The 114,150-nt window shown below is 73.3% G+C and carries 98 protein-coding genes, 2 tRNA genes and 1 riboswitch (2 of these 101 running past the window's edge); of the genes, 31 read left to right on the forward strand and 69 right to left on the reverse strand.

The features are described 5' to 3' along the window. A protein-coding gene (locus tag ACIGHB_RS27055) for an ABC transporter permease (protein WP_399916518.1) crosses the window boundary here: on the forward strand, positions 1–1,707 show its 3' portion. 825 nt of this gene lie to the left of the window's left edge; only the last 1,707 of its 2,532 coding nucleotides appear in the window; its start codon lies off the left edge, out of view; the stop codon is at positions 1,705–1,707. Between the two features lie 54 nt (positions 1,708–1,761). Here ACIGHB_RS27055 and ACIGHB_RS27060 read toward each other — a convergent pair whose 3' ends face one another. The 9 genes from ACIGHB_RS27060 to ACIGHB_RS27100 all read right to left on the reverse strand — a co-directional run bounded on the left by ACIGHB_RS27060 (position 1,762) and on the right by ACIGHB_RS27100 (position 12,511). Then, a complete protein-coding gene (locus ACIGHB_RS27060) occupies positions 1,762–3,057 on the reverse strand; it encodes a class I SAM-dependent methyltransferase (RefSeq protein WP_399916520.1) in 1,296 nt (431 codons plus the stop codon). Between the two features lie 206 nt (positions 3,058–3,263). Further along, entirely contained in the window at positions 3,264–4,652 is a 1,389-nt protein-coding gene (locus tag ACIGHB_RS27065) for an NAD(P)/FAD-dependent oxidoreductase (protein WP_360314604.1), read from the reverse strand. Between the two features lie 370 nt (positions 4,653–5,022). Then, the gene (locus ACIGHB_RS27070; RefSeq protein ID WP_399916523.1) at positions 5,023–5,937 is read right to left on the reverse strand and encodes an exopolyphosphatase; all 915 of its coding nucleotides are present in this window, start codon (positions 5,935–5,937) and stop codon (positions 5,023–5,025) included. Continuing rightward, on the reverse strand, positions 5,934–6,464 hold the full coding sequence (locus ACIGHB_RS27075; protein WP_360314608.1) for a DUF501 domain-containing protein: 531 nt from the start codon (positions 6,462–6,464) through the stop codon (positions 5,934–5,936). The genes ACIGHB_RS27070 and ACIGHB_RS27075 overlap by 4 nt, the downstream gene beginning before the upstream one ends. 22 nt (positions 6,465–6,486) lie before the next feature. After that, positions 6,487–6,957, reverse strand: coding sequence for a septum formation initiator family protein (locus tag ACIGHB_RS27080; RefSeq protein ID WP_360314610.1), 471 nt, complete (start codon positions 6,955–6,957; stop codon positions 6,487–6,489). Between the two features lie 133 nt (positions 6,958–7,090). Continuing rightward, positions 7,091–8,377, reverse strand: coding sequence for a phosphopyruvate hydratase (gene eno / locus ACIGHB_RS27085; protein ID WP_360314612.1), 1,287 nt, complete (start codon positions 8,375–8,377; stop codon positions 7,091–7,093). Positions 8,378–8,666: 289 nt separating this feature from the next. Beyond that, positions 8,667–9,413, reverse strand: coding sequence for a transglycosylase family protein (locus ACIGHB_RS27090; protein WP_360314614.1), 747 nt, complete (start codon positions 9,411–9,413; stop codon positions 8,667–8,669). Between the two features lie 4 nt (positions 9,414–9,417). Next, positions 9,418–9,594, reverse strand: a riboswitch (cyclic di-AMP (ydaO/yuaA leader). Positions 9,595–9,858: 264 nt separating this feature from the next. Continuing rightward, positions 9,859–10,974 (reverse strand): transglycosylase family protein, encoded by a 1,116-nt coding sequence (locus ACIGHB_RS27095; RefSeq protein WP_399916526.1) that lies wholly within the window; start codon positions 10,972–10,974, stop codon positions 9,859–9,861. A 208-nt stretch (positions 10,975–11,182) separates the two neighbouring features. Beyond that, the gene (locus ACIGHB_RS27100; RefSeq protein ID WP_360314666.1) at positions 11,183–12,511 is read right to left on the reverse strand and encodes a cytochrome P450; all 1,329 of its coding nucleotides are present in this window, start codon (positions 12,509–12,511) and stop codon (positions 11,183–11,185) included. A gap of 132 nt (positions 12,512–12,643) precedes the next feature. Here ACIGHB_RS27100 and ACIGHB_RS27105 point away from each other — a divergent pair, with 132 nt between their 5' ends. Further along, positions 12,644–13,864, forward strand: coding sequence for a globin domain-containing protein (locus ACIGHB_RS27105; protein ID WP_360314618.1), 1,221 nt, complete (start codon positions 12,644–12,646; stop codon positions 13,862–13,864). On the opposite strand, the gene ACIGHB_RS27110 is transcribed toward ACIGHB_RS27105, so the two are convergent. The 4 genes from ACIGHB_RS27110 to ACIGHB_RS27125 all read right to left on the reverse strand — a co-directional run bounded on the left by ACIGHB_RS27110 (position 13,861) and on the right by ACIGHB_RS27125 (position 16,872). Further along, a complete protein-coding gene (locus ACIGHB_RS27110; RefSeq protein WP_360314620.1) occupies positions 13,861–14,079 on the reverse strand; it encodes a hypothetical protein in 219 nt (72 codons plus the stop codon). The genes ACIGHB_RS27105 and ACIGHB_RS27110 overlap by 4 nt on opposite strands. Next, positions 14,076–15,035: a nucleoside triphosphate pyrophosphohydrolase gene (locus ACIGHB_RS27115; RefSeq protein ID WP_360314622.1), complete on the reverse strand. Its 960-nt coding sequence runs from the start codon at positions 15,033–15,035 to the stop codon at positions 14,076–14,078. Before ACIGHB_RS27115 ends, ACIGHB_RS27110 begins: the two co-directional genes overlap by 4 nt. Positions 15,036–15,061: 26 nt before the next feature. After that, a complete protein-coding gene (locus tag ACIGHB_RS27120; protein ID WP_360314624.1) occupies positions 15,062–15,754 on the reverse strand; it encodes a SurA N-terminal domain-containing protein in 693 nt (230 codons plus the stop codon). Between the two features lie 122 nt (positions 15,755–15,876). Then, positions 15,877–16,872 carry a glycosyltransferase family 2 protein gene (locus tag ACIGHB_RS27125; protein ID WP_360314626.1) on the reverse strand — a complete coding sequence of 332 codons (996 nt, stop codon included), beginning with the start codon at positions 16,870–16,872 and terminating at the stop codon, positions 15,877–15,879. A 219-nt stretch (positions 16,873–17,091) separates the two neighbouring features. Between ACIGHB_RS27125 and ACIGHB_RS27130 the strand changes: the two genes are divergently transcribed. Further along, entirely contained in the window at positions 17,092–19,482 is a 2,391-nt protein-coding gene (locus ACIGHB_RS27130) for a YfhO family protein (protein ID WP_399916530.1), read from the forward strand. On the opposite strand, the gene ACIGHB_RS27135 is transcribed toward ACIGHB_RS27130, so the two are convergent. The 5 genes from ACIGHB_RS27135 to ACIGHB_RS27155 form a co-directional block, all read right to left on the reverse strand. Continuing rightward, positions 19,407–20,807, reverse strand: coding sequence for a collagen-binding domain-containing protein (locus tag ACIGHB_RS27135; protein ID WP_399916532.1), 1,401 nt, complete (start codon positions 20,805–20,807; stop codon positions 19,407–19,409). The genes ACIGHB_RS27130 and ACIGHB_RS27135 overlap by 76 nt on opposite strands. A gap of 90 nt (positions 20,808–20,897) precedes the next feature. Next, entirely contained in the window at positions 20,898–21,290 is a 393-nt protein-coding gene (locus ACIGHB_RS27140) for a VOC family protein (RefSeq protein ID WP_360314632.1), read from the reverse strand. A gap of 57 nt (positions 21,291–21,347) precedes the next feature. Next, positions 21,348–22,937 carry a protein kinase gene (locus tag ACIGHB_RS27145; RefSeq protein WP_399916534.1) on the reverse strand — a complete coding sequence of 530 codons (1,590 nt, stop codon included), beginning with the start codon at positions 22,935–22,937 and terminating at the stop codon, positions 21,348–21,350. Further along, complete coding sequence (locus ACIGHB_RS27150) at positions 22,934–23,509, reverse strand: hypothetical protein (protein WP_399916536.1); 576 nt, start codon at positions 23,507–23,509, stop codon at positions 22,934–22,936. Before ACIGHB_RS27150 ends, ACIGHB_RS27145 begins: the two co-directional genes overlap by 4 nt. A 60-nt stretch (positions 23,510–23,569) precedes the next feature. Beyond that, positions 23,570–25,627, reverse strand: a complete 2,058-nt coding sequence (locus tag ACIGHB_RS27155) for an N-6 DNA methylase (RefSeq protein ID WP_399916538.1) — start codon at positions 25,625–25,627, stop codon at positions 23,570–23,572. A gap of 205 nt (positions 25,628–25,832) precedes the next feature. Between ACIGHB_RS27155 and ACIGHB_RS27160 the strand changes: the two genes are divergently transcribed. Next, on the forward strand, positions 25,833–26,549 hold the full coding sequence (locus ACIGHB_RS27160) for a hypothetical protein (RefSeq protein ID WP_360314640.1): 717 nt from the start codon (positions 25,833–25,835) through the stop codon (positions 26,547–26,549). A 3-nt stretch (positions 26,550–26,552) separates the two neighbouring features. Here ACIGHB_RS27160 and ACIGHB_RS27165 read toward each other — a convergent pair whose 3' ends face one another. Then, entirely contained in the window at positions 26,553–27,320 is a 768-nt protein-coding gene (locus tag ACIGHB_RS27165) for an HNH endonuclease family protein (RefSeq protein ID WP_399916541.1), read from the reverse strand. 42 nt (positions 27,321–27,362) lie between these two features. Continuing rightward, a complete protein-coding gene (locus ACIGHB_RS27170) occupies positions 27,363–28,211 on the reverse strand; it encodes a hypothetical protein (RefSeq protein WP_399916543.1) in 849 nt (282 codons plus the stop codon). Between the two features lie 110 nt (positions 28,212–28,321). Here ACIGHB_RS27170 and ACIGHB_RS27175 point away from each other — a divergent pair, with 110 nt between their 5' ends. Then, positions 28,322–28,891: a TetR/AcrR family transcriptional regulator gene (locus ACIGHB_RS27175; RefSeq protein ID WP_399916545.1), complete on the forward strand. Its 570-nt coding sequence runs from the start codon at positions 28,322–28,324 to the stop codon at positions 28,889–28,891. A 40-nt stretch (positions 28,892–28,931) separates the two neighbouring features. Here the strand turns inward: ACIGHB_RS27175 and mfd are convergent, their stop codons facing one another. Beyond that, positions 28,932–32,459: a transcription-repair coupling factor gene (mfd, locus tag ACIGHB_RS27180; RefSeq protein ID WP_399916547.1), complete on the reverse strand. Its 3,528-nt coding sequence runs from the start codon at positions 32,457–32,459 to the stop codon at positions 28,932–28,934. Positions 32,460–32,729: 270 nt separating this feature from the next. Here mfd and ACIGHB_RS27185 point away from each other — a divergent pair, with 270 nt between their 5' ends. Both ACIGHB_RS27185 and ACIGHB_RS27190 read left to right on the forward strand, forming a co-directional pair. Next, positions 32,730–32,975, forward strand: a complete 246-nt coding sequence (locus ACIGHB_RS27185; protein WP_391082376.1) for a type II toxin-antitoxin system prevent-host-death family antitoxin — start codon at positions 32,730–32,732, stop codon at positions 32,973–32,975. Next, positions 32,972–33,340 carry a type II toxin-antitoxin system VapC family toxin gene (locus ACIGHB_RS27190; protein ID WP_360314650.1) on the forward strand — a complete coding sequence of 123 codons (369 nt, stop codon included), beginning with the start codon at positions 32,972–32,974 and terminating at the stop codon, positions 33,338–33,340. The genes ACIGHB_RS27185 and ACIGHB_RS27190 overlap by 4 nt, the downstream gene beginning before the upstream one ends. 59 nt (positions 33,341–33,399) lie before the next feature. Here ACIGHB_RS27190 and ACIGHB_RS27195 read toward each other — a convergent pair whose 3' ends face one another. Further along, the gene (locus ACIGHB_RS27195) at positions 33,400–35,973 is read right to left on the reverse strand and encodes an ABC transporter permease (protein WP_399916549.1); all 2,574 of its coding nucleotides are present in this window, start codon (positions 35,971–35,973) and stop codon (positions 33,400–33,402) included. After that, positions 35,970–36,758 carry an ABC transporter ATP-binding protein gene (locus tag ACIGHB_RS27200; protein WP_360314654.1) on the reverse strand — a complete coding sequence of 263 codons (789 nt, stop codon included), beginning with the start codon at positions 36,756–36,758 and terminating at the stop codon, positions 35,970–35,972. Before ACIGHB_RS27200 ends, ACIGHB_RS27195 begins: the two co-directional genes overlap by 4 nt. Before the next feature lie 212 nt (positions 36,759–36,970). Between ACIGHB_RS27200 and ACIGHB_RS27205 the strand changes: the two genes are divergently transcribed. Continuing rightward, complete coding sequence (locus ACIGHB_RS27205; protein WP_399916552.1) at positions 36,971–38,479, forward strand: MFS transporter; 1,509 nt, start codon at positions 36,971–36,973, stop codon at positions 38,477–38,479. A 115-nt stretch (positions 38,480–38,594) separates the two neighbouring features. Here ACIGHB_RS27205 and ACIGHB_RS27210 read toward each other — a convergent pair whose 3' ends face one another. From ACIGHB_RS27210 to ACIGHB_RS27230, 5 genes are all read right to left on the reverse strand, one after another. Then, positions 38,595–40,829, reverse strand: a complete 2,235-nt coding sequence (locus ACIGHB_RS27210) for an FG-GAP-like repeat-containing protein (protein ID WP_399916554.1) — start codon at positions 40,827–40,829, stop codon at positions 38,595–38,597. A gap of 51 nt (positions 40,830–40,880) precedes the next feature. Beyond that, positions 40,881–41,258, reverse strand: a complete 378-nt coding sequence (locus tag ACIGHB_RS27215) for a VOC family protein (RefSeq protein WP_399916556.1) — start codon at positions 41,256–41,258, stop codon at positions 40,881–40,883. A gap of 10 nt (positions 41,259–41,268) precedes the next feature. Beyond that, positions 41,269–42,261 (reverse strand): cellulose-binding protein, encoded by a 993-nt coding sequence (locus ACIGHB_RS27220; RefSeq protein WP_399916558.1) that lies wholly within the window; start codon positions 42,259–42,261, stop codon positions 41,269–41,271. A gap of 136 nt (positions 42,262–42,397) precedes the next feature. Beyond that, positions 42,398–44,920, reverse strand: a complete 2,523-nt coding sequence (locus tag ACIGHB_RS27225) for an SUKH-4 family immunity protein (RefSeq protein ID WP_399916560.1) — start codon at positions 44,918–44,920, stop codon at positions 42,398–42,400. A 7-nt stretch (positions 44,921–44,927) separates the two neighbouring features. Beyond that, positions 44,928–45,926: an SMI1/KNR4 family protein gene (locus ACIGHB_RS27230; protein WP_360321683.1), complete on the reverse strand. Its 999-nt coding sequence runs from the start codon at positions 45,924–45,926 to the stop codon at positions 44,928–44,930. A 319-nt stretch (positions 45,927–46,245) separates the two neighbouring features. On the opposite strand from ACIGHB_RS27230, the gene ACIGHB_RS27235 reads away from it, so the two are divergent. Beyond that, a complete protein-coding gene (locus ACIGHB_RS27235) occupies positions 46,246–46,755 on the forward strand; it encodes a YwqJ-related putative deaminase (RefSeq protein ID WP_360321686.1) in 510 nt (169 codons plus the stop codon). A gap of 9 nt (positions 46,756–46,764) precedes the next feature. Beyond that, the gene (locus tag ACIGHB_RS27240; protein WP_360321689.1) at positions 46,765–47,247 is read left to right on the forward strand and encodes an SUKH-3 domain-containing protein; all 483 of its coding nucleotides are present in this window, start codon (positions 46,765–46,767) and stop codon (positions 47,245–47,247) included. A gap of 84 nt (positions 47,248–47,331) precedes the next feature. Here the strand turns inward: ACIGHB_RS27240 and ACIGHB_RS27245 are convergent, their stop codons facing one another. Continuing rightward, positions 47,332–48,639: a histidine kinase gene (locus ACIGHB_RS27245; RefSeq protein WP_360321692.1), complete on the reverse strand. Its 1,308-nt coding sequence runs from the start codon at positions 48,637–48,639 to the stop codon at positions 47,332–47,334. A gap of 128 nt (positions 48,640–48,767) precedes the next feature. On the opposite strand from ACIGHB_RS27245, the gene ACIGHB_RS27250 reads away from it, so the two are divergent. The 7 genes from ACIGHB_RS27250 to ACIGHB_RS27280 all read left to right on the forward strand — a co-directional run bounded on the left by ACIGHB_RS27250 (position 48,768) and on the right by ACIGHB_RS27280 (position 54,476). Then, positions 48,768–49,589 carry a hypothetical protein gene (locus ACIGHB_RS27250; RefSeq protein WP_399916563.1) on the forward strand — a complete coding sequence of 274 codons (822 nt, stop codon included), beginning with the start codon at positions 48,768–48,770 and terminating at the stop codon, positions 49,587–49,589. A 65-nt stretch (positions 49,590–49,654) separates the two neighbouring features. Further along, a tRNA-Gln gene (locus ACIGHB_RS27255) sits at positions 49,655–49,726 on the forward strand. A gap of 121 nt (positions 49,727–49,847) precedes the next feature. Further along, entirely contained in the window at positions 49,848–51,335 is a 1,488-nt protein-coding gene (gene glmU / locus ACIGHB_RS27260; RefSeq protein WP_399916565.1) for a bifunctional UDP-N-acetylglucosamine diphosphorylase/glucosamine-1-phosphate N-acetyltransferase GlmU, read from the forward strand. A gap of 121 nt (positions 51,336–51,456) precedes the next feature. After that, positions 51,457–52,431, forward strand: a complete 975-nt coding sequence (locus tag ACIGHB_RS27265; RefSeq protein ID WP_360321695.1) for a ribose-phosphate diphosphokinase — start codon at positions 51,457–51,459, stop codon at positions 52,429–52,431. A 260-nt stretch (positions 52,432–52,691) separates the two neighbouring features. Continuing rightward, a complete protein-coding gene (locus ACIGHB_RS27270) occupies positions 52,692–53,285 on the forward strand; it encodes a 50S ribosomal protein L25/general stress protein Ctc (protein WP_360321698.1) in 594 nt (197 codons plus the stop codon). An 89-nt stretch (positions 53,286–53,374) separates the two neighbouring features. After that, positions 53,375–53,971, forward strand: coding sequence for an aminoacyl-tRNA hydrolase (pth, locus tag ACIGHB_RS27275; RefSeq protein WP_399916568.1), 597 nt, complete (start codon positions 53,375–53,377; stop codon positions 53,969–53,971). A gap of 61 nt (positions 53,972–54,032) precedes the next feature. Further along, the gene (locus ACIGHB_RS27280; RefSeq protein ID WP_360321704.1) at positions 54,033–54,476 is read left to right on the forward strand and encodes a hypothetical protein; all 444 of its coding nucleotides are present in this window, start codon (positions 54,033–54,035) and stop codon (positions 54,474–54,476) included. A 60-nt stretch (positions 54,477–54,536) separates the two neighbouring features. Here the strand turns inward: ACIGHB_RS27280 and ppc are convergent, their stop codons facing one another. Then, a complete protein-coding gene (ppc, locus tag ACIGHB_RS27285) occupies positions 54,537–57,266 on the reverse strand; it encodes a phosphoenolpyruvate carboxylase (RefSeq protein ID WP_360312794.1) in 2,730 nt (909 codons plus the stop codon). Positions 57,267–57,504: 238 nt separating this feature from the next. On the opposite strand from ppc, the gene ACIGHB_RS27290 reads away from it, so the two are divergent. The 4 genes from ACIGHB_RS27290 to ACIGHB_RS27305 all read left to right on the forward strand — a co-directional run bounded on the left by ACIGHB_RS27290 (position 57,505) and on the right by ACIGHB_RS27305 (position 62,962). Continuing rightward, positions 57,505–58,488 carry a fatty acid desaturase gene (locus tag ACIGHB_RS27290; protein ID WP_360312792.1) on the forward strand — a complete coding sequence of 328 codons (984 nt, stop codon included), beginning with the start codon at positions 57,505–57,507 and terminating at the stop codon, positions 58,486–58,488. Then, positions 58,485–59,171, forward strand: a complete 687-nt coding sequence (locus tag ACIGHB_RS27295; protein ID WP_360312790.1) for a TetR/AcrR family transcriptional regulator — start codon at positions 58,485–58,487, stop codon at positions 59,169–59,171. The genes ACIGHB_RS27290 and ACIGHB_RS27295 overlap by 4 nt, the downstream gene beginning before the upstream one ends. Positions 59,172–59,377: 206 nt before the next feature. Next, complete coding sequence (locus ACIGHB_RS27300; RefSeq protein WP_399916571.1) at positions 59,378–61,072, forward strand: FG-GAP repeat domain-containing protein; 1,695 nt, start codon at positions 59,378–59,380, stop codon at positions 61,070–61,072. 213 nt (positions 61,073–61,285) lie between these two features. Continuing rightward, the gene (locus ACIGHB_RS27305) at positions 61,286–62,962 is read left to right on the forward strand and encodes an FG-GAP repeat domain-containing protein (RefSeq protein ID WP_399916573.1); all 1,677 of its coding nucleotides are present in this window, start codon (positions 61,286–61,288) and stop codon (positions 62,960–62,962) included. 76 nt (positions 62,963–63,038) lie between these two features. On the opposite strand, the gene ACIGHB_RS27310 is transcribed toward ACIGHB_RS27305, so the two are convergent. Continuing rightward, positions 63,039–63,875 (reverse strand): trans-aconitate 2-methyltransferase, encoded by an 837-nt coding sequence (locus tag ACIGHB_RS27310; protein WP_360312784.1) that lies wholly within the window; start codon positions 63,873–63,875, stop codon positions 63,039–63,041. A gap of 162 nt (positions 63,876–64,037) precedes the next feature. On the opposite strand from ACIGHB_RS27310, the gene ACIGHB_RS27315 reads away from it, so the two are divergent. Next, positions 64,038–64,535 carry a MarR family transcriptional regulator gene (locus tag ACIGHB_RS27315; protein WP_360312782.1) on the forward strand — a complete coding sequence of 166 codons (498 nt, stop codon included), beginning with the start codon at positions 64,038–64,040 and terminating at the stop codon, positions 64,533–64,535. Here ACIGHB_RS27315 and ACIGHB_RS27320 read toward each other — a convergent pair. The 15 genes from ACIGHB_RS27320 to rsmI form a co-directional block, all read right to left on the reverse strand. Further along, complete coding sequence (locus ACIGHB_RS27320) at positions 64,494–65,276, reverse strand: response regulator transcription factor (protein ID WP_360312780.1); 783 nt, start codon at positions 65,274–65,276, stop codon at positions 64,494–64,496. The genes ACIGHB_RS27315 and ACIGHB_RS27320 overlap by 42 nt on opposite strands. Positions 65,277–65,522: 246 nt before the next feature. Next, positions 65,523–66,662 carry a galactokinase gene (galK, locus tag ACIGHB_RS27325; RefSeq protein ID WP_399916575.1) on the reverse strand — a complete coding sequence of 380 codons (1,140 nt, stop codon included), beginning with the start codon at positions 66,660–66,662 and terminating at the stop codon, positions 65,523–65,525. Beyond that, the gene (gene galE / locus ACIGHB_RS27330; RefSeq protein ID WP_399916578.1) at positions 66,659–67,651 is read right to left on the reverse strand and encodes a UDP-glucose 4-epimerase GalE; all 993 of its coding nucleotides are present in this window, start codon (positions 67,649–67,651) and stop codon (positions 66,659–66,661) included. Before galE ends, galK begins: the two co-directional genes overlap by 4 nt. After that, positions 67,648–68,691 carry a galactose-1-phosphate uridylyltransferase gene (gene galT, locus ACIGHB_RS27335; RefSeq protein WP_360312774.1) on the reverse strand — a complete coding sequence of 348 codons (1,044 nt, stop codon included), beginning with the start codon at positions 68,689–68,691 and terminating at the stop codon, positions 67,648–67,650. Before galT ends, galE begins: the two co-directional genes overlap by 4 nt. Positions 68,692–68,790: 99 nt before the next feature. Further along, positions 68,791–69,474, reverse strand: coding sequence for a LuxR C-terminal-related transcriptional regulator (locus tag ACIGHB_RS27340; protein WP_360312772.1), 684 nt, complete (start codon positions 69,472–69,474; stop codon positions 68,791–68,793). Between the two features lie 181 nt (positions 69,475–69,655). Then, on the reverse strand, positions 69,656–71,488 hold the full coding sequence (locus ACIGHB_RS27345; RefSeq protein ID WP_399916580.1) for a PQQ-binding-like beta-propeller repeat protein: 1,833 nt from the start codon (positions 71,486–71,488) through the stop codon (positions 69,656–69,658). A gap of 13 nt (positions 71,489–71,501) precedes the next feature. After that, positions 71,502–73,367, reverse strand: a complete 1,866-nt coding sequence (locus ACIGHB_RS27350) for a PQQ-binding-like beta-propeller repeat protein (RefSeq protein ID WP_399916582.1) — start codon at positions 73,365–73,367, stop codon at positions 71,502–71,504. 113 nt (positions 73,368–73,480) lie between these two features. After that, positions 73,481–75,286: an ABC-F family ATP-binding cassette domain-containing protein gene (locus ACIGHB_RS27355; protein WP_399916584.1), complete on the reverse strand. Its 1,806-nt coding sequence runs from the start codon at positions 75,284–75,286 to the stop codon at positions 73,481–73,483. Between the two features lie 73 nt (positions 75,287–75,359). Beyond that, on the reverse strand, positions 75,360–76,652 hold the full coding sequence (locus ACIGHB_RS27360) for an acyltransferase (RefSeq protein ID WP_399916586.1): 1,293 nt from the start codon (positions 76,650–76,652) through the stop codon (positions 75,360–75,362). A gap of 103 nt (positions 76,653–76,755) precedes the next feature. Next, on the reverse strand, positions 76,756–77,670 hold the full coding sequence (locus ACIGHB_RS27365; protein ID WP_399916588.1) for a 4-(cytidine 5'-diphospho)-2-C-methyl-D-erythritol kinase: 915 nt from the start codon (positions 77,668–77,670) through the stop codon (positions 76,756–76,758). After that, a complete protein-coding gene (gene rsmA / locus ACIGHB_RS27370) occupies positions 77,667–78,539 on the reverse strand; it encodes a 16S rRNA (adenine(1518)-N(6)/adenine(1519)-N(6))-dimethyltransferase RsmA (protein WP_360312760.1) in 873 nt (290 codons plus the stop codon). Before rsmA ends, ACIGHB_RS27365 begins: the two co-directional genes overlap by 4 nt. Before the next feature lie 28 nt (positions 78,540–78,567). Further along, complete coding sequence (locus ACIGHB_RS27375; protein ID WP_360312758.1) at positions 78,568–79,866, reverse strand: ubiquitin-like domain-containing protein; 1,299 nt, start codon at positions 79,864–79,866, stop codon at positions 78,568–78,570. Between the two features lie 114 nt (positions 79,867–79,980). After that, positions 79,981–80,850 carry a TatD family hydrolase gene (locus tag ACIGHB_RS27380; RefSeq protein ID WP_360312756.1) on the reverse strand — a complete coding sequence of 290 codons (870 nt, stop codon included), beginning with the start codon at positions 80,848–80,850 and terminating at the stop codon, positions 79,981–79,983. A 97-nt stretch (positions 80,851–80,947) separates the two neighbouring features. Then, positions 80,948–81,367, reverse strand: coding sequence for a hypothetical protein (locus tag ACIGHB_RS27385; protein WP_360312754.1), 420 nt, complete (start codon positions 81,365–81,367; stop codon positions 80,948–80,950). Positions 81,368–81,540: 173 nt separating this feature from the next. Then, positions 81,541–82,386 carry a 16S rRNA (cytidine(1402)-2'-O)-methyltransferase gene (gene rsmI, locus ACIGHB_RS27390; protein ID WP_360312752.1) on the reverse strand — a complete coding sequence of 282 codons (846 nt, stop codon included), beginning with the start codon at positions 82,384–82,386 and terminating at the stop codon, positions 81,541–81,543. Positions 82,387–82,633: 247 nt separating this feature from the next. Between rsmI and ACIGHB_RS27395 the strand changes: the two genes are divergently transcribed. Both ACIGHB_RS27395 and ACIGHB_RS27400 read left to right on the forward strand, forming a co-directional pair. After that, positions 82,634–84,391: a dolichyl-phosphate-mannose--protein mannosyltransferase gene (locus ACIGHB_RS27395; RefSeq protein ID WP_399916592.1), complete on the forward strand. Its 1,758-nt coding sequence runs from the start codon at positions 82,634–82,636 to the stop codon at positions 84,389–84,391. 148 nt (positions 84,392–84,539) lie between these two features. Next, complete coding sequence (locus ACIGHB_RS27400; RefSeq protein WP_399916594.1) at positions 84,540–84,992, forward strand: hypothetical protein; 453 nt, start codon at positions 84,540–84,542, stop codon at positions 84,990–84,992. A gap of 88 nt (positions 84,993–85,080) precedes the next feature. Here the strand turns inward: ACIGHB_RS27400 and ACIGHB_RS27405 are convergent, their stop codons facing one another. The 4 genes from ACIGHB_RS27405 to ACIGHB_RS27420 are packed head-to-tail and all read right to left on the reverse strand — an operon-like array spanning position 85,081 to position 89,163. After that, the gene (locus tag ACIGHB_RS27405) at positions 85,081–85,701 is read right to left on the reverse strand and encodes a hypothetical protein (RefSeq protein ID WP_399916596.1); all 621 of its coding nucleotides are present in this window, start codon (positions 85,699–85,701) and stop codon (positions 85,081–85,083) included. 5 nt (positions 85,702–85,706) lie between these two features. Beyond that, positions 85,707–86,342: a hypothetical protein gene (locus ACIGHB_RS27410; protein WP_399916598.1), complete on the reverse strand. Its 636-nt coding sequence runs from the start codon at positions 86,340–86,342 to the stop codon at positions 85,707–85,709. Further along, positions 86,339–88,642 carry a DUF6571 family protein gene (locus ACIGHB_RS27415; protein ID WP_399916600.1) on the reverse strand — a complete coding sequence of 768 codons (2,304 nt, stop codon included), beginning with the start codon at positions 88,640–88,642 and terminating at the stop codon, positions 86,339–86,341. The genes ACIGHB_RS27410 and ACIGHB_RS27415 overlap by 4 nt, the downstream gene beginning before the upstream one ends. Then, on the reverse strand, positions 88,642–89,163 hold the full coding sequence (locus ACIGHB_RS27420) for a hypothetical protein (protein ID WP_360312740.1): 522 nt from the start codon (positions 89,161–89,163) through the stop codon (positions 88,642–88,644). Before ACIGHB_RS27420 ends, ACIGHB_RS27415 begins: the two co-directional genes overlap by 1 nt. A gap of 221 nt (positions 89,164–89,384) precedes the next feature. On the opposite strand from ACIGHB_RS27420, the gene ACIGHB_RS27425 reads away from it, so the two are divergent. The 3 genes from ACIGHB_RS27425 (at position 89,385) to ACIGHB_RS27435 (ending at position 92,482) form a co-directional block, all read left to right on the forward strand. Next, positions 89,385–91,013 (forward strand): penicillin-binding transpeptidase domain-containing protein, encoded by a 1,629-nt coding sequence (locus ACIGHB_RS27425; protein WP_399916602.1) that lies wholly within the window; start codon positions 89,385–89,387, stop codon positions 91,011–91,013. 120 nt (positions 91,014–91,133) lie between these two features. Continuing rightward, a complete protein-coding gene (locus tag ACIGHB_RS27430) occupies positions 91,134–91,637 on the forward strand; it encodes a YbaK/EbsC family protein (protein WP_360312737.1) in 504 nt (167 codons plus the stop codon). Further along, complete coding sequence (locus ACIGHB_RS27435) at positions 91,634–92,482, forward strand: DMT family transporter (protein WP_360312735.1); 849 nt, start codon at positions 91,634–91,636, stop codon at positions 92,480–92,482. The genes ACIGHB_RS27430 and ACIGHB_RS27435 overlap by 4 nt, the downstream gene beginning before the upstream one ends. An 82-nt stretch (positions 92,483–92,564) precedes the next feature. Here ACIGHB_RS27435 and ACIGHB_RS27440 read toward each other — a convergent pair whose 3' ends face one another. Genes ACIGHB_RS27440 through ACIGHB_RS27460 form a run of 5 tightly spaced genes read right to left on the reverse strand, consistent with a single transcriptional unit; the run spans position 92,565 to position 97,102 of the window. After that, the gene (locus ACIGHB_RS27440) at positions 92,565–93,302 is read right to left on the reverse strand and encodes an SDR family NAD(P)-dependent oxidoreductase (RefSeq protein WP_399916604.1); all 738 of its coding nucleotides are present in this window, start codon (positions 93,300–93,302) and stop codon (positions 92,565–92,567) included. A gap of 8 nt (positions 93,303–93,310) precedes the next feature. Continuing rightward, positions 93,311–94,471 (reverse strand): serine hydrolase domain-containing protein, encoded by a 1,161-nt coding sequence (locus ACIGHB_RS27445; protein ID WP_360312731.1) that lies wholly within the window; start codon positions 94,469–94,471, stop codon positions 93,311–93,313. 42 nt (positions 94,472–94,513) lie between these two features. Further along, positions 94,514–95,269 (reverse strand): energy-coupling factor ABC transporter ATP-binding protein, encoded by a 756-nt coding sequence (locus ACIGHB_RS27450; RefSeq protein WP_399916606.1) that lies wholly within the window; start codon positions 95,267–95,269, stop codon positions 94,514–94,516. After that, the gene (gene cbiQ / locus ACIGHB_RS27455) at positions 95,266–96,027 is read right to left on the reverse strand and encodes a cobalt ECF transporter T component CbiQ (RefSeq protein WP_360312727.1); all 762 of its coding nucleotides are present in this window, start codon (positions 96,025–96,027) and stop codon (positions 95,266–95,268) included. Before cbiQ ends, ACIGHB_RS27450 begins: the two co-directional genes overlap by 4 nt. Position 96,028: 1 nt before the next feature. Further along, positions 96,029–97,102 carry an energy-coupling factor ABC transporter permease gene (locus ACIGHB_RS27460; protein ID WP_399916609.1) on the reverse strand — a complete coding sequence of 358 codons (1,074 nt, stop codon included), beginning with the start codon at positions 97,100–97,102 and terminating at the stop codon, positions 96,029–96,031. Between the two features lie 204 nt (positions 97,103–97,306). On the opposite strand from ACIGHB_RS27460, the gene ACIGHB_RS27465 reads away from it, so the two are divergent. Beyond that, on the forward strand, positions 97,307–97,654 hold the full coding sequence (locus tag ACIGHB_RS27465; protein WP_360312723.1) for an SsgA family sporulation/cell division regulator: 348 nt from the start codon (positions 97,307–97,309) through the stop codon (positions 97,652–97,654). A 98-nt stretch (positions 97,655–97,752) separates the two neighbouring features. On the opposite strand, the gene ACIGHB_RS27470 is transcribed toward ACIGHB_RS27465, so the two are convergent. Both ACIGHB_RS27470 and ACIGHB_RS27475 read right to left on the reverse strand, forming a co-directional pair. After that, positions 97,753–99,939, reverse strand: coding sequence for an MMPL family transporter (locus ACIGHB_RS27470; RefSeq protein ID WP_399916611.1), 2,187 nt, complete (start codon positions 99,937–99,939; stop codon positions 97,753–97,755). A gap of 114 nt (positions 99,940–100,053) precedes the next feature. Beyond that, positions 100,054–100,626, reverse strand: a complete 573-nt coding sequence (locus ACIGHB_RS27475; protein WP_360312719.1) for a TetR/AcrR family transcriptional regulator — start codon at positions 100,624–100,626, stop codon at positions 100,054–100,056. Positions 100,627–100,811: 185 nt separating this feature from the next. Here ACIGHB_RS27475 and ACIGHB_RS27480 point away from each other — a divergent pair, with 185 nt between their 5' ends. Then, a complete protein-coding gene (locus tag ACIGHB_RS27480) occupies positions 100,812–104,102 on the forward strand; it encodes a S41 family peptidase (protein ID WP_360312717.1) in 3,291 nt (1,096 codons plus the stop codon). Here the strand turns inward: ACIGHB_RS27480 and ACIGHB_RS27485 are convergent. The 5 genes from ACIGHB_RS27485 to ACIGHB_RS27505 form a co-directional block, all read right to left on the reverse strand. Then, positions 104,045–104,569, reverse strand: coding sequence for a GNAT family N-acetyltransferase (locus ACIGHB_RS27485; RefSeq protein ID WP_360312715.1), 525 nt, complete (start codon positions 104,567–104,569; stop codon positions 104,045–104,047). The genes ACIGHB_RS27480 and ACIGHB_RS27485 overlap by 58 nt on opposite strands. A 213-nt stretch (positions 104,570–104,782) precedes the next feature. Then, on the reverse strand, positions 104,783–104,962 hold the full coding sequence (locus ACIGHB_RS27490) for a hypothetical protein (protein WP_360312713.1): 180 nt from the start codon (positions 104,960–104,962) through the stop codon (positions 104,783–104,785). 122 nt (positions 104,963–105,084) lie between these two features. Further along, on the reverse strand, positions 105,085–105,966 hold the full coding sequence (locus tag ACIGHB_RS27495) for an SDR family oxidoreductase (RefSeq protein WP_360312711.1): 882 nt from the start codon (positions 105,964–105,966) through the stop codon (positions 105,085–105,087). Next, positions 105,963–106,868 carry an alpha/beta hydrolase gene (locus tag ACIGHB_RS27500; RefSeq protein ID WP_360312709.1) on the reverse strand — a complete coding sequence of 302 codons (906 nt, stop codon included), beginning with the start codon at positions 106,866–106,868 and terminating at the stop codon, positions 105,963–105,965. Before ACIGHB_RS27500 ends, ACIGHB_RS27495 begins: the two co-directional genes overlap by 4 nt. Beyond that, positions 106,865–108,403: an NAD(P)/FAD-dependent oxidoreductase gene (locus ACIGHB_RS27505; RefSeq protein WP_360312707.1), complete on the reverse strand. Its 1,539-nt coding sequence runs from the start codon at positions 108,401–108,403 to the stop codon at positions 106,865–106,867. Before ACIGHB_RS27505 ends, ACIGHB_RS27500 begins: the two co-directional genes overlap by 4 nt. A gap of 199 nt (positions 108,404–108,602) precedes the next feature. Between ACIGHB_RS27505 and ACIGHB_RS27510 the strand changes: the two genes are divergently transcribed. Then, on the forward strand, positions 108,603–109,235 hold the full coding sequence (locus tag ACIGHB_RS27510; RefSeq protein WP_399916678.1) for a MerR family transcriptional regulator: 633 nt from the start codon (positions 108,603–108,605) through the stop codon (positions 109,233–109,235). On the opposite strand, the gene ACIGHB_RS27515 is transcribed toward ACIGHB_RS27510, so the two are convergent. After that, entirely contained in the window at positions 109,232–110,035 is an 804-nt protein-coding gene (locus ACIGHB_RS27515) for an exodeoxyribonuclease III (RefSeq protein WP_399916616.1), read from the reverse strand. The two genes, ACIGHB_RS27510 and ACIGHB_RS27515, sit on opposite strands and share 4 nt — an antisense overlap. A gap of 51 nt (positions 110,036–110,086) precedes the next feature. Here ACIGHB_RS27515 and ACIGHB_RS27520 point away from each other — a divergent pair, with 51 nt between their 5' ends. After that, positions 110,087–110,566, forward strand: coding sequence for a GNAT family N-acetyltransferase (locus ACIGHB_RS27520; protein WP_399916618.1), 480 nt, complete (start codon positions 110,087–110,089; stop codon positions 110,564–110,566). Positions 110,567–110,670: 104 nt separating this feature from the next. Here ACIGHB_RS27520 and ACIGHB_RS27525 read toward each other — a convergent pair. The 6 genes from ACIGHB_RS27525 to glp all read right to left on the reverse strand — a co-directional run. Continuing rightward, positions 110,671–110,744: transfer RNA gene (locus ACIGHB_RS27525), tRNA-Ala, on the reverse strand. Between the two features lie 98 nt (positions 110,745–110,842). Then, complete coding sequence (gene glpR / locus ACIGHB_RS27530) at positions 110,843–111,883, reverse strand: gephyrin-like molybdotransferase receptor GlpR (RefSeq protein WP_399916619.1); 1,041 nt, start codon at positions 111,881–111,883, stop codon at positions 110,843–110,845. A gap of 153 nt (positions 111,884–112,036) precedes the next feature. Next, complete coding sequence (locus ACIGHB_RS27535) at positions 112,037–112,657, reverse strand: GNAT family protein (protein ID WP_360312699.1); 621 nt, start codon at positions 112,655–112,657, stop codon at positions 112,037–112,039. Then, positions 112,654–113,214 carry a molybdenum cofactor biosynthesis protein B gene (locus tag ACIGHB_RS27540; protein ID WP_399916622.1) on the reverse strand — a complete coding sequence of 187 codons (561 nt, stop codon included), beginning with the start codon at positions 113,212–113,214 and terminating at the stop codon, positions 112,654–112,656. The genes ACIGHB_RS27535 and ACIGHB_RS27540 overlap by 4 nt, the downstream gene beginning before the upstream one ends. Next, positions 113,211–113,696, reverse strand: coding sequence for a cyclic pyranopterin monophosphate synthase MoaC (moaC, locus tag ACIGHB_RS27545; RefSeq protein ID WP_376597788.1), 486 nt, complete (start codon positions 113,694–113,696; stop codon positions 113,211–113,213). Before moaC ends, ACIGHB_RS27540 begins: the two co-directional genes overlap by 4 nt. Before the next feature lie 59 nt (positions 113,697–113,755). Next, positions 113,756–114,150, reverse strand: the 3' end of a protein-coding gene (glp, locus tag ACIGHB_RS27550) for a gephyrin-like molybdotransferase Glp (protein WP_399916625.1). The gene runs 1,009 nt beyond the window's last position; only the last 395 of its 1,404 coding nucleotides appear in the window; its start codon lies beyond the right edge, outside the window; it ends in the stop codon at positions 113,756–113,758.

Here is a 114,150-nt window from a genome sequence, read left to right on the forward strand (position 1 = left end):
GTCGGCGTCTTCCTGATCGCCAACACCTTCACCATGCTGGTCGCCCAGCGCACCAAGGAACTGGCCCTGATGCGCGCGGTCGGCGCCTCGCGCAAGCAGATCACCCGTTCCGTCCTCACCGAGGCCGGCATCGTCGGCCTGGTCGCCTCCGCCGTCGGCTACGCCCTCGGCGTCGCCCTCGCCATGGGCCTGCGCGCCGGCATGGCGGCCTTCGAGATGAAGCTCCCGGACAGCGATCTGGTCCTGGGCGCCACCCCGGTCCTCGCCGCCTTCGGCGTCGGTGTCGTCATCACCGTGCTGGCCGCCTGGCTGCCGGGCCGCCGCGCCGCGAGGATCCCGCCGGTCGCCGCCATGAACAGCGTCCACGCCACCCCGAACGCCAAGTCGCTCGTGGTGCGGAACTCGATCGGTGCCGCGATCACCGCGATCGGCGCGGTGCTGATCGTCCTCGGCGCCAACAGCGGCGGCGAGACGGGCCGTATGGTCATCGCGGGCGGTGCCTTCACCACCCTCATCGGCGTCATCATCCTCATCCCCTTCCTGTCCCGGCCCGTGATCGCCCTGATCCGCCCCTTCTTCGTGAAGGTCTTCGGGGTCGCCGGGAAGCTCGCCGGCCTCAACGCGGTCCGCAACCCGCGCCGCACCGGCGCCACCGCCTCCGCGCTCGCCATCGGCCTCACCCTGGTCACCGGCCTCACCGTGATCGGCGTCAGCGCCGGCCAGGCCCTGGACCGGATGACGGTCGACCAGATCAAGGCCGACTACATGGTCACCATGGCCAGCGGCGACGGCCTCTCCCAGGAGACCCTGACGGCCCTGGAGAAGACCCCGGGCGTCTCCGCGGTCTCCCCGCAGCAGGCCGGCGCCCTCGACATCAAGGGCTCGTACGTCTCCGCCTCCGGCGTCACCCCCGGCGCCGTCGAGAAGGTCCTCAAGGTCGACGTCGTGGACGGCTCCCTCGGCACCCTCGCCGACGGGCAGATCGCGGTCGCCGAGAAGACCGCCGCCAAGCGCGGCCTGAAGGTCGGTGCCTCCGTCCCGGTCGAGTACCTGGACAAGAAGAAGGGCACGCTGACGATCGGCGCCGTCTACAAGGACAGCGAGTTCGTCTCCCCCGTCCTCGTCGACACGAAGATCCTCGACGCGCACGACCCGGAGAAGTACATCCCGCAGATCTTCGTCGCCACCGACGGCGGCCCCAGCGCGGCGAACGAGCAGGCGCTGATCAAGGCCCTGGGCGACAACCCGGCCATCTCCGTCATGGACGAGAAGGACATCCGCGACACCTTCGGCGGCCAGATCAACCTGATGCTGAACATCATGTACGGCCTGCTCGCGATGGCCCTGCTCATCGCCGTCCTCGGCGTCGTCAACACCCTCGCGATGTCCGTCTTCGAGCGCCAGCAGGAGATCGGCATGATCCGGGCGATCGGCCTCGACCGGCGCCGGGTGAAGCGGATGGTCCGCCTGGAGGCCGTCGTGATCTCGGTCTTCGGCGCGATCGTCGGCATCGGCCTCGGCACCTTCCTCGCCTGGGCGATCGGCAAGACCTTCGCGACGAGCATGCCGGAGTACGCCCTCGTCCTGCCCTGGGGCCGGATCGGGATCTTCCTGCTCCTCGCCGCCCTGGTCGGCGTGCTGGCCTCGCTCTGGCCGGCCCGCAGCGCCGCCCGGCTGAACATGCTCACCGCCATCAAGGCCGAGTAGGCCGGCGGCACGAGGGAGAGGGCCGGGGTTCCCGCGGGAACCCCGGCCCTTCGGCTATTCCGTCCACTCCCGCGACCGCAGCGGCAGCCCGCTCGTCCCCGACGGCGGCGTCCGCACCGCCAGGAACTGGTTCACGCCGATCCTGTTGCGCTCGAAGGAGACCGCGGAGGCCGCCATGTAGAGCCGCCAGATCCGGGCCCGGCCCGGGGAGGTGAGCCGGACCGCCCGACCCCACTCCCTCTCCAGGTTCGCCACCCAGCGGCGCAGCGTCAGCGCGTAGTGCTCCCGGATCGCCTCCACGTCCCGGACCTCGAAGCCGGCCTCCTCCAGGGTGGTCAGGGTGCGGCCCATCGGGGCGAGTTCGCCGTCGGGGAAGACGTACGCGTCGATGAAGGCGTCCACGTGGTACGCCTCCTCGTCGGGCTCGGGGCGGCGCGAGATCTGGTGGTTCAGGAGCCGTCCGCCGGGCTTCAGGAGGCCGTACAGGAGGTCGGCGTACTCCCGGTACTTCTCCGCCCCCACGTGCTCGGCCATGCCGATGGAGGAGATCGCGTCGAACGGCCCGTCGGGCACGTCCCGGTAGTCCTGGACCCGGATCTCGATCCGGTCGGTGAGCCCCTCCTCGGCGATCCGCTTGCGGGCGAAGGCGGCCTGCTCGCGGGAGAGGGTGATGCCGACGACCCGGGCGCCGTACTCGCGGGCCGCGTGGATCGCCATCGAGCCCCAGCCGCAGCCCACGTCGAGCAGCCGGTCGCCCTCCCGCAGGGCGAGCTTGCGGGCGATCAGGTCGAGCTTGTCCCGCTGGGCGTCCTCCAGCGTGCCGCCGTCCGTCCAGTAGGCGCACGAGTAGACCATCGACGGGCCGAGCACCAGCGCGTAGAAGTCGTTGCCCACGTCGTAGTGGTGACTGATCGCCTGCTTGTCGCGGCGCCTGCTGTGCCGCCCGCCGCTGCGGCCCCTGGCCTCCTCGACGGGCGGCTTCGGCGGCGGCAGCGGGCCGGCCAGCCGCACCAGGCCCGCGACGGCGGCCCGGATCCGCGGATCCCGTACCGCCGAGAGCAGCCCGCCGGGCTCCCCCTCGCGCTCCCAGATCAGCCCGGACAGCCGGTCCAGGGCCGCGTACAGGTCCCCTTCGACGTCGATCTCGCCGGCCACCCAGGCGCGGGCCAGGCCCAGTTCGCCGGGCTTCCAGAGGACGCGGCGCAGCGCCCTGCGGTCCCGGATCACCAGCACGGGTCCGTCGCCCGGCGGGCCCGCCTCGCTGCCGTCCCAGGCGCGCAGGCGCAGCGGAAGGGGGATACCCAGCAGATCCTCGGCGAGAGTCGCGAGCCGCGTCGCGGCGTCGGCCATGGTGACACACCTCCGTGGTCCTTGCTCCGGACTCGTCCGTCACCAAGGGAACACCGTCGGTAGGGATTTCCCATCCCGCCGCGACGCAAGAAGTGCGCAAAACACGCCGAAGGGCCGTCCGCACCACGGATGACGGACGGCCCTTCGGGCACTGGCAGAGGCACTGCCGGGGTACTGCCGGGTCGCTGCGGATCCGCAGCGGGGTGTTACGACGCCTTGGCCTTCTCCGGGGCCTTCGCCGCGGCCGGGGCCGGGGCGGGCTTGGCGGCCTCGTAGAACTCCTCGCGCGGCGTCTCCATGGCACCGAGCGAGACGACCTCGCGCTTGAGGAACATGCCGAGGGTCCAGTCGGCGAAGACGCGGATCTTGCGGTTGAAGGTCGGCATCGCCATGCCGTGGTAGCCACGGTGCATGTACCAGGCGAGACGGCCCTTGAGCTTGATCTTCATCTTGCCCATGACGATCATGGCCACGCCCTTGTGCAGGCCGAGACCGGCGACCGCGCCCTTGTTGGCGTGGCTGTACTCGCGCTGCTCGAAGCCGCGCATGCCCGACACCACGTTGTCGCCGAGGACCTTGGCCTGGCGCAGGGCGTGCTGGGCGTTCGGCGGGCACCAGGCGCGCTCGGCCGGGACGCCGGCCTTGATCGCGGCGAGGTCCGGGACCTGGGCGTTGTCGCCGGCGGCCCAGGCGTAGGGCATGCCCTTGATCTGAAGCTTCTCGTTGCAGTCCACGTGGCCGCGGGGGCCGAGCGGGAGGCCGAAGCGGGCGAGGGCCGGGTTCGGCTTGACGCCGGCGGTCCACACGATGGTGTTGGAGTCGACCTCGAGGCCGTTCTTGAGCACGACGTGGCCGTCCACGCAGGAGTCCATGGAGGTCTCCAGGTAGATCTCGATGCCGCGGGACTCCAGGTGCTCCTTGCCGTACTGGCCGAGCTTGGGGCCCACCTCGGGGAGGATCTTGTCGGCCGCGTCGACCAGGACGAAGCGCATGTCCTCGCGGGACACGTTCGTGTAGTACTTGGCCGCGTCGCGGGCCATGTCCTCGACCTCGCCGATGGTCTCGGCGCCGGCGAAGCCACCGCCGACGAAGACGAAGGTCAGGGCCTTGCGGCGGACCTCCTCGTCGGTGGTCGAGTCGGCCTTGTCCAGCTGCTCCAGAACGTGGTTGCGCAGCCCGATGGCCTCCTCGATGCCCTTCATGCCGATGCCCTGCTCGGCGAGGCCGGGGATCGGGAAGGTGCGGGAGACGGCACCCATCGAGATGACCAGGTAGTCGAAGGGCAGCTCGTACGCCTCGCCGACGAGCGGCGCGATCGTGGCGACCTTGCGGTCCTGGTCGATGGTGGTGACCCGGCCGGTGAGCACCTCGGCTCCGCGCACGACGCGTCGCAGCGGGACGACGACGTGGCGCGGCGAGATGCTGCCGGCGGCGGCTTCGGGGAGGAAGGGCTGGTAGGTCATGTACGACCGGGGGTCGACGACCGTGACGGTCGCCTCGGCATAGCGCATCTTCTTGAGGATGCGCCGCGCGGCGTACAGGCCAACGTACCCGCCGCCTACGATGAGGATCCTGGGACGCTCCGTGGTGCTCATGCCATCGAGTATCCACCCACCCCGGGGGGTCACCTCGTGCGCCCCTTCACAAGCTTCCCGGGGTGCTCTGCTACACTCCGCCGCCCACGTGATCCACGTCATGGTCGTGCAAAGGAACCGGAATGCAGTGGTGAACGTTGTTCACCGCCGCTGAACTGGCCCGGAGAGCCCCCGTTAACGCTGAACCAAGGGGCCCGTTCACACGATGGAAACTTCGAGCGAAGTGGCCTCCGCGCCTGCGAAAGGGCCCTGAGGACCCCCTCGGAGGGCCCTAAGACCCCCCTCCGGCGCCATCAGGGCCCTTTTCCTTGTGAAGAACTTCACGAAGCTTTTCCGACAGGGTGTCGCGGGACCCCTCGATAGGGGGCCTCTATGCGACGGATAGGGCGATCCCATCGAGGATGTCGTGCTCGCTGACCACGACCTCGGCGGCTCCGACGCGCTCGACGATCTCCTGGAGGACGAGCGCGCCGGCCACGATGACGTCGACCCGGCCGGGGTGGACGACGGGGATCGCGGCCCGCTCGTCGTGGGTGGAGGCGAGCAGCCGCCGGGTGACCGCGGCGACCTGGCCGGCGGAGATCCGGGCGTGGTGGATCTTCGTGGAGTCGTACTCGGGGAGCCCGAGGGCGATGGCGGCGACGGTGGTGACGGAGCCGGCCAGGCCGACGAGGGTCCGGGCGGTGCCGAGCGGGACGGTCTCGGCGGCGAGGTCGAGGGCGGCGCGCACGTCGGCGCGGATGGCCTCGGCCTCCTCGGCGGTCGGCGGGTCGTGGCGGACGTGCCGCTCGGTGAGCCGGACGCAGCCGATGTCGACGGAGCGGGCGGCCTCGACGTGCCGGTTGCCGGTGACGAACTCGGTGGAGCCGCCGCCGATGTCGACGACGAGGTACGACTCCGAGTCCGGCAGCTCGCCGGTGGCGCCGGTGAAGGAGAACTCGGCCTCCTGGTCGCCGGTGATCACCTCGGGTTCGACGCCGAGGATCGCCACGACCCCGTCGACGAACTCCTGCCGGTTCTCGGCGTCGCGGGAGGCGGAGGTGGCGACGAAGCGGATCCGCTCCGCGCCGAGCTCCCTGATGACCTCCGCGTAGGCGCGGCAGGCGGCGAAGGTCCGCTCCAGCGCCTCGGGGGCGAGCCGGCCGGTGCGGTCGACGCCCTGGCCGAGCCGGACGATCGTCATCCGCCGGTCGAGCTCGACGAGCTCCCCGGTCTCCGGGTGGACGTCGGCGACGAGGAGGCGGATGGAGTTGGTACCGCAGTCGATTCCGGCGACCCTGGTCACTTCGCCTCCTCCGCGCACGGGTTGACGCACGGGCCCTTGGCCCACCACTCGGGGAGCATGGCGAGGGCCTCGTCGCCGAACGGGTTGACGCCCGGCCCCGCCACCAGCGAGTGGCCGACGAGGACGTGCAGGCACTTCACGCGGTCGGGCATGCCGCCGGCGCTGGGGAAGCCCTCCAGGACCTCGATGGCGTCGCGGCGGGCGAGGTAGTCCTCGTGCGCGGCGCGGTAGGCGGCGGCGAGCTCGGGATCGGTGGCGAGCCGGGCCTGCATCTCCTTCATGACCCCGTTGGCCTCCAGGGTGCCGATGGCCGAGGCCGCCCGGGGGCAGGTGAGGTAGTACGTGGTCGGGAAGGGGGTGCCGTCGGGCAGCCGGGGCGCGGTCTCGACGACGTCCGGGTTGCCGCAGGGGCAGCGGTGCGCGATGGCGCGCAGGCCGCGCGGCGGCCGGCCGAGCTGGGCCTCGAAGGCGGCGACGTCCGCGTCGGTGGGCTCGGTGCGTTCGGTCTGCGGAGGGGGCGTTTCCATCGTGGATCCTGAGTCGGGTCGGTCAGTGGCGGTCGGCGTTGTCGACGCCGTCCCAGAGGTTGTCGTACCAGGGGCGGTCGGCCGCTTCCTGGTCGGCGCGGGGGCGGTCGGCCGCCCCGGGGTCGTTCACGGTGAAGCCGGTCTCGCCGGGAAGCACGTAGTGGAGGTGTTCGCGGGCGAGGCGGCGGACGTAGGCGGGGTCCTGGAGGCGGGCCTTCTCGTCCCGCAGCTCCTCGACCCGCCGGGCCGCCTCGGCGGCCTTGCGCTCCTGTTCGGCGATCTCGCCCTGCTGGGAGACGTAGCTCCTTATCGGGTAGGCGAGGGCGACGACGAGGGAGCAGACGACGAGGGCCAGGAAGGCGGCGCGGCCGGTGAGCCGGGAGCGCCGGGCCTGGCGGCGGGTCTGGGAGCGGTAGACACGGGCGGCGGTCTGCTCGCCGAGCAGCCTGATCCGGGTCGCGGTGGAGAACCGGTCCCGGTCCTTGACGGCCATGTCGTGTCGCCTCCCCTGTCGTCCGGTGTCCTTCTGTCTCCGGTGTCCCTCAAACGTGCGTCCCCGCACACGGTACGGGACCGGGTGCGGGGACGGACGGAACTGCGGTGCCGGGGCCGGTCGGCCCCCGCGGTCAGCCCTTGAAGCGCGGGAAGGCGCTGCGGCCGGCGTAGACGGCGGCGTCGTCGAGGATCTCCTCGATGCGCAGCAGCTGGTTGTACTTGGCGACGCGCTCGGAGCGGGCCGGGGCGCCGGTCTTGATCTGGCCGCAGTTGGTGGCGACGGCGAGGTCGGCGATGGTGACGTCCTCGGTCTCGCCGGAGCGGTGGGACATCATGCACTTGAAGCCGTTGCGCTGGGCGAGCTCGACGGCGTCGAGGGTCTCGGTCAGCGAGCCGATCTGGTTGACCTTCACCAGGAGGGCGTTGGCGGACTTCTCCTCGATGCCGCGGGCGAGGCGCTCGGGGTTGGTGACGAAGAGGTCGTCGCCGACGAGCTGGACCTTGTCGCCCAGCTTCTCGGTGATGACGTTCCAGCCGGCCCAGTCGTCCTCGAACAGCGGGTCCTCGATGGAGACGAGCGGGTACGCGGAGACGAGCTCCTCGTAGTACTCGGTCATCTCGGCGGCCGAGCGGGACTTGCCCTCGAACTCGTAGGAGCCGTCCTTGTAGAACTCGGAGGCGGCGCAGTCGAGCGCGAGCGCGATGTCCTTGCCGGGGACGTAGCCGGCCTGCTTGATGGCCTCGATGATGAGGTCGAGCGCGGCGCGGTTGGAGTCCAGGTTCGGGGCGAAGCCGCCCTCGTCGCCGAGGCCGGTGGAGAGGCCCTTGGTCTTCAGGACGGACTTGAGGGTGTGGTAGACCTCGGTGCCCCAGCGCAGCGCCTCGGAGAAGGACTCCGCGCCGATCGGGGCGATCATGAACTCCTGGATGTCGACGTTGGAGTCGGCGTGCGACCCACCGTTGAGGATGTTCATCATCGGAACGGGCAGCAGGTGCGCGTTCGGGCCGCCGAGGTAGCGGAAGAGGGGGAGGTCGCTGGCCTCGGAGGCGGCGTGCGCGACGGCGAGGGAGACGCCGAGGATGGCGTTGGCGCCGAGCGAGGACTTGTCCGGGGTGGCGTCCAGGTCGAACATGGCCTGGTCGATCAGGCGCTGCTCGGTGGCGTCGTAGCCGACGAGCTCCGGGCCGATCTGCTCGATGACGGCGAGGACCGCCTTCTCGACACCCTTGCCGAGGTAGCGGTTCTGGTCGCCGTCGCGGAGCTCCAGGGCCTCGAAGGCTCCGGTGGAGGCGCCGGACGGCACGGCAGCACGACCGGTGCTGCCGTCGTCGAGGCCGACCTCGACCTCGACCGTGGGGTTGCCTCGGGAGTCCAGGATTTCCCGGGCTACGACGACGTCGATGGACGGCACGAGCATCTCCTTCTGGGATGTGACGCTAGGTGTGACGCAGGGGTCGCAAGGTCTCGTTCGCCTTGCGACAAGAGCCTAACCGGCTCCGGCGGTCCGGCCAGCCGACCGCCCGTCCCCTGGGACGAAAAAGGGCCCAAGAGCACGCATCGAAGGACGAAAGACCCGGGATCTACTGGACAGTAACGGCAGAACCCCGGTCCGGAGCCCACGGGGGAAGGGGCTCGGGACCGGGGTGGTCACCGCGGGAGGGTCGTCGGGCACCGGGAAGCCGCCGGACTCACCGGTGCCGAGGGCCTTACTTCAGGTGGAGCTGCTGGCCCGGGTAGATCAGGTCGGCGTTCTCGACGACGTCCTCGTTGAGCTCGAAGAGCTCGGCCCAGCCGCCGTCGACGCCCTGCGCCGCGGCGATCTTGCTGAGGGTGTCGCCGGCCACGACCTTGTACTCGCCGTCGCCCTTCTTGACCTTCTTGCCGGTCGGGGTGGTGACGGTCTTCTTGGCGGCGGCCTGCGGCGCGGCCTGGGCCTTGGGGGCCTGGCGCTGCTCGCTGCGGTTGGCCGGCTGCTCGGCGGAGCGCTTCGGGGCGCTCTGCTGGGTGCTCTGCTTCGGGGCGCTCTGCTGCTGGGTGCTCTGCTGCTGCGGAGCCGCCTCGGCGGAGCCGCCGTCGTAGGAGGCGGAGGAGAGGCCGACGCCGCAGCTCGGCCAGGCGCCCTTGCCCTGGCCCGCGAGGACCTTCTCGGCGATGGCGATCTGCTGCGACTTGCTGGCCTGGTCGGCGGTGGGGGCGTAGGCGGTGCCGCCGAACGCGGCCCAGGTGGAGGCCGAGAACTGGAGGCCGCCGTAGTAGCCGTTGCCGGTGTTGATCGACCAGTTGCCGCCGGACTCGCACTGGGCGACGCGGTCCCACTCGGAGGCGGTGGCGGCCGAGGCGGTGCCGGCGGCCATCAGCGGGGCGGCGACGGCCGCACCGGTGACGCCGACGAGGGCGACGACGCGAGTGGCCTTGGAGGGACGACGGCGCTTGCCCGTGCCGGAGAACAGCATGGAGTTTCCTCTTCACCGACGCCTGTGAGGTGAGCTGTCGGGTTCGGGCTTGAAGAGTTCGCCCGGCCACGCGTCCTTGCGCGCGGCTTCACCCCTAGCCGGTCGGCCGTCCGTCGTTCCCGACGGCCGGGACCGGCACGAACCTTGGGTCCCCCACTCCTGCCTGCGGCGCTTTCGCGACGACAGTTCCCGGCGGCCGACGGCAGGACTCGGCGTTTCGGTCGACGGGGCCCGCGGTGGCGAGCGGTGATGACCGTAGACACACACCTGCTCGAAGTTCAAAGGGCCTTACGACGGACAAATCGCCCTTACTTGCACTCCGTCAGACCTCGTTTGCGCAGGTGAGAGCTGACGGAAGCAAAGTTTGCGGACGTGACACGCCAGTTGGGGCGAAGAGACCCATGTCTCACTTTCCCAAAATCGGACATAAGGCCCTGAAACGGCCTCACTTCTCCGACGGAGGGTTCGTCAGCTCAAGGCTCTGACCAGGGAGGATGAGATCCGGATCGGTGCCGACCGTATGGCGGTTGGCGTCATACAGGGCGTCCCAGCCGCCGGGGAGATCGTTCTCCCGCGCAATCTCCGACAGGCTGTCACCCGGCCGCACGGTGTAGGCGTCACTTGCGTCCGAGTTGACGGGGATTGAGGTGACCTTGTCCGCAGCTGCGGCATGTCGACCGGATTCCTGCTCGGTGTCCGTCTTGTCGGTTTCCTCCGGGGCGGCCTCGCCCCGGTGCTTGCCCGTCCCGGGTGTGGCCGACGACACGTCAGCCCCGTCCGTACCGGGGGTCACCGGGGTGGCGGGCGCCTCGGGGTCCGCCGGGGTCTTCGAGGCGTCCGGCGACGTGACCGGGGCGTCGGGCGCGGTCGTGCCGGGGGCGATGGTGCCGGGGGTGCCCGTGGAGGCGTCCGGGGCGGGCGTGGAGGCGTCGGGGGCGGGCGTCGCCGGAGGCGTGGCGGTGCCCTCGGGGGCCTGCGTGGCGGGCGCGGTGGGCTCGGCGGGCGTGGTGGGCTTCGCCGGCGCGGCCGGAGCGGTGGCGGTGCCGGCCGCCGTCTCGGCGGCCTTCTCGGCCTTCTCGGCCCGCTCGGTGGCCGTCGTGGCCTTCTCGGCGGGCGCGGCGGGCTTCGGCGCCGTCTTCTCCGCGCCGGAGCTCGCGCCGGTGTCCGCGCCACCGGTCCAGTTCGACTCGGGGGCCACGCCGCCCTCGTCCTCCTCCTGGACGGCCGGGCCGGGCTGTACGCCGGTCGCCTTGCCGTCGTTCGTCAGCCCGGCGATGGGGGCGCAGGTGGCCCAGTCGGTGCTGCCGGAGGAGAGCGCCTTGTCGGCCACGGCGATCTGCTGGGCGCGGCTGGCGAGGTCCGGGCTGGGGGCGTACGCGAGTCCGCCGTGCCGCTCCCACGCCTCCTGTGTCATCTGGAGGCCGCCGTACGCTCCGTTGCCGAAGTTGGCGCTCCACTGGCCGGCGGACTCGCAGGCGGCGACCCGGTCCCAGGTGGCCGCGTCGGCGGCGGAGGCGGAGCCGGCGGCGAGCAGCGGCAGCGCCATGGCGGATCCGGTCACTCCCGCGGTGACGACGATCGCGGGAGCCTGACGGGGTCGACGGTGTCGTCCGTTTCCGGAAAGCATGTCGGGGCCTTTCGCGTGACGGCAGGGACGGCTGGGACGGCCGGGTTCCGGCCGAACGCTGGCGCGAAGGTAGCCGCATTCGAACGCCCGTCACAAGTCGATGGCTTCCCGATCACGTGAAGATCACATTTCTGACACACCGTCACGCGCGGGGCGGGGGTGCGGATGGGGTGAACTCCACCGGAAGCGTGCGCAACCCCCTCATGATGAGCCCTCCGCGCCACCGCAGTTCCTCCGGATCGACGGCAAGTCGCAGGTCCGGCAGGCGGGTCAGGAGGGTGGCGAGCGCGGTCTGTCCTTCGAGGCGGGCGAGCGGCGCGCCCAGGCAGTAGTGGATGCCGTGCCCGTACCCGAGGTGCTGGTTGTCCGCGCGGGCGAGGTCGAGGGTGTCCGGGGCGCCGAACCGGTCCGGGTCGCGGTCGGCCGCCGCGAGGACGACGAGGACCGGGTCGCCGGCCGGGATCGCCTGCCCGCCGATGCTCAGCCCCGTGGTCGCGTACCGCCAGGTCGCCAGCTCCACCGGCCCGTCGTACCGCAGCAGTTCCTCGACCCCGGTCTCCAGGAGCCCGGTCTCCCCGGCGGCGAGCGACGCCTGGAGGCGGGCGCGCTGCTCCGGGTGGCGCAGCAGGGCGTAGGCGCCGTTGCCGATGAGGTTGATGGTCGTCTCGAAGCCGGCGAAGAGGAGCACGAAGCACATGGCGACGGCCTCGGCCTCGGTGAGGTGGTCGCCGTGGTCCGAGGCGCGGATGAGGCCGGAGATGAGGTCGTCCGCGCCTTCCTCCCGCAGGGACTCCCGCTTGCGGTGGATCAGCTCCGCGAGATAGCCGCGGATCTTCTTCACCGAGCGCGCCACCCCGCCCCTCGGTCCCCCGCCGTGCCGGATCATCATCCCGGCCCAGTCCCGGAAGTCGTCCTGGTCCTCGGCGGGGACGCCGAGCATGTCGCAGATGGCGTAGATGGGCAGCGGGAAGGCGAACTCGTGGATGAGGTCGGCGCTCCCCCGCGCCGCGAGGTCGTCGATGAGCCGGTCCGCCAGCTCCTGCACGCGCGGCGCGAAGGCGGCGACGCGGCGCGGGGTGAACGCCTTCGACACGAGCCGCCGCAGCCGGGTGTGGTCCGGCGGGTCGATGTTGAGGAGGTGGGTCATCAGCCCGGCGCTGCGCTCGCCGGGAATGCCGGTCTTGCCCGGCTCGGCGTGGTGCACCGGGTTCTTCGAGAGCCGCTGGTCGGCGAGGGCCTGCCGGGCGTCCGCGTACCGGGTGACGAGCCACGCCTCGACCCCGCTGGGCAGGGTGGTCCTGTGCACCGGCGCGTGCTCCCGCAGCCAGGCGTACGCCGGGTACGGATCGCTCGCGAACTCCCAGCTGAACAGCGCGGGAACCGGCCCGCCGCCGGCTCCGGACGAGGCGCCGGCGACGGGACAGGAGGCCGGCGCGGGGCTCGTACCGGATGTTCCAGGCGTACCGGGCATATGGGGCATCGGGGCGGGTCCTTCACTCACGCCCCGACCGTACCGTCCGGTCCTCGGGATCCCGCCGCCCGACCTGACGTGATCACCGGCCGGTGATCACGTCGTGACGGCCCGTGCCCTACATTTCCCCGCGTGGACCTCGCCTTGCTCAGAAGCACCTTCGCGGTCGTCGAGAGACGGGCCGAACACGCCGTCACGTACTTCTACTCGCACCTGTTCTGGCGCAACCCCGGCGTGCGCGCGCTCTTCCCGGAGGACCCCGAGCACCTGGTCCCGCAGCGCGACCGGCTGTTCGCCGCGCTCACGCACGTCGTGACCTCGCTGGACGACCCCGGCCTCGCCGCCTACCTGGGCCGCCTCGGCCGCGACCACCGCAAGTTCCTCGCCTCCCCCGCCCTGTACGCGGCGGTCGGCGAGAGCCTGCTCGCCGCCTTCGCGCACACCGCGGGGGCGGTGTGGACGGTCGAGGCGGAGAAGGCGTGGTCGGAGGCGTACGGGCGGGTCGCCGACCTGATGCTGGCGGGCGCGGAGGAGTCGGCCGCCGCGGGGGAGCCCGCCTGGTGGGACGCGGACGTCGTCGGCCACGAGCGGCACGGCGACGACCTGGCCGTGCTCACGCTGCGCCCCCGCAGGCCCTTCCCCTATCTCCCCGGCCAGTACGCCGGCGTCAGCTCGCTCCGGGTCCCGCGGGTGTGGCGCACGTACTCGCTCGGCAACGCGCCCCGCGCGGACGGCACGCTCGACCTCCACGTGAGCCGCATCCCCGGCGGGGCGATGAGCACGGCCCTGGTGGACGAGGTCCGGCCGGGCGAGACGCTGCGGCTGAGCGCCGCCGGCGGCGCGGCGGTCTCCCGTACCGCGCCGGGCGCGCTCCGCACGTATATATGCGCCGGTACGGGCTGGGCGCCGGTCAAGGCCCTCCTGGAGGAGGCGGCCGGCTCCGACCCGGACGCCGAGGGCCGGATCTTCTCGGTGGCCCGGTCCCGGGAGTACCTGTACGGGCGCGAGGAGCTGGACCGGCTCGCCGCCCGGCTGCCGGGCCTCAGCGTCACCTACATCACCGCGGCGCCCCGCCACCCCCGCGACCAGGCCACCGAACGGCTGCTCACCGCGCTGCGGTCCTGCGGCCGCTGGCCGGACCACGACGTCTACCTGGCGGGACCGCCCGGCTTCCTCGGCGAGGTCTCCGAGGTCCTGGAGGAGCTGGGCGCCGACCCGGCCCGCACCCGCCACGACGTCCTCCCGCCCGCCGGCCGCTTCACCACCCGCCCGGCCACCCGCGCCGAGTGGCTCCTGGGGCCCCCGGCGGTCCGCTGGCACGACCCGGCGGCCCGCGCCCCGCGCGCGGACTAGGAGAGGGCCGCGCGGCGCGCCCTGCGGCGCCAGACGGCCCTGCGGAGCAGTTCCTCGGCGTACCAGAGCGCCGCCAGCCAGGCGAGCGGCCGCAGCCAGTCCCACAGATCGCTCTCGAGCGACAGCATCATCGCCATGCCGAAGCAGAGGAACACCTCGATGTCCCGCTCCTTCGACGGCGGTCTGCGCAGCCTCTTCAGGAAACGGTCCCTCACAGCCCCTCCGCCCCTCTGATCGCGTCCCGGTACGCCCGCGCCGCCGCCCGCAGCGCCGCCTCCGGGTCGACGCCCTCGGCCTCCGCGCGGGCCGCGAGGGCCAGCAGCTCGTAGCCGACGCCCTCGCCGCGCGGGAGCGGCACGCCGAGGCCGGCCGTGCGGACCCGGCTCGCGAGCTTGGCGGCGAGCGCGAGGCCGGGCTGTCCGACGGGCACCCCGTCGGTCACCGACTCCCGGCCCTTCTCGACGGCCTTGGCGCGCAGCCAGTGGGCGCGGACGTCCTCGGGCGTCTCGGCGGTCTCGTCGCCGAAGATGTGCGGGTGGCGCTGGATCAGCTTCTCCACGAGGGTGCCGGCCACGTCGTCGACGGAGAACGGCTCCTCGGCGTCCTCCTCGGCGATCCGCGCGTGGAAGACGACCTGGAGGAGGACGTCCCCCAGCTCCTCCCGCAGCTCGTGCCGGTCACCGGCCTCGATCGCCTCGACCAGTTCGTACGCCTCCTCGATGGCGTACTTGGCGAGGCCCTGGTGCGTCTGGAGCGAGGACCAGGGGCACTGGCGCCGGATGACGTCCATGACCTGGACGAGGTCGAGCAGGCGGGCGCCCGGCAGGTCGTACGAGCCGGGCAGCAGCTCCAGGTCGGGCATGGCGGCGCGGCCGGATCCGGCGAGCCGGGCGAGCCCGTCGGTGAGGGCGCGGTCGCCCTCGCCGGAGGGCAGCACGAGGACGGTGCGGCCGCCGGCGCAGGCCGCGACCAGCTCCTCCGCGGTGGGGCGGACGTGCTCGACGGCGACGCCCGCCTCCCGCAGGTACGGCAGCTGGGGGTGGTGCTCGTCGGGGCAGAGGACCCGGTCGGCCCCGCGCAGCGCCTGCCAGGCGGGCCAGGACAGCAGTCCGGGCGCCACCCGGTGGCTGGCGGTGAGCAGGACGACCCGGCCGGGGTTCACGGAGTTCACCCCTCGAACCTACCCCGGGGGCGGGGTCAGCCCGGAAGCTGCTCCGCGCCCGCGGCGGCCTGCTGCCGGGAGACCTTGATCAGCCAGGGAGCGGTGTCGGCGCCGGTGTCGAGCTGGACCTTGGTGTCGTCCCAGGCGCCGTACCGCGGGTTCACGTCGATGTCGAGGGACTTCGACGCGGCGGCGAAGAGCTCCTGGAGCTTCTGCTGGCCCTCGGGGGTCTCGGTGATCCCCAGCTTCTCGATGATCTTGGTCATGAGGACGTTGCGCCGGACGACGTCGTCGATCTGGCCGGGGGCGACGCCCTGCTGCTGGAGCAGGACGGCCTCCAGGCCCTCCTCGCCGCCGTTGTCGCGGACGAAGGCCGCGCGGGTCTGCTGGAGTTCGGCGCGGCTGGCGGTGACGCCCTGGTCGGCGGCGACCTCGTCGAGGATCCGGTCGAAGATCATGCCGTTGAGCTTCTGCCGGCCGAGGTCTCCGGTGGCGGCGATCAGCTGGTCGGACTGCGGCGACGCGGACTGCGCGTCGCGGGCCGCCCTCACCTGGGCCTGGAGACTCGAGACGTCGATGCGCTCGCCCCCGACGACGGCCGCCGCCCCTGGGTGGGCGTCGCTGCCGCACGCGGTGAGCAGCGGGGCCGCGGCGAGGAGCGCGGCGGAGAGGGCAAGCGCGGTGCGGCGGCGTGCGGGGCTGTCGTGGCGGCGGTCGCGGCGGTGCAAAGGAGCCTCCCGGGCTGGTCGTGCGTCAGTTGGACGACCTTGCGGTGATCGATGGTAGGGAGTCGCCGGGACCGTAGCCACTACTTCGCGGGGACAACTTGCCCGTCACCGCGTCTCAGGGGTCACTTCCGGACGACCGTCTCCCACAACGAGGCACCCGCCGCCCGGGTGTCGGCGGGCCCGTCGGCCTTCTCGCGGCCCGTGTGCGTCTCGGCGACCAGGTAGTGGGGCCGGCGCTTCACCTCGTAGTAGATGCGGCCGACGTACTCGCCGATCAGGCCGACCATGACCATCTGGACGCCGGCGAGGGCGGTGACGGCGACGAGGAGGGTGACGTAGCCGGGCGTGTCGACGCCGTGGGCGAGGGCGTCGGCGACGATCCAGCCGGCGTAGGCGAGGGCGAGGGAGACGAGCAGCAGGCCCAGGTAGACGGCGGCCCGCAGCGGCTTGTTGTTGAAGGAGAGGAGCCCGTCGAGGCCGTAGTTGAGGAGCTTGCCGAAGGTCCACTTGGACCGGCCCTCCTCGCGCACCGCGTTCTCGTAGGCGAAGGTCGTGGTCCGGAAGCCGACCCAGGAGAAGAGCCCCTTGGAGAAGCGGTTGTACTCGCCGAGCCCGAGGATCGCGTCGACCGTGCGCCGGGAGAGCAGCCGGAAGTCGCCGACGCCGTCGACGAGTTCGACGTCGACGAGCCGGTTGATCGCCCGGTAGTAGAGGCGGGCGGTGAGGGTACGGGTGACCCGGTCGCCCTCGCGGGTGCGGCGGGCGACGACCTGGTCGTACCCCTCGGCGTGCAGCGCGACCATGCGGTGCACCAGCTCCGGCGGGTGCTGGAGGTCCGCGTCCATGATCACGACGGCGTCGCCGGCGGCGTGCCGGAGCCCGGCGAGCATGGCGGCCTCCTTGCCGAAGTTGCGGCTGAAGGAGACGAAGCGGACCCGCGCGGGGTCGGCGGCGGCGAGGTCCCGCAGGATCGGGAGGGTCCGGTCGCGGCTTCCGTCGTCCACGTAGACGATCTCGAACTCGCCCTCCAGGGCGTCGAGTTCCTTCGTCACATGGGTGTGGAAGCGGGCGAGGACGTCCTCCTCGTTGAAGCAGGGGACGACGAGAGAGAGCAGCACATCCGACACCCAAGGGCAGGCCGGTGACCCTCCCGCCCCGCCGGGGTGACGACGGGGCGACCATTGCGTGAACTGCCCCGCGGAGACCGCGCTCCGCCCCTCCGCCGCTGCGATATTCGAACCGCCATGCGACCTGCTCCTCGAACCGCCCCGCGAACCGCCCCGCCTCCCGCGCCTCCGCCGGAACCGGACCCGGCCCAGGCCCCGGCCCCGGCCCCCGTGTCCCCGCGCCGCGCCACGGCCGCCGCCTGCGCCCTGGCCGGGCTGCTCGCCCTCGCCGCCGTCTGCGCCGGCGACGCGGTGGCCCGGACCTTCCCCTTCGGCCCGCGCCACCGCTCGGTGAACGACCTGGCGAACCAGTTCGTCCCCTTCCACGCCCACCTGTGGGACCTGCTGCACGGCCGCGCCGACGGCGGACTCCTCCTGAACTGGCGGGCCGGCCTGGGCACGAGCTTCCTCCCCGACTACGGCACCTACCTGTCGAGCCCCCTCGCCCCGCTGGTGGCGCTCGCCCCGCGCGCGGACATCGAGTACGCCGTCTACGCCCTGACCCTCCTGAAGACGGCCCTGGCGGCGGCCGCGACCACGCTCCTCCTGCGCCGGATCTCCGCCACGCCCGCCCCCTGGTGGCCGGCCGTGCTCGGCGCCGGGTACGCCCTGTGCGGCTGGTCGCTCGTGGAGGGCACCTACAACCCGATGTGGCTGGACGGCCTGATCGCCTTCCCGCTGCTCTGCCTGGTCGCGGAGTGGGCCCGCGAGGGCGCCCGCCCCCTGCTGTCCGTCCTGACGGTCGCGGTCTGCTGGACGGCGAACTTCTACACGGCGTACATGGCGACCCTCGGCGCCGGCCTCTTCCTCCTCGCGCGCCTGGCGACGGCCGGCCCCCGCGAGGTCCCGGTGCCGCGCGTGCTGCTCCGGGCGGCCGGATCCGTGCTGCTCGGGGTGGGGCTGGCCGGGCCCGTGCTCGCCCCCGTCCTCCTGTCGACCCGGCAGGCGCACCCGGGCGTCGTCCGGGAGTTCGAGGCGGCGGGCGTGGCCGACGCGCTGGCGCGGCTGCTGCCGGGCACGTACGGCTTCTCCACCCCGGCCGCGTTCGTCGCCGCGCCGGTGCTGCTGCTCGCGGCGACGCTCGCCTTCCGGCGCGAGGTCCCGGGCCGGGACCGCCTGGTGTGGACCGGCCTCGTCCTCGCCGTGGCAGCCTCCTTCCAGTGGGGCCCGACGCACCTGGTGTGGCACCTCTTCGCCACGCCCAACGGCAGCCCCTACCGCCAGACCTTCGTCCTCGCCGGCCTGCTGGTGATCGCCGCCCACGCCGGTCTCGCCCACGGCCCGCCCGGCCGCCGCCCGCTCGCGGCGGGCGGCGCCGTGGTCCTCGCGCTCACGGCCGCCGCCCTCCCCAGCGAGCTCGCCACCCGCCCCGCGCTGCTCCTCGCGGTCGCCGGAACGGCCGCCGTGGCGGGCGCCCTCGCACTCCCCCGGCGCCGCCGGTACGCCGTCCTCACCGCCCTGCTCGTCACCGGAACGCTCCTCGGCCAGGCCGCCGCGACGACGGCGTACGCGGACCGCGCGCGCCCCGCCCACCTCGACGACTACCCGCCGTACGGCCCCCGCCAGGAACAGCGCGCGGCGGCCCTCGCGGCGGCCGGCGGCTGGCCCGCGTACCGCACCGACTCCGGCCTCCCGCGCGTCGCGGGCAACGACCCGCTCCTCCTCGGCGGCCAGGGCGCCGCCTACTACAGCAGCCACACCCCCGCCGTCCTCACCGGCCTCCTGACCGCCCTCGGCGGCGGCTGGACGTCCCGCGGCCGCAACCTCCAGAGCCTCGACAACCCGGTCACGGACGCCCTGTTCGCGGTCGGGGCCCGGTGGCGGGACGGCGAGGTCGCGCGGACCGGGCCGGGGCTGCCGCTCGTGACGGTACGGCCGCCGGGCGCCGCGCCCGCCCTCGGCCCGGACCCCTTCCGCAACCAGGAACTCCTCCTCGGCGCCGGGGTGTACAGCCGCCCCGCCGCGTCCGGGTCCTGCCCGGTGGGCACGGAGGTCTTCCTCTGGGCCCCGGAGCGCACGGGCGAGGCCCGGCCGGTCTCCGGCCCGCCCGTCCGCCTCCTGGGCGGCGGCCCCCGGCGCCGGGCGGCGATGACCTCCCTGGGCACCCAGTCCGTCCCGGACGCCCGCCCCGGCGTGCCCCCGGGCAAGGGCCCGGCCGAGCTCCGCTGCCTGCACCACGACCGCCTCCGGGCCGCGGTGACCGCCCTGCGGGACCGGTCCGCCGTCTCCGTCCGGACCACGGCGACGGGCCTCACCGCCCGCCTGCCCGGCGGCGCGGCCGGCACGGCGGTCGTCGCCGCCCCCGCGATCCCCGGCTGGAGCTGCCAGGGCCGCGAGCCCGAGCCCTACGCGGGCCTGCTCGCCGTACGGGTCACGGGGACGGCCACCGTGAGCTGCGCCTTCCGTCCACCGGGCCTCACCGCCGGACTGGCGGCGGCGGGGGTCTCGGTCCTGGTCCTGCTGGGCGCGGGGGCGGCGGGGCGGGCTCAGCGCCTCCGGAAGCGCCGGACCAGCAGCAGCCCGCCCGCCGCGCACAGCAGGCCGAGCACGGCCGAGGCGTAGACGACGGGGCTCGTACCGCTGTCGGCCAGCTCGTCGTCGCCGTAGCCGCCCGGCTCGGTGGCGGACGGCTCCGGGGACGGTTCGGTCGTGGACGGCTCCGGGGCGGGCTCCGTCGTGGACGGCTCGGGGGACGGCTCCGTCGTGGAGGGGGACGGCGTGGGTTCGCTGGTGGACGGCGACGGGGTCGGCTCGCTCGTGGACGGCGACGGGGTCGGCTCCGACGTCGAGGGGGACGGCGTGGGCTCCGACGTCGACGGGGACGGCGTCGGGGTCGGGCCGTCCTCGCAGCCGAGGTCCGCCGCGAAGGGGCGGTAGTGGATCTCGCCGGCGTTGACGTCGGCCGCGCGCGTCGCGTCCAGGGGGCCCGCCGTGAGCGCCTTCGCGACGACGTCGCCCTCGATGTTGGCCGGGTCGAGGTCGGTGACGTGCGCGCGGGGCGCGTAGATCGTGCCCTCGACGGAGTCGCCGGTGGCGATCGTGATCGCGGTCGCGTCGGAGAAGTTCCAGAGGATGAAGGGCGCGTCGTCGGCGCTCACCCCCGCCAGGTTGGGCACGTCCCAGGTGAACACCCCGCCGGTGGCCGTCGTGTCCACGTCGATGACGAGGGGGCCGGAGGCGGTCGGGCGGTCGAGGAAGGTGAGTTCGGAGAGGGCGTTCAGCTCGTCGCCGGTCAGCTTGAGGACGTTGGTGCGGGTGCCGTCGAGGGTGATCCTGCCCGGGTCCTGGACCTCGACGTTCGCCGTGCACGTCGCCAGCGCGTCGGCGCGGTCGCGGTAGGTGGCGAAGAGGCCGGTGAAGTCCATGAGGCCGGGGTGGGGTCCGACGGAGAGGGCCGGCTGTTCGACGGTCAGTTCGATGCGGGGGGTGGAGTTGTGGCCCTGGGCGGCGGCGACGACCTGGGTCTTCACCGTGGCGCTGTTGGCGTCCTGGGTGACGACCCCGCTGCCCGTCAGGTCGCCGATCTTGAGGTAGCCGTCCTGGAGGACCTTGAGGACGCCGACGGGGCTGCTGCCCTCGTAGTCGATCCGGCCGCCGACGAGCAGCGCCGTCGGCTCCTGGTCGTCGCCGACCGAGAAGGTACCGGGGTCGTGGAGCGCCACGTTGTACCCGGCGCCGTAGGAGAGGTCGCCGCCGATCGCGACGGGCCCCTCGGACTCGGTGGAGCCGAGGAGCGCGTCGGTCTCGACGACCACGCCGAAGCCGTTGTTGCCGGAGACGGGGTTACCGACGTCGACGGTGGCGGCGACGGCGGGGTGGACGCCGGCGGCGAGCGTGGCGGCGACGGTGGAGGCGGCGATCCCGAGGAGCGAGTACGGCTTCTTCATACGAGCAGACTGCGCCGCTCGCGCCACCGGACTCCTCTGACACGCCCGGCCCCACCGTCGAATGCAGTAGCGGAAACCCGGCCGCCCGCGCTACGGACGCGCGTACGGGACCGTCATGATCTCCATGTTGTGCCCGTCCGGGTCGGCGAAGTACGCGCCCCGGCCGCCGAACAGGGTGTTCACCTCGTGCGGCTGCCGGTGGGCCGGGTCCGCGTAGTAGGTGACCCCGGCCGCCTCCAGGCGGCCGATCATCGCGTCGAAGTCCTCGTCACGGACGAGGAAGGCGTAGTGCTGGTCCTGGATGGGCCCTTCGGACGCCTGGTAGAAGTCGAGCGTCACGCCGTTGGCGAGGTCGACGGGGAGGAAGGGCCCGAAGGGGGCGCCCACCTGGAGGCCGAGGACGCCGGCGAGGAAGTGGGCGGAGGCGGAGCGGTCGGAGGAGTAGACGACGGTGTGGTTGAGCTGGACGGAAGGAAGTGTCACGGTTCCGACCGTACGCGACGCCGTCCGTCCGCGCCCACCCCATATCGGCCGGAACGGTCAGGAGCGGCGGCCGAGTTGGCGCTGGTGCTCCAGGGCGCGCCGCAGCTCGGCCGCGAGCGGGTGGTAGGGGCCGTACAGCCGCTCCGCGTCGGTCAGGAGCCGGTGCAGCTCGGCCTGGCCCTCCGCGTGCCGCCCGGTCGCGACCAGCAGCAGGCCGGTGCGGCGGCGGATGTCGAAGGCCCGGCCGGGGTCCTGCGCGGGGCCCTGCTCGAAGGCGGGGAGGACCGCGCGGAAGGCGGCGAGGGCGTCGGCGGTCTCGCCGAGCTGCTCCAGGCAGAGCGCGATGTCGTAGCGGAACTGGGCGTTGCCGGGGTCGTCGGCGGAGAGCCGGCGCAACTCGGGCAGGGCGCGCCGGTACTGCCCGTCGTCGAGGAGCGTGGAGGCGTACTGCTTGCGCAGGATCCGGACGACCGGTGAGTCCTCGCCGTGTTCGGCGGCGGCGGCCGGGAGGATCCCGCCGAGCATGTCGACGGCCTGGGTGAGGGCGCCCTCGCCGAGGAGCCGCTTCACCTCCTCCACGGCACCGGCCACGTCCGCGCCCCGGGGCGCGTGGGCGGGCACCGGGGGCGCGTACCGGGGCGGGTGCGGGGCGGGAGGCGGGGGCGGGGCCGGGGCCTGCGCGGGGACGGCGACCCGGGGGTCGGTGACCACGGCGGGGCGGGGGGCGGCCTGGCGGGGCGCGGCGGGCCAGGGGGCGTGCGGGCGGAGGAAGGGGCGGGTGGGGTCCATGGGGCCCGAGGGGGTGCCGCGCCCGGGGAGCAGCGGCAGCAGCGCCTCGTACACCTCGTGGGCGCCGGAGGGGCGGTCGGCCGGGTCCTTGGCGAGGAGGCGCAGGACGAGGGTCTCCAGGGCGGCGGGGACCTCGGGGCGCACCTGGCGGAGCGGGAGGGGTGCCTCGTGGAGGTGGCGGTGGAGGACGCCGAGGGCGGTGGAGCCGGCGAAGGGCACGTTCCCGGAGAGGAGTTCGTGGAGCAGGACGCCGAGCGCGTACAGGTCGGTCCGGGGGCCGACGGCGCCGCCCATGGCCTGCTCGGGCGCCATGTAGGCGGGGCTGCCGATGGGTTCGCCGGTGTGGGTGAGGCGGGTGGTGTCGGTGTCGAGGACGGAGGCGACGCCGAGGTCGAGGACGGTGACGGTGCCGTCGGGGCGGACCATCACGTTCCGGGGCTTGAGGTCGCGGTGGACGATGGGCACCGCGTGGACGGCGGCGAGCACCGCGCACAGCTGGGCGGCGACGCAGACGGCCCACTCCCACGGGTAGGGGTCGTGCTCGGCGAGGTGGTCGGAGAGGTCGGCGCCGTCGAGGTACTGCATGACGAGGTACAGGTCGTCGGCGTCGCTTCCGGCGTCGTGGACGGTGACGAGGCCGGGGTGGTCGACGTGGGCGGTGACCCGGCATTCGCGGACGAAGCGGCGGCGCAGTTCGTCGGCGGCGGTGGCGGGGCCGGTGAGGGCGGCGGGGCTGAGGAGCTTCACGGCGACCCGGCGGTCGAGGCGGGTGTCGTACGCGGTCCACACCTGGCCCATGCCGCCCTGGCCGATGACGGTGGCGAGCTCGTACCGGCCGCCGACGACCCGGCCGTTCACTTGTCGCCGTCCTTGCGGAGGAGGTCGCTGAGCTCGTCCAGTTCGGCGCGGACCTGGTCGATGCGGGGGGAGGGCGGGGGCGTGGGGGTGTTCAGGGGGGCCGGGCCCTGCGGCGCGTACGGGTTCGGGCCGGGGACGGTGACGGCCGTCGCCGGGTTCACGGGCGGGTAGCCGTACGCGGGCGGGTGCCCCGGCGCGGTCGCGTGGGGCGGGGCGTACGGGCCCGGCGCCGGCGCCGCGCGGTGGTGCCTGATGTCGGCGGCCAGGTAGTGCCAGGTCACGGCGGCGGCCATGACGAGGATCAGGGCCGCACCGACGTTGACCTGCCAGGAGTTCTGGTCGTCCTCCTGGAGGAGGACGAAGCAGCCGATGGTGGCGGCCACCTGGGTCCAGAAGAGCACCCAGTCGAGGACGGTCCTGCGCATGATCGCGAGGCGGAGCATCGCCACCCAGGCGAGGAAGCCGAGGGAGAGCACGACCGCCGCCGCCACGAGCACGCGGACGGCGACGGTGCCGGCGGACGGGCCGCCGCCCGGTCTCGGCGCGGGAGCGGCGGGCATCTGTCCGTACATGCGAATTCCCCCCAGGGACGGCTGTTCAGGCTACGAGATTAGCCCTGCCCGGCGCGGGTCTCACCCCGGCTGGACGCTTCCGTCCGCGAGCCCGTCGTAGAGGCCCTGGACCAGTTGTTCGCCGAGCCGGGCGGTGAGCCGCAGGGCCTCCTCGAAGGCGGCGAGGGAGCGGTAGCGCTCGCCGTGCCTGCGCTGGTCGGCGAGGGGGAGCCGGGGCAGCTGGAGGCGGCGGACGTCGAGCCGGGTGGCGGTCGAGGCGAAGCTGCTGGCCTGCCGGTTGTTGGCGGTGCCGCGCAGGAAGCCGGCGAGGAACCAGGGGTCGAGGGCGTCCGGGTCGGGGCGGAGCAGCTGGAGGCTGCGGCCGAGGGCGGCGCCGGCGGTGGCGGCGTCGACGACGCGGGCGGAGGGGCCGCCGCCGAGGACGGGGACGACGACGTCGCCCTCGCGGACGAGGACGGGGTCCTCGGCCGGGCCGTCGGCGGCTTCCGGGAGGGTGCCGGAGGGGGCTCCGCCGGTGAGGACGTCGTGCTCGGTGAGGACGGGGACCTCGCGGCCGGCGGGGGCGGTGCCCTGGCCGCCGGTGCGGAGCTGGAGGGCGCCGGTGCGGGCGAGTTCGCCGACGGTGGTGAGCGGGCGGGGCGCGGGGCGGGCGGGCTCGGGGGCGGGGGCGAGGGTGAGGGTGCGGCGCAGGGTGGCGTCCAGGCGCTCGCGGACGGCGGCGAGTTCGGCGGCGGAGCCGCCGGCGTCGGGGGCGGTGAGGTAGCGGGCGGGGGCGAGGTCGACCTCGTCGTCGAGGAGGTCGATGACGGGGACCGCGCGGGCGAGGGTGTCGTCGCCGGCGCGGCCGGCCCAGGCGTCGAGGACCGCGTTCTGCAGGGCGGTCCAGGGGAGCTTGTCGCGGCCCGCGTCGGGCACGAGTCCGGCGGTGTCGACGAAGAGGGCCTCGGCCCGGGGGCGGCGGTCGGCGGCGGGGCGGACCAGGACCCAGAGGTGGAGCGGGATGCCGTACGGGGGCGCGGCGCCGGCCGGGAGGGCGACGACGGCCCGCAGGGCGCCGCGGCGCAGCAGGTCGGCGCGGATGCGGCGGCCGGAGCGGCGGGAGGCGACGGCGGGGGGCATGAGGAGGACGGCGGTGCCGCCGTCGCGGAGCCGGGCCAGGGCGTGCTGGACCCAGGCGAGCTCGGACTCGGTGCGGGCGGGGAAGCCGTACTCCCAGCGGGGGTCGTAGGCGAGTTCGTCGTGGCCCCAGGCGCGCTCGTTGAACGGCGGGTGGGCGAGGACCGTGTCGGCGCGCAGCTCGGGGAAGGCGTCGGCGCGGAGGGTGTCGCCGGCGGCGGAGCGGATGTCGGCGTCGCCGTGGAGGGCGAGGCGGAGCGCGGAGAGCGCGGCCAGGCCGGGGTCGGCGTCCTGGACGGCGAGGACGGCGGGGTGGGCGGCGGCGCGGAGGAGGCCGCCGGTGCCGGAGGCCGGGTCGAGGAGGACGCCCGCGGGCGGGTCGCCCGCGGTCGCGGTGGCGGCGGCGGCGAGGGCGGCCATGAGCTCGGCGAGCGGCGGCGGGGTGAGCGTGTACTGGCGGGGGTTGGCGTCCAGGTGGCGGCCGAGGAGGAACTCGAACGCCTGCCGGGGGCCGCCGAGTTCGGCGGCGAGCTCGACGGCGGCGCGGAGCAGGGGCGCGGCGGGGGCGAGCTCGCCGGGGGTGGGGGTGGGGACGGCCCTGGGGATGCCGAAGCGGACGGTCAGGACCTCTTCGAGGGCGCCGGGCAGGGCCTCGGTGAAGCGCGGGTCGGGGAGGGCGGCGAGCGCGGCGAGGCCAGGGGGCCGCTCGCGCAGGAGCAGCAGGACGCAGCCGGTGTGGACGAGGCCGGTGAGGGTGCCCGCGGGGTGGCCGGCGAGCTGCTGCCAGACGCGCTCGCGGAGCGGGACCTCGGCGAGCTTGCCCTGTGCGCGGAGCCACCGCTCGACCTCGGCGAGGGAGAAGGAGGGGCTGGTCTCGGTGCCGCCGACGGGCTTGGGGAAGTCGGTGTGGCGGCGGCGCCAGTTGCTGACGGCGGCCCTGCCGACGCCGGCGAGCCGGGCGATGCCGGCGGCGGTGACCTCTGTTGCGCTGTCCTCGGGCACCTGCACCCTCCGTCCTCCCGCTCGTGTGACCGCGTGTGACGCGTACGCCTCGTGAACGACGAGCATACCGACCGAACGGGTTCACGGCGTGAGCCGAGTCGAACTCCGTGAACATGGTTGACTCGGTTCACAGACTCTGCTGTGATTACGACATCGAAACACGGAGTCCACAGGAATCCTCGACACCTGAAAGGTGTTCACAGCCATGTCGAAGTCTCAGACGCAGCGCAGCTGGTTCGCCCGCCACAAGGTCCTCACCGCCGCCGGCGCGGTCGTGGTCGTCGTCGCCGTCGGCGCCGCGATGGGCGGGGGCGGTGACGAGGGCGGCGCCGAGGCGAAGCCGTCGGCGACGGCGTCCTCGGGCGGGAAGGCGACGGAGTCCGGCGGCAAGGCGCCGGAGTCGAAGGCGCCGGAGAAGAAGGCCGTCACGATCGACGGGGACGGCGACTTCGAGGTCGGCTCCGACGTCAAGCCGGGCCTCTACCGCTCGACGGGCAACGAGGACGCGATGTGCTACTGGGAGCGGGCGAAGGACGCCACGGGCGAGGTCGACTCGATCCTCGCGAACGACAACGTGACCGGCACGGCCTACGTCGAGATCGGGAAGAGCGACAAGTTCTTCAAGTCCACGGGCTGCTCGACCTGGGAGGCCGTGGACCCGAAGGCCACCGGCACCCCCGGGAGCACCCTCAAGGGCGACGGCGGCATGTTCAAGGTCGGCGTCGACGTGGCCCCCGGCACCTACAAGTCCACGGGCAACAAGGACGCCGGGTGCTACTGGGAGCGTTCGAAGGACGCCGGCCACGGGGTGAACGGCATCCTGGCGAACGACAACGTGACCGGGACGGCCATCGTCAAGGTCTCCGCCAAGGACGGCTACTTCAAGTCCGTCGGCTGCGGCGACTGGACCAAGACGTCCTGACGGTCAGCCGCCGCACTGGCGGAGCATCGCCGTCCGGTCCGCGGCGGTCACCGCCAGCGCGTACTTCTCCGCCACCTGCGCGAAGCGGACCGCGTAGGCGCAGCGGACGGACCTGGCCGGCGGCAGCCAGGACGCCGGTCCCGAGTCGCCCTTGGCGGAGTTGGCGCGGCCCTGCACCGGCAGGAGGTTCAGCGGGTCGTTGGCGAGCCGCACGCGCTGCGCGGCCGGCCAGCGGGAGGCGCCCATCTGCCACGCGTAGGAGAGCGGGACGACGTGGTCGATCTGGACCTCGGCGGCCTTCTGCTTGCGCCAGTCGATGGTGGCGCCGGTGTACGGGTCGTCCAGCGTCATCGCCACGACGACGCAGTCCGAGCCGTCCCGGAAGCGCAGCTCGCGCCCGTCGCGGCGGAGCAGGTCGTTGCGGGTGTCGCAGCCGTTCCGGGCGAACGGCACGCCGTCGGCCTTGTCCAGCCAGGCGTGCCCGAACGCGTCGCGCGCGTATCCGGTGCGGGGCCCGCGCCCCTTGGTGGCGAGTGCGCCGATGAGCGTCCTGGCCCGGGCCCGTTCGTCCTCCGCCGTCACCGGCGCGAGGCCGGGCCGCGTGCCGTCCGGGTTCCGGAACGGGCTCGTGACGCGGGCGTCCGGAGCGGAGCCGCCGGACGACGACTCCTGGCCGCCGTCGCCGGGCAGGGTGCACCCGGAGAGCAGGACGAGCCCGGAGAGCAGGGCGGCGGGGACGGCGGCGGGGTGGAGCCTTCGGCGTATCAGCACCCGGGAATCTTAGGCATAAAGGAGCCGATAGTGATCATTTCGTCAGATCTTGCCGATCCCGAGCGTGTTCTCCGAAGGCAGCAGCCCCGAGCCGATGGCGGCGAGCCAGGGACCGCCGAGGAGTTCCGCGAGCCGCCCGGCGGAGTCGGGGCCGAGGGCGGCCCAGGGCGCGGCGGCGAGTTCGTCGGTACGCCGCTCGACCTCGGCCCGCAGCTCCCGCCCGGCCGGTGTGGCGGCGCCGTCGGCGTCGACCAGCCCGCGCGCGGCGAGGCGTTCCCGGGCGGCGGCCCACTCCTCCCCGCTCCAGCCCCGGCTCGCGAAGACGCCCTCGGGCGCGGCGCCGACGGCGGCGAACGACACCAGCGCCTCGACGGGGTCGAGCCCGGCGGTGAGCAGCGCGGCCACGTGCCCGTCGCCCCGGTGCTCGCGGAGCAGGGTCGCGGCCTGCCAGAGGACGAGGTGCGGCGCGTCGACCCAGGGCAGTTCGGCGTGGGCGGCGGCGAGCGGCCGGCCGGCGGTGTCCGCGGCCTCGGCGGCGCGGCGCGCGAGCGCGGCGGCCTCCCGGACCCCGGTGACGTCGAGCAGCGCCCGGTACGTCCGGTCCACCGCCCGCAGCCGCGCGGCGAGCACGTCGGCGGGCGCGGCGACCTCCCAGGCGGCGGGGACGTACCGGGCGACCATGGCCGGGCTGAAGCTGTAGAAGGCGGCGGCGACCCGGGCGGGCCCGGCGGGCCCCAGCGGGGCGGCCCGCCAGGCGAAGTAGGAGGGCCAGCGCTCGCCGGTGCCGTACCCGAGGGCGGCGGCCTCCTCGAAGGACTCGGGGGCGTAGTAGTGCAGGGCGTGCAGCGGTTCGAGCAGGTGCCACATCTGTCGTACGCGGGCGGTGTCCATGGGGACCTCCGGGACTTCCGGGACGGGCGAACACTCTCATCTATCCACTGACAAGATTGCGCCCGCCCCGGACAACTTGTCAATGACTAGATGAGGGCTAGGCTGCTGCCATGACACCTGGGAACACGGAGCGGAGCAGCTACCACCACGGCGGCCTGCGCCAGGCGGTCCTCGCGGCGGCCCTGGAGGTGATCGCGGCGGACGGCCCCGGCGCCCTCAGCCTGCGCGACCTGGCCCGCCGGGCCGGCGTCTCGCACGCCGCCCCCGCCCACCACTTCGGCGACCGGACCGGCCTGCTCACCGCCATCGCCGCCGAGGGCTTCGGCCTCCTCGCCGACGCGCTCGCGGGCGGCGCCGACCTCGCGGACCGGGGCCGCCGCTACGTCCGCTTCGCGGCCGGCCACCCGGCCCACTTCCAGGTCATGTTCGCCCCGGCGCTGCTGCGCGCGGACGACCCGGAGCTCACGGCGGCCCGCGAGCGGGCGGGCACCGAACTCCGCGCCGGTGTCGCCGCCCTGCCCGGCCGGGACGCCCGCGCCACCGGCATCGCCGCCTGGTCCCTGGCCCACGGCTTCGCCACGCTGTACCTCACGCACAACGTCGACGAGGCGGTGGGCGCCCTGCCCCCGGAGGAGTACTTCGCCTCGCTGACCGGCTTCCTCACCGACCCGGGGAAGTGAATCCGCGAGGGGGAGGAAGCGAACGGGCCCGGGAGAAGCGTCAGTCCAGGATCGTCGTCAGGAACTCCCCGGTCCACGCGAGGAGTTCCCGCCCGACGAGCGGCTTGCCGCCGATCGGGCGGGTGGCCGGGCGGGGCACCAGGATCTGGTGGACGGCCGGCTTGATCACCGACTTCGGGTGGAGCCGCTTCAGGCGCAGCTCCTGGGACTCGCGGAGCTCCACCGGCGCGAAGCGGATGTTCGGGCCCTGGAGGACGATCTCGGCCACCCCGCAGGCCCGGGCCAGCATCCGCAGCCCGGCCACCAGCAGCAGGTTCTCCACCGGCTCGGGCAGCTTGCCGTAGCGGTCGGTCAGCTCCTCCCGTACCGCCTTGACGTCCTCCTCCGAGTTCGCCGAGGCGATCGCCCGGTACGCCTGGAGGCGCAGCCGCTCGCCGGGCGCGTAGTCGTGCGGCACGTGCGCGTCGACCGGCAGCTCGATCTTGACCTCCAGCGGCGGCTCCTCCTCCACCCCTCCCTCCAGGGAGGCGCGGTAGTCCGCCACCGCCTCGCCGACCATCCGCACGTACAGGTCGAAGCCGACGCCCGCGATGTGGCCCGACTGCTCGCCGCCGAGCAGGTTGCCCGCGCCGCGGATCTCCAGGTCCTTCATGGCCACGTACATGCCCGCGCCCATCTCCGTGTGCTGGGCGATGGTCGCGAGGCGCTCGTGCGCGGTCTCGGTGAGCGGCTTCTCCGGCGGGTAGAGGAAGTAGGCGTAGCCGCGCTCCCGGCCGCGGCCGACCCGGCCGCGCAGCTGGTGCAGCTGCGACAGGCCGAAGTTGTCGCCGCGCTCCACGATCAGGGTGTTGGCGTTGGAGATGTCGATGCCGGACTCGACGATCGTCGTCGAGACGAGCACGTCGAACTTCTTCTCCCAGAAGTCGACGACGACCTGCTCCAGGGCGCTCTCGCTCATCTGGCCGTGGGCCGTCGCGATCCGCGCCTCGGGGACGATCTCACGCAGCCGGGCGGCCGCCCGGTCGATGGAGTCGACCCGGTTGTGGATGTAGAAGACCTGGCCCTCGCGCAGGAGTTCGCGGCGGATGGCCGCGCCGATCTGCTTCTCCTCGTACGGGCCGACGAAGGTGAGGACCGGGTGCCGCTCCTCCGGCGGGGTGGTGATGGTGGACATCTCGCGGATGCCGGTGACCGCCATCTCCAGCGTCCGGGGGATGGGGGTGGCGGACATGGTGAGGACGTCGACGTTGGCGCGGAGCTTCTTCAGCTGCTCCTTGTGCTCGACGCCGAAGCGCTGCTCCTCGTCGACGATGACCAGGCCGAGGTCCTTGAACTTGGTCTCGGAGGCGAAGAGGCGGTGGGTGCCGATGACGACGTCGACCGAGCCCTCGCGCAGCCCCTCCAGGGTGGCCTTGGCCTCGGTGTCGGTCTGGAAGCGGGAGAGGGCGCGGACGTTGACGGGGAACTGGCCGTACCGCTCGGAGAAGGTGCCGTAGTGCTGCTGCACGAGCAGCGTGGTCGGCACGAGCACGGCGACCTGCTTGCCGTCCTGGACCGCCTTGAACGCGGCGCGGACCGCGATCTCCGTCTTGCCGTAGCCGACGTCGCCGCAGATCAGCCGGTCCATCGGGACCGTCTTCTCCATGTCCTCCTTGACCTCGGCGATCGTGGAGAGCTGGTCGGGGGTCTCGGCGTAGGGGAAGGCGTCCTCCAGCTCGCGCTGCCAGGGGGTGTCGGGGCCGAAGGCGTGGCCGGGGGCGGCCATCCGGGCGCTGTACAGCTTGATGAGGTCGGCGGCGATCTCCTTGACCGCCTTCTTCGCCCGCTGCTTCGTCTTCGTCCAGTCGGCGCCGCCCAGCCGGTGCAGGGTGGGCGCCTCGCCGCCGACGTACTTGGTGACCTGCTCCAGCTGGTCGGTCGGGATGTACAGCCGGTCGCCGGGCTGGCCCCGCTTGGCGGGGGCGTACTCGACGAGCAGGTACTCGCGGGTGGCGCCCTGCACCGTGCGCTGCACCATCTCCAGGTAGCGGCCCACGCCGTGCTGCTCGTGCACGATGTAGTCGCCGACCTCCAGGGTCAGCGGGTCGATCGTCTTGCGCCGCTTGGCCGGCATCCGCTGGCCGTCCTTGCCCGCCGCCTTCTGGCCGGACAGGTCGGTCTCGGTCAGCACGGCGAGCTTCAGCGCCGGGTCCACGAACCCGAAGTCGATCGCGCCGCGGGCCACGTGCACGACGGCCGGGTCCACGTCCGTCAGATCGGGCGCCAGGCGGGCCGCGATGCCCTCGCCGCCCAGCACCTCGACGGTGCGGACGGCGGGCCCGTGGGCCTCCGTCACGTACACCGTCCGCCAGCCGTCGGCCAGCCAGCCCTTGGTGTCGGCGAGCGCGCGGGCGGTGTCGCCGCGGTACGTCTCCGGGGCGTGCATGCCCAGGGTGAGCGTGTCGGCCTCGTCGTCGGCGCCGGCCGCGAACGGCGACACCGACCACCACATCATCCCGAGCTCGCGCGCCCGGTCCCGTACGTCCGCGATCCCCCACAGGGAGGCCGCGCCGACGTCGATCGGCGCCTCGCCGCCGCCGGCGGTCGCCGCCCACGACGCCTGGAGGAACTCCTGGCTGGTGGCGACGAGGTCGGCGGCCCGGGTCCTGACCCGCTCGGGGTCGCAGACGACGGCCATCGCGCCGGCCGGGAGGACGTCGAGCAGCAGCTCCATGTCGTCCACGAGGACCGGGGCCAGGGACTCCATGCCCTCGACCGCGATCCCCTCGGCGATCTTGTTCAGCATCTCGCCGAGCTCCGGGTGCTCCTCGGCGAGGGCCGCGGCCCTCGCCCGCACCTCGGCGGTCAGCAGCAGCTCGCGGCAGGGCGGCGCCCACAGGCCGTGCTCGGCGACTTCGAGCGAGCGCTGGTCGGCGACCTTGAAGTAACGGATCTCCTCGACGTCGTCGCCCCAGAACTCGATCCGGAGCGGGTGCTCCTCGGTCGGCGGGAAGACGTCCAGGATGCCGCCGCGGACCGCGAACTCGCCGCGCTTCTCGACCAGCTCCACCCGGGAGTACGCGGCGGCCGCGAGCCCTTCGACGACGTCGTTCAGGTCCGCCGTCCGCCCGGTCCTGAGCGCCACGGGCTCCAGGTCCCCCAACCCCTTCACCTGCGGCTGGAGCACCGACCTGATCGGCGCGACGACCACGCTGACCGGGCCCGCGGCCGGGTCGTCCGGGCTGGGGTGGGCGAGCCGCCGCAGCACGGCGAGGCGGCGGCCGACGGTGTCCGAGCGGGGCGAGAGGCGCTCGTGCGGCAGGGTCTCCCAGGAGGGGTACTCGGCCACGGTGTCCGGGTCGAGGAGCGAGCGCAGCGCCGCCGCCAGGTCCTCGGCCTCCCGGCCGGTCGCCGTCACCGCGAGCACCGGCCGCCCCGCGTCGCGCGCCAGCGCGGCCACCGCGAAGGGCCGGGCCGCCGCGGGCCCGACCAGGTCCACGTGCGGCCGCTTCCCGTCGGACGCGGCCGCCACCGCCTCCGCGAGGGCCGTGTCCTTGACGACGAGGTCGAGCAGACCGTGCAGGCTCATGGAGCTTCCATCCCGGTACGTACGAGGGTGAACGAACAAGCGAACAAGCGGACGAGAGGACAAGCGGACGAACAGGCAACGCGAACGGCCCGACACGTCGCACGGGCCGGGGTCTCCACCCTACGACGCCACCCGCACCCCGTCGCGGGGGATCACCCCCACCCGGCGGGGTGAATCCCTCACTCCGGGGGGTGAACGCGGTGGCGGCCGATCGGGGGACGCCGATATCCTTAGTCCGGCACTTAGTCCACCTAGCTGTGAGAGGCCGCGATGGAAGCAGCCCGGCAGTACAACGTCCACGACGCGAAGACCCACTTCTCCAAGATCCTGGAGGCGGTCGCCACCGGGCAGGAAGTGATCATCAGCAAGGCCGGCGAGCCGGTCGCGAAGGTGGTCCCGCTCGCCGGGAAGGTCCACCGGACCGATTTCGGCTCCCTGCGGGGCCGGATCACGATCGCCGACGACTTCGACGAGCTCCCCGAGGGCTGGGACGAGACGTTCGGGACGGCCGAGTGAAACTCCTGCTCGACACGCACGTCGTCCTGTGGTGGCTCGAAGGAAGCCTCCCCGACGAGACCCGTGCACGGCTCGCCCACGAACGCTGGGTGTACATGAGCGCGGTCACGCCCTGGGAGATCTCCGTCAAACAGGCCACCGGCACGCTCGACGCCCCCGCCGACGTGGCCGAACGGGCGCGGGACACCCAGTTCCTCGCCCTCCCGATCACCGCCGAGCACGGCGTCCAGGCGGGTCTCCTCCCCCACCACCACCGCGACCCCTTCGACCGCATACTGATCGCCCAGGCCCGGACCGAAGGACTCACGCTCGTCACGCGGGACAAGAACATCCCCCTCTACGACGTGCCGGTGCTGTCCGTCTGAGCAGCCGTACGGCCCCGGAGCGGGAAGCGCTCCGGGGCCGTACGCGTCGGGCGGCGGGGTCAGTCGCTCGCGATCGCGTTCAGGACGTTCATGCGGCCCGCGCGGAAGGCGGGGACCAGGGCCGCGAAGAGGCCCACGAAGGCCGAGCCCACGAAGACCGTGAGGATCGTCGGCCACGGGATCTCCAGGACGCCGAAGCCCTCCAGGGCGAGCAGCTGCTGCGCCGCCGTGCCCCAGCCCATGCCCAGGCCGAGGCCGAGCAGGGCGCCGAAGAGGGCGATGACGACCGACTCCAGCCGGATCATCCTCCGCAGCTGGCGGCGGGAGAGCCCGATGGCCCGCATCAGACCGATCTCGCGGGTGCGCTCCACCACCGACAGGGCCAGCGTGTTCACCACGCCCAGGACGGCGACGACGATCGCCAGGGCCAGCAGGCCGTAGACGATGTTCAGGAGCTGGCCCACCTGCTTCTGGAGGGCCTCCTTGTAGTCGGCCTGGTTGGACACCTTGTACTGCGGGTACGGCGCCAGCGCCTCCTTCAGCGCCTCGTACGCCGCCTCCTCCTGCCCGTCCTTCGCGCTCGCGAGGAGCAGCGCGCTGGCCGGCATCCGCTCGGCCGGCAGATGGGCGCGGGCGGTGGTGACGTTCGTGTACATGGCGCCGTTGTCGACGTTCCCGCCGTCCACCGTGATCGCCGCGACCTTCAGCTTCGCCGTCGAGCCGTGCGCGAACGCGACCGTCAGGGTGTCGCCGACCTTCACGCCGTGCGCCGTCGCGTAGTCGCTGCCGACGGACATCGCGCCCGGGCCGTACGCGGCGGCCAGGTCACCGGAGGCGACCTCGCGCTTCAGGTCCCCCGGGTACGACGGCTCGGTCGCGGCCAGCCACTCCTTGGAGACCTTGCCGCGCCCGTCGGTGATCCGCACGTCGACGGGCCGGTACTCGGTGACGTGGTCGAGGCCCGCGACCTTCTCCACCGCCGCCTGCGCCTGCGGCACGATCGGCGCGCCCATCTGGTTCTGCACGATGTAGTCCGCGCCGACGGACCGGTCCAGCTCGTCGGTGGCCGAGGCCACCATGGAGGAGCCGACGACCGAGAGGCAGGCGACGAGCGCCAGGCCGATCATCAGGGCGGCGCCGGTCGCGCCGGTGCGGCGCGGGTTGCGGAGCGCGTTCCGCTCGGCCATCCGGCCGACCGGGCCGAACACCCGCAGGACGACGACGCCGAGGGCCCGGACGACCCCGCCCGCGAGGACCGGGCCGATCACGACGAAGCCGAGCAGCGACAGGACGACGCCGAGCCCCAGCCACAGGGAACCCGTGCCGGCCTTCTCCGCCTGCGTCGCCGCCCACAGCGCGCCGCCGCCGCCGAGCGTCAGCAGCAGACCGAGGGCGCCGCGGACCCGCCCGGCGCGCCCGTCGGCCGGGGTGCCGGCGTCGCGGAGGGCGGCCATCGGGGAGACCTTGCCGGCCCGGCGGGCCGGGACGTAGGCGGCGAGGACGGTGACGAACACGCCGAGGGCGAGGCCCACGACGGGCGTGGTCCAGGCGACCGTGAGGTCCCGGGTGGACAGGTCCATGCCCATGGTGGACATGAGCTTCATCAGCCCGACGGCGAGGCCGACACCCGCGGCGACGCCGGCGACCGAGCCGATCACGCCGAGCAGGACCGCCTCGACGAGCACCGAGCGGTTGATCTGCTTGCGGCTGGAGCCGATGGCCCGCAGCAGGCCGATCTCCCGGGTGCGCTGGGCGACCAGCATCGAGAAGGTGTTGACGATGAGGAAGATGCCGACGAGGAAGGCGATGCCGGCGAAGCCGAGCATCGCGTACTTCATGACGTCGAGGAAGCCGGCGACGTCCTCGCGGCCCGCGTCGGCCGTCTCGGCGGCGGTCTGGAGCTTGTACCCGTCCCCGAGGGCCGCGGCGACGTCCGCCTTCAGCGTCTCGTCGGTGACACCCGGCTTCCCGTCCACCATCACCTGGGTGAACAGGCCCTCCTTGCCGAGCAGTTCGCGCTGCGCGGTGGCGGTGTCGAAGTAGACGACGGTGGCGCCCGGGTTGGTGACCTTGAACTCGACGATGCCGGAGATCTTCGCGGTGTGGTCGCCCGTGGCGGAGATCGCGCGGAGGGGGGCGCCGAGCTTCAGGCCGTGCTTGTCGGCGGTGCCGCGGTCCACGACGACGTCGGTGGGGCCGCGCGGCTCGTGGCCCTCGGCCAGCTGGACCGAACGGAGCTCGTACGGGCTCCAGTTGGCGGCGATCGTCGGGGCGCCGCTGGTCGGGCCCACGTTCTTGTTCTTCGCGTCGACGACGGTGACGCCCATCGAGACGACCGAGCCCTGTGCCTCGGCGACGCCCTTCGCCTTCCGCACGTCCGCGACGACGGAGGCGGGGAAGGACTCGGGCCGGCCGGTGTCCGGGGTCTCGTCCTCCGGGTCGGCCGCCTTCGGGGAGACCGTGACGTCGGAGGCGGTGACGGCGAAGAGCTTGTCGAAGGTCGTGTTCATCGTGTCGGTGAAGACCAGCGTGCCCGACACGAACGCGACCGAGAGGAGCACGGCGACGGCGGAGAGCGCCATCCGGCCCTTGTGCGCGAGGAGGTTTCTCAGCGAGGCGCGGAAAACGGTCACGACGTCCGCCCGCGCGCGTCGAAGTCCTTCATGCGGTCGAGGACGGCCTCGGCCGTCGGCCGCTCCATCTCGTCCACGATCCGCCCGTCCGCCAGGTACAGCACCCGGTCCGCGTACGAGGCGGCGACCGGGTCGTGGGTGACCATGACGATCGTCTGCCCCAGCTCGTCCACCGACTGCCGCAGGAAGCCCAGGACTTCGGCGCCGGCCCGCGAGTCGAGGTTGCCGGTCGGCTCGTCCCCGAAGATGATCTCCGGCCGGGCGGCGAGCGCCCGCGCGACGGCGACCCGCTGCTGCTGGCCGCCGGACAGCTCGGCCGGCCGGTGCTTCAGCCGCCCGGCGAGCCCGACGGTGTCCACCACCCGGTCCAGCCACGCCCGGTCGGGCTTGCGGCCGGCGATGTCCATCGGCAGCGTGATGTTCTCCAGGGCGCTCAGCGTCGGCAGCAGGTTGAACGCCTGGAAGATGAAGCCGATCCGGTCCCGGCGCAGCTGGGTGAGCTTCTTGTCCTTGAGTCCGGTGATCTCGGTCTCGTCGATGAAGATCTGCCCGCCGGTGACGGTGTCGAGACCGGCGAGGCAGTGCATCAGGGTCGACTTGCCGGACCCCGAGGGGCCCATGATCGCGGTGAACTGGCCGCGGGCGATGTCCACGTCGACATGGTCCAGCGCGACGACCCGGGTCTCCCCCGAGCCGTACGCCTTGACGACCTGACGCGCCCGCGCGGCGACGGCCGTACGCCCTCCAGTACCCCCGTGCCTGGGGATGGTCACAGCCGTGGTCACGGTTCTCTCCTAGCAGTGGTGGTGGCAGTGGGTGGTGGCTTGTAAGAACAAGCTAAGAACCACCGCGGCCGGTTCTCGTCCTCCGCCGGGACGAGCGTCCCCTGGCTCGCATGAGGGAGGGTCCCCTAGGGGTTTCTCCACCCCCGGTCGGAGTGAGAGTCTGGCCCCGCACATTTAGGTGTACGAAGAAAGAAGAAGGGCGGGCCAGCAGGGTGACGGACGGCAGAACGGCCCCCACTCGGGCCACCACCGAGCCCACCCCCGCCGACCGCCGCGGCGCCGTCGTCGCCGCCCTCATGCTCTGCATGGCGCTGGCCGCCCTCGACGGCACCATCGTCGCCACCGCCGTCCCCCAGATCGTCGGCGACCTCGGCGGGCTCTCCGTCTTCTCCTGGCTCTTCTCCGGCTACCTCCTCGCCGTCACCGTCACCCTCCCCGTCTACGGCAAGCTCAGCGACACCTTCGGCCGCAAGCCCGTCCTCGTCGCCGGAACGATCCTCTTCCTCGCCGGCTCGCTGCTCTGCGCCGCCGCCTGGAACATGGCCGCCCTCATCGCCTTCCGCGTCGTCCAGGGCCTCGGCGGCGGCGCCCTCCAGGGCACCGTCCAGACGATCGCCGCCGACCTGTACCCGCTCAAGGAACGCCCCAGGATCCAGGCGAGGCTCTCCTCCGTCTGGGCCACCTCCGCCGTCGCCGGGCCCGCGGTCGGCGGCCTCCTCGCCGGGTACGCGGACTGGCGCTGGATCTTCCTGATCAACCTGCCGCTCGGCGGCCTCGCCCTCTGGCTGATCCTCCGCCACCTCAGGGAACCCGTAAGGGCCCCCCGTAAGGGGCCGGTCCGCATCGACTGGCCGGGCGCGCTCGGCGTCTTCGCGACCGGCGCCCTGCTGCTCACCGCCCTCGTGCAGGGCGGCGTCGCCTGGCCCTGGCTGTCGGCCCCGTCGCTGGGCCTGCTCGGCGGGGCGGCGCTGCTCGCCGCGGTCACCGTGGCCGTCGAACGCCGGGCGGCGGAGCCGATGATCCCCGGCTGGGTGTGGCGCCGTCGCACGATCGCGGCCGTGAACCTGGCCCTGGGCGCCCTCGGTCTCGTCATGGTCGCCCCGACCGTCTTCCTGCCGACGTACGCGCAGTCGGTGCTCGGCCTCGGCCCGATCGCGGCGGGCTTCGTCCTCTCCGCGTGGACGCTGAGCTGGCCGATCACGGCCGCGTTCTCGAACCGCGTCTACACCCGCATCGGCTTCCGCCTGACCGCCGTCCTCGGCATCTCGGGCGCCCTCGCCTGCCTCCTCGCCTTCCCGTTCCTCCCCTACCCGGGCGAACCCTGGCAGCCCGCTCTCGTGATGCTGCTGCTCGGCGGCTGCCTCGGCTTCTTCCAGCTGCCGCTGATGGTCGGCGTGCAGTCCACCGTCCCGTACGAGGAGCGCGGCACCACCACCGCGTCCGTCCTCTTCTGCCGCCAGGTCGGGCAGAGCGTCGGCGCGGCGGCCTTCGGCGCGGTCGCCAACGGCGTCCTCGCCGCGCGCCTCGGCTCGGACACGGACCTCGACTCGCTGGCCGGCTCGCTGACCGCCTCCGAGTCCACCCGCCGCGCGGTCGACGCGGCCGTCGACTGGGTCTACCTCGGCGCCGCGGCCGCCGCCGCCCTCGCCCTCCTGGCCCTCCTCACCCTGGCCCCGCGCCGCTTCCCGGTGCTGACGGAATCCGGCGAGGACGGGGCGTAGCGGAGCGCCGCCACCGGGCCGGGTGGCGGCGCTCCTCACGTCCCCGGCCCGGCGTGCCCGGGAGGACCGTGTGGGCGGAGTGCTCCCCGGCCCGAGGGGGCCGGTCGCGACCGGATCAGAACAGCTGGTCGTGACCGGTCGTCAGCTCGGTGCGCCGGCCCGCCGCGAACGGCGCCTTCCAGTCGCCCGTGCCCCGGTAGTACGACACCTGGTCGCCGTCCCCGGCCAGCAGGTCGGCCCGCCCGTCGCCGTCGGCGTCACCTATGCCGACGAGGTCCCGGAAGCCGCCCCAGCCCGCGCCGATCCTGGTGCGGGCGGCGAAGGTGCCGTCGCCCTTGGAGAGGTACAGCCACAGCACGCCGGCCTCGTCCCGGGCGACCAGGTCGCCCGCGCCCGCGCCGCCGAGGTTCCCGGCGGCGGTGATCTCGTTGTAGATCCCCCAGCCGCCGCCGATCCGCTTGCGGGCTGAGAACGGCGCCGTGGCGTTCCCCGTCGCCGGGTACAGCCACAGCACGCCCGTCTTGTCGGTGGCGACGAGGTCGGCGCGGCCGTCGCCGGTCAGGTCGGAGCCGCCGGCGAGCCTGTCGTACGCGTTCCATCCGCCGCCGATCCGGACGCGCGGGCGGAGCGGTTGGGCGAGGTCGCCGGCGCCCTGGTAGAGCCAGAGCACTCCGCTCGTGTCCCGGGCGACCACGTCGGCGAGCCGGGTACCGGCGACGTCGCCGACCGACTCCAGCCGGTCGAACGCCTGCCAGCCGGTGCCGAACACCGCCTCCCGCGGGGCGGTCGGGACGCCGGCGGCCGGGTCGGGGACGAGATCCAGGGCCCTGGCCCGCCCGCCGGCGTCCCGCACCAGCAGCTCGGGCGCGCCGTTGCCGTCGAAGTCGTGCGGGCCGGGGGTGCGGCGGACGGTGAAGGTGCCGGTGGCGCGGACCTCGTTGAGATGGTTGAACTGGTCCGCCTCGAACGTCCAGGTGTACGTGCCCGCCTCGGCGGGACGGCCCGGCGTGCCGAAGTCCTCCCCGTTCCAGCGGAAGCCGACCGCGTCGCTCCCCATCGGGCCGAGGTCGTGGATCACGACCGGCTCGTCGGAGCGGGGGCCGTCCGTGCGGGTGATCGTGACACGGGTGTGGTAGGTCCGCCCGGTCAGCTTCCACCGGAAGTCCGCCCCCTTCACCCGGTCCAGGTCGATCGAGGCGGGCACCTCCGCGCCGCCGTACACGAGGACCGTCGGCTCGCCGGTGGAGGCGACGAGCTCGGCGACGGGCAGCCCGTCCGAGCCGAGGGTGATCCGGTACAGCCCCTCGCCGTGCTCGACCGACCCGCCGCGGGCGAGGAGCGAGCCGTCGGGGCCGGGGACGAGCCAGCCCACCGTGTCCAGGACCCGGACGGGCTCCCCCGTCCCGTCGGCGCGCTCCGCCCGCAGCGGGGACCCCCCGACGGTGCCGGTGGAGGGCCGGGTGATCGAGCCGTGCACGAGCCAGCCGCCGAGGAGGGCGTACGGGTGGTAGGCCGCGACCGCGGTCCGCCGGACAGGCCCCGTCCCTCCGGCCCCCCGGGCGGCGACGGCCACGTGGCTCGGGTCCGCCGGGTCGGGCCAGGCGGCGTGCGTCGCGGAGACGGAGACGGGCGAGCTGTTGTGCGCGTTCTCGCGGGGGAAGTCGTCGGTGACCGCGCCGGACGGGACGTCGAGGACGCTGCGCGTGTACCGGACGGCACCCTCGGGCCCGGCCACCACGACGAGCACGGCCGAGTCGGCGGTGGTGTGCTCGACCCGGAAGCCGCGGTGGTCGGCGGGCAGGCCCGTGACCGGCCGCGACGTCGGACCGTCCGGTCCCGCGGTCACCAGCCGCCCCTCCACCGTCCCGTCCGCCTTCTTCACGGCGACGACGAGGGTCCGGCCCACGGCCCCCCGGTAGAGGTACTGCTCGCCGTCCTCGGCGAGCGCGTCGAGGTCGACCTCGTACGGCTCGTCGCCCGAGGCCAGGTCCTGGACCATGAGCACCCGGGCCTGCTCCATCACCGACGCGTTGTCGTCGGCCACCACCAGGACGTCCGACGCGCCGATGGCGTACCGCAGTCCCAGCCCGACCGGCAGCGTCCGCGAGACGCCCGTCGCGTAGGACGTCCAGCTCACCTCGTACGGGAGCCTGGTGAAGAAGCCCGCCGTCCCGCCCCCCAGCAGTTCGGCGTACCCCTTCGGGTACGGGACGGACGTCTCCCGCTCCTCCTGCGCGGCGAGCGGTGCCGCCGTCGCCGGGAGTGCGGTGAGTGCGCCGCCGGTGGCGGCGAGGACGACGGTGACGGCGGCGGCCGCGAGTCTGCGGGCGTGCGTGCGCGTACGGATCACGTGCTGGGTTCCCCTCCCCTTGAAGATCGGGAGAGTACCGCTCGCCGGAGCTCACGCCCGACGCGGGGTCCTGGGCGAGAGGCAGAAGGGGTGGCCGGCCGGGTCCAGGAGGACGCGCCACAGGTCGGGGCGGGGTTGGCCCGGCGGGACGGACGCGCCGAGGGCGGTCAGTTCGGCCACCGCCCCGTCGAGGTCGTCCACGTCGAAGTCCAGGTGGAGCTGGGGCGGGACCTCGCCGTCCGGCCAGGTCGGGGGGCGGTGGCCGGCGACCTTCTGGAAGCCGATGACGAGGCCGTGTTCGCCGACGAGGCCCGCGAAGTCGCCGCCGGAGCGCTCGTGCAGCGGCAGCCCCGTCGCCTTCCCGTAGAACGCGGCGAGGGCGAGCGGGTCGGGACAGTCGAGGTTCACGGCCGTCAGTCGCATCTGCATGCGCCGGAGCCTAGGCGCCGGATCCCGCCTCGGGCTCGGGCTTTTCCGCGTTCTCCGCTTTCTCCGCTTTCTCCGCGTTCTCCTCGGCCTCGGGCTCTTCCCCGGGCTCGGGGGTCTCGGCGTCGTCGGCGTCCTGCGTGGCCGCTGTCACCGGGCGGCCCGTCAGGGCGGCCAGGGAGTTGCGGATGTGGTCCATGTGGGAGTGGATCTCGTCGCGCGCCTCGTCGTGCTCGCGCAGCACCCGCTCCGTCTCGCGCTCGACGCGCTCGCTCTTCAGGCGGGCGCCCGCGAGCAGCTCCCCGGCCTTCGCGTCGGCGTCCTCCTGGCCGTGCCTCGCCTCCTCCTCCGTGCGGGCGAGGGCGCGGCGGGCCTCCTCCAGGCGCGCCTCGGCCGCCGCGAGCTGCTCGTCGTGGCGGTCGGCGAGCCCGGCGGCGTCCGCCGCGGCGGCGCGGTCCGCCTCGGCGCGGCGGGCGCCGTGCTCCTCGGCCTGCCGGGCCCGGAGTTCGGCCGCGCTGTGCTCGGTCTCCTCGTACGCCTCCGCCGCCGCCGTCCTGGCCCCGTCGGCGTCGCGGCGGGCGACCGTGCCGAGCTCGTCGGCCCGTTCGCGCGCGGTCTCCAGGGTCGCGCGGGCCTGCGCCTCGGCCGCGGCCCGTACCCCCTCCGCGTAGGCGGCGGCCGCCTCCCGCGACTCCCGGCCGGCCGCGTCGGCGGCCTCCGCGAGCGCCTGCGCCTCGGCCTCCGCCGCCCGCACCAGCCGCTCGTCCTCCTGCTCCGCCAGCTTCAGGATCTGCTGGGCCGCCTCGCCCAGCGCCTCGTACCGCTGCGGCTTCAGCGCCGCGACGGCCTCCCTCAGCGCGGCCAGCTCCGTTTCCAGCTCCCTGGCGAGGACGGTGAGCCGCGCGGCCCGCTCCCATCCCTCGTCGCGGTCCTCCGACAGCGCGGCGAGGTAGCGGTCGACCTGCTCCGGGCGGTACCCCCGACCCCGTCCGACGGCGAAACTCATCCCTGACGCCCCTTCCTCCGGTCCCCTCCAGGATGCGCCATAAGAACGGACAAAAGGCGCCCGACGTGATCACACATCGAGCGCCCTTCGTCACATTCCGCGCTGACGCGCCATCAGGAGCGTCACCGTACGGACGTCAGAGCAGACCGTCCCACATCTGCTCCAGCAGCACCGACCACCAGTTCTCCGGCGCCGACAGCGCCGCCGGGTCCAGCATCGCCAGCTGCGCCTGGAAGTCGACCGTCCACCGGCCCGCCTGCTCCGGCGTCAGCCCGAACCGCAGCCGCCACATCCGGCCCAGCAGGGCCATCGAACGGGTGAACTCCGGCAGCCCCGTGTTGACGAACTGCGGCGGCACCGACGCCCCGCCCGGACCCGCCTCCACCGGCACCGCCACGATGTGCGCGGTCCCGTACTGGACGCAGATGGCCCGGCCGAAGTCCGAACCCAGCACCAGGTACGAGCTCGCGTCCGGCGCCGCCTGCACCTGCCGCTGCTGCGCCAGCTCCGCCAGCGTCGGCACCACCGGCATGGCCGGCTGCGCCCAGAAGAACGGCCCGAAGTCCGCCGGCAGCCCCGCCCACATGAGCGTCACTGCCACCAGCTCCGGCACCCCCTGACGGGACACCGCCCGCTGGTCGAACCGGAGGATCCCCGGCCCGAACGCGCCCGCCAGCTCCTGCGCCACGCCCTCCGGCGGAACCGGCGGCGCCGGCTGCACCTGCGGCAGCGGAGCCCGCACCGGCGCCGGACGCGCCGGACCGTCCGCCACCTGGTGCAACTCGCCCTGGTGCGTGAGGAGCTGACGCATCCCCTGCTGACGGGCCGCGTGGTCCCCGCCGTACGGGGCGATGCTGGTGATCCGCGCCTGCGGCCACGTCTCGCGGATCATCCGCGCGCAGTACCCGCCGGGCAGCTCACAGGAGCCCAGCTCCGTGTGGAGCTCCAGCACGTGCTGCGGCGGCACACCGAGCCCGCGCAGCTCGTGCAGGATCTGCCACTCCGGATGCGGGGTGCCCGGCGCCGAACGCCGGATGATCTGCTGCTCCGAACCGTCCGGCGCCCGGTACCGCAGCACCGCCTGGTACCCGGGGCCGACCGTCGGCACCCCGGCCGGCGGCTGCTGCGGATACCCGTACGCGGGAGCCGGAGCCGGAGCCGGAGCGGGAACCGGTGCCGAGACGGGGGCGGGCGCCGGACCCGGCGGAGGCGGCGGCGCGCCAGGACCCGACGGACCGGGCTGGGCCAGCATCGTCGGCGCGTGCTCGATCCCGTGCGCCGGCGTCCCCGGACCACCGGGAGCGCCCGGAGCGCCCGGAGCGCCCGGCGGCGGAGGCGGCGGAGGCGGCGCGGCCGGACCGCCACCGGGACCGGCCGGCCCCGGGTGCGCCAGCATCGTCGCCGCGTGGTGCACCGGCTGCGGAGGCGTCACCGGCCCCGGCGGCGCCGGCGGCGGAGGCGTACCGGGCTGCCCCGGCGCCCCCGGCTGCGCGGGAACCTGACCCGGCGGCACGGGCGGCGGCGTCTGCGCCACCAGCTGCGTCGGTACGTACGCGGGCGCCGGCGCGCCCGGCGCCGCACCCGCCCCGCCCGACGTCGCACCCGGCACCCCCGGCGGAGGCGGCGGCGCCACCGGCCCGCGGGCCGGCTTCTTCGGCGGCAGCGTCGCCTTGCTCGTCGCCGCGTCCGCGATGTCCCCCGCCCCCGGCACCGACGGCGGAGCCGCCGGAGGAGGCGGCGTCGCACCCGGCGCCACCGGCGGCGGCGTCGCACCCGGCGGCGGCGCGGCCGGGTCCAGACGCGGCGCCACGGCCGTCTTCGGCAGCGCGCTCCCGCCCTGCATCAGCGCCGTCGGCGCGTCCGCGCCCACGACCGGCTCCGGCGCGTCCTCGTCGTCGGCGCCCGACAGCGGCGGCGCGAACACCGTCGCCGGCAGCGGCACACCCTCCACCCCGCCGGAACTGGCGTTGGCGTCCGCCCACGGACTGCCCGGAGACGACGAAGAAGCAGACGAAGAAGCGGACGACGAGGACGACGACGAGGACGACGGGACATCGGACAGCGGCGTCGCCGCCGCCGGGGTGTCCGACCCCGCCGACGACACCGAACGCCCCTCCGACGCACCCGACTCCGCCGAGGAGACCGAGGACATCGAGGACACCGACGCCCCCGGCCCCGGCACCCCGCCGACCTCGGAACCGGCCAGGGAGTCCCCGCCGGCGCCATCGGCCCCGGAGTCCCCCTCGCTCCGCTCCTCCTGCGACGCGTTCGGCCGCTGCGGCAGACCGATCTTGTCCGCCGCGTCCTGCAGCCACTCCGGCGGACTCAGCAGGAACGACGTCTGATTCAGATCGATCCGCGCCGGCGGAACGGCCGGCGCGGACGGCGCCGCCTCCTCCGCGACCCCGTACTCCTCCTCGTACCGCCGGATCACCTCACCCACCGGCAGCCCCGGCCACAACGTGGCCTCGCCCGAATCCCGCGCGATCACCAGCCGCTGCCGGCCCGTGTCCGCCGTCGGACCGCCCTCGCGGTCCTCGGCCCACACCACGAAACCCAGACCGAACTCCCGCACCCGCACCTCCTGGTGCTGATACGGAGGCACGTCACCGTTGATCCACTCCTCGGCGCGCTCCTGCGCCTGCGCGAACGTCACCACAGCCGGCTCACCCTCCCACCGGGGCCACGGGCACGGCGCGCGCGAAGCCGCCGTCCACCATCAGGTTCGCGACCGTCTCCAGCTCCGGCGGATTACCCGCGAGCCGCAGCAGAAACGCGTCGAAGTCCACACCACAGGGCATCAGCAACCGCTCCACCCGCTCGTCCACCGACCACCCCGCGGCCTCCTCGCCGGAGTCCCGCACGTCGTCGTACGCGCAGAACCACACCGAGCCGACCCCGGCGCCCCGCACCTTCACCGCCACCAGACCACCCTGCACGAACGCCACCCCGAGGTAGTCCTTCGTCAGATGGTCCCGCAGACACTTGTTCACATAGACGAGGTCGTTGATCCCCGCCTCCTCGCGCACCGTGAAGAACGGCTGGTCCACCAGCAGACCCAGCTCCGCGTCCAGCGCCGCGCCCACCGGAGCGCAGCCGCCCGCCGCCTTCAGGAACGAGCGGTACGCCCCCGGCAGCCGGTACCCGAGATCCTCCTCGACGCCCAGCAGCTGCTGCTCCGACACCGCCACCCGGCCCTTCGGCAACCCGAAGTGCGCCGGACGCGTCTCCTGCAACGGCCGCGTACCCCGCTTCGCGTGATCCACCGCCGCCGTCGCCACCCCACCGTGGTGCCGCAGCAGCGCCTTCACCTCCACCGGCACCAGTTCGAGCCGGCGCGACCCCGCCACGTGATGCCACGTCCACCCGTGCGGCGTCGCCACCGACGGAATCGTGTCCCACAGCTCATGACCGGTCGCCGCCATCGCCGCGTTCGCCGACACGTAGTCCGTCAGCCGCAGCTCATCGACACCAAAACCCTCCGGAGGCTCCGCGATCTCCGCCGCCGCACGCGCGTACGGCGAGAAGTCCGGAAACCCCCGCTCGTCCACCCGCACCCCGCGCGGATGCCGCGAAGCCCGCACCGGATCCGGGAAACGCACGACCTGCCCGGCATAGGCCGCGTTCGGAGGCGCGGTGGACTGCCCGAGCCGACCTGTCGTCATGGCGGTTGCCCCCTGCATGGCGTCACTCGCTGCTACTGCTAGCCCTCGCTAGCTCCTGCTGCCGGACGCCACCGCACGCGGCCACGCCCGACCGATCCCGCACAGCCTATGCGCTGCCACAAGACCACGAACCGGCCCACGCCCCCACCCACCCGCCCCACACACCCACCGTCACCAACCGTCACGAACCCATGACAGGCCGACCACGGCTCCGCCACACCACCACGCCGAAACCCGCACCCAGCTTCCCCATATGGCTCCCTATTTGGCAGGCTGTGCACCGCAACTCGGGGGATTGCAGGAGGGGAAGACCAGCACCATGTACACCAGCACCACGCCCACGCAGGGTGACCCACGCCTCAACTGGAGCAGTGACACCGACAACGGCCACGCCCCCTTACTGCTCCACCGCCGCGACGGCATCCTCCCCGCCGTCGGCGCCGCCCTCTCCGTCCGCGGCGAAACCCTCACCTGCACCGCGGGACGCGGAGACGTCCCGCCCGTCCTGCACGCCCTCGTCCAGGACTTCCTCGACACCCTCACCAGCGGCCAGCGGGAACGCTTCACCGGACGCTGCCCCGAAGCCATCCTGCTCTCCCGGCACCTCACCGCCACCGAGACCAACCGCTCCAAGCGCGCCCAGCGCAAACCCCTCACCCCCGGCGAAGCCCGGCGCAGCCTCAAACACGCCAAGATCACCGCACGCCGCATCCGCGAGGACGGCGACCCCCTCCACGGCAGCTACGCCGCGCCCTGCCGCTCCTGCGCCGCGCTCCTCGACCACTTCGGCGTCCGCACCGTCGACCCCACGCCCGACCGGAACGGCTGACCCCACCCCATGTCCGACACCACCCGCTTCCCCGTCAACGTCGACGCCGCCCTCCGCGACGCCGGCTGGCAACCCGGACGCTGGGACATCAAACTCGCCGAGGAATGGGCCGACACCCTCCGCGCCCACGTCTCCCCCGCCGGCCACCGGCACAGCGTCTTCCCCGCCGTCGTCGAAGCCTGGGCCGAATTCGGCGGCCTCCACCTCACCGCCCCCGGTCACGGACGCCAGATAGCGCCCGCCACCCTCCGCTTCGACCCGCTCGCCGGGCTCCACCTCGCCCGTACCCTCGCGGACCTCGGGCGCGCCCTCGGCACCGAACTCGCCCCCCTCGGCGAGGAGGGCGACCACCAGGCCGTCCTCGCCATGGACACCGAAGGCCGCGTCTACAGCCTCGACCACGCCGGCGACTGGTACCTCGGCCGCGACATCGACACGGCCCTCGCCACCCTCGTCACCGGCACCCAGCCCACCCGCCTCACCGCGGGCTGACCCTCACCGCGGGAGGCCCCCACCGCGGGAGGCCCCCACGGCGGGAAGCCCCCACCGCGTGAGGCCCTCCCCGCGGGCCGACCCTCACCGCTCCCCCACGGGGATCACCGCGGACACCTTGAAACCGCCCACGTCCGTCGGCCCCGACACGAACGCCCCGCCCAGGCGCACCACCCGCTCCCTCATCCCCACCAGCCCGTTCCCCCCGCTCGGCAGACCCGCGTCCGCCGCCCCCTCGACCGACGGACCGTTCTCCACCTGCATCGCCACCTCGGCCCCCCGATGCGCCACCCGCACCACCACCTCCGCACCCGGGGCGTGCTTGTGCACATTCGTCAACGCCTCCTGCACCACCCGGTACGCCGTCCGCCCCACCTCCACCGGATACGCCCCCGACTCCCCCAGCTCCACCAGCTCCACCACGGCCCCCGCCAGCCGCGACTGCTCGCACAGCTCCTCCAGCGCGCCCAGCCCGGGCCCCTCCTCCGAAGCCGCCGCCTCCGCGGCCGCCGCCGCGGCCCGCCCCACCGCCGCCAACGGCACCGCCTCGGCCGCCGCCGGAACCGCCTCCTCCCGCAGCACCCCCAGCATCTCCCGCAGCTCCGTCAACGCCTGCCGGCCCATGTCACCCACCAGCGCCGCGTTCCTCACCGCCTTCTGCGGATCCTTCAGCGCCACCGCCTGCAACGCCGCCGCGTGCACCACCATCAGCGACACCCGGTGCGCCACCACGTCGTGCATCTCCCGCGCGATCCGCCGCCGCTCCTCCTGCCGCGCCCACTGCGCCCGCTGCTCCGCCCGGTCCGCGAGCAGCGACAGCTCCTGCTCCAGCGAGTCCGCCCGCTCCCGCAGGCTCTCCATCAGCCGCCGCCGCGCCCCTATATAGAGCCCGGACAGCACCGGGGGCGCGTTCAGCCCCAAGGTCATCAGCAACGCCATCAGCGGCACGTACCAGGCACTCGGATCGAAGTCGTCCGCCTGCGCGGCGATGTCCCGCCGCAGCTCCACGGCGGTCACCACGAACACCGCGACGGTCGCCATGCCGGCCAGCACCGCCGTGAACCGCCGCGGCACCTCCGAGGCCGCGAGCGTGTACAGCCCGACGAACCCCATCAGGTAGCCCATCTCGGCCGGCGCCACCGCGATCGACACCAGCACCACCGCGATCGGCCACCGCCGCCGCACCAGCAGCACCGACCCCACCAACAGGCCGAACAAGCCCCCCAGCGCCTCCGGAGCCCCGGCCCTCCCCGCGAACAGCACCCCCTCGACGGCACACTCCACCGCCGACACCAGGGCCAGCCCGACATCCAGCACGGCGCTCCGCCGCCGCGTCCACCACCACATGGTCCGCGCGCCCGGCGCGTCCCGATCTGCCCCCGTTGCGGTCATGCCCCCACCCTACGGTCGCACCCCCACGAAATCCGAGGAGCGTCAACGCTCCGCACACCCGTCCCTCGAACTGTTGAATCGCCCGAGTTTTCGACCCGACCGTCCGCATAACGGACGACGCTCATTCCATGACCGCAGAACCGAACCGCTACGCGGACTTCGAGACCCTCCGCACCCAGGCGGTGACCCTCCGCCGCGAGGGTCTCAGCCTCCGCCAGATCCGCGACCGCCTGAAGATCTTCAACAACGACCTGCTTCACCGTCTGGTCAAGGGCGAACCCCCACCGGAGTGGACCAAGCGCCCCCGCGCCAAGGACGACCTCCGCGCCCGCGCCCGCGAGCTCCGCCTCCAGGGCATGACGTACGACCAGATCCAGGTCGAACTGGGCTGCTCGAAGAGTTCGATCTCGCTGTGGGTACGCGACCTGCCGAAGCCGGAGCCGCGCTACACGGACGAGGAACGCCGGGCCCGGATGAACGCCGGGCTGGCCCGCTTGCGCCTCGCACAGGACAAGGAGCGGGAGGAGACCAAGCGCCTCGCCCGAGAGTCCATCGGCGCCCTGTCGGACCGGGAACTGTTCATCGCCGGAGTCGCGCTCTACTGGGCCGAGGGCGCGAAGGACAAGCCGTACAGCCGGCGCGAGTCCCTCCACTTCATCAACAGCGATCCCCACGTCATCTGCCTCTATCTGCGATGGCTGGACCTCCTGGGCATGCCCCGTGACCGCCTGCGCTTCCGCGTCAGCATCCACGAGACCGCCGACGTGGCGGAGGCCGAGAGGTTCTGGGCGGACCTGGCCGGAGTCGACAGTTCGACATTCCAGACGGCCACGCTCAAGCGCCACAACCCGCGGACGACCCGGAAGAACACGTCCGACGCCTACCGAGGGTGCCTGATTGTCTACGCGACAGGCAGCGCGGAGCTGTACCGTCGCATGGAAGGGGCCTAGTACGGCATAGTGGAGGCCGCCAGGGCTCAGGACTGACGAAATGTCCGTTCTGGCCCGATAAATTATCCCCTGTGGTGTAATCGGCAGCACTGGGACCTTTGGAGTCCTATGTCCAGGTTCGAGTCCTGGCGGGGGAGCCTCGACGCGTAAACATTCATCCGGGCCCTGACCTCCCAGGTCAGGGCCCTTCCTCATGGCCGCCCCCCAACCCCCCGGTATCCTTCGTGCGTCCACCACCTAACGCCGAAGGGCCTATCCGTGAGCGCCAACCGCCCCCAAGTTCTCGGCTCCGCTCAAACAGGGGGGACCCCCCTGGCGGCCGTCGTCGTCCTCGCAGCGGGTGAGGGCACCCGCATGAAGTCCAAGACCCCCAAGGTGCTGCACGAGATCGCCGGGCGTTCGCTCGTCGGGCACGTCGTGTCCGCCGCGCGCGAGCTGGAGCCCGAGCACCTCGTCGTGGTCGTGGGGCACGCGCGGGAGCGGGTGCGGGGGCACCTGGAGGAGGCGTACCCGGGGACCCGTACCGCCGTGCAGGAGGAGCAGAACGGCACCGGGCACGCGGTGCGGATGGCGCTGGAGGAGTTGGGCGCGGCGCCCGAGGGGACCGTGGTCGTCGTCTGCGGCGACACCCCGCTGCTGTCCGGCGCGACGCTGCGGGCGCTGGCCGAGACGCACGCCGGCGACGGCAACGCGGTGACCGTGCTGACCGCCGAGGTACCGGACTCGACCGGGTACGGGCGGATCGTGCGGGACCTGGCGACCGGGGCCGTGACCGCGATCGTCGAGCACAAGGACGCCTCTCCGGGGCAGCTGGACATCAAGGAGATCAACTCCGGGGTGTTCGCGTTCGACGGCGCGCTGCTCGCGGAGGCGATCAAGCAGCTGCGGACGGACAACAGCCAGGGCGAGGAGTACCTCACCGACGTGCTGTCGATCCTGCGCGAGGCGGGGCACCGGGTCGGCGCGTCCGTCGCGGCGGACCACCGGGAGATCCTGGGGATCAACAACCGGGTGCAGCTGGCGGAGGCGCGCACGCTGCTGAACCAGCGGCTGCTCCACGCGGCGATGACGGCGGGCGTGACCGTGGTCGACCCGTCGTCCGTGCTGGTGGACGTGACGGTGACGTTCGAGCCGGACGCGGTGATCCACCCGGGTACGCAGCTGCTGGGCGCGACGCACATCGGCGAGGACGCCGAGGTCGGCCCGAACACGCGGCTGACGGACACGACGGTGGGCCGGGGCGCCCGGGTGGACAACGCGGTGGCGTTCTCCGCGGTGATCGGCGACGGCGCGTCCGTGGGGCCGTTCGCGTACCTGCGTCCGGGGACGCGGCTGGGCGCGAAGGCGAAGGCCGGCACGTACGTCGAGATGAAGAACGCGACGCTGGGCGAGGGCACCAAGGTCCCCCATCTGTCGTACGTGGGTGACGCGACGATCGGCGAGTACACGAACATCGGCGCGGCGAGCGTCTTCGTGAACTACGACGGCGAGGCGAAGCACCACACGACGATCGGGTCGCACTGCCGGACCGGTTCGGACAACATGTTTGTGGCTCCCATCACGATCGGGGACGGGGTCTACACGGCCGCCGGGTCCGTGATCACGAAGGACGTGCCGGCGGGCGCGCTGGCCGTGGCGCGGGGCCAGCAGCGGAATATCGAGGGCTGGGTCGCCCGGAAGCGGCCCGGCAGCGCTGCCGCGCAGGCCGCCGAGGCGGCTTCGGAGGGGTCCGCCGGCGAAAGCTGACCGGAAACAGGTACGTCGAACGAGGCGTACCGTGATACGTGCACACAAATTCGGCTGGTTCGCACACGCGCTCGGGAGCGCGGGTCTTGCGGCCAGAGAACACGTCTGAGGAGACAGTGCTGTGACCGGGATCAAGACGACCGGCGAGAAGAAGCTGATGCTCTTCTCCGGCCGCGCCCACCCCGAGCTGGCCGAGGAGGTCGCGCACCAGCTGGGTGTCGGTCTCGTTCCGACCAAGGCGTTCGACTTCGCCAACGGTGAGATCTACGTCCGCTTCCAGGAGTCGGCGCGCGGCGCGGACTGCTTCCTGATCCAGAGCCACACGGCTCCGATCAACAAGTGGATCATGGAGCAGCTGATCATGATCGATGCTCTGAAGCGGGCCTCGGCCCGGAGCATCACCGTGATCGTGCCGTCGTACGGCTACGCGCGCCAGGACAAGAAGCACCGTGGTCGTGAGCCGATCTCGGCCCGCCTCGTGGCGGACCTGATGAAGACGGCCGGCGCGGACCGGATCCTGACCGTGGACCTGCACACGGACCAGATCCAGGGCTTCTTCGACGGCCCGGTGGACCACCTGTCGGCGCTGCGGGTGCTGGCGGACTACGTGGGCGGCAAGGTCGACCGTTCGAAGCTGACGATCGTGTCCCCGGACGCGGGCCGGGTGCGGGTCGCCGACCGCTGGTGCGACCTGCTGGACGCGCCGCTGGCGATCGTGCACAAGCGCCGTGACAAGGACGTCGCCAACCAGGTGACCGTCCACGAGGTCGTCGGTGACGTGAAGGGCCGCGTCTGCGTCCTGGTGGACGACATGGTCGACACGGGCGGCACGATCTGCGCGGCGGCCGAGGCGCTGTTCGCGCACGGTGCCGAGGACGTGATCGTGACGGCGACGCACGGCATCCTGTCGGGTCCTGCGGCCGACCGCCTGAAGAACTCGAAGGTGAGCGAGTTCGTGTTCACGGACACGCTGCCGGTGCCGGGTTCGCTGGAGCTGGACAAGATCACGGTGCTGTCGATCGCGCCGACGATCGCGCGCGCGGTGCGCGAGGTGTTCGAGGACGGTTCGGTGACGAGCCTCTTCGAGGAGCACTGAGCCGTACCGGTACGTCGTGCCGAGGGCCGTCTTCCCCGTTCGGGGGAGGCGGCCCTCGGGCGTTTCCCCTCCGCTCCCGGCACGGTGATCCATTTGAGGGGCCGGGGGCGGCCGGGTAGACTGCTGAGGTTGCTCGGCGAGGGAGGCCGTACCCGTTCAGGGTCGGCGCTCCGTTATCGACGCGCTCTTCGCAGCAGGCCATCGCCAGTCGGCGGCCGGGTGACAGTCGCAACCGTCACCACCACTACGAGGAGTGCCACATGTCCGAGGTGAAGCTCACCGCCGCCGTCCGCACCGAGTTCGGCAAGGGCGCCGCCCGCAAGATCCGCCGCGCCGCCGCCGTTCCGGCCGTTCTCTACGGTCACGGCACGGACCCGGTCCACCTGACGCTGCCGGCCCACGACACCGCGATGGCGCTGCGTACCCCGAACGTCCTGCTGTCCCTGGACATCGAGGGCAAGGGCTCCGAGCTGGCCATCCCGAAGGCCGCCCAGCGCGACCCGCTGAAGGGCAGCCTGGAGCACGTCGACCTCCTCCTCGTGAAGCGCGGCGAGAAGGTCACCGTCGAGATCGTCGTCGAGACCGAGGGCGACCTGGCCCCGGGCGCCTTCCTGGTCGAGAACGTGCTGAACACGCTCGCCGTCGAGGCCGAGGCCACCCACATCCCGGAGTCCGTCACGGTCTCCATCGAGGGTCTGTCCGCCGGTGACTCGATCCACGCCAAGGACGTCGCGCTGCCGAAGGGCACCACCCTGGTGACGGACCCCGAGGCCGTCGTCATCCAGATCCTGGCCGCCCAGGCCGAGGAGCCGGCCGCGGAGTCCGCCGAGGGCGACGAGTCCGCCGAGGGCTGAGCCGTAGGCTCTTGTCCGACGTGACGGGGTGACGGGCCGCACGGCCCGTCACCCCGTTTTCTCATTCCTGTGATCAAGGAGAGTGGGCCATGACCGACGACGCGAACGCGCCCTGGCTGATCGTCGGCCTGGGCAACCCGGGGCCGGAGTACGCGGGCAACCGCCACAACATCGGCTTCATGGTGGTGGATCTGCTGGCGGAGCGGATCGGCGGGAAGTTCAAGCGCGCGCAGAAGGCGCAGGCGCAGGTCGTCGAGGGCCGGCTGGGGCCGATGGGGCCGGCGAACCGGCGGGTGGTGCTGGCGAAGCCGATGTCGTACATGAACCTGTCCGGCGGGCCGGTGACGGCGCTGCGGGACTTCTACAAGGTGCCGACCGCGCACGTGCTGGCGATCCACGACGAGCTCGACATCGACTACCCGACGCTGCGGCTGAAGCTGGGCGGCGGGGACAACGGGCACAACGGCCTGAAGTCGATGACGAAGTCGATGGGACCCGACTACCACCGGGTGCGGTGCGGGATCGGGCGTCCGCCGGGCCGGATGCAGGTGGCGGACTTCGTGCTGAAGGACTTCTCGTCGACGGAGCGCAAGGAGCTGGACTGGTTCGTGGACCGGTCGGCGGACGCGGTGGAGTGCCTGGTGACGGAGGGGCTGGAGCGCGCGCAGTCGGCGTACAACTCCTGAGCGGCCTGCGTCCCCCTCCTGAGCGCCGCCTTTCGGCCGTACGACTGTACGATCGCGGGTCATGACGCACGTCCGGAACGCCGCCATGGTCCTCGTCGCCGTCCTGCTCGTCGTGGCGGGGGTGTGGGCGTCGTGGGCCTCGGCGCAGCACGTGCTGCTGGCGAAGGGGCGCGAGCACGGGACGCTGACGGTGACGGGGTGCACCGACGAGCGGTGCAGTGGCGCGTACGCGCCGGAGGACACGCGCTCCCCGCGCCGGACGCTGACGATCGGGCGGTCGGTGGCGGCGGGTCCCGGTTCGGTGATCCCGGTGGTGGTGAAGCCGGGTACGGACGAGGGGGTCCGTACGGGCTGGGGCGGCGGACTGCACGCGTGGCTGCCGCTGGGCGGGGCGCTGGTGCTGGCGGCGCCGCTGCTGGCGGGGGGTCTGCGGCTGCGGCGGACGGCCTGGTCGCTGGCGGGCGCGGGCGGTGCGCTGCTGGTGGCGGTGTTCGTGACGCTGTGAGCGACGTGAGAGTGCCCCCACGGGTTTCCCGTGGGGGCACTCTCGTGTGTGCGGGGGGGGTCAGCCGGTGTTGCGGAGGCCGGCGGCGACGCCGTTGACGGTGAGGAGCAGGGCCCGTGCGAGCAGCGGGTCCGGGTCCTCGCCCGCCTCGGCGGCGGCGCGCTGGCGGGCGATGAGGGCGACCTGGAGGTAGGAGATCGGGTCCAGGTAGGCGTCGCGGATGGCGAAGGTCTGCTGGAGGGCCGGGTGGGAGTCGAGCAGCTTCTCGCCGCCGGTGACCTTGAGGACCTCCTCCACGGTGAGCGCGTGCTCGGCCTCGATCGTGTCGAAGACGTGCTTGAGCTCGTCCGGGACGAGGGTGTCGACGTAGTGGCGGGCGATCCGCAGGTCGGTCTTCGCGAGCGTCATCTCCACGTTGGAGAGGAAGTTGCGGAAGAAGTGCCAGCGCTCGTGCATCTCGCCGAGGACGGCGTCGAGGCCGGCCTCGCGCAGGGCCTTGAGGCCGGAGCCGACGCCGAACCAGCCGGGGACGATCTGGCGGGACTGGGTCCAGCCGAAGACCCAGGGGATGGCGCGCAGGCCGTCGAGCGAGACGCCCGAGCCGGGGCGGCGGGCGGGCCGCGAGCCCAGGTGCAGGTCGGCGAGCTGGTCGACCGGCGTGGAGGCGAGGAAGTACGTCGGCAGGTCGGGGTCCTCGACGAAGGCCCGGTAGGCCGCGTGGGCGGCTTCGGAGACGACGTCCATGGCCGCGTCCCAGCGGGCGAGTGCCTCGTCGGACTGGCGGGGCGCGGTGTGCAGGGCGGATGCCTGGAGGGTGGCCGCGACGGTCAGCTCCAGGTTCTCCCGGGCCAGCGACGGGATGAGGTACTTGTCGGAGATGACCTCGCCCTGCTCGGTGACCTTGATCTCGCCCTCCAGGGTGCCCCAGGGCTGGGCGAGGATGGCGTCGTGGGAGGGGCCGCCGCCGCGGCCGACGGTGCCGCCGCGGCCGTGGAAGAGGCGGAGGCGGACGCCGTAGCGGTGGGCGACGTCGCGCAGGCGCCGCTGGGCGCGGTGGATCTCCCACTGGGAGGTGGTGATGCCGCCGAACTTGGAGGAGTCGGAGTAGCCGAGCATGACCTCCTGGACGTCGCCGCGGAGTGCGACGAGGCGCCGGTAGGAGGGGTCGGCGAGCATGTCGTTGAGGATGACGTCGGCGGCGCGGAGCTCGTCGGTGGTCTCCAGGAGCGGGACGATGCCGATCTTGGCCCAGCCGGCGTGCAGGTCGATCAGGCCGGCCTCGCGGGCGAGGACGGTGGCGGCGAAGACGTCGTCGGCGCCCTGGCACATCGAGATGATGTAGGACTCGATGACTTCGGGGCCGAAGCGCTCGAAGGCTTCCTTGATGGTGTGGAAGACGCCGAGGGTCTTCTGGCCCGCGGCGTCGAGGGGGGCCGGGGTGGGGGCGAGGGGGCGGCGGGAGCGGAGTTCCTTGGCGAGGAGCTTCTGCCGGTAGTCGCGGGGCATGTCGGCGTAGCGCCAGGACTCCTCGCCGAGGCGGTCGAAGAGCTGGCCGAGGGCGTGGTGGTGGGCGTCGGCGTGTTCGCGGACGTCCATGGTGGCGAGCTGGAGGCCGAAGGCGGCGAGGGTGCGGATGGTGCGGTCCATGCGCCCGTCGGCGAAGAGCCCGCCGCGGTGCTCGCGCAGGGAGGTCTGGATGAGGGTCAGGTCGTGGATCAGCTCGGCGGTGCCGAGGTAGTCGCGGCCGTCCTGGTGGGGGGTGCCGTGGGCGAGGCGTTCGCGGGTGTTGAGGAGCTTCTGGCGGACGCAGGTGGCCTTGAGGCGGTAGGGCTCCTCGGCGTTGAGGCGCTTGTAGCGGGGGCTGATCTCGGGGAGGAGGTCCAGGTCGCGCTGGAGGGAGTCCAGGAGTTCCTGGGTGGCTCCGGTGTAGCGGATGGAGTTGGAGAGCAGTCCGCGGAGGAAGTCGATGAGCTCCAGGGCGTCGGTGATGCCGTGCTCGTGCTGGAGGATCAGGACGTCCCAGGTGACCTGGGGGGTGACGTTGGGGTTGCCGTCGCGGTCGCCGCCGATCCAGGTGCCGAAGGTGAGCGGGCGGGTGCCGGAGGGCAGCTCGAAGCCGACGCGCTCCAGCTCGGCGGCGAGGTCCTCCAGGACGTCGCCGACGGCGCCCGCGTGCAGCTCGTCGAGGTAGTAGATGGCGTTGCGGGCTTCGTCGGCGGGCTCCGGGCGGACGACGCGGAGTTCGTCGGTCTGCCAGATGAGGTCGATGTTCTCGGCGAGCCGGAGGTCGTGGCGGCGCCGGTCGGCCTCGATGACCGGGGTCTCCAGGAGGGCGCCGATGCGGCGGAGCTTGTTGAGGACGGAGCGGCGGGCGGCCTCGGTGGGGTGCGCGGTGAAGACGGGGCGCACGTTGAGGTGCTTGACCGTCTCGCGTACGTGGGCGGGGTCGCCGTCCTTGAGCATGTCGGCGGTGCGGGCCAGGAGGCCGCCCTCGGCGGCGCGCTTCTCCCGGAGCTCCCGGCCGCGGTGGACCTGCTCGGTGACGTTGGCGAGGTGGAAGTAGGTGGAGAAGGCGCGGACGAGCTTGGCGGCGGTCTCCAGCTCGACGCCGCGGAGCAGCTCGGCCGCGGCGTCGCCGTCCTCTCGGGTGAGGCGGCGGACCTTCTCGACGAGGTCGAGGAGGTCGTGGCCTTCCTGGCGCACGAGGGTCTCGCCGAGGAGATCGCCCAGTCGGCGGATGTCGGCGCGCAGCTCGGCGTTGGTGGTGGGAGTCTGGTCGGCACTGCTCACAGGTGCGGCTCCTTGCAGTGTTCAAGCACGTCTGGAGGGTTCTGGAGGCTTGCGGACCGCGCTGTCCGACGCTCCCAGGATAGGTGTCCATTCCCTGGACGTCGGGCAGCCCCCCGCTTGTGCCCTCTTGCCGCGTGCCGCCGCGCTGACATACTTACGTCGCCGTAGGTTACGCAGCCGTAGCCTCGGCCTGTTCCGCACTGTACGTACCCTCTCCCTCACCCCCCAGGGGACACGCATGACCATCAGTCCCGAGGTGACCTCGGTGTCCGAGTCGTCCGATCCGGTCCAGACCCTGCCCTCCGCCACGCTGGGCGGCGACAGCAAGGGTTCCGTCGAGCAGTTGGCGCTGGCGCTGTTCATCGTCGTGCCGTTCGTGGCACTGGTGGCGGCGGTGCCGCTGGCCTGGGGCTGGGGGGTGAGCTGGCTGGACCTGGGGCTGATGACGGCGATGTACTACATCGGCTGCCACGGCATCACGATCGGTTTCCACCGCTACTTCACGCACGGGTCGTTCAAGGCGAAGCGGCCGCTGCGGATCGCGCTGGCGGTCATGGGGTCGCTGGCGGTGGAGGGGCCGCTGGTGCGCTGGGTGGCGGACCACCGCAAGCACCACAAGTTCTCGGACGCGGAGGGCGACCCGCATTCGCCGTGGCGGTTCGGGGAGACGGTGCCGGCGCTGATGAAGGGCCTGTGGTGGGCGCACATCGGCTGGATGTTCGACGAGGAGCGGACGCCGCAGCACAAGTACGCGCCGGATCTGATCAAGGACCCGGCGATCCGGCGGATCTCGCGCCACTTCATCGTGTGGACCATCGTGTCGCTGGCGATCCCGCCGGTGGTGGGCGGTCTGGTGACGTGGTCGTGGTGGGGCGCGTTCACGGCGTTCTTCTGGGGTTCGCTGGTGCGGGTCGCGCTGCTGCACCACGTGACGTGGTCGATCAACTCGATCTGTCACGCGGTGGGCAAGCGTCCGTTCAAGTCGCGGGACCGTTCGGGGAACGTGTGGTGGCTGGCGGTGCTGTCGTGCGGCGAGTCGTGGCACAACCTGCACCACGCGGATCCGACGTCGGCGCGGCACGGTGTGCTGAGGGGGCAGGTGGACTCCAGCGCGCGGCTGATCCGCTGGTTCGAGAAGGCGGGCTGGGCGTACGACGTGCGGTGGCCGGCGCAGTCCCGTATCGACGCCCGGCGCCAGGACAAGGCCGCGAACGCGGCATGATGGAGGACGTGGCGATCGACGGCAGTTCCAGCAGCAGCAGCGGTACCGGCGCGAAGCCCCGGCGGAGCCGGCGGGTGAGGATGACCGGCGCGGAGCGCCGGGAGCAGCTGCTGGACATCGGCCGCACGCTCTTCGCCGAGAAGGGCTTCGAGGGCACGTCGGTGGAGGAGATCGCGGCGAAGGCCGGGGTGTCGAAGCCGGTGGTGTACGAGCACTTCGGCGGCAAGGAGGGCCTGTACGCGGTCGTGGTCGACCGGGAGATGCGGCAGCTCCTGGACGGGGTGACGGGCGCGCTGACCGCCGGCCATCCGCGGGAGCTGCTGGAGCAGGCGGCGTTCGCGCTGCTCGACTACATCGAGAACTACACGGACGGTTTCCGGATCCTGGTCCGGGACTCGCCGGTGGCGCAGTCGACGGGCACGTTCGCCTCGCTGATCAGTGACATCGCGACGCAGGTCGAGGACATCCTGGGTCTGGAGTTCAAGGCGCGGGGTTTTGATCCGAAGCTGGCGCCGCTGTACGCGCAGGCGCTGGTCGGCAGCGTGGCGCTGACGGGGCAGTGGTGGCTGGACGTGCGCAAGCCGAAGAAGGCCGAGGTGGCGGCGCATCTGGTGAACCTGGCGTGGCACGGCCTGGACGGTCTGGAGCAGAAGCCGCGGCTGATAGGGCACCGGAAGAACTGAGGGCGCGGCCGGGTCCGCCGGTTCGGGCGGGTGTCCGAGCTGACGGATCCCGAAAAGCTTCGTTGCCGTCTCAACGATCAACGCTATGATCCCTCCACATCCGGGGGGGTGTTTCGCCCTCCGCACGTGGCCCTCGTGTGCCCTGCGGAGGTGGTGCGGACCCCTGTCCTGGTACCTGTTCTCACGTTCCCCAGGGGGGGATCACTTTGCGTACCGCTTTCTCCGGGCGTGGCCGCCGCGTCTCCGCGTGCACCGCGCTCGCCCTCTCCGCCGGCATGCTGCTGGCGACCCCCGCGTCGGCCGGCACGCCCGCGCCGCTTCCCTCGGCCGAGCGGCCGGTGGCCTCGCCCGAGCTGCCCCGCGAGTCCTACACCGTGCCCCAGGACACCGGCCGCGCGTCCGCCGCGGCGGCGACGGGTGACACCAAGCCGCTCGCCGACCTGAACAGCGACGGCTGGGAAGACGTCATCTTCCGCGCCATGAACGGCAAGCTGTACTCGTCGCTGTCCGACGGCGGCGGCGCGGAGTTCCTCGCGGGCCGTTCCGAGGTCGCGAAGGACATCATCCCGATCGGCAACCAGGGCGGCAACAACGTCCGTCCCGAGGTGCTGGTGCTCTCCGAGACCGGCACGCTGACGATGTACCAGGACGCCCACCGGGACAGCTACGACTGGGAACTGCGGGTCGGCTCCGGCTGGCAGATCTACAACAAGGTCTTCTCGCCCGGCGACGTCAACGGCGACGGCCGCGCCGACGTCCTCGCCCGCACCCACGCCGGTGAGCTGTACGTGTACCTGGGCACCGGCCACATGACCGGCCCGCTCTCGACGCGGAAGCGGATCGGCGGCGGCTGGGGCGCCTACGACCAGCTGATCGGCGCCGGTGACGCCACCGGCGACGGCAAGGGCGACCTGTACGCCCGCGACTCCTCCGGCCGTCTGTGGTTCTACGCGGCCACCGGCGACCTGAGCCGTCCGTTCGGCACCCGGCGGGCCATCGGGCAGGGCTGGAACACGTACAACCAGATCGCGTGGGCGGGCAGCGGCGCCCTCGTCGCCCGCGACAACACGGGCACGGTGTACCTGTACGACCCCCGGGGCAACGGCACCCTGACGCCGCGCCGCAAGGCGAGCGAGACGGGCGGCTGGGCGGGCGTCGCGCAGTTCGCGAACTCGGGCAGCATCCCGTACACGGGCAAGGCGGCCGTCCTGGCCCGGTCCCACGCCGGCAACCTGTTCTGGTACGGCGCCACCACGCGGGGTGTCCTGACCGCGCGGGAGCAGCTGACCGACGACGGCTCGTGGGCCGGCATCGGCTTCTTCCACCCCTCCTCGCTCGACGGGGACGGTCACCCGGAGCTCGGCTGGGTCTACGAGGGCCGGCTCGGCGTGAACTCGAACGTCATCGGTTCGGGCTGGGGCGTGTACAACGCGCTGGTCGGCCCCGGCGACCTGAGCGGCGACGGCAAGGGCGACCTGCTCGCCCGGGACCGCTCCGGCGTCCTGTACCTGTACAAGGGCAACGGCTACGGCACCGCGTTCGCGTCCCGGGTCCGGGTCGGCGACGGGTGGAGCGCGTACGACAAGCTGGTCGGCGCCGGTGACTACACCGGTGACGGCCGCACGGACCTGCTGGCCCGCACCGCGTCCGGCAACCTGTACGTGTACGCGGGTACGGGGAAGGCGAGCGCGCCGTTCAAGGGCCGGAAGCTGATCGGCGGCGGCTGGGGCGCGTACAAGCACCTCGTCGCGCCCGGCGACCTGAACGCCGACGGCAAGGCGGACCTGCTGGCCGTCACCTCCGGCGGCACGCTGTACCGCTACACGAACACGTCGCCGGGCAAGTTCGCGCCGCGCGCGAAGCTCGGGACGGGCTTCGACGTCTACAACAGCATGTCCTGACCCTCCGGGTCCCGAAGGGCGGTGCCCGCACCGGATCACCGGTGCGGGCACCGTTCGGCATCCGTCCGCGTCGTTGTCGGCGGGGCGGGTTACACTCACGCTCACATTCGGATGGATGTTCGCCCCTCGCACGTCAGAGCACGCGCGAAGGCGCCGCGAACCTGTCCGGGTCCCACTTTTCTTCGTTCCCCAGGGGGGGATCCTTTGCGCTCCGTGTTCTCCGGGCGTGGCCGCCGCGTCGCCGCGTGCACCGCTCTCGCCCTCTCCGCCGGCATGCTCCTGGCGACGCCGGCGTCCGCCGACACCCCGGCTCCGGTCGCCACGACCGAGAAGAAGACCTCGTCCTTCACGCCGCCGAAGCTGGTCCGTCCCGCGCAGGACGGCGCCCGCGCCGGCGCTCAGAACGCCGAGGCCGGCTCGCCGCTCCTGTCGGACCTCGACCTCGACGGCAGCGACGACCTGATCTTCCGTGCCGGAAACGGCTCGATCTACTCGTCCGCCGGGCCCGACGAGGTCCAGCTGGCCCGTGTCGACAACGTCGCCAAGGACATCATCCCGATCGGCGACCAGGGCGGCGAGGCCGAGCCCGAGCTGCTGGTCCTGTCCGAGAACGGCGCGCTGACGCTGTACAAGGACGTCGCCCCGTACGGCACGCCGTACGAGTACGCCGTGGGCGGCGGCTGGCAGGCATACAACAAGATCACCTCGCCCGGTGACGTGAACGCGGACGGCCGTGCCGACGTGATCGCCCGCACGCCCGAGGGCCAGCTGTACCTGTACCTGGGCACCGGCACCATGTCGAAGCCGCTGGGCACCCGCATCAGCGTCGGCGGCGGCTGGAACGTCTACGACCAGCTCGTGGGCCTCGGCGACGGCAACGGCGACGGACGGGCCGACCTGTACGCCCGCGACAACGCCGGCACCCTGTGGTTCTACGCCGGCACCGGTGTCACGTCCAAGCCGTTCGCCACCCGCACGTCCATCGGCGGCGGCTGGGGGATCTACAACCAGATCCTGCCCGCCGGCAACGGCGCCCTGTGGGCCAGGGACAACTCGGGCTCGCTCTACCTGTACACCGGCAAGGGCAACGGCACCCTGAACACGCGCGAGAAGGTCGGTGCGACCGGCGACTTCGCGGGCATCGAGCAGTTCGCCCTCGCGGGGAACATCCCGTCCACCGGCAAGGACGGCTTCTACGCCCGTGACACGGCCGGCACGATGTACTGGTACGGCCCCTCGGGGACGGGCAAGGTCAACCCGCGGCAGCAGGCCAGCACCGCGGGCGACTGGCAGGGCGCCGTCTGGACGTCCGTCTCCTCGCTGAACCCCGACAACTCGCAGGACACCGTCCAGAACGTCGACGGCGACCTGTGGATCGACGGCATGTACTTCGTCGGCTCCGGCTGGAACACCTACAACGCCTACGCCGGCTCCGGTGACCTCAGCGGCGACGGCAAGGGCGACCTGCTGGCCCGCGACCGCTCCGGCGTCCTCTACCTGTACAAGGGCAACGGCGAGGGCGACAAGTTCGCCACCCGCATCCGCGTCGGCACCGGCTGGGGCGCGTACAACAAGCTCTTCGGCGCCGGTGACTACACCGGTGACGGCCGCGCTGACCTGCTGGCCCGCACCACCTCCGGCGACCTGTACCTGTACGCGGGTACCGGCAACGCCACCGCCCCGTTCAAGGGCCGCGTCAAGATCGGCTCCGGCTGGGGCACCTACAAGCACCTGGCCGCCGCCGGCGACCTCAACGCGGACGGCAAGGGCGACGTCGTCGGCATCACGTCCACGGGTGACCTGTACACCTACCTGAACACCGCCCCGGGCAAGTTCTCCACCCGGGCCCGCTTCGGCGGCGGCTTCCAGATCTACAACCAGATCGGCTGACGCCACCCGGCACCGCACCACGCCCGCCCCGCACCGGAACCCTCCGGTGCGGGGCGGGCGTGTTTCCGGCGGGGCGTCAGCCCGGTTTGCGGGCGACCGCGAAGACGCGGCGGAAGGGGAAGACCGTGCCGTCCGGGCCGGCCGGGTACGCCTCGCGGAGCAGGTCGCGGTACTGGGCGAGGAAGGCGTCGGCGGCCTCCCCGTCGTCGGCGAGGGCCGTCAGGACGGGGCGCAGGGCGGTGCCCTTGACCCAGTCGAGGACGGCGTCCTCGCCCTGGAGGAGCTGGCAGTAGACGGTCTCCCAGGCGTCCGTCTCGCAGCCGAGGGCGGTGAGGCGGGCGAGGTAGTCGGCCGGGTCGAGGATGTGGACGAAGCGGCGGCCCTGGTCGGCGAGGCGGGCGCGCCACTCGGGGCGGGCGCAGAGTTCGCCGAGGAGGGCGTGGCTGGGGGAGGTGAAGTTGCCGGGGACCTGGAAGGCGAGGGTGCCGCCGGGGCGGAGTCCCTCGATCCAGCGGGCGAAGGACTCGGGGTGGTTGGGGACCCACTGGAGGGCCGCGTTGGAGACGATCAGGTCGTAGGGCTCGTCGGGGGTCCAGTGGGCCGCGTCGGCGGGGCGGAAGTCGAGCCAGCCGCCGCCGGAGGTGGTGCCGGCCCAGTCCTTCTCCGCTTTTTCGAGCATCTCGGGCGAGAGGTCGAGGCCGGTGATGTGGGCGTCGGGCCAGCGGTCGGCGAGGAGGGCCGTGACGTTGCCGGGGCCGCAGCCGAGGTCGGCGATGCGGGCGGGGCGGCCGTGGTCGGGGAGGCGGGGTATTCGGTGGAGGAGGTCGAGGAAGGGGCGGGCGCGGTGGGCGGAGTGGCGCAGGTACTGCGCCGGGTCCCACACCGGTGTGGCGGCGGATTCAACGGAATGCATGTTCGAAGCCCCCTTGCAGGCGAGAGTCGGCCAAACGGAACCGGTTCCGGCCGGGTCCCTTCCCCGTTGTACAGCCAACTATATCTTGATGTCGAGATACATGACATCGAGAAACTTGAACGCAAGAGACTTTATGTCAACAGACCCACTACACTGATCGCCATGGAGGACGAGGTCGACCGTCTGGTCGCTGCATGGCGCCGCGAGCGCCCGGACCTCGACGTGGAACCGTTGGAGGTCCTCAGCCGCGTCTCCCGGCTGGCCCGGCACCTCGACCGCGCCCGCAGGCTCGCCTTCTCGGAGCACCAGCTGGAGCCCTGGGAGTTCGACGTCCTCACCTCGCTGCGCCGCGCCGGAGCCCCGTACCAGCTCTCCCCCGGCCAGCTCCTCACCCAGACCCTGGTCACCTCCGGCACGATGACCAACCGCATCGACCGGCTCACCAAGAAGGGCCTGGTCGAGCGGCTGCCCGACCCCAGCGACCGGCGCGGCGTCCTGGTCAGGCTCACCTCCGAGGGGCGCGACCGCGCCGACGAGGCGCTGGCCGGACTGCTCGCCCAGGAGCGGGCCATCCTCGCCCAGCTCTCCCGCCCGCAGCGCGCCGAACTCGCCGCCCTGCTACGCCGGCTGACCGCCCCGTTCGACAACGTTCCCGGCTAGGACCCGCCCCGGCTCCGGAAGCGGTGCCGGGCCCACGCCCGCGCGGCGGGCCAGCGCCACCGCCGCCAGCGTCGAGTGGACGCCCAGCTTCCCCAGCACGTTCTGCATGTGCGTACGGACCGTGTGCGGGGAGAGGAACAGCCGCTCCGCCACCGCCTTCCGGCCGAGCCCCGCCACCATGCAGCGCAGCACCTCGCGCTCGCGCGGGGTCAGCGACGCCACGAGCTGTTCGCTCTCCGTCCGGTGCTTCCGGTCCGCCGTCAGCTCCCGCAGCACCCCCGTCAGCAGCGCCGGCGGCAGATGCGTCTCGTCCCGCAGCACCCCCCGGACCACGGCGAGCAGCCGCTGGAGCGAACAGTCCTTCGCCACCCATCCGGAGGCCCCCGCCTGGAGCGCGAGGGCGGCCCTGCGGGCGTCGTCCCGCTCGGCGAGCACCACCGCGCGGACCGCGGGCTGCGCCTTGCGCACCCCCGCGACCAGCGAGATCCCGTCGACGGCGGGCTCACCGTCCGGCCCGTTCGGTACGGCCGCCGGGGCGGCGGGCGGCGCGCCCAGGTCGGCGTCGACGAGCAGCACGTCGAAGCGGCGTCCCTCCGCGGCCCCCCGGTCCAGACAGCGCAGGGCGGCGGGACCGCTGCCCGCCGCGGCGACGTCGACGTCCGGCTCGGCCGCGAGCGCGGCCGCCAGCGACTCGGCGAAGACGCGGTGGTCGTCCACCACCAGGACCCGGATTCGTGCCACGGACACCCCCAAGTGTCGAGGAGAGGGCCGGCGCGGTACGGCGCCGGGGGCGGGGTCCGTCGGGCGTACGGCCGCCGCCGTGCCCTGACTGCTACCCCTGCGCCCGGCGCCGTACCCGACGGGTCTCGCCCCCTGAACGGCACCGGCCCCCACCGGCGCTGCCCCACAGAGTAGGGGCGGGGCGGCACGGTGGGGGCCGATTGGCGGAAGTGTCCGAAGTCGGGCGTACGTGTGGCCGGGCGGGGGTCAGAGGCGGCGGGCGCCCGCCGAGGGGACCGCGGGGAAGATCCCCGGCTCCGCGTACCCGGCGCCGGCGAACGCCTTACGGACCGCCGCGCCGATCTCCTCCGCCCGGTCCGCCTCGACCAGGACCACCGCCGAGCCGCCGAAACCGCCGCCGGTCATCCGGGCGCCGAGCGCTCCGGCCGCGTTCGCCGCCTCGACCACCAGGTCCAGCTCCGGGCAGGAGACCCGCAGATCGTCCCGGAGCGAGGCGTGGCCCTCGGTGAGGACCGGGCCGACCGCGCGGGTCGCGCCGGCGTCGAGCAGGGCGATCACCCGGACCACCCGGTCGTTGTCCGACACCACGTGCCGGACGTACCGCAGAATCGTCCCGTCGCTCAGACGGTCGAGCGCGGCGGGCAGATGCGCGGCGTCCACCTCGCGCAGGGAGCGCACCCCGAGCGCCCGCGCGCCCGCCTCACAACCGGCGCGCCGCTCGGCGTACGCGCCGTCCCCGAGCGCGTGCTTCACGCGGGTGTCGACGACGAGCAGCGCCAGCCCCTCGGCGGCGAGGTCGAAGGGCACCTGCCGGTACGACAGGTCCCGGGTGTCCAGGTGGAGGGCGTGGCCCTCCTCGGCGCAGGCGGACGCCATCTGGTCCATCACCCCGCAGGGCACGCCGACGAACTCGTTCTCGGCGCGCTGCGCGATCCGGGCCAGCTCCGGGCGGGTCAGGCCGAGGTCGTAGAGGTCGTTCAGGGCCAGGGCGGTGACGACCTCCAGGGCGGCCGAGGAGGAGAGCCCGGCGCCGGTCGGCACGGTGGAGGAGAGGTGCACGTCGGCGCCGGACACCGGGTGTCCGGCCGCCCGCAGCGCCCAGACGACGCCGGCCGGGTAGGCGGCCCAGCCGCCGCCGGAGAGCGGTTCCAGGGCGTCGACGCCGAGCTGGACGATCCCGCCGTCGGCATCGCCCGAGTGCAGGCGCAGGACGCCGTCGTCGCGGCGGGCGACGGCGGCGACGGTGGTGTGCGGCAGGGCGAGCGGCAGCACGAAGCCGTCGTTGAAGTCGGTGTACTCCCCGATGAGGTTGACCCGCCCGGGGGCGGCCCAGACGCCGTCGGGCGCGGCGCCGTACAGCGCCTCGAAGTCGGCGGCGACGGTCATGCGGTTCCCTCCTCGGGGCGGCGGGCGAAGGCCCAGGCGTCGGCGACGACCTCGGCGAGGTCGGGGCGGGACGGGATCCAGCCGAGCCGCTCGCGGGCGGCGTCGGCGGAGGCGACGAGGACGGCCGGGTCGCCGGGGCGGCGGGCGGCGGCGACCTCCGGGATCGCGTGGCCGGTGACCTTGCGGACGGTCTCGATCACCTCGCGGACGGAGAAGCCGTTGCCGTTGCCGAGGTTGCAGATCAGGTGCTCGCCGGCCGGGACGGCGCCGTCCGTCATGGCGTCGAGGGCGAGGAGGTGGGCCTCGGCGAGGTCGGCGACGTGGATGTAGTCGCGGACGCAGGTGCCGTCGGGGGTCGGGTAGTCGTCGCCGTAGACGGAGATGGCCTCGCGGCGGCCGAGGGCGACCTGGAGGACGAGCGGGACGAGGTGCGACTCGGGCTCGTGGCGCTCGCCGAGCCCGCCGTGGGCCCCGGCGACGTTGAAGTAGCGCAGGGAGGCGGCGGCGAGGCCGTGGGCGGCGCACTCGCCGGTGATCATGTGGTCGACGGCCAGCTTGCTCGCCCCGTACGGGCTGGTGGGGGCGGTCGGCGCGGACTCGGTGATCGGCACGGTCGCCGGCTCGCCGTAGGTGGCGGCGGTGGAGGAGAAGACCAGCTTGCGGACGCCGGCCGTCCGCATGGCGGCGAGCAGGGCGAGGGCGCCGCCGACGTTGTTCTCCCAGTACTTCTCCGGCTTGGCGACGGACTCGCCGACCTGCGAGAACGCGGCGAAGTGCAGGACGCCGTCGTAGGAGCCGTCGAGCCACCGGGCGGCGTCCTGGATCCGGCCCTCGATGAACTCGGCGCCCGCGGGGACGCCCTCGCGGAAGCCGGTGGAGAGGTCGTCGAGGACGGTGACCCGGTGGCCCCGCTCCAGGAGGTGGGCCGCGACCACACCGCCCACGTAGCCCGCCCCGCCCGTGACCAGGTACTTCCTGGGAGTCGTCATGCGCTTGCCACCTCTCGGATACGCCGGGCCGCGTCCTCCGGCCGGATGTCGTTCATGAACGCGCCCATGCCGGACTCGGTACCGGCGAGGAACTTCAGCTTCCCGGAGGCGCGCCGGACCGTGAACAGCTCCAGGTGCAGTCCGAACTCCTCCCGCCGCTCGTCCGTGAACGGCGCCTGGTGCCAGGCGGCGATGTAGGGCGTGGGCGGCTCCGCCGGGCCGAAGATCCGGTCGAAGCGCCTCAAGAGTTCCAGATAGACCTGTGGGAACTCTGTCCGCGCGGCCTCGTCGAGGGCGAGCAGGTCGGGCACCCGCCGGGTGGGGTGGAGGTGGATCTCGTACGGCCACTTGGCGGCGTAGGGGACGAAGGCGATCCAGTGCTCGGTCTCCAGGACCACCCGTTCGGCGTCGGCGCGTTCGCGGGCGACGAGGTCGTCGAAGAGGTTCCGGCCGGTGGCCCGGCGGTGCTCGTCGACCCGGCGGCGGGTCAGCGCGGTGCGGGGGGTGACGTACGGGAAGGCGTAGATCTGGCCGTGCGCGTGCGGCAGGGTGACGCCGATCTCCCGGCCCCGGTTCTCGAAGCAGTAGACCTGCTCGACGCCGGGGAGGGCGGAGAGGGCGGCGGTGCGGTCGGTCCAGGCGTCGAGGACGAGGCGGGCCCGCTCCTCGGTGAGGTCGGCGAAGGAGGCGGTGTGGTCGTCGGTGAAGCAGACGACCTCGCAGCGGCCGACGCCGCCGGAGAGGGAGGGGAAGCGGTTCTCGAAGACCACGACCTCGTAGCTCTCCTCGGGGACCTCGCTCTCGCGCCCGTCGCGGGCGGGGCAGAGCGGGCAGGCGTCGGCCGGCGGGAGGTAGGTGCGGCTCTGCCGGTGGGACGCGACGGCGACGTGATCGCCGGTCAGCTCGTCGTACCGGATCTCCGAGCGGGAGGTGACGGGGGCGAGCGGGCGCGGGTCGACGGCCGTGCGCACGACGTCGTCGCGCGTGTCGTAGTAGATGAGCTCGCGCCCGTCGGCGAGCGTGGTGACGGTCTTCTTCACGGGGTGCCCTCCGGGCGCGAATAAACAGAACCACGCACAAAGAATCACAATCAAACATCGGAGTCAATGGCCGAGCCCCACACCCGCCCGAAGGCGATCTCAGGACGGCGTGCGCTGCCCCGGCACCGCCCGCTCCAGCAGCCCCGTCCGGGCCGCCAGGGCAGCCGCCTCCAGACGCGAACCGACCCCCAGCTTCATCAGCACCCGCTGCACGTGCGTCCGCGCCGTGCTCGGCGCGATCCCCATGCCCGCCGCGATCAGCCGGGTGTCCTCCCCCTCCGCGACCCGCACCAGCACCTCCACCTCCCGGTGCGTCAGCAGCCGCAGCAGCCGCTGCGCCTCGTCGTCGGGCTGCGCCGCCGGGTTCAGCAGCTCGGCGAAGGCCCCCGCGAGCAGCTGCGGCGCCACCGCCGCCTCCCCCGCCCGGGCCTTCAGCAGCGCCCGCTCCACGCCCTCGATCCGCTCGTCGTGCCGGACGTACCCGGACGCGCCGGCCGCGAAGGCCGCCGCGATCCCGCGCGGCGACGGGACGGGGCCCAGCACCACCACGGCCACCTGCGGGCGCTCCCGCTTGATCCGCGCGACCGGTTCGAAGACGCCGGGCGCGGCCGGCGCGGCCGTGCCGAAGAGGCACACCTCCGGCGCCCGGCCCACCACGACCTCCGCCGCCCCCGCCGTCGGCGCCGCCGCCGCGAGCACCCGGTGCCCGCGCAGCTTCAGCGCCGAGGCGAGTGCCTCCGCGAGCAGGCGGTGGTCGTCCACGACCACGAGCCGTACGCCCATCCGTCATCCCCCATCCCCCGGGCGTGCCGTCCCCCGGCACCTCTGACCCGGCAAGCTACACGCTCCCCCACCCCACGGCCCGTCAACCTCCGGCGCACGAACGGGGGACGAAAGGGGGACGGACGACGACGAGGGCCTCCCCGGGGCGGCCGGGGAGGCCCTCGTCGTGGACGGGTGCGGGTCAGCGCTTCGTGGCGAAGGACACCGCGTGGTACTTCTTGCCGAAGGAGCTGTCCGACTCCCGCGGCTTGTTCGCGTACGTGGCCGAGATGAAGAACCGGCCGTCGGCGTAGAGCAGTTCGGCACCGGTGATCGAGAAGCTGCTCACGATGTCCCGGTTCCCCTTGTCCGACGGGGTCTCCAGGAGCAGGGTCTCCTTCATCGTGCCCGCGTTGACGGAGACGATCTGCCCGCCCTTGTCGTACGGGCCGACCTTGTACGCGATGAGGTCGCCGCCGTCCATGCGCAGCGGCATCAGCGTGTACCCGTCGCCCGCGTCGGCCTTCTCGGGGGCGGTCCGGCCGGTGGCGAGGTCGAAGGCGATGATCTCGTTGGTCTCGTCGCCGTACTCGCCGGTGGAGCCGTCGTGCTCCTCGGTCGGCAGGTAGAGCCGGTCGTCGCCGACGAGGACCTGCTGGCACTCCTCCACCGAGGTGGAGCCGCACCGGGCCGCGTAGCGGTCGGCGTTGGCCGTGATCTTGGTGCGGAGCTTCCCGGTCTTCTCGTCGAGGGAGAAGAAGTCCGAGATGCTGCTGCCGTCGTCGGCGGCGTCGCCGACGTTGGCCGCGACGACCAGCGGCTTGGTCGAGACGACCGAGGCGTACTTCACGCCCGTCGGCATCTTGTACTGCGAGAGCGGCTTGCCCGACACCGGGTCGAGGTTCTGCACGAGGATGGTCTCGGCGCCGTACTTGCCGCACTTGCGGACCGCGACGAGCCCGGCGCCGCCGCCGTAGCCCATGTCGTAGCAGTTCTGGTCGTCGGACTGCGGCTTCCAGCGGACCTTGCCGGTGGCCGCGTCGAAGGCCGCCCCGCCGTCGGTGCCGCCGGCCGCGACGGTGCCGCCGCTGAGCGTCACCTCGCTGAACCGGGCCTTCTCGTCGCCGCCGCCGCTGACCGAAGCGGACCAGAGCAGCTTGCCGCTGTTCAGGTCGAGCATGCCGACCTTGTTGCAGCTCTGGTAGTAGCGGGGCGCGACCCGCTTGGACTCCTCGAAGAGGATCGGCACCTTGTTGTCGGCGGTCATGTGCCGGGACGCGCCGCAGACCTGGCCGGCCAGCGGGATCGTCCAGGAGACCGTGCCCTTGGCGAGGTCGTAGCCGACCACCGAGTTGACGCCCGTCTTCACGTACGTCGTGGCGGTGAGCCAGGAGCCGTCGACGGGCGTGGTGTCGGGCACCTTCGGCACGTCGATGCGGAAGGCCAGGCTCGCGCCGGTGTCCGCGCCCGGCTTCTCCTTGCCGTTGCCGCCGAGCCCGCTGCCGCCGGTGGTGGCCTCGCCGCCGCCGCCGTTCGGGTTCTGGTTCTGGCTGGTGCCGCCGCTCGGCTTGGCGTCCGTCGGCTCGTCCGTGCCGGAGTTGGCGTACCAGACGCCGCCGCCGACGATCAGCGCCACAGCCACGACCGCCGCGATGACGATGAGCGTGGTCGCCGACAGCTTCTTCCCGCCGCCGGGCGCGGGCGCCGGGACGTGCTGCTGGGGCGCGGTCGGGTAGCCGTACGGCTGCTGCTGCGGCGGCTGCGGCTGGTTCGGGTACCCGTACGGCGGCGGCACCGGCTGCTGGTGCTGCTGCTCCGGGTACCCGTAACCGGGCTGCGCCGGCGGCGGGGCCTGCGGGTAGCCGTAGCCCGGCTGTCCCTGCGGCGGGGGCGGCGGAGGCGTCGGCGCGCCGAAGCCGCCCTGGCCCTGGCCGTACCCCGGGTCCTGCGGGGCTCCGAAGCCGCCCGGAGGCTGGTTCGGCGGCGGGAACCCGCCGGGGGGCTGGTTCGGCGGCGGAGGGGGTGGCTGGGTCATCGGTCCGCGTACCTCACTTGCTGAAGCCCATCATCGTCTTGGTCTCCTTCTCCTCGGCGTCACTGGACGCCGAGACGCGCCCCGCCGCCACCACGAACGTGCCGCCGCCGTAGGCGTAACCGGCGCTGAAGAAGCCGCTCTCGATCTGCGCGACCGAGACGGGGTGCTTGAGGAGGATCTTCGGCGCGCCGCCGGCCGGGGCGATCGTCGCGACCGCGCCGCCCTTGTCGTACTTGGGCGCGACGTAGACCAGGACCTCGCCGCCCTCCATCCGCAGCGGCGTCATCTGCTGCTCCTCGGGCGCCTTCGAACGCCACTTGGGCTTGCCGTTCTTCAGGTCGAAGGCGACGACCTCGTTGGAGGTGCCGTAGGAGGCGTCGGTCGCCATGTAGAAGGTGTCACCGGCGGCGGCGACACCCGTGCAGCCCTGGAGGTTGCGGCCGAAGATGACGAGGCCGCCGCCGCAGCGCGGCGCGAACTTGTCCTTGCCGCCCTGGATCTGGGAGCGCACGGAGCCGTTCGGGTTGAGCGCGACGACCGACCACTTCTTCTGCTCGCGCTGGAAGGCCGAGACGACCAGCGGGTTCACCGAGTAGACCTTGTCGACCTCCCAGGTGAGGGCCAGCTTGTAGGTCCACTTGGGCTTGCCCGTGGTGGGGTCGACCTCGCTGATCGTGTGCTGTTCCTTGTTCACGTCGCCGGTGCGGCACTGGCTGGCCGCGACCAGCTTCGTGGCGTCGCCGGCGTACGCGTACGGCTTGCAGTCGCCGGTGGGGCCGGTGAAGACCTGCTTGCCGTCGGTGAGGGAGAAGCCGTAGGCGCTGCTGCTGCCGGCGGCGGTCACCGTGTTGCCGCCGATGGCGAGGGTGTTGTCGGAGAAGGCGAAGAGGCCGGTCGGCTTCGGAACGGCCTTCTTCCAGCCCGCCTTACCGGTCTTGAGGTCGATCTGCTGGAGCATCGAGCACTTGGCGCCGTCCTTGGCGCTCTCCTCGTACCCGAAGACCATCAGGCCGTTGGCACCCGGCTGGGCCGGGGTCGCGCACAGCTTGAAGGGCACGTCGACCTGCCACTTCTTGCTGCCGTCGGCGAGGCTGTAGCCGGCGACGCCCTTGTACATCGCCTTGACGACGGTGTCGCCGACGATCCACGGGCCGAAGACCTCGGAGCCGTTGCGGGGCAGGTCCACGTCGTTGGTGGTGAGGAAGTTGACCTTCGCCTCGCCCTCCTGGCGGGCCGCGTTCAGGTCGTCCTCGCCGCCGCCCTTGTCGCCGTCGCCGGAGCCGTCGCCCTGGTCGACGGACTCGGTCGGCTTCGGTGCCGTGGTGGCGCTGGAACTGGCGCTCGTCGTCGGGTTCGCGACGGTCGGCTCCTCGTCGTCGCCCTTGCCGACGACCGCCCACGTGGTGACGGCGGCGACGGCCACCACGGCCGCCGCGACGGCCGCGACGAGCGCGGTGCGGTTCTTGCCCGGGCCGCCGCCGGAGCCGCCGGCCGGGGCGGGCGCGCCCGGGTACATCGGCTGCGTCTGGCCCGGGTAGCCCCCGTAGGGCTGCTGCCCGTACGGGCCGGGCTGCTGGCCGTACGGACCCGGCTGCTGCTGCGGCTGGCCGTACGGTCCCGGCTGCGGCTGCTGCGGATAGCCGTACGGTCCCGGCTGCGGGGCCTGCTGCGGGTAGCCGTAACCGGGCTGGCCCTGCGGCGGCTGGCCCTGCGGCGGCTGGGCGGGCGGCTGGGCCTGCGGAGGCTGCGCCGGAGGCGTGGGCGGCATCTGCGGCGGCGTCGGCGGCATCTGCGGCGGGACGGGCGGCATGCCGCCCTGGTTCGGATCCTGGGGAGCTCCGAAGCCCCCCGGCGGCTGGTTGCTGGGCGGCTGGGTCATCAGCGCTTCCCCCTTGGCTGTGAGCGGGTTTTCTTTCTACCACTCACGCGGTGGCGCAAAAGCGACCGGTCCATCCCTTGTGCCCAAGGGAGGACCGGTCCGTGATGCCCTCGTTATGCGTTCTCCGCCAGTTCGAGCCAGCGCAGCTCCAACTCTTCACGTTCTCCCTGAAGTTCCCGCAACTCGGCGTCAAGCTTCGCGACCTTCGCGAAATCCGTCGCGTTCTCGGCGATCTGCGCGTGCAGCTTCGTCTCCTTCTCGGAGATCTTGTCGAGCTGCCGCTCGACCTTCTGGAGTTCCTTCTTCGCGGCGCGCGCGTCGGCGGCCGAGACGCCGGAGGCGGGCTGCGCGGCGGGGGCGGCGGGCGCCGGGGCCGCCGCCTCGATCATCCGCTGCCGCCGCTCCAGGTACTCGTCGATGCCGCGCGGCAGCATCCGCAGCGTCCGGTCGCCGAGCAGGGCGAAGGTGCGGTCGGTGGTGCGCTCCAGGAAGAAGCGGTCGTGGGAGATGACGACCATCGAGCCGGGCCAGCCGTCGAGGAGGTCCTCCAGCTGGGTCAGGGTCTCGATGTCGAGGTCGTTGGTGGGCTCGTCGAGGAAGAGGACGTTCGGCTCGTCCATGAGGAGGCGCAGCAGCTGGAGGCGGCGGCGCTCACCGCCGGACAGGTCGCCGACCGGCGTCCACTGCTTGTCCTTGCCGAAGCCGAACTGCTCGCAGAGCTGCCCGGCGGACATCTCGCGGCCCTTGCCGAGGTCGACCCGGTCGCGGATCTGCTGCACGGCCTCCAGGACCCGCAGCTGCGCGGGGAGTTCGGTGACGTCCTGCGAGAGGTAGGCGAGCCGCACGGTCTTGCCGACGACGATCCGGCCGGCCGGCGGCTGCTTCTCGCCCTGCGTGACGGCGGCATCCGCCAGCGCCCGCAGGAGTGAGGTCTTGCCCGCGCCGTTGACGCCGACGAGGCCGACGCGGTCGCCCGGGCCCAGCTGCCAGGTGAGGTGCTGGAGCAGCGTCTTGGGCCCGGCGGTGACCGTCACGTCCTCCAGGTCGAAGACGGTCTTGCCGAGCCGCGCGTTGGCGAACTTCATCAGCTCACTGGCGTCCCGCGGCTCCGGCACGTCCGCGATGAGCGCGTTGGCCGCCTCGATGCGGAACCGGGGCTTGGAGGTGCGGGCGGGCGCGCCGCGGCGCAGCCAGGCCAGCTCCTTGCGGACCAGGTTCTGCCGCTTGACCTCCTCGGTCGCGGCGATCCGCTCCCGCTCGGCGCGGGCGAAGACGTAGTCGGAGTAGCCGCCCTCGTACTCGAACACGTCGCCGCGCTGCACGTCCCACATGCGGGTGCAGACCTGGTCGAGGAACCAGCGGTCGTGGGTGACGCAGACGAGCGCCGAGCGGCGGCTCTGGAGGTGGCCGGCGAGCCAGGCGATGCCCTCGACGTCGAGGTGGTTGGTCGGCTCGTCGAGGACGAGGAGGTCCTGGTCCTCGATGAGCAGCTTGGCCAGCGCGATGCGGCGGCGCTCGCCGCCGGAGAGCGGGCCGATGACCGTGTCGAGGCCCTGCTCGAAGCCGGGCAGGTCGAGGCCGCCGAAGAGGCCGGTGAGCACGTCGCGGATCTTGGCGCTGCCGGCCCACTCGTGGTCGGCCATGACGCCGATGACCTCGTGCCGGATGGTGGCCTTCGGGTCGAGCGAGTCGTGCTGGGTGAGCACCCCGAGCCGCAGTCCGCCGCTGTGCGTGACCCGGCCGGTGTCGGCCTCCTCCAGGCGCGCCAGCATCCGGATGAGGGTGGTCTTGCCGTCGCCGTTGCGCCCCACGACCCCGATCCGGTCCCCCTCGGAGACGCCGAGCGAGACTCCGTCGAGCAGGGCACGGGTGCCGTACACCTTGCTGACGTTCTCGACATTGACCAGGTTGACGGCCACGTTGACTCCAGTGCGGGGTGATCGATCGACGTCCCAGGGTACGTCCCCGCGCCCCTCCCCCGCCGGGCCGCCGTCAGCGCGGTCCGGACCGCCCGGCCCGCTCCACCAGGAGCCAGCCCGCCAGGGCCAGGGCGACGGCCGCCGGGGCGGTGACGGGGACGGCTATCAGGGTCGCCGAGTGGCCGTCGAGGAGTCCGGCGAAGCCCGTCAGGGAGAGACCGAGCACGCCGAGGAGGGCGAGCGTGATGCCGAGGGCGGCGAGCGGGCCGCCCCGGTCGGTGGCCGGGGCCGCGGGGGCGGGGGCCTCGAAGCGGCGGAAGACGGCGACGAGCAGGGCCGTGAGGAGCCCGGCCGCCGCGAACCGCAGCGGGACGTGCGCCCACCAGGCGCCCGTGGCGGGGGCCGGGAGCGGTGCGCCGAGGCCGAGCAGAGCCCCGTACACCCCGAGCATGGCCGTCAGGTGCCACAGGAACGCCGTCATCGCGATCCCGTTGGCGGCGACGACCGTCCGCCACACCCCGGCGCGGGCGGCGAACCGCGTCCCCGGGCCCTTGAGCAGTTCGACCGCGCCGACCAGCCACAGGGCGTGGCAGAGCAGGGCGAGGGTCGGCGGCGCCATGTTCGACACCTTCTCGCCGGGCATTCCCACCATCGACAGCGGGTACGGCCCGAGGGCGACCAGCGCGGTCGCGCCGGCGAGGCCCGCGGCGGCGAGCACGGCCGGGCGGCGGATCATGCCGTCGGCGCGGAGGAAGCCGAGCTGGTGGACGGCGAGCCAGACGAACGCGAAGTTCAGGAACTCGACGAAGGGGACGTCCGCCGCGAAGCGCAGCAGGTCCACGGCGACGGCGCCGCCCGCGAGCGCGGCGAACGCGCCCCACCCCCAGCGCTCGTGCAGCCGCAGCAGCGGCGGGGTGAACGCCACCATCGCCAGGTAGATGCCGATGAACCACAGCGGCTGGGTGACGAGCCGCAGCGCGACGCCGGTGAGCCCGCCGTCCGCGCCGGAGAGCTGGAGCAGCAGCGCGGCGGCGCCCCACACGCCGGTGAACACCATCGTCGGCCGCAGCAGGCGCTGGAGCCGGGCCCGCAGGAAGTCGGCGTACCGGGGGCGGGAGCGGTGGGCGAGGGCGTGCGCGAAGCCGCCGACGAAGAAGAAGACCGGCATCACCTGGAACGCCCAGGTCGCGATCTGGAGGCCGGGCACGACCGCGAGCAGGTTCCCGACCTGCCCGTCGGCGGTGACGGCCGCCATCAGCCAGTGCCCGAGCACCACGACGGTGAGCGAGGCGACCCGCAGCAGGTCGACGTACCGGTCCCGGCTCGCCGGCGTCGCCGCCGCGAGCTCCCGCGCGCTGATTCCCATGCGCACACGGTCCCGCGCGGAGCGTGTCCGCCGACAGGGCGCGGATACTCATCCGCCGGGTGAGTACGCCCCCGGGCCGGGGCCGCCGGCCCCGGCCGGTGTCTCAGAGGACCGTCGCGCCCGCCGCCGGGGAGGTCGCCGTGTGGGTCGCGCGGCAGGTGCCGGAGGCGCGGAGGGCGGCGGCGACCGTTTCGGCGGCCTCCGCGTCCTTCACCAGGAACGCCGTCGTCGGGCCCGAGCCGGAGACCAGGGCCGCGAGGGCGCCCGCCTCCGTGCCGGCCGTCAGGGTCGCGGCCAGCGACGGGCGCAGGGAGAGCGCCGGTGCCTGGAGGTCGTTGGCGAGGGCGCCCGCGAGGGCGGTGGTGTCGCCGGTGCGCAGGGCCTCCAGGAGCGCCGGGGACGCGGCCGGCTCGGGAACCTCGGTGCCCTCGGCGAGGCGGTCGAACTCGCCGTACACGGCCGGCGTGGAGAGCCCGCCGTCGGCGACGGCGAACACCCAGTGGAAGGCGCCGCCGACCGGCAGCTCCGTCAGCTTCTCGCCGCGCCCGGTGCCGAGCGCCGCCCCGCCGACGAGGCTGAAGGGCACGTCGGAGCCGAGTTCGGCGCAGATCTCCAGGAGCACGTCACGGGGGGTGCCGAGGCCCCACAGCGCGTCGCAGGCGAGGAGCGCGCCGGCGCCGTCGGCGCTGCCGCCGGCCATGCCGCCGGCGACCGGGATGGCCTTGGCGATGTGCAGGTGGACGTCCGGGGAGAGGCCGTGCCGGGCGGCGAGGAGCTCCGCGGCGCGGGCGGCCAGGTTGGTGCGGTCGAGGGGGACCTTGTCCGCGTCGGGGCCCTCGCAGGTGACCGTCAGCGTCGTCGCCGGGGTCGCGGTGACCTCGTCGTACAGGGAGACGGCGAGGAAGACGTTGGCGAGGTCGTGGAAGCCGTCGGGGCGGGCGGCGCCGACCGCGAGCTGGACGTTGACCTTGGCCGGGACCCGTACGGTCACGCCGTCGGAACCTGTCACGCCGTTCATGCCCTGGCCTCCGCGATCCGGGCGAACTCCTCCACCGTCAGCGCCTCGCCGCGCGCCTGCGGCGAGATCCCGGCCTTCACCAGGGCCTCCTCGGCGGCGGCCGGGGAGCCGGCCCAGCCCGCGAGGGCGGCCCTCAGGGTCTTGCGGCGCTGCGCGAAGGCCGCGTCGACGACCGCGAAGACCTCTTCCTTGGTGGCGGTGGTGGCGACCGGCTCGGTGCGGCGGACCAGGGAGACGAGGCCCGAGTCGACGTTGGGCGCGGGCCAGAAGACGTTGCGGCCGATGGCTCCGGCGCGCTTGACGTCCGCGTACCAGTTGGCCTTGACGGAGGGCACCCCGTAGACCTTGTTGCCCGGTCCGGCGGCGAGCCGGTCGGCGACCTCGGCCTGGACCATGACGAGGGTCCGCTCGATGGTCGGGAAGCGGTCGAGCATGTGGAGCAGCACCGGCACGGCCACGTTGTACGGGAGGTTGGCGACGAGCGCGGTCGGCGCCGGGCCCGGCAGCTCCCGGACGAGCATGGCGTCGGAGTGGACCAGCGCGAAGCGGTCCTTCCGCTCGGGCATCCGCGCGGCGATCGTCGCCGGCAGCGCGGCGGCGAGGAGGTCGTCGATCTCGACGGCGGTCACCCGGTCGGCGGCCTCCAGGAGCGCCAGGGTGAGGGAGCCGAGGCCGGGCCCCACCTCGACGACCACGTCGTCCGGGCGCACGCCCGCGGTGCGGACGATGCGCCGGACGGTGTTGGCGTCGATGACGAAGTTCTGGCCCTTCTGCTTCGTGGGGCGCACGCCGAGGGCGGCGGCCAGCTCACGGATGTCGGCGGGGCCGAGGAGGGCGTCGGGGCCGTCGGGGCCGGTGGTGGTGCTCACCGGTACAGCGTACGGGGCGCCGTACCGGTCACTGGAACAACCTGCGCCCGCAGTGCGGCCACGGGCCCGCGCCGCGCGCCACGTAGAGCTTCTTCGCGCGGAAGGTCTGCTCGGCGGCGGGCGCGTCCTGGGCGACGCCGCTGCCGCCGAGGGAGCGCCACGTCCCGGGGTCGAACTGGTAGAGGCCACCGTAGGTGCCGGAGGGGTCGACGGCGTTCGGCCGGCCGCCGGACTCGCAGGCGGCGAGGGCTCCCCAGTCCAGGCCGTCGGCGCCGGCGACGGAGGAGGGCAGCGCGCGGGTCCCGACGCGGACCTTGCGGGAGACCGGCTCGCGGACGATCTCCTCGCCGGTGCGGCGGGGCTTCTGCCGGACGCCGTTGACGGACCGGAGGTGGTACGTGATCCGGCGCAGGCCCGGCGCGCCCTGCCGGTCGACGACCTCGGTGCCGGCGAAGAGGGCGGGGTCGCGGACGCGCTCGACGGCGTACGGGATCGCCTCCTCGCGGGTCTGGGTGGAGCCGGTGATCCGCAGCACGGTGATGGTCTGCCCGTCACGGGGGAACGCCTCACGGGGCACGGAGGTGGTGTCCTCGCCGCCGAGCGTGATGCCGGCCTCGTCGAGGGCCTCGCCGACGGTGGCCGCGTTGGTGCGGACGGTCCGCTCGCGCCCGTCGGCGAGGAAGGTGACCGCGCGTTCGGTGCGGACGTCGAGGGCGAGGCCGCTACGGGAGATCGCGGCGGAGCGGGAGACCGACAGATGGGCGCCCTCGGCGCGGACGCCGAGCTGGCGCAGGGCTCCGTCGACGGTGTCGGCGGTGGTCCACACCTGGCGGCGGTGCCCGTCGAGGGTGAGGGCGACCGGCCGGCCGTACCGGAGGACGAGCTCGTCGCCGCTGGCCAGCGCGGTGCCGGGGGCGGGGGCGACGAGGTCGTGGGCGCCGACGGCGAGGCCCTCGTCGGCGAGGAGCTCGTCCACGTCGTCGGCGAAGGTGTGCAGGGTGCGGGGGACGCCGTCGACGGAGAGCCGGATCGCCTTGTCGTCGGCGACGAAGGCGGTGGTGCCGCCGGCCAGGAAGGCGACGACGAGGGCCTGCGGGACGAGCCGGCGCAGCCCGTCCCCGGCGGGGCGGGCGGGCTTGCGGCGCCGCGCCCCGCGCCGGGCGGCGGCCCGGCCCTGCGCGGGCACGGGGGCGGGCTCGGGGAGGCGCCCGGGGGCCGTGCCGGGCGGCACGACGAGGGGCGCGATCTGGGTGGGCTGCTCGTGGACGGGCAGCGTGGCCGCCGCTCCTCGCCGTCCGGCGCGGTGACTGCCCTGGGAAGTGCTCACGAGGCCGGGACCCTAGCCCCGCCGCCGGTCACTCTCCAAAACGACGCGGCTACTGGACGTAACCGTTATGGATCGGTGATGCCGGCGCCGGGCCCTCCCCCCCGTCGGCATCCGTCAGTAGTCGAAGGCGCGGGCCGTGTTCACCGCGATCGCCTCCGCCATCGCGTTCTCGTCGATGCCGCGGACCTCCGCCATCGCCCGGACGGTGACCGGGATCAGGTACGGGGCGTTGGGGCGGCCCCGGAAGGGCGCCGGGGTGAGGAAGGGGGCGTCCGTCTCGACCAGCACCCGATCGAGCGGGGCGACGGCGAGCGCGTCGCGCAGCGGCTGGGCGTTCTTGAAGGTCACGTTGCCGGCGAAGGACATGTAGTAGCCCTTGGCCGCGCAGATCCCGGCCATCTCGGCGTCGCCCGAGTAGCAGTGGAAGACGGTCCGGTCGGGTGCGCCCTCCTCGTCGAGGACGCGCAGCACGTCGGCGTGGGCCTCCCGGTCGTGGATGACAAGTGCCTTGCCCCACCGCTTGGCGATCTCGATGTGGGCGCGGAAGGAACGCTCCTGCGCGGCCATGCCCTCGGGGCCGGTGCGGAAGAAGTCGAGGCCGGTCTCGCCGACGCCGAGGACGTGCGGGAGGGCGGCGAGCCGGTCGATCTCGGCGAGCGCGTCGTCGAGGGCGGCGTCACCGCCCGCGTCGCGCGCCCCCTGGCGCGACCAGCCGTCCGGATCGCCGAGGACGATCCTGGGTGCCTCGTTGGGGTGCAGGGCGACGGCCGCGTGCACGTTCGCGTGGGCGGCGGCGGTCTCGGCGGCCCACCGGGAGCCCTTCACGTCACAGCCGACCTGCACGACCGTCGTGACGCCGACGGCGGCCGCCTTGGTCAGCGCCTCCTCGACCGTGCCGGACTGCATGTCCAGGTGGGTGTGCGAGTCCGCGACCGCGACGAGGAGGGGTTCGGGCAGCGGCGGCGGGGCGTCCTTGGCACTCATGGCCCCGATCGTACGAGGGCCATGAGCGGGTCCGCGCGGCGGTTTCCGTGCGCTTCCGCCGGCGCGCTCTCCGTGGCGGGAGCTCAGCGGCGGGAGCTCAGCGGCGGGAGCGGAAGGGGTGCAGCAGGTCGGAGAGGTGCCAGTGGTGCGGGACCGGCGGCGCGCCCTCCTCGCCCTCCGTCAGCTCCTGCCCCACCGGGCCGGCCGCCGAGACGGGACGGGTCTCCTTCGCGCCGCGCCCGTGGTGCTCCATCGACGCGATCAGGTCGAGCACGGTGGACACCTGGCCGGCGCGCATGATCCGCACCACATGGCCGCCGCAGTTCATGCAGGTCGGGTTCGAGAGCGGGGAGGGCACCCGCTCCCCGTCCGCCTTGTACACGACGAACGCCTGGCCTCGGGCGTCCGTGTGGTGCTCGATGTCGTAGGACTGCTCCCAGCCGTACCCGCACCGCATGCAGGCGAAGGCGTACGCCTCATGCGCGACGGGCGTTCCGGTGCCGGTGGTCTCGCTCATGCCAGCTCCTCTCCACTGGTCCCAGTGGACGCCTTTTCGGGCCGGAGCGCATCAGCACGGAAGAAAGCATGAGGCGGTTTTGGGCGTTCCCTTGCCAAGCGCTCTGTGAAGGCTCCCGGCACCGGATTCGGCTTTGCCTTAAAGATTAGTCCTTTACCGTTTCCCGGGCCTTTTCAGGACGCGTTCTTTGCCGCCACGACGGCATCGAAGACCTCCCGCTTGGGCAGCCCCGCCTCGGCGGCGACCGCCGCGATGGCCTCCTTGCGCCGCTCCCCCGCCTCCTCGCGCACCCGCACCCTGCGCACCAGCTCGGCGGCGTCCAGCTCCTCCGGGCCGGTCTCCGGGGCGCCCTCGACGACGACCGTGATCTCGCCGCGCACGCCGTCCTTCGCCCAGGCGGCCAGCTCGGCCAGCGGGCCGCGCTTCACTTCCTCGTACGTCTTGGTCAGCTCGCGGCAGACGGCGGCGCGGCGCTCGGCGCCGAACACCTCGGCCATCGCGTCGAGCGTGTCGTCGAGCCGGTGCGGGGCCTCGAAGTAGACGAGGGTCCTGCGCTCGGCCGCGACCTCCTTGAGCCGGCCGAGCCGCTCGCCCGCCTTCCGCGGCAGGAAGCCCTCGAAGCAGAACCGGTCCACCGGCAGACCGGAGAGCGCGAGCGCGGTGAGCACGGCGGACGGGCCGGGGACCGCGGTCACCTTGATGCCGGCCTCGACGGCGGCGGCGACCAGCCGGTAGCCGGGGTCGGAGACGGACGGCATGCCCGCGTCGGTCACGAGCAGCACCCGGGCGCCGCCGGCCAGCGCCTCGACCAGCTCGGGCGTACGGGCCGACTCGTTCCCCTCGAAGTACGAGACGACCCGGCCGGTCGTGTGCACGCCGAGCGCCCGGGTCAGCCCGCGCAGCCGGCGGGTGTCCTCGGCGGCGACGACGTCCGCGCCCTCCAGCTCGGCGACGAGCCGGGGCGGGGCGTCCGCGATGTCGCCGATGGGGGTGCCTGCGAGTACCAGCGTTCCTGTCACCCCGCCATCCTCCCAGCCGGAACGCCGCCGCGCGGACACCGGGGACGGCCGCGCACGGGAAGCGGCGCCACCGGGGAGGGCCGCCCGCCGGGAAGTGGCGCCACCGGGAGCCGGCCGCCGGGGACGGGCGCGCACCGGGGACGGCCGCCCGTCGGGGGCGGCCGCCGGCCGGGGGTGTCGCCGCTCGGGGAGGCGCCTCACCGCCCGGACAGGCGACGCGCACAGACGCAGTCCCTACGATGGCGCGGTGACCCGTACCGCACCCGAGGCCCTGGAGGGCCAGCACGCGATGGCACCGACCGTGGCCGAGCCCTCTTCGTGGCAGCTCCGGCTGCGTCGCTTCGGCTACCGTCCGCCCGCCGCCGGCACGCTCTCCATCGGCACGAGGGACCGGCTCGACCCGCCGTACACCCGGCCCTCGGCGAGGGTCATGTCGCTGCTCGGGCTCGGCCAGGACGCGGCCGACCGGCTGTGGCGGCTGGCCGCGTGGGGCGGGCCGCTGCTGGTCGCGGCCGTCGCGGGCGTGCTCCGGTTCTGGAACCTGGGCAAGCCGCACGCGGTGATATTCGACGAGACCTACTACGCCAAGGACTCGTGGGCCCTGATCAACCAGGGGTACGAGGGGGCGTGGCCCAAGGACGTCGACAAGACGATCCTGGCCAACCCCGACGCCGTTCCCATCCCGACCGACCCCGGCTACGTCGTCCACCCCCCGATGGGCAAGTGGGTGATCGGCGTCGGCGAGAAGATCTTCGGCTTCGAACCGTTCGGCTGGCGGTTCATGGTCGCGCTGCTCGGGACGCTCTCCGTCCTGATGCTCTGCCGGATCGGCCGCCGGCTCTTCCGCTCGACCTTCCTCGGCTGCCTCGCCGGACTGCTGCTCGCCGTCGACGGCCTGCACTTCGTGATGAGCCGCACCGCGCTCCTCGACCAGGTGCTGATGTTCTTCGTGCTCGCCGCGTTCGGCTGCCTGGTCCTGGACCGGGACCGGACGAGGAAACGGCTCGCGGCGGCGCTGCCGGAGGACGAGGAGGGCGTGCTCCGGCCCGACGCGGACCTCGCGGAACGGCTGCGGCTCGGCTGGCGGCCGTGGCGGATCGCGGCCGGCGTCATGCTGGGCCTGGCGGCGGCCACCAAGTGGAACGGCCTCTACGTCATGGCGGCGTTCGGCCTGATGACCGTCCTGTGGGACGTGGGCGCCCGGCGTACGGCCGGCGCGGTCCGCCCGTACCTCGCGGTGATCAAGAGGGACCTGCTGCCGGCGTTCGTGTCCGTGGTGCCGGTGGCGCTGGTGACGTACCTGGCGACCTGGACCGGCTGGATCGCCGGCGACAAGGGCTACTTCCGCGACTGGGCCGAGAAGCAGGACGCGCTGCCCGGCGGCCCCGGCCTCTGGTCCTGGCTGCCGGACTGGCTGCGCAGCCTGTGGCACTACGAGTACGAGGTGTACCAGTTCCACGTGGGGCTCACCTCGCCCCACACGTACGAGTCGAACCCGTGGTCCTGGATCGTCCTCGGCCGCCCGGTCTCCTACTTCTACGAGTCCCCCGCCCCCGGCACCGCCGGCTGCCCCTCCTCCGCCACGGAGAAGTGCGCCCAGGAGATCCTGGCCCTCGGCACCCCGCTCCTGTGGTGGGCCGCCTGCTTCGCCCTCGTGTACGTCCTGTGGCGCTGGGCCTTCCGCCGCGACTGGCGCGCCGGCGCGATCGCCTGCGCGGTGGCCGCGGGCTGGGTCCCCTGGTTCCTCTACCAGGAGCGCACGATCTTCCTCTTCTACGCCGTCGTCTTCGTCCCCTACCTGTGCCTCGCCGTCGCCATGATGATCGGCGCGATCATCGGCCCGAAGGGCGCCACGGAGCGGCGCCGCACCTTCGGCGCGGTGGCGGCGGGCTGCCTGGTCCTGCTGATCGTCTGGAACTTCATCTACTTCTGGCCGATCTACACGGCGACGCCGATCCCGATGGATCAATGGCGGGCACGGATGTGGCTGGACACCTGGATCTAGCCGTGTGAACGCGAGAGGGAGGGCCCGGCCGGCGGTCGGGCCCTCCTCGCGTGGGGCGGCCGGCGGACGCGGACGGCCGCCTGCGGTCGCGGTGCGATCAGGGCGAGACGAGACTGAGTCAGAGGCGGCTGCCCCACCCTCGCGGTGCGTGACGGCTGTCGCCCTGTTCAGGAAGGTGGAGGCCATGGCGGAGATGTCCGGCAGGGCACGGAAAGGCACGACGCCGTCCCACGACGGCCAGTGGGTGACCGGCCCGCACCTCTTCGCGGGTGTCGCCCTGGAGCTGAGCGGGACGCTCAGCATTCTCATGGGCGCCGCCGGCATCGGACAGGCGTCCCTCTTCAGTGCGCCCGGCTACGCCTACCGGTTCGACGTGACGGCCTGGGGCTGGCTGCACGTGGTCATCGGGATCGTGCTGATCGCCGCGGGTCTGGGGGTGCTGCTCGGCCAGAGCTGGGCCAGGGGCGCCGGCCTGGCGGTGGGCGCGGTGAGCCTCATCAGCCAGTTCATGTTCATCCCGTACTACCCGGGGTGGTCGATCATCGTGATGGTCCTCGACCTCGCCGCCATCTGGGCCCTGGCCAGATTCGCCGCGACGTAGCCGGGGCGTGTGGCTGGACACCCGGATCCAGCGGCGCGGACATGAGGAGGGGCGCGACCGTCGGTCGCGCCCCTCCTCACGTTCCCGGCTACTTCCGGGGGGTGTCCGCGGGGATCGTGCAGCGGGCGGCCTCGTGCGCCTGCTCGGCGGCGAGTTCCGTGAGGCGGCGGAGGTCGTCCAGGCGGTCGGCGGGGGCGGGGTCGCGGAGCCGGATGTAGGTGCTGAGGCCGGCGTTGTCGTAGGGGATGCAGGCGGAGTAGACGGCGGCGGCCTTCCGCGTGGAGGTGGTGAAGGCCCAGCGGCCGGCGTCGAAGGGCTCCGAACCGCCCGACCGGACGATGTTGCGCACCCTGTCCTGCCATTCCTTCTCGGTCTCTCCACCCCTCATCTCGGTGTGGACCGTGAGCAGCCGGCCGTCACCGTGGACGTAGCACCAGGAGTTGTGAGAGGTGTCCCGAGGGTCGGGGGTGCGGCGTTCGCCCTCCTCCGGGGGGATCCGGTACGAGGTCGCGTACGGCAGGATCCGGTTCAGGATGTCCGCCGCCTCCCGCGACCCCCCGAAGGACGGGCACAGCTCGCCCGCCTCGATCGTCCCCTTCGGCTTCTTGAACGGCGGGGTGTTCGTGGCATAGCTGATCCCCGCCCAGGCGGTGACGAGCACCGAAGTCACGACGGCCGTCACGGTGATCCGCTTCTTCTTCGCCGCCATGTCCGCTACCCGCCGGGAGGAGTGTCCGCGGGCACGGTGCAGCGGGCGGCCTCGTGTGCCTGCTCGGCGGCGAGTTCCGTGAGGCGGCGGAGGTCGTCCAGGTGGTCGGCGGGGGCGGGCGTCGGCAGCACCACGGAGGTGCTCAGGCCGGCGTCCCCGGCCGGCAGGCAGGCGGAGAAGACCGCCCCGACCCGCAGGATCTCCGGGGTCGAGGTGAAGGCCCAGCGCCCGGCGTCGAAGGCCGTCGGCTTCCGCCCGTCGGTGGTGCCGAGCACCTCCTCCCGCCACGACGCCTCGCTGGTCCAGGAGGCCATCTCCGTCCGCACCAGGAGCAGCCGGCGGCCGTCACCGCTGATCGAACAGCTCGACGTGTGGTGCACGTCGGTGGGGGCGGCGCCGCGCGGGGTGCCTTCCTCACGGGAGACCTCGTACTCAGCGGCGTACGGCAGGATCCGGTTCAGGATGTCCGCCGCTTCCTGCGACGCCCCGAGAGACGGGCAGAGCCCTGCCGCCTCGATCGTCCCCTTCGGCTTCTTGAAGGGCGGGGTGTTCGTGGCGTAGCTGATCCCCGCCCAGGCGGCGACCAGGGCCAGGACGACGAGCGCGATGATGCCGCGCTTCTTCGCCATCTGCATGGTCACTTGTCCTTCTCCAGCGCGTTCGGGACGCCCACGCCCTCGCAGTAGTCACGGATGTTGGTCTGGGCGGAGGTGAAGCCCGCTTCGGTCTGGCCCGCGATCGAGGAGACGATGCTCGGGTAGGAGACGCCGGTCTTCTTCTCCGACTCCTGGGCGGCCTTCTCGACGAGGGCGAAGGTCGACTCGCGGGTCGCGTTGATCTCCTCGCCGTTGCGGTAGATCACCTCGCCCGAGCTGTCCTTCATCAGGCCCTCGGTGAGGCTGCCGATGATCTCGCCCGCGACCGTCTCCGCCGCGCCGCCGGCGATGACCGCGCCCGGGCCGACGGCCGAGGCGGTGGCGGCACCGACGCCGATGCCGACGAGGGACTCGCCGAGCTCGCCCGCCTTCGTGATGGCGTCGTTGAACTCGGCGTCCTTGTTGCCCGCGTCCAGCTCGGAGGCGTACGCGCGGCCGGCTCCCAGCATGCCCTGGATCTCGCCCGCGTTGTGCGCGACGGCGGAGGTGGCCTTCTCCAGGTTCTGCGCGGGGGTGTTCCCCTTCTCGTCCACGAACGCGTCGGGGTGGGCGAAGTGGTACTCCAGCATCCCCGCGGTATAGGCGTGCTGGCCGACGCTGACCGCCGCGTACCCCTCGGGGTTCTGGCCGACGGTGTACAGGAAGCGGGTGAGGTCCTGCTCGTTGAGGGACGCGGCCGCTCCCGTGATCGGGTAGAGCTTCTCCTCGCCGGCGTCGCCCGCGCGCAGCCCCCGGTGGATGTCCGCCATGTACTCGGCCGAGATCTGGCCCAGGCTGTCGGACATGAAGCCGTTGTCGGTGAGGCGGGAGGGGACCTCGGAGACGGACTTGACGATCTGGCCGTAGAGCTTGGCCTGCTCCTCGGTGTGGGCGGCGGTCGCCGAGGTGGGGAGTTCGCCGGCCGGGTGGCCGGTGGTGGCGGCCTCCAGCGCGGCGGCGAGGTAGTTCTTGCCGGAGATGCTGTCCTCGCCCTCCGAGTCCTGGTCCTGCATCCACTCCCGCTCCTCGAAGAGGTACTGGAAGTTGGAGAGGCCGATGTGGCCCTTGTTGCCGTCGCCGTCGGTGTCGCGCTTGAACGGGTTGTTCTCGGTGTCCTTGTCGATGAACTCCGAGGAGAAGAAGGCGGTGGCGGCGTCCGGGCTGTTGGAGAGGGCCTTCATGTAGCCGGTCATCGGGTCGAAACCGGCGTCGGTGCCGGTGGCGTTCAGGTGGGGCCAGAGGCCGCCGCCGTTGTAGCCCCAGATCTGCTCGGGGCGGCGGCCCTCGCGCACGCCCTCCTGCTCCTTGGCGATCATGTTGCGGCCGTAGCTGTCGAGGAAGTCGTCCTCGTAGTCGCCCCAGCGCATGAGGTTGCTCATCACGACGTAGCCGGAGACGCCGGTGCCGGGGCCGTACGGCTTCTCGACGGCCTGGAGCATGTCGAACTTCCACCGCGTCATGTCCGGGCTCGCGCTCTGCGTGGCATTGGCGAGGGTCAGGCCGAGGTTCTTCTGGAGGTCCTTGTACTGCTCGTAGCGCTTGCCGTCGGCGGGCTGGTCCCTGTCGTTCAGGTCGTTGAGACCGGCCCAGAAGTCGAGGGTGCCCTTGGCGCCGAGCTTGTGGGCGAAGGCGGAGGCGAAGAGGTCGTCGCCGTGGTACTTGGTGAGGCCGGCGAGCAGCGTGTCGAACTCGGCCTCCGTCAGCTCCTTGGGGTTCTTCTTCGCCAGGTCGGCGAGCCGCTCGGCCGTGCGCAGGGCGTCGGCGGCCTGATCCCGGTCGCCGTACTTGGCGTCGCCGAAGCCCTTGTCGGCCTGGTCCACCAGGGCGCGCAGGACCTTGGCGGCGGAGCTGTCGCTCTCGGCGGCGCCGGCGATGATCCGGTCGATCTGGTCGCGGACGCCGTCGACGGTGCTCTGCTTCACGTCCTTGCCGGCGTCGCCGTCCATGGCCTTGGCCACGAAGTTCTTCCCGGAGGGGACGACGGAGACCATCTGGAGCCGGGCGGTGGCGATGGCCCCCTCCAGGTCGGTCTTGTACTTCTTCAGCTCGCCGAGGGTGTCGCGGAGGATGTTGCGGACGGACGTGGCCTGGGTGTGCGCGTCGCCGAACTCGCCGGCGGTCTTGTCGATGAACTTCCGCCCGACCTGCGAGTTCACGCCCTGCCAGTCGGCCTTGGCGGCGGCGCCCTTCAGGCCCTCGCTCGCGTCCTTCTCCAGCTTCTCCAGGTTCGTGACCAGGGTGTTCCAGTCGGTCAGCGCCGCGTCGAGCGTGCCGAACTTGGCGTGCAGCAGGGTGTCGAAGTCCATCACTTGCCGTCCTTCTTCTCGCCCTTGTCGTCCTTCTCGCCGTACACGTCGTTCGGCTTGCCGGGCTCGGAGGCCCGCTCGTCGAAGCCGGCGTCGAGCGTCGCGATGCCGCTCATGCGCCGCTCGATGAAGATCTCGTCGCCGGCGTGGGCGTTCTTCGTGTAGTCCATGTGGTTCGAGATGTGCGCGCAGGCGTCCATGAGGTCCGCGAGCGCGGACTCCCACTTGATGGAGACGTGGCTCAGCGCGCCGCCCAGCTCGAAGCCCTGGCCGGAGAGGTCGGAGGCCGCGGAGTCGGTGGTCGTCGCGGCGACCCGGCCCTCGCGCCACAGCCGGTTGTAGAGCCCGAAGGCGTGGTCGCCGATCTTGGCGAGGTGCTCGTTGACGACCTTGAGGTCACCCTGGGTGTTGTTGGACAGGCTCTTGCCGTCCGGTTCGTCCGGGACGCGGTTCAGCTGCATCCGGGTCGAGGAGCCCCCCGCCGCCTCCGCCTTGAGCTGGTTCCATTCGTCCCAGGCCATGGTGACTCCTCCCCTTCGATGCGGTAGCAACGCCGGGCGGCATCCTAGTAAGGCGCGCGGGCGGTGTGGGGGGCGGGACCGGCGGTTCGGCGGGCTTCACGGATCCTTCGCAAGGGAAAATTCCGTTTGCGGTGGATGTGACACGTGTGGCCCGCCGCGCTCGACAGGCGTTCGCGGCGGCTGCTTGACTCGACGGTCCACACGGGGAGGGGAACCCAGTCATGCGCAGTGGAGCGAAGGTCGGGATCGTCGGGGGCGTGTTCGTCGTCGTCGCGGGCGGGGTCGCGTACGGGGGGTACAACCTCTGGAACGGGATCACGGGCGGCTCCCAGGACGTCGGTACGCGGTCGGCGCCGCGGTCCGGGCCGGTGACGGCGGAGGAGGTGACCGCCACCGCGCGGGACTTCCTCGCCGCGTGGGCGGCCGGGGAGCCCGAGCGGGCCGGTCAGCTGACCGACGACCCGGTGACGGCGGGCCCGGCGATCGCCGCGTACCGCGAGGGGGGCGGCGTCTCGGAGGCGGTGATCACGGCCGGGACGCCGACCGGGACGACGGTGCCGTTCACGGTGAGGGCGACCGTGACGTACGACGGGGTGTCGAAGCCGTGGACGTACGAGTCCCGGCTCGGCGTCGTGCGCGGCGCGTCCACCGGCCGCCCGCTGGTGAAGTGGACGCCCACCGTGCTGCACCCGAAGCTGACGGCCGGCGCCACGCTGCGGACCGGCACCGCGAAGGCCCCGGCGGTCAGGGCCGTCGACCACAAGGGCGTCGCGCTGCCGCCGGAGAAGTACCCGTCGCTGGTGCCCGTGCTCGACGCGCTGCGGCAGCGGTACGGCGCGAAGGCCGGCGGCGAGGCGGGCGTCGAGACCTGGATCGAGGACGCGAACGGGCTGCCGGTCGGCACGCTCCTCGTCCTGTCGCCCGGCAAGGCGGGCGAACTGCGGACGACGATCGACGCGGGCGTGCAGGCGGCGGCGGAGAAGGCGGTGAAACGATTCCCGAAGGCGGCCGTGGCGGCCGTCGAGCCGTCGACGGGGGCGGTGCGGGCGGTCGCCAACAACCCGGCGTCGGGCTTCAACACGGCGTTCCAGGGGAAGCAGGCGCCCGGCTCCACGATGAAGATCGTCACGGCGGCGATGATGATGCGGTACGGGGTGGCGCAGCCGGGTACGGCGGTGGAGTGCCCGCCCACCGTGCGGTGGGACGGGTACACCTTCCACAACCTGGAGGACTTCTCCACCAGGGGCGACCTGACGAACGCCTTCGCCCTGTCCTGCAACACCGCCTTCATCAAGGCGATCAATCCGCTGAAGGACAAGGGCGTCCACAACACCGCGCTCGGCGACACGGCCCGCGAGTGGTTCGGGATCGGCGAGCTGTGGTCGGTCGGCGTGCAGACCGAGGACGGCGAGGTGCCCGAGTCGAGCGGCACCGAGACCGCCGCCTCGTACATCGGGCAGGGCGCCATCACCATGAACGCGCTCAACATGGCCTCGGTCTCCGCGACCGTGAAGAACGGCGGATTCCTCCAGCCATACCTGGTCCCGAGGGACGTGGACGGCCGGGAGTTCGCCACCGCCGAACGGCTGCCGGACGCGGTCGGGACCGGGCTGCGGAAGCTGATGAGGGCGGCCACGGGACCGAACGGCACCGCGGAGGAGGCCATGGCGGGCGTCCCCGGACCGAAGGGCGCGAAGACCGGCTCGGCGGAGGTCGGTTCACAGGCCACCTCCAACAGCTGGTTCACCGGCTACTCCGGCGACCTCGCCGCCGCGGCCGTCGTCGAAGCGGGCGGCCACGGCGCCGACGCGGCCGGCCCGGTGGTGGCGGACGTCCTGAAGGCGGGCTGAGGCCGGAGGCCGCCCCCGGGGGGGTGGGCCGAGGCTGACGTCCGGGGGCGGGCCGAGGCTGACGTCCGGGGCGTGGAAAGGGAATCGCGTGTCTTGTACACCTACCGCTACCGTGCGGGCATGACGACCGATGCCGCCGCTTCCGCCGCCCACCCCCAGTTCGCCGCCGCCCTCGCCGAGCTGGGCCTCGACGTCGAGGTCCGCCGCTTTCCGGACGAGACGCGCACCGCCCAGCAGGCCGCCGACGCCATCGGCTGCCGGGTCTCGGAGATCGTGAAGTCGCTGATCTTCGCCGCCGACGGGGTCCCGGTGCTGGTCCTGATGGACGGGGCCTCGCGCGTGGACGTCGAGCGGGTGCGGGAGGCGCTGGGCGCCGGGGAGGTCACGCGGGCGGACGCGCGCGTGGTCCGGGAGACGACCGGGTACGCGATCGGCGGCGTGCCGCCCTTCGGGCACCGCACCCGGACCCGCGTCCTCGCCGACGAGGGCCTGCTCGACCACGCCCTGGTGTGGGCGGCGGCCGGCACCCCGCACTCCGTCTTCGCGCTGCCGCCGAAGGAGCTGATCGCGCACGCCGGGGCGACCCTCGCGGACGTGCGCGAGCGACGCGAGCGCACCGCGTGACGCCGCTGGTCGCGTGCGTGGTGCTGGTCGCGGCGGTCACGCACGCGTCGTGGAACGCCCTCGCCCACCACATCCGGGACCAGCTGCTCTCCTTCACCCTGATCGCGGGCGGCGGGGCGCTGATCGGCCTGGCGCTCGTCCCCTTCGTCCCGGTGCCCGCCGCCGGGGCGTGGCCGTACCTGATCGCCTCGGCGGCCCTGCACGTCGCGTACTACGCGCTGCTGATGAAGTCCTTCACGCTGGGGGACTTCGGGCAGATGTACCCGATCGCGCGCGGTACGGCCCCGCTGGTGGTGACGCTGCTCGCGGCCGTCTTCGTCCACGAGGTGCCGGACGCCCGGCAGCTGCTCGGCGTGGCCGTGGCCTGCGCGGGCCTGACGGGGCTCGCGCTGTGGGGGGTCCGGGGCGGCGGCGGGGCGCACCGGCCCGCGCTGTTCGCCGCCCTGGGCACCGGTCTCGCCATCGCCCTGTACACGGTCGTCGACGGCGTCGGCGTCCGCGCCTCGGGCACCACGCTCGGCTACATCGCCTGGCTGATGCTCCTGGAGGGCCTGGTCATCCCGGCGTACGCCCTGGCGGTCCGGCGCCGCGCGCTGCTGCCGGCCCTGCGCCCGCACGCGGCCCGGGGGCTGCTCGGGGCGGCCCTCTCGGTCGCCGCCTACGCCCTCGTGCTGTGGGCGCAGACACGGGCCCCGCTCGCTCCCATCGCCGCTCTCCGGGAGTCCTCGATCATCGTCGGGGCCGCGATCGGCGCCCTGTTCTTCAAGGAACGTTTCGGCGGCCCGAGGATCGCCGCGGCCGGCCTGATGGTGGTCGGCATCGGCCTGATGCTGCACGTGACCTGAGCGGCCGTCAGCCGTCAGCCTCAGCCGTCAGTCGTCGGCCTTAGCTGTCAGCCGTCAGTCGTCAGCCGTCAGTCGTCAGTCGTCAGTCGTCGCCCAGGATCTCCCGGAAGTGCCGGTTCACCGCCATCAGGCCGCCGTCGACGCGGAGGGTGGTGCCGGTGATCCAGGCCGCGTCGGCGGAGGCGAGGAAGGCGACCGCGGCGGCGATGTCCTCGGGGGTGCCCACCCGGCCCAGGGGGTAGGCGCGGGCGCCCAGGTCGGCCAGGGCCGCCTCGCGGCCCGCCCAGGAGGGGGTGTCGATGGTGCCGGGGTTGATCTGGTTGACGCGGACGCCCAGGGGCGCCGCCTCGCCGGCGAGGGTGCGGGTGAAGGAGCCGAGGGCGGCCTTGGCGGCGCTGTAGGCGTGGTCGCCGAAGCTCGCCTCCGCGTTGACGGAGCCGATGGTGACGATCGCACCGGCGGTGGCGGCCAGGTGCGGGAGGGCGGCGCGGGAGCAGTGGACGGCGCCGAGGAGGGTGCCGTCGAGCTGGCGGCGCCAGTTCTCGTCGGGGTCGTCGACGAAGGGCACGAAGGCGTTGTTGACGAGGGCGTGGAGGGCGGGGAGTCCGCCGATGAGGCGCTCGATCGAGGGGCGGTCGGTGATGTCGAGGCGGAGGGCCGTGGCGTGCGGCAGGCCGGCCGCCACCGCGCGGGCGGCGTCCTCGTCGATGTCGGTGACGAGGACGTGCGCCCCTTCCGCGGCCAGCCGGCGGGCGGTCGCCGCGCCGATGCCGCTGCCCGCGCCCGTGATCAGTGCCGTACGTCCCTCGAAACGGTTCATGCCGCCTATCAGAGCAGGGACTTGACCGCTCTCACCAGGGCCTGGGCGCGCGGATCCGAGGTGACGGTCTTCCGCATGCCGTTGGTGACGTAGGCGAAGGCGGTGCCGGAGTCGGGGTCGGCGAAGGCGAGGGAGCCGCCGCGGCCGGGGTGGCCGAAGGAGGTGGGGCCGAGGAGGGGGGAGGCCGGGCCGTGGAGCATGTGGCCGAGGCCGAAGCGGGTGGAGACGAGGAGGACCCGGTCGGGGCCCGCGGACTCCTCGGTGCGGGCCAGGGCCAGGGTCGCGGGGGCGAAGAGGCGGGGGGCGCCGTCGGCGAGCGGGCCGAGGGTGGCGGCGTAGAAGCGGGAGAGGGCGCGGGCGGTGGCGACGCCGGCCGAGCCGGGGAGCTCGGCGGCGCGGTAGGCCGGGGCGTTCTCGTCGGGCTGGGGGGTGATGACCTCGAAGGCGCGGCGGGTGAGGGAGGCGGGGTCCTGCCACGCCTCCGTGACCGAGCGCTTGGGGCGGAGGCGCAGCGCGCCGGTGTCCTCGGGCGCCTCGACCGGACCGAGGCGGCCGACGCGGTGGGCCTCCGCCTCCGGGAGGCCGATCCAGAGGTCCAGGCCGAGCGGGGCGGCCAGCTCCTCCGCGACCCAGCGGCCTATGGTGCGGCCGGTGACGCGGTGGACGAGGCCGGAGAGGAGCCAGCTGAAGGTGTGGGCGTGGTAGCCGTGGGCGGTGCCGGGCTCCCAGACGGGTGCCTGGGCGGCGACGGCGGCGGTGGACGCCTCCGGGTCGAGGGCCTCGGCGAGGGTGAGGGGGCGGTCGAGGACGGGGACGCCGGCCTGGTGGGCGAGGAGCTGCCGTACCGTCACCCGGTCCTTGCCGGCCGCCTTGAACTCGGGCCAGTACGTGGCCACCGGGGCGTCGAGGTCGATCCGGCCGCGCTGGTGGAGGAGGAGGGGGACGGCGGCGGCGACGCCCTTCGTCGCCGAGCGGACGATCTGGGCGGTCTCCGCGGACCAGGGTTCCGTGCCGTCGGCGTCCCGGGTGCCGGCCCACAGGTCGACGACCTTCGCCCCGTCGTGGTGGACGGCGACGGCCGCGCCCTTCTCCCCGCGCGCCTCGAAGTTGCGCCGGAACGCGTCCCCGACCGGTTCCCAGCCCGGCGCCACCGTGCCCTGGACGTCCACCCGACCCACCTTCACCCTTTCGTACGAACGGGTCCCATGGTCTCAGGCGACGGAACCCGGAACGAATCCGAAGGGCAGTTCGAGCCGGTGGCGGGCCATGAGGTCCTCGTCGGAGAGGATCTCGCGGGTCGGGCCGTCCGCCGCGATGACGCCCTCGCTGAGGATCAGCGCGCGCGGGCAGAGCTCCAGGGCGTACGGCAGGTCGTGGGTGACCATGAGGACGGTGACGTCGAGGGAGCGCAGCACGTCGGCGAGCTCGCGGCGGGAGGCCGGGTCCAGGTTGGAGGACGGCTCGTCGAGGACGAGGATCTCGGGCTCGGTGGCGAGGACGGTGGCGACGGCGACCCGGCGCCGCTGGCCGAAGGAGAGGTGGTGTGGCGGCCGGTCCGCGTACGCGGCCATGCCGACCCGCTCCAGGGCCCGCTCCACGACCGCGTCGAGCGCGGCGCCGCGCAGCCCGGCGGCGGCCGGGCCGAAGGCGACGTCCTCGCGGACGGTCGGCATGAAGAGCTGGTCGTCGGGGTCCTGGAAGACGATGCCGACCTTCCGCCGGATCTCCGCCATGTGCCGCTTGCCGACGGGCAGCCCTGCGACGGTGACGCTGCCCGCGCCGGCGGCGAGGATGCCGTTGAGGTGGAGGACGAGGGTGGTCTTGCCGGCGCCGTTGGGTCCGAGGAGGGCGACCCGCTCGCCGCGTCCGATGGTGAGGTTCACGCCGAAGAGGGCCTGGTGGCCGTCGGGGTAGGCGTAGGCGAGGCCGGAGACGTCCAGCGAGGGGGGAGCGGTCACGGTGGTCATCCCAGGAGGGCGAGGAGGCAGAGCGGAAGGGCGGCCAGCGGCAGCGCCAGGGCCGTCGCCCACTGGGCGCGGGCGGTGGGGCGCTCGTCGAGGAGCGGCATGGTGCCGGTGTAGCCGCGGCTGATCATGGCGAGGTGGACGCGTTCGCCGCGCTCGTACGAGCGGATGAAGAGCGCGCCGGCGGTCTTGGCGAGGACGCCCCAGTGGCGGGGGCCGCGCGCCTCGAAGCCTCGGGAGCGGCGGGCGACGGACATGCGGCGCAGCTCGTCGGTGACGACGTCGCCGTACCGGATCATGAACGAGGCGATCTGGACGAGGAGCGAGGGCAGGCCGAGGCGCTGGAGGCCGAGGATCAGGGCGCGGAGTTCGGTGGTGGCGGCGAGGAGCACGGAGGCGGCGACGCCGAGGGTGCCCTTGGCGAGGATGTTCCAGGCGCCCCACAGGCCGGGGACGCTGACGGTGACGCCGAGGAGTTCCGTCCGCTCGCCGGGGACGACGAAGGGCATGAGCAGGGCGAAGCCGACGAAGGGGAGCTCGATGGCGAGCCGCCGGAGGAGGAAGCCGGCGGGGACGCGGGCGAGCGCGGCGACCGCGCCGAGCAGGGCCGCGTAGCAGGCGAAGGCCCAGACGGCCTCGCGCGGGGTGGTGACGACGACCAGGACGAAGCCGAGGACGGCGACGAGTTTGGTGTGCGGGGGCAGGCGGTGCACCGGCGAGTCGCCCCGCCGGTACAGGGGGTGCGCGTGCCCCGCTCCCACGTCAGAGCCGGGCGCCGCTGTCGGCGGCCCGGCGGCGGCGGACGGCCCAGAAGGCGCCGGTGCCGGCGGCGAGGGTGAGGGCGACGCCGATGACTCCGGCGAGGCCGCCGGAGAGGCGGGCGGAGTCGATGCCCTGGACGCCGTAGTCGGCGAGCGGGGAGTCGGCGGTGGCGTGCTCGTACTCCTCCGCCTTGGCGTCGATGCCCTGGTCGGCGGCGACCTTCTCCAGGCCGTCGGGGCTGGCGGAGGCGTAGAAGGAGACGACGCCGGCGAGGACGAGGGCGGTGACGACGCCGCCGATCCAGACCTTCCTGGGGGAGCCGGCGGCGGCCGGGGCCTCGGTCTCGGCCGGGGCCGCGTCGACCAGCTCGCCGTCGACCCGGAGCTTCAGCGGGGCGGTGAGGCCGCGGGCGCCGTACACGAGGTCGGGGCGGACGGCGAGGACGGCGCCGACGGTGAGGGCGGTGATGGCGGCCTCGCCGATGCCGATGAGGACGTGGACGCCGAGCATCGCGGTGAGGACCTTGCCGATCGGCACGTCGGTGGTGCCGCCGATGGCGTAGAGCAGGGTGAAGGCGGCGGCGGAGGCCGGTACGGAGACGAGCGCGGCGACGAAGCTCGCGGCGGTGACGCCGCCGCGGGTGCGGGGCAGCACGGCCCGCAGGCCGCGGAAGAGGAAGTGGGCGACGACGACGGTCACCACGCCCATGACGACGATGTTGACGCCGAGGGCGGTCAGGCCGCCGTCGGCGAAGAGGACGCCCTGCATGAGCAGGACGACGGCGATGCACAGGACGCCGGTCCAGGGTCCGACGAGGATCGCGGCGAGCGCGCCGCCGAGGAGATGCCCGCTGGTGCCCGCGGCGACCGGGAAGTTGAGCATCTGGACGGCGAAGACGAAGGCGGCGACGAGGCCGGCCAGGGGCGCCAGCCTTTCTCCCCCGAGGTCTCCGGCCTGGGGGGTGCCCCCCAGCTCTTTGCGCGCGCCGCGCAGGCTCAGGGCGACGGCGCCCGCGGCGACGACGCCGGCGACGGCGGACACGGGGGCGTTGATGAATCCGTCAGGTACATGCACGACCCGAATGATGAGCGCTCCTGCGAAAGACTTGCAAGAGTGCCCGCATCACAAGATGGCGTAGGGGCGGGTGCCCGGGGAAGGCGTGTGAGGCCGGACACTCTCCGTCCGCTTCGGGAGTGACCATGCCACCACCTGGGAAGAATGCGACATTGAGTAGCAAATCGCAGCCCTGCGTAAGGGCGCCTACGTGAGGAGCCACCGATGCCCGCCGTCGAGGACCGTGCCCGAGGCCGTCTGATCGGCGACGCGCCGGTCGCCCGGGCCGTACGCGTGACCCTCCGCTACGACCCCGGCTTCTCCCCCGCGACCGTCCGCTTCGTCCTCCCCGGCGGGGTCGAGTGGTCGTTCCCCCGCGCCCTCCTGGAGGACGGGCTGCGGGAGCCCGCGCACCGCGGCGACATCGCGGTCTGGCCGTGCGGGCGGGTGCAGACGGTGGTGGAGTTCCACGGCGAGGACGAGGTGGCGGTGGTCCAGTTCGACAACACCGCCCTGAACCGGTTCCTGGAACACACGTACGCCGTCGGCACGTCGTCGCTGACGACGCGCTGACGGCGTACGGCCGCGTCGGGCTCCCCGTCCCCACAGGTTCCGGCGCGGTCCGGGGCGCACCCCCCGCTCAGGGGCCGCCCCGGGGTTCTAGGGGGGTGTCACGCCTTGACGAGGTCCGGCTTCGCGGGCGCGCCGGACTCCTGGGCCGCGAGGCTCTCGCCCTCCACGTCCACGTTGGGCAGCGCCCGGTCCAGCCACTTCGGCAGCCACCAGGCCCGGTGGCCGAGGAGCGCGAGGACGGCGGGGACGATCGCCATGCGGACGACGAAGGCGTCGAAGAGGACGGCGACGGCGAGGCCGAAACCGATCATCTTGATCATCTGGTCGGTCATCCCGATGAAGCCGGAGAAGACCGCGATCATGATCACGGCGGCGGCGGTGACCACCCGGGCGCTGTGCCGGAAGCCGGTGACGATCGCCTCGCCGGGCCGCTCGCCGTGGACGTACGCCTCGCGCATCCGGGTCACGAGGAAGACCTCGTAGTCCATCGCGAGGCCGAAGACCACGCCCACCATGAAGATCGGCATCATCGACATGATCGGGCCGGTCTGCTCGACGCCGAACAGGCTGCCCAGCCAGCCCCACTGGAAGACCGCGACGACGGCGCCGAGGGCGGCGACCACCGAGAGCAGGAAGCCGAGGGCGGCCTTGAGCGGGACCAGGATCGAGCGGAAGACCACGGTCAGCAGGACGAAGGCGAGGCCGACGACGAGTGCCAGGTAGGGCACGAGGGCGTCGTTCATCTTCTGCGAGAAGTCGATGTTCATCGCGGTGGCGCCGGTGACGAGGACGTCGTCGCCGGTGGCGTCGCGGATGTCGTGGACCAGGGTCTCGGTGGCGCCGGAGGACGGGCGGTCCTTCGGGATCACCGTGATCGTGGCGGCGTCGCCGGCCTTGTTGGGCGTGGCCGGGGTGACGGCGGCGATGCCGTCGAGGTCCTTGATCGTCTCGACCGTCTTGTCGGCGGCGGCCTTGTCGCCGTCGACGACGACGAGCAGCGGGCCGTTGAAGCCGGGGCCGAAGCCCTCGGAGAGCAGGTCGTAGGCGCGGCGCTCGGTCGCGGAGACCGGCTTCACGCCGTCGTCGGGGAGGCCCATCTCCAGGGAGGCGGCCGGGATCGCGATGGCGCCGAGGCCGATGACGCCGGCGAGCAGGACGAAGACCGGGCGGCGGAGGACGAAGCGGGCCCAGCGGGTGCCGGCGTTCGGCTTGGCGGCCTTCTCCGGGGTCTCGGCGCCCTTCCCCGCGGACGCGGCGGCGCCCTTGCGCTGCTTGCGGCCGAGCACCTTGTCGCCGGCGAAGCCGAGCAGTGCCGGAATCAGGGTGAGGGCGATGAGGACGGCGATGACGACGGTGCCGGCGGCGGCGAAGCCCATCTTCGTCAGCATCGGGATGTTGACGACGGCGAGGCCGACGAGGGCGATGACGACGGTGAGCCCGGCGAAGACCACGGCCGATCCGGCGGTGCCGGTGGCGCGGCCGGCGGCCTCCTCCTTGTCCCGGCCGTCGGCCAGTTCGGCGCGGTAGCGGGAGACGATGAAGAGGGCGTAGTCGATGCCGACGGCGAGGCCGATCATCATCGCGAGGGTGGAGGTGGTGGTGCCGAGGTCCAGGACGCTCGCGAGCGCGGTGATCGCGGAGACGCCGATGCCGACGCCGATGATCGCGGTGAGCAGCGGCAGCCCGGCCGCGACGAGCGAGCCGAAGGTGATGACGAGGACGATGCCGGCCACGACCACGCCGACGATCTCGCCGGCGCCGGTCTCGGGCATGGTCTGGAGGGCGTCGCCGCCGAGCTCGACCGTCAGGCCCTTGCCCTGGGCCGCGTGTCCGGCCTGCTTGAGGGCTTCACGGGTCTCGTCGGTCAGCTCCATCCCGTTGACCTTGTAGGCGACGGAGACGTAGGCGGTGGAGCCGTCCCGGGAGACGGCCTGGGCCGTGTACGGGTCGGTGACGGAGACGATCTGGTCCGAGCCGGACTTCAGGGCGGCGACGGTCTCCTCGACGACGGCCTTGGGGGCCGCGTCGGTCATCTTGCCGCCGTCGGGGGCCTTGAAGACGACCCGGGCGGTGGCGCCGTCGGCGCCGGCGCCGGGGAAGCGCTCTTCGAGCAGGTCGAAGGCGCGCTGGGCCTCGGTACCGGGGATGGAGAAGGAGCTGGAGGTCGCGGCGGGCGCGGTGGCGGCGCCGACTCCGGCGAGCGCGAGGAGCGCCACCCAGAGGAGGGCGACGAGCCGTCGGCGCCGGAAGGCGGTGCGGCCCAGCTTGTACAGGAAGGTGGCCACGGGTGCGTACTCCCATAGTGGGGTGGGACAGGGCATGGGGAGCCGGCCCGACGGCGTGAGCGGTGCGCAGTCAGGTGGAGCGAGGTGGTGCGGAGTGGTGCGGGGTGGTGCGGGTCAGACGCCGAGTGAGGGGAGCACGACGGCGTTGACGTAGCTGGTGAGGAAGGGGCGGTCGACCGGCTGGTCGTCGATCAGCGGGCGGGCGACGAGCGCTCCGATCAGCATGTGCGGGACGAAGTCCAGGGCCGGGTTGTCCGGCCGGACCTCGCCTCTGCGGACCGCGCGGTTCAGGAACTCGGAGAAACCGTTCAGCTCGGGTTCGATGAGCAGTTCGCGGAGTGCCTGGTGCAGGTCCGGGTGGGTGTGGACGGCATGGGCCAGACCCCGCATCAGCGCGGTGTCCTTCTCCATCTGGCAGTCGTCGACGAGCTCCAGGAGCGCCTGGAAGTCGCCGCGCAGGGATCCGGTGTCGATGCGGTCGAAACCGGACGGCTTGCTGTGGCGCAGGGCCGTGGCGACCAGCTCGGGCTTGCTCCCCCACTGGCGGTAGAGGGTGGCCTTGCTGGAGTGGGTGCGGGCGGCGACGGCGTCCATGGTGAGGGCGTCGTAGCCGACCTCGCGGAGGAGGTCGAGCACGGCCGCGTACAGCTCGGACTCCCGTTCGGGGGTGAGTCTGCTGCGGGCCATGCGGGAACCTCCGGAGTGCGGGGACAAGGAGACGAACGAAACCGTTTCGTACTCTCCTCACGCTACGAAGGTACCCCGGCCTCCAGCGAAACGAAACCGTTTCGTACGTGTCGTGGGCCACACCGCCGGGCACACGCACTCCTGTACGAGTTGCCGCACCCCCTCCGCGCGGAAAGCATGAACGGGTGAGAGACGACGTGGCCTACCTCCGCTTCCCCCACCTCCACGACGACCTGCTGTGCTTCACGGCCGAGGACGACCTCTGGATCGCCCCCCTCGTCCCCGCGGGCGAGTCCCCCGGCCGCGCCTGGCGCCTCACGGTCGACCGCACCCGCGCCGGGCACCCGCGCTTCTCCCCCGACGGACGCCACATCGCGTACACGAACTGGCGCAGCCTCGACCCGGAGATCCACCTCGTGCCCGTCGACGGCGGCCACGCCCGCCAGCTCACCCACTGGGGCTCCACCGACACCCGCGTCTGCGGCTGGTCCCCCGACGGGGACATCCTCGCCGTCTCCTCGCACGGCCAGCCCTTCTCGTACTACTCCTGGGCCTACACCGTCGCCACCGACGGCTCGCCCGGCGGCAGGATGCCCTGGGGCCCCGTCTCCGACATCGCCGTCCGGGACGTCGACGGCGAACGCCGCACGCTCCTGCTCACCGGCACCCCGCCGCACGAACCCGCCGCCTGGAAGCGGTACCGGGGCGGCGCCACGGGCCGCCTCTGGCTCCACGGCGAACGGCTCCTGCCCGACATCGGCGGCCACCTCGCCGACCCGATGTTCGTCGCCGCCCCGCCCGGCGAGGACGGGTACCGGATCGCCTTCCTCTCCGACCACGAGGGCGTCGGCAACCTCTACTCCTGCCGCCCCGACGGCACCGGCCTGCGCCGCCACACCGACCACGCCGAGTTCTACGCCCGCCACGCCTCCTCCGACGGCCGCCGGGTCGTCTACCAGTGCGCCGGCGAGCTGTGGATCGCCGAGGACCTGAGCGCCGGAGCCGCGCCGCGCCGCCTGGAGGTCCGCCTCGGCGGCCAGCGGGCCGGCCGCCGCCCCTACCAGGTCCCCGCCGCCCGGCACGTCGACGCGCTCTCCGTCGACGAGACCGGCCGGGCCAGCGCCGTCGGCGTCCGGGGCAGCCTCTACTGGCTCACCCACCGCGACGGGCCCGCCCGCGCCATCACCGACACCCCCGGCGTCCGCGTCCGGCTCCCCGAGATGCTCGGCAGCGGCGGCCAGATCGCCTACGTCACCGACGCCGAGGGCGAGGACGCCGTCGAGATCGCCTACCTGCCCCGGGCCAGCGGCGACCGGCCCCCGCGCCGGCTCGCCGCCGGTGAGCTCGGCCGCGTCGAGGAACTGGTCGCCGACCCCGCCGGCGAACGGCTCGCCATCGCCTCGAACGACGGCCGCCTCCTCCTCGTCGACGCCACCGAGGACTCCAACGGGGAAGTGACCGAGCTCATCCGCTCCGTCAACGGCCCCGTCCGCGACCTCGCCTTCTCCCCCGACGGCGACTGGCTCACCTGGTCCCACCCCGGCATCGGCCGCTCCCTGCGCTCCATCAAGCTCGTCCGCATCTCGGGACCCGGCCCGCGCACGGTCATCGACGTCACCAACGGCCGCTTCGAGGACGAGAACCCGGTCTTCACCAGCGACGGCCGCTATCTCGCCTTCCTCTCCTGGCGCGGCTTCGACCCCGTGTACGACGTCCACACCGGCGACCTGTCGTTCCCGCTCGGCTGCCGCCCCTACCTCGTCCCGCTGTCCTCCGCGACCCCCTCCCCCTTCGCCCTCCTCCCCGACGGGCGGCCGGCGGCCGGCGGCCTCGACCCGGCCGACGACGGAGCCGACAGCGGCGACGGCACCGTCACCGTCGAGATCGAGGGGCTGCCCGACCGGGTCACCCCCTTCCCCGTCGCCGCCTCCAAGTACTCGGCGCTCGCCCCGGTCTCCGGCGGCGGCCTCGTCTGGCTGCGCTGGCCCATCTCCGGCGCCCTCGGCGAGACCTTCGCCAACCCCGCCGACACCTCGGGCCGCCCCACCCTGGAGCACTTCTCCGTCGTCAAGGCCCGCCGCACCGAACTCGCCCGCGACCTCGACTGGTTCGCCGTCAGCGGCGACGGCAGCCGGCTCGTCGTCTTCGACGAGGGCGAACTGCGGGCCGTCCCCGCCACCGAGCCCGGCGACGGCGACACCACCGTCTACCTCGACCTGCGCCGCATCGTCCACGACGTCGACCCCGGCGCCGAATGGCGCCAGTCCTACGAGGAGGCCGGGCGGATCGTCCGCGCCTACTTCTGGGAGCCCGGCATGGGCGGCGTCGACTGGCCCGCGATCCTCGACCAGTACCGGCCGCTCCTCGAACGGGTCGCCTCCCCCGACGAGTTCGCCGACCTGCTCCGCGAGGTCATGGGCGAACTCGGCACCTCCCACGCCTACGTCACCCCCGCCCGGCGCAACGAGGGCCCCGCCCACTACCAGCGCCCCCAGGGCCTCCTCGGCGCCAACCTCGTCCCCCGCGACGGCGGCTGGGTCGTCAAGCGGATCCTGCCCGGCGAGTCCTCCGACTCCAAGGCCCGCTCCCCGCTCGCCGGCACCGGCATCCGCGAGGGCGCCGCCCTCACCCACGTCGACGGCCGGCCCGTCGACCCCGTCACCGGCCCCTCCCCGCTGCTCGCCGGCACCGGCGGCACCACCGTCGAACTCACCTTCACCCCGGCCGGCGGCGAGGGCCGCTCCCGCCGCGTCGCCGTCGTCCCGCTCGTCGACGAACGCCCGCTCCGCTACCAGGACTGGGTCGCCAAACGCCGGGCCGTCGTCCGCGAACTCAGCGGCGGCCGCTGCGGCTACCTCCACATCCCCGACATGGGCGGCTCCGGCTGGGCCCAGTTCAACCGCGACCTGCGGATGGAGGTCTCCCGCCCGGCCCTCATCGTCGACGTGCGCGGCAACGCCGGCGGCCACATCAGCGAACTCGTCGTCGAGACCCTCACCCGGAAGATCATCGGCTGGGACCTCACCCGCAACGCCCAGCCCGTCAGCTACGCCTCCAACGCCCCGCGCGGCCCCGTCGTCGCCCTCGCCGACGAGGCCACCTCCTCCGACGGCGACATGATCACCGCCGCCTTCAAGCTCCTCGGCCTCGGCCCCGTCGTCGGCCAGCGCACCTGGGGCGGCGTCGTCGGCATGACCGGCCGCCACAAGCTCGGCGACGGCACCCAGATCACCGTCCCCATGAACGCCGCCTGGTTCACCGCCTGGGGCTGGTCCGTCGAGAACCACGGCGTCGCCCCCGACCTCGCCGTGCTGCGCACCCCCCTGGACTGGGCCGAGGGCCGGCACGCCCAGCTCGACGACGCCGTCCACAAGGCCCTCGCCCTGCTGGAGTCCGAGCCGCCCGCGAACCCGCCCGGCTACGAGGACGTGCCGGACCGCTCCCGCCCGAAACTCCCCCCGAGGTCCAGCTCGTAGGCGATCGCCGACTCCCCGTTCTTCAGGCGCTCGCCGCCCACCGCCCCGAAGCCGGCCCGGGCGAGCACCGCCCGGGAAGCCGCGTTCTCCGGCGACGCCCGCGCGTGCAGCCGGCGGAGCCCGTACTCCTCCACGGCCAGCCGGCACACCTCCAGGACGCCCCGGGTGGCGAGCCCCCGGCCGGCCGCCGACTCGGCGATCCGGTAGCCGAGTTCGGCCGCGCCGTCGGCCACGTCGAGCAGGTTGACCCGGCCGACGATCGTGCCGTCCCCGGCGACGAGGACGTGGAAGTGGATCGTGCCCTCCGCCTGCTCGTCGAGCAGGTCCCGGTGCCGGGCGTCGAACTCCGCGAAGTACGCGTCCCCCCGGTCGGGCACGGTGGCGGCGAAATAGGCCCGGTTCTCCCGCTCGAAGACGAGCAGGGCGGGGGCGTGGTCGGGGCGCAGGCGTTCGAGTACGACGGACATGGGGGCCACGGTACGAAGATCCGCGCACGGACGCGCGCCTATTGCCGGCCCCGCTCCCCGCACGCGCGCAAGACGCCCCTCGTTCCGCGTGCGCCGAACCTGCGCCCGCCCCGCCCCGCACGCGCGGAAGACGTGGTCCGTACGCCGCCCCGCCCCGCACGCGCGGAAGGCGCACCCGGCGTCCCGGGTGCGCCTTCCGTCACAGGACGGCCGTCAGCGCTCGCGGTCGGTGCGCTCGCGCGCCTCGCGCTGCGCCCGCTCCTTCGCGTCCTGAGAGCCCTCGCGGCCCTGGGAAGCGCGCTGGGATGCCTCGTCCTTGGCCTTGCCCATCGCGTCCTTGGCGCGCTCCTGGAGCTCCTGCGCCTTGTCCTGGAACTGGTCCTTGATGCCCATGAATAGTCACTCCTAGACGGGTGTGAGGGGGACGGGGGCGCTTGCCCCCTGGGCTTCGACCAGCCTTGCACGAGCGAACATTCCACGCATTTCGATCAGTTACCGTCCGTGCGGGAGCCCGGTCACGCCTTCCCGGCGCGGGACTGCTCGTCGGCCGCCCCGCCCGCGCCCACCAGGCCCTTGGAGACCGTGGAGAGCCGGGGCTCGAAGCGGGCCACCTCGCGCTTGCCGACGGCCGCGATGATCCCGGGGAGATAGCCGCGGACCGACTGCATCCCGCGCAGCCACCACTGCGCGTACACGTGGGCGGAGCGGCGCTCGATGCCCTCGACGATCCGGTCGACGGCCGGGCCGAGCGGGTACGTGCGGTTCGACGGCCACGGCAGCCGCTGCCGCAGCTCCTTCATCACGTCGTCCTGGTCCGCGCCCCGCACCATGTCGGTGTCGGTCCAGGAGAGGTAGCCGACGCCGACCTTCACGCCCTTGTAGGCGACCTCGGCCCGCAGGCTGTGCGCGAACGCCTCGACGCCGGACTTGGAGGCGCAGTACGCGGTCATCATCGGGGCCGGGGTGATCGCGGCGAGCGAGGCGATCTGGAGGAAGTACCCCCGGGACTCCATGAGGACCGGCAGGAAGGCGCGGCCGGTGACCGCCCCGCCGATCAGGTTGACCTCGATCACCCGCCGCCAGGCGACGGGGTCGGACTCGGCGAACGGCCCGCCGGCCGCCACGCCCGCGTTGGCGACGACGATGTCGACCTTGCCGAACCGCTCCTTGACCTCGGCCGCGACCCGGGCCATCGCCTCGTGGTCGGTGACGTCCGCCTCCCACCAGTCGGCCTCGGTGTGCAGCCGGCCGGCGACCTCCTTGAGGAGCTCCGGCTCCAGGCCGACGAGCGCGATCCGCGCGCCGCGCGCGGAGAGCTTGCGGGCGAGGAGCTCGCCGACCCCGCGGGCGCCGCCGGTGACGACGGCGACCTGTCCTTCCAGGCTGACCCTGCTCATACCCCTGCCTCCTTGCCGGTCGGGTGCGCTCCGAGATACGTGAGCGTCAGTTCGCGGATCTGCGCGGTGACGGCCTCCGGGGCCTCGACCGGCGTCATGTGGCCCATGCCGGCCAGCTCGGTCAGGCCGGTGCAGTGCGGCAGCGCCTCCGCCATGGCCCGGGAGTGGACCGGCGGGGTGAGCCGGTCCGCGGTGCCGACCAGGACGGCGGCCGGCACCCGCAGCTCCCGCACGCCCGCCTCCAGGTCCAGGCCGGCCAGCACCTGCGACCAGCCGTACCGGGACGGGCGCGGGCAGGCGTGCACGATGCGGGCGCAGGTCTCGACCCGGTCGGGCGCCGAGCCCGGTCCCATCGTCGCGTACTTGAGGACCTTCTTCGAGATGCCGTTGACCGGGCCGAGCGGGGCCCTGGAGCCGAGGACGGCGCCGGTCAGGCGGGTCCGCAGCCCGCCGGGGCCGAGGGGCACGACGGTCGCCTCGGAGGTGAGCCGGGACGGGCCGGTCGAGCAGAGCAGGACGGCGGCGGCGTGCTGGACGAAGCCGGGCCGGCCGGCCGCGGCCATGATCGTCATGCCGCCCATGGAGTGGCCGGCGACGACGGCCCGCTCGCCGGGCCCGAGGGTGGCCGCGAGCACGGCCTCCAGGTCGTCGGCGAGGGCGGTGGTGGAGTAGCCGCCGGAGGCCGGGACCGGGGAGCGGCCGTGGCCGCGCTGGTCGTAGGCGATGACCCGGTGGTCGGCGGCGAGGGCCCGTATCTGCTCGGCCCAGAAGGAGACGGAGCAGGTCCAGCCGTGCGCGAGGACGACGGCGGGCGCGCCCTCGGGGCCGTACACCTCGGTGTGCAGCCCGGCGCCGTCGGCGGACCGGACGGTGAGGGTACGGGGCGCGGGGAGGCGGATCACTGGGCGGCCCCCTGCTTGCGGGCGGCGCGGCGGGCGGCCGGATCGGGGGTGGCCTTCACCGGCTTCGGGGCCCGCAGGACCTCGTACTCGGAGAGGTCGACCAGCCGGGTCTCGCGGCGGAACTCCCCGGTGGTGCCCGGCCACAGGGTGGTGTTGCGGCCGTTGGCGTCGAGGTACCAGCTGTCGCAGCCGCCGGCCTTCCAGACGGTCCGCTCCATGCGGTTCTGGACCTTGCGGTTCCAGGCGTGGACGGCGGAGGGGCGGGCGGCGAGCGCGGAGCGGCCGCCGAGCACGTTCAGCTGGCGCAGGTAGTCGGCCAGGTAGTTCAGCTGGGACTCGATCATGAGGATCATGGAGGAGTTCCCGAGGCCGGTGTTGGGCCCGATGATCGTCATCCAGTTGGGGAAGCCGTCGACGGTGGCGCCGCGCAGCGACTGCACGCCGTCCTTCCAGTGCTCGGCGAGCGAGCGCCCGTCGGCGCCGAAGACGCGGTCCGCGACCGGCATGTCGGTGACGTGGAAGCCGGTGCCGAAGATGATCGCGTCGACCTCGGTCTCGCTGCCGTCGGAGCCGACGACGACGTTCCCGCGGACCTCCCTGAGCCCGCCGGAGACGACGTCCACGTTGGGCTGGGCGAGGGCCGGGTAGTACGTGTTGGAGAGCAGGATCCGCTTGCAGCCGATGCGGTACGAGGGCGTGAGCTTCGCCCGCAGCACCGGGTCCTTGACCGCCTTGGCGATGTTGGCCTTGGCCAGCTTCTCGACCAGGCCCAGCTCGCCCGGGTGCTTGGTGAAGGCGCCGACCTGGAGTTCCCTGATGCCCCACAGGATGCCGCGGCGCAGGGTGGCGGTGAGCGGCAGCTTGCGGTGCAGCCAGCGCTCGGGGCCGCTGATGGCCCGGTCCATGCGGGGCATGACCCAGGGGGCGGTGCGCTGGAAGAGGGTCAGCCGCGCGACCTCGGGCTGGATGGCGGGCACGATCTGGATGGCGGAGGCGCCGGTGCCGATCATGGCGACGCGCTTGCCGCGCAGGTCGTAGTCGTGGTCCCAGCGGGCCGAGTGGAAGACCTTGCCGGTGAAGCCGTCGAGCCCCGGGATGTCGGGGATCTTGGGGTCGGAGAGCGGCCCGGTGGCGGAGACGACGACGTCGGCGCTGAACGAGCCGGCGGTGGTCTCGATCCGCCACCGCAGCTCGTCGGCGTCCCACTCCATCCGCTCGACCTCGTGGTTCAGCCGCAGGTGCGGCCGGAGCCCGAAGGTGTCGGTGACGTGTTCCAGGTAGGCCCGGATGTGCCGCTGGCCGGAGAAGGTGCGGGGCCAGTCCGGGTTGGGCGCGAAGGAGAAGGAGTAGAGGTGCGAGGGCACGTCGCAGGCGCACCCGGGGTAGCTGTTGTCCCGCCAGGTCCCGCCCACCGAGTCGGCCCGTTCCAGGACGACGAAGTCGGTGATCCCCTCGCGGCGGAGCCGGACGGCGGCGCCGAGCCCGCCGAACCCCGATCCGATCACCGCCACCCGAACGTGCTCGTGCTTCGCCATGCCGCCTCCCGTGCGCCCGGCCAAGATTCCGCCAGCAATCACTGGCACAGTCGGGACTGTAGAGCAGCTCCATACCGAGCGGTAGGGGTCGCGCGAGGGAAAGTTACCGGCGGTACAACATAGGCTGGCGGGCGTGGCGGAACGATCAGGAGAACAGGCGATGCCCCCGGAGGCCCCGGAGCCCCCGCACGAGTACCGCATGGCCGAGCTGGCCGAGGCGGCCGGGATCACCGTGCGGACCCTGCGGTTCTACCGGGAGCGCGGGCTGATCCCGCCACCCCGCCGGGAGGGCCGGATCGCCTGGTACGACGAGCGCCACCTGGCCCGGCTCCGCACCATCGCGGCCCTGCTCGAACGCGGCCACACCCTCACCGGCATCGCCGACCTGACCACGGCCTTCGAGTCCGGCCGGGACGTCGGCGAGGTCCTGGAGCTGGGCCCCCCGACCGAGGAGGAGCCGGTCCGGCTCACCCCCGAGGAACTGGCCGACCACTTCGCCGGCGAGGTCACGCCCGAGAACCTCGCCGCCGCCCTCGACCTCGGCTATCTCGCCACCGACGGCGAGGACATCGTCCACGTCAGCCGCCGGCTGCTCGACGTCTCCGCCGCCCTCGTCCGCGAGGGCGTGCCGCTCGCCGAGGTCCTGAAGGCCGGCGCCCGCGTCCGCGCACACGCGGAGGCGCTCGCCGGCCTCTTCGCCGAGATGCTGACCGCCCACGCCAAGGAGGCCGACCTCCAGCGCCTCCGGCCCCTGGCCAAGAGCGTCGTCGAGGCCGAGCTCTCCATGGCCCTCGACCGCCGGCTGCGCGCCGGCGGCCCCGGGACGCCCTAGAGCGCGTAGACGGCGGTCACGGGCGCGTGGTCGCTCCACCGCTCGGCATGGGTGGCGGCCCGCTCCACGTACGCCTTGACCGCCTTCGCGGCCAGCCCCGGCGTCGCCATCTGGTAGTCGATCCGCCAGCCCGTGTCGTTGTCGAAGGCCCGGCCCCGGTAGGACCACCAGGAGTACGGCCCCTCCTGCTCGGGGTGGAGGGCCCGCACCACGTCCACGTACCCGCCGTCGGTCTCCTCCAGGACGCGGGTGAGCCACTCGCGCTCCTCGGGGAGGAAGCCGGCGCTCTTGCGGTTGGCCTTCCAGTTCTTGAGGTCGGCCTCGCGGTGGGCGATGTTCCAGTCGCCGCAGACGACGACCTCGCGCCCGTCGGCGGCGGCGCGGACCCGCAGCTCCTTCAGATAGGGCAGGAACTCGCCCATGAAGCGGTACTTCTCGTCCTGCTTCTCGGTCTCCGCCTCGCCGGAGGGGAGGTAGAGACTGGCGACGGTGACGCCGGGCAGGTCGGCCTCGATGTAGCGGCCGGAGCCGTCGAACTCGCTGGAGCCGAAGCCGACGCGGACGGCGTCGGGCTCGCGGCGGAGGTAGAGGGAGACGCCGGCGCGGCCCTTGGCGGCGGCGGGCGCGTGGAAGGTGAACCAGCCCTCGGGGGTCCGCACCTCGGCGGGCAGCTGGACCTCCTCGGCGCGCACCTCCTGGAGGCAGACGGCGTCGGCGGAGGTCGCCGCCAGCCACTCGACGAAGCCCTTCTTGGCGGCGGCGCGCAGGCCGTTGACGTTCGCGGTCGTGACAGTGAACATCCCGGGAGAATACCGACACCCGGCGATTCGCATGCACGTACGATGTCCGCCATGCGCATGGAGCCGACGCCGTACGACCACCCGGACGCCGTGAAACTGCAGGACGCGGTGCAGGCGGAGTACGCCGTCCGCTACGAGAGTGAGGGCGACGCCACACCGCTCGACCCCGCCATGTTCGTCCCGCCGCACGGCCTCTACCTCCTCGCCTACGACGACGCCGGCCGGCCCGTCGCGAGCGGCGCCTGGCGCCGCCAGGACGAGAACGAGGAGGGGTACGCGGACGGCGACGCCGAGCTGAAGCGGATGTACGTCGTCCCCGAGGCGCGCGGCCTGGGCCTGGCCCGCAGGCTCCTCGCCCTCCTGGAGGACGACGCCCGCGCCGCCGGCCGGACCCGCATGGTCCTGGAGACCGGCACGGCCCAGCCCGAGGCCATCGGCCTCTACACGTCCAGCGGCTACGAGCCGTGCGTGAAGTTCGGCTACTACCGCCACTACGAAACCAGCCGCTGCTACGCCAAGCCGCTGGTCTGACCGGCCCGTTCACGGACGGCGGGCCGGGCCCCGGCCCGGTCCGGGCCTGCCGAAAAACGAAGATCCCGGTCAGTCGAACCGACTGACCGGGATCTTGTCACTTGTGGACCTGAGGGGATTCGAACCCCTGACCCCCTCGATGCGAACGAGGTGCGCTACCGGACTGCGCCACAGGCCCCTGCGACGTGTGAAACATTAGCATCCCGGTCGGCGAGAAGAAAAATCGCTTTCGCCGCAGGTCAGGCGAGGACCTGCGGAGGGCCTGCCGAGGGGCCGTCATTCGTTGGCGGCACGGGGGCGGTCCTCCTCCGCGTACTGGTCGAAGAGCGGGGTCCGGCCGTGGTCGCCGCCGCGGCGCGGCGGGGCCGGGCGGCGGCGCGGGGCCGGCGAGGCGGCGGGAGGCTGCTCGGCGGTGGAGGAGCGGGCCGCGCTCCAGGTCTCCGGGTCGGTGACGTCCACGCCGTTGGAGGCGCGCGGGGCGACCGGCGCGGTGACGTACGTGGGCAGCGGCACCGGGACGGGGTCCCAGCTGTCGCCCCGGGCCGGGCCGCGCTCGCGCTGCTGGTCCACCCACTCGGCGTGGTCGGTCTGCTCGACCAGCGCGCGCCGGTCGGCCTCCTGCGGGGAGACCGGCGGGGCGGGCGTGGGCTCCGGCTCGGGCGTCGGCGCGGCGGCCCGGCGGCTCTCGCGGAGCCGGGCGGCGGCGGCCTCGGCCCGGCGCCGGTCCATCACGTACACGAACCGGCGGCGCTCCTGGCCGCGCAGGTGGACGATGTACGCGCTGAGCAGCACGGCGGGGACGGCCGGCGCCCACAGGAAGGTGACGCCGCCGACGGCGGCGATCACGGCCCCGAGGGTGAAGGCGGAGAAGAGCACGATCGTGGTGCGCCGGCGGCGCGCCAGGACCTTGCCCCGGCGGGCGCGCTCGGCGGCCCCGCCCGCCGCGGGCTGGCGGGGTGCGGGCGCGGGCGCCTGTTCCGGCTCGGGCTCGCGCTCGGGCCCGGGGAGTTCGAGGCGCGCCTCGGTCCTGGCCGGAGGCGCGGCGAAGGCCCGGACGTCGACCGAGCCGAGATGCTCGGTCGCCGCGTCCGGGTCCACGTCGGGCACCGCGTCCAGGGCCGTACGGTCCCGCTCACGCAGCTCCTTGGCGTACCGGCGCTCCATGCCCGCCCGTCCGGACAGCAGCCGGATGGCGGTGCTGAAGCGTTCCGTCGGACGGGCTTCGTTCAGCTCGTCCTGCCTGCGGAGCCACATCGGCACCAAGTAGGCGGCCCAGGCCCCGACGATGACTGCGTAGATGAGGCCGCTGCTGCTCACGCCTCACACGGTAGAGGGGTTCGCGACGGGGCATCGGCCAATTGGCCCGGTGTGTCGCACGATCTGGCTGATATCACTGAACTTTTTGTGATTGTTCAGATCGATCGGTGTTCATATGCCGCTGGAATTCGAACAGTTATATGAATTCCGTGGTTACGCGGCGTCCCGGCGGCGCGTCCGGTGCCAGCGGGCCAGCAGCCCCTCCGGGATCTCCTCCGCCGTCAGCGCGAACACCAGGTGGTCCCGCCAGGCGCCGTCGATGTGCAGATAACGCGGCCGTACGCCCTCTTCCCGGAATCCGAGTTTCTCCACGACCCGGCGCGAGGGGCCGTTCTCCGGCCGGATGCACACCTCCATGCGGTGCAGCCCGACCGTCCGGAAGCAGTGGTCGGTCGCCAGCGCCACCGCCGTCGGCATCACCCCGCGCCCGGCGACGTCGCGGTCGACCCAGTACCCCACGTGCCCCGAGCACATCGAGCCCCAGGTGATCCCGGCCACCGTCAACTGCCCGGCCATCCGCCCCCGGTACTCGATGACGAACGGCAGCATCCGCCCGGCGTTCGCCTCCGACCGCAGATGGCGCACCATCTGACGGTACGTGGGGCGCTGCGCGGGCGGCATGCCGGGCGCGGGCGGCGGCACCGTCGCCTCCCAGGGGCGCAGCCACTCGCGGTTGCGGCGGTTCACCTCCCGCCACTCCCGCTGGTCGCGCATCCTTATCGGACGGAGCAGGACGTCTCCGTCGGCGAGGACGGCCGGCCAGGCCGTGGTCATGAGGCCGGGCCCGCTTCCGCCGGTCTCGGGTGGTCGCCGCCGCGGATCTGGTCCACGGCGTGCCGCAGCAGCGGCTCCAAAACGGCGAGCCCGTCCCGTACCCCGCCGGTCGAGCCCGGCAGGTTCACGATCAGCGTGCCGCCGGCGACGCCGGCGAGTCCGCGCGAGAGCGCCGCCGTCGGCACCTTCTCCCGGCCGTACGCCCGGATCGCCTCCGGGATGCCCGGGATCTCCCGCTCCAGGAGCCGGGCGGTGACCTCGGGCGTCTCGTCGGTGGGCGAGATGCCGGTGCCGCCGGTGGTGAGGATCACGTCGTACCCGGCGGCGATCCCGGCGCGGAGGGCCGCCTCGACGGGCGCCCCGTCGGGGACCACCCGCGGCCCGTCGACGGCGAAGCCCATCGCGCGCAGCCCCTCGGCGATCAGCGGCCCGCCCTTGTCCGCGTAGACCCCGGCGGAGGCCCGGTTGGAGGCGGTGACGACGAGCGCGGCGTAGGGCGTGGTGAGCGGGCCGCCGTGGGCGTCGCGCGCTCCCGAGGTCCGGTCGTCGCGGGTCACGCGTCGTCCCGCGTCCAGTGGCCCGACTTGCCGCCGGTCTTCTCCTCCACCCGTACGTCGGAGATGACCGCGCCCTTGTCGACCGCCTTGATCATGTCCACCACCGTCAGCGCGGCCACGGAGACGGCGGTCAGCGCCTCCATCTCGACGCCCGTGCGGTCGGTGGTCTTCACGGTCGCCAGGATCTCCACGGCGTCGTCCGCCACGGTGAGGTCCAGCGTCACCCCCGAGACGGCCAGCGGGTGGCAGAGCGGGATGAGGTCGGGGGTCTTCTTCGCGCCCATGATCCCGGCGATCCGCGCGGTCGCAAGCGCGTCGCCCTTCGGCACGCCCTCGCCGCGCAGCAGCTCGATCACGCGCGGCGAGACGAGGACCCGCCCGCTGGCGCGCGCCGTGCGGGACGTGACGTCCTTCGCCGATACGTCGACCATGCGGGCGGCGCCCGCCTCGTCGATGTGGGTGAGACCTTGCTGCGTGCTCATGGCCGTGACACTCCCGGTCGCTGTGTGGGACGACACACCGTACCCCCGCCCGGGCCCCCTCAGCCGAGGAGGACCACGTCCAGCTCGTCGCCCGGGTCGGCCGCGGTGCGGTCCTCCGGGACCACGAGCAGGGCGTCCGCGTGGGCGAGGGCGGCGATCAGGTGGGAGCCGGCTCCGCCCACGGGGGTGACGGTGCCGGACTCGGCGTCGTACGTCCCCCGGAGGTACTGGCGGCGGCCGGCCGGGGAGGAGAGCGGGCCGTCCGCCTTCAGGACGGCGCGGACGACCGGGCGGTGCAGGTCCTCCAGGCCCATCAGGGCGCGGATCGCGGGGCGGACGAAGAGCTCGAAGGAGACGTACGAGGAGACCGGGTTGCCCGGCAGGGCGAGGAGCGGGATCTGCTCGGGGCCGATCGCGCCGAAGCCCTGCGGCTTGCCCGGCTGCATGGCCAGCT

This window comes from Streptomyces sp. NPDC085460, from assembly GCF_044541975.1.
Taxonomy (GTDB): Bacteria; Actinomycetota; Actinomycetes; order Streptomycetales; family Streptomycetaceae; genus Streptomyces.

What these genes read in the sequence shown, in the direction of transcription:
- ACIGHB_RS27060 (WP_399916520.1), bottom strand. Translation starts at nt 3,057, where the DNA reads ATGGCCGACGCCGCGACGCGGCTCGCGACTCTCGCCGAGGATCTGCTG.
- ACIGHB_RS27065 (WP_360314604.1), bottom strand. Translation starts at nt 4,652, where the DNA reads ATGAGCACCACGGAGCGTCCCAGGATCCTCATCGTAGGCGGCGGGTAC.
- ACIGHB_RS27075 (WP_360314608.1), bottom strand. Translation starts at nt 6,464, where the DNA reads ATGGAAACGCCCCCTCCGCAGACCGAACGCACCGAGCCCACCGACGCG.
- ACIGHB_RS27080 (WP_360314610.1), bottom strand. Translation starts at nt 6,957, where the DNA reads ATGGCCGTCAAGGACCGGGACCGGTTCTCCACCGCGACCCGGATCAGG.
- eno (WP_360314612.1), bottom strand. Translation starts at nt 8,377, where the DNA reads ATGCTCGTGCCGTCCATCGACGTCGTCGTAGCCCGGGAAATCCTGGAC.
- ACIGHB_RS27090 (WP_360314614.1), bottom strand. Translation starts at nt 9,413, where the DNA reads ATGCTGTTCTCCGGCACGGGCAAGCGCCGTCGTCCCTCCAAGGCCACT.
- ACIGHB_RS27100 (WP_360314666.1), bottom strand. Translation starts at nt 12,511, where the DNA reads ATGCCCGGTACGCCTGGAACATCCGGTACGAGCCCCGCGCCGGCCTCC.
- ACIGHB_RS27135 (WP_399916532.1), bottom strand. Translation starts at nt 20,807, where the DNA reads ATGAAGAAGCCGTACTCGCTCCTCGGGATCGCCGCCTCCACCGTCGCC.
- ACIGHB_RS27150 (WP_399916536.1), bottom strand. Translation starts at nt 23,509, where the DNA reads ATGTACGGACAGATGCCCGCCGCTCCCGCGCCGAGACCGGGCGGCGGC.
- ACIGHB_RS27160 (WP_360314640.1), top strand. Translation starts at nt 25,833, where the DNA reads ATGTCGAAGTCTCAGACGCAGCGCAGCTGGTTCGCCCGCCACAAGGTC.
- ACIGHB_RS27170 (WP_399916543.1), bottom strand. Translation starts at nt 28,211, where the DNA reads ATGGACACCGCCCGCGTACGACAGATGTGGCACCTGCTCGAACCGCTG.
- ACIGHB_RS27175 (WP_399916545.1), top strand. Translation starts at nt 28,322, where the DNA reads ATGACACCTGGGAACACGGAGCGGAGCAGCTACCACCACGGCGGCCTG.
- mfd (WP_399916547.1), bottom strand. Translation starts at nt 32,459, where the DNA reads ATGAGCCTGCACGGTCTGCTCGACCTCGTCGTCAAGGACACGGCCCTC.
- ACIGHB_RS27185 (WP_391082376.1), top strand. Translation starts at nt 32,730, where the DNA reads ATGGAAGCAGCCCGGCAGTACAACGTCCACGACGCGAAGACCCACTTC.
- ACIGHB_RS27215 (WP_399916556.1), bottom strand. Translation starts at nt 41,258, where the DNA reads ATGCAGATGCGACTGACGGCCGTGAACCTCGACTGTCCCGACCCGCTC.
- ACIGHB_RS27220 (WP_399916558.1), bottom strand. Translation starts at nt 42,261, where the DNA reads ATGAGTTTCGCCGTCGGACGGGGTCGGGGGTACCGCCCGGAGCAGGTC.
- ACIGHB_RS27230 (WP_360321683.1), bottom strand. Translation starts at nt 45,926, where the DNA reads ATGACGACAGGTCGGCTCGGGCAGTCCACCGCGCCTCCGAACGCGGCC.
- ACIGHB_RS27235 (WP_360321686.1), top strand. Translation starts at nt 46,246, where the DNA reads ATGTACACCAGCACCACGCCCACGCAGGGTGACCCACGCCTCAACTGG.
- ACIGHB_RS27240 (WP_360321689.1), top strand. Translation starts at nt 46,765, where the DNA reads ATGTCCGACACCACCCGCTTCCCCGTCAACGTCGACGCCGCCCTCCGC.
- ACIGHB_RS27245 (WP_360321692.1), bottom strand. Translation starts at nt 48,639, where the DNA reads ATGACCGCAACGGGGGCAGATCGGGACGCGCCGGGCGCGCGGACCATG.
- ACIGHB_RS27250 (WP_399916563.1), top strand. Translation starts at nt 48,768, where the DNA reads ATGACCGCAGAACCGAACCGCTACGCGGACTTCGAGACCCTCCGCACC.
- ACIGHB_RS27270 (WP_360321698.1), top strand. Translation starts at nt 52,692, where the DNA reads ATGTCCGAGGTGAAGCTCACCGCCGCCGTCCGCACCGAGTTCGGCAAG.
- pth (WP_399916568.1), top strand. Translation starts at nt 53,375, where the DNA reads ATGACCGACGACGCGAACGCGCCCTGGCTGATCGTCGGCCTGGGCAAC.
- ACIGHB_RS27280 (WP_360321704.1), top strand. Translation starts at nt 54,033, where the DNA reads ATGACGCACGTCCGGAACGCCGCCATGGTCCTCGTCGCCGTCCTGCTC.
- ACIGHB_RS27290 (WP_360312792.1), top strand. Translation starts at nt 57,505, where the DNA reads ATGACCATCAGTCCCGAGGTGACCTCGGTGTCCGAGTCGTCCGATCCG.
- ACIGHB_RS27295 (WP_360312790.1), top strand. Translation starts at nt 58,485, where the DNA reads ATGATGGAGGACGTGGCGATCGACGGCAGTTCCAGCAGCAGCAGCGGT.
- ACIGHB_RS27310 (WP_360312784.1), bottom strand. Translation starts at nt 63,875, where the DNA reads ATGCATTCCGTTGAATCCGCCGCCACACCGGTGTGGGACCCGGCGCAG.
- ACIGHB_RS27315 (WP_360312782.1), top strand. Translation starts at nt 64,038, where the DNA reads ATGGAGGACGAGGTCGACCGTCTGGTCGCTGCATGGCGCCGCGAGCGC.
- galK (WP_399916575.1), bottom strand. Translation starts at nt 66,662, where the DNA reads ATGACCGTCGCCGCCGACTTCGAGGCGCTGTACGGCGCCGCGCCCGAC.
- galE (WP_399916578.1), bottom strand. Translation starts at nt 67,651, where the DNA reads ATGACGACTCCCAGGAAGTACCTGGTCACGGGCGGGGCGGGCTACGTG.
- ACIGHB_RS27340 (WP_360312772.1), bottom strand. Translation starts at nt 69,474, where the DNA reads ATGGGCGTACGGCTCGTGGTCGTGGACGACCACCGCCTGCTCGCGGAG.
- ACIGHB_RS27345 (WP_399916580.1), bottom strand. Translation starts at nt 71,488, where the DNA reads ATGACCCAGCCACCCCCTCCGCCGCCGAACCAGCCCCCCGGCGGGTTC.
- ACIGHB_RS27350 (WP_399916582.1), bottom strand. Translation starts at nt 73,367, where the DNA reads ATGACCCAGCCGCCCAGCAACCAGCCGCCGGGGGGCTTCGGAGCTCCC.
- ACIGHB_RS27360 (WP_399916586.1), bottom strand. Translation starts at nt 76,652, where the DNA reads ATGGGAATCAGCGCGCGGGAGCTCGCGGCGGCGACGCCGGCGAGCCGG.
- ACIGHB_RS27365 (WP_399916588.1), bottom strand. Translation starts at nt 77,670, where the DNA reads ATGAACGGCGTGACAGGTTCCGACGGCGTGACCGTACGGGTCCCGGCC.
- ACIGHB_RS27380 (WP_360312756.1), bottom strand. Translation starts at nt 80,850, where the DNA reads ATGAGTGCCAAGGACGCCCCGCCGCCGCTGCCCGAACCCCTCCTCGTC.
- ACIGHB_RS27385 (WP_360312754.1), bottom strand. Translation starts at nt 81,367, where the DNA reads ATGAGCGAGACCACCGGCACCGGAACGCCCGTCGCGCATGAGGCGTAC.
- ACIGHB_RS27405 (WP_399916596.1), bottom strand. Translation starts at nt 85,701, where the DNA reads ATGGCGGCGAAGAAGAAGCGGATCACCGTGACGGCCGTCGTGACTTCG.
- ACIGHB_RS27415 (WP_399916600.1), bottom strand. Translation starts at nt 88,642, where the DNA reads ATGGACTTCGACACCCTGCTGCACGCCAAGTTCGGCACGCTCGACGCG.
- ACIGHB_RS27420 (WP_360312740.1), bottom strand. Translation starts at nt 89,163, where the DNA reads ATGGCCTGGGACGAATGGAACCAGCTCAAGGCGGAGGCGGCGGGGGGC.
- ACIGHB_RS27425 (WP_399916602.1), top strand. Translation starts at nt 89,385, where the DNA reads ATGCGCAGTGGAGCGAAGGTCGGGATCGTCGGGGGCGTGTTCGTCGTC.
- ACIGHB_RS27430 (WP_360312737.1), top strand. Translation starts at nt 91,134, where the DNA reads ATGACGACCGATGCCGCCGCTTCCGCCGCCCACCCCCAGTTCGCCGCC.
- ACIGHB_RS27440 (WP_399916604.1), bottom strand. Translation starts at nt 93,302, where the DNA reads ATGAACCGTTTCGAGGGACGTACGGCACTGATCACGGGCGCGGGCAGC.
- ACIGHB_RS27450 (WP_399916606.1), bottom strand. Translation starts at nt 95,269, where the DNA reads ATGACCACCGTGACCGCTCCCCCCTCGCTGGACGTCTCCGGCCTCGCC.
- ACIGHB_RS27465 (WP_360312723.1), top strand. Translation starts at nt 97,307, where the DNA reads ATGCCCGCCGTCGAGGACCGTGCCCGAGGCCGTCTGATCGGCGACGCG.
- ACIGHB_RS27475 (WP_360312719.1), bottom strand. Translation starts at nt 100,626, where the DNA reads ATGGCCCGCAGCAGACTCACCCCCGAACGGGAGTCCGAGCTGTACGCG.
- ACIGHB_RS27485 (WP_360312715.1), bottom strand. Translation starts at nt 104,569, where the DNA reads ATGTCCGTCGTACTCGAACGCCTGCGCCCCGACCACGCCCCCGCCCTG.
- ACIGHB_RS27490 (WP_360312713.1), bottom strand. Translation starts at nt 104,962, where the DNA reads ATGGGCATCAAGGACCAGTTCCAGGACAAGGCGCAGGAGCTCCAGGAG.
- ACIGHB_RS27495 (WP_360312711.1), bottom strand. Translation starts at nt 105,966, where the DNA reads ATGAGCAGGGTCAGCCTGGAAGGACAGGTCGCCGTCGTCACCGGCGGC.
- ACIGHB_RS27505 (WP_360312707.1), bottom strand. Translation starts at nt 108,403, where the DNA reads ATGGCGAAGCACGAGCACGTTCGGGTGGCGGTGATCGGATCGGGGTTC.
- ACIGHB_RS27510 (WP_399916678.1), top strand. Translation starts at nt 108,603, where the DNA reads ATGGCCGAGCTGGCCGAGGCGGCCGGGATCACCGTGCGGACCCTGCGG.
- ACIGHB_RS27515 (WP_399916616.1), bottom strand. Translation starts at nt 110,035, where the DNA reads ATGTTCACTGTCACGACCGCGAACGTCAACGGCCTGCGCGCCGCCGCC.
- ACIGHB_RS27520 (WP_399916618.1), top strand. Translation starts at nt 110,087, where the DNA reads ATGCGCATGGAGCCGACGCCGTACGACCACCCGGACGCCGTGAAACTG.
- ACIGHB_RS27535 (WP_360312699.1), bottom strand. Translation starts at nt 112,657, where the DNA reads ATGACCACGGCCTGGCCGGCCGTCCTCGCCGACGGAGACGTCCTGCTC.
- moaC (WP_376597788.1), bottom strand. Translation starts at nt 113,696, where the DNA reads ATGAGCACGCAGCAAGGTCTCACCCACATCGACGAGGCGGGCGCCGCC.